The 112,140-nt window shown below is 59.7% G+C and carries 115 protein-coding genes and 1 riboswitch (2 of these 116 only partly in view); of the genes, 55 read left to right on the forward strand and 60 right to left on the reverse strand.

Features of this window, described 5'->3' with window-relative positions; all coding sequences use genetic code 11:
• Positions 1-30, reverse strand: partial view of a thermonuclease family protein gene (locus AB4Z52_RS06560; protein WP_442217103.1) — the 5' end (the start) only. It extends 540 nt beyond the left edge of the window; the window shows 30 of its 570 coding nt (coding positions 1-30); it begins with the start codon at positions 28-30; its stop codon lies off the left edge, out of view.
• 123 nt (positions 31-153) lie between these two features.
• On the opposite strand from AB4Z52_RS06560, the gene AB4Z52_RS06565 reads away from it, so the two are divergent.
• Positions 154-1,683, forward strand: coding sequence for a sensor histidine kinase (locus AB4Z52_RS06565; RefSeq protein ID WP_442217288.1), 1,530 nt, complete (start codon positions 154-156; stop codon positions 1,681-1,683).
• A 3-nt stretch (positions 1,684-1,686) separates the two neighbouring features.
• Here the strand turns inward: AB4Z52_RS06565 and AB4Z52_RS06570 are convergent, their stop codons facing one another.
• Together AB4Z52_RS06570 and cobT are read right to left on the reverse strand one after the other, a co-directional pair.
• Positions 1,687-2,067, reverse strand: coding sequence for a diacylglycerol kinase (locus tag AB4Z52_RS06570; protein WP_442217289.1), 381 nt, complete (start codon positions 2,065-2,067; stop codon positions 1,687-1,689).
• A 193-nt stretch (positions 2,068-2,260) separates the two neighbouring features.
• Positions 2,261-3,277, reverse strand: coding sequence for a nicotinate-nucleotide--dimethylbenzimidazole phosphoribosyltransferase (gene cobT, locus AB4Z52_RS06575; protein ID WP_442217104.1), 1,017 nt, complete (start codon positions 3,275-3,277; stop codon positions 2,261-2,263).
• 136 nt (positions 3,278-3,413) lie between these two features.
• Here cobT and AB4Z52_RS06580 point away from each other — a divergent pair, with 136 nt between their 5' ends.
• The 4 genes from AB4Z52_RS06580 (at position 3,414) to AB4Z52_RS06595 (ending at position 5,657) form a co-directional block, all read left to right on the forward strand.
• Complete coding sequence (locus tag AB4Z52_RS06580) at positions 3,414-4,196, forward strand: adenosylcobinamide-GDP ribazoletransferase (RefSeq protein ID WP_442217105.1); 783 nt, start codon at positions 3,414-3,416, stop codon at positions 4,194-4,196.
• Between the two features lie 18 nt (positions 4,197-4,214).
• On the forward strand, positions 4,215-4,436 hold the full coding sequence (locus tag AB4Z52_RS06585) for a DUF1289 domain-containing protein (protein ID WP_442217106.1): 222 nt from the start codon (positions 4,215-4,217) through the stop codon (positions 4,434-4,436).
• Positions 4,433-5,134 (forward strand): TIGR02281 family clan AA aspartic protease, encoded by a 702-nt coding sequence (locus AB4Z52_RS06590; RefSeq protein ID WP_442217107.1) that lies wholly within the window; start codon positions 4,433-4,435, stop codon positions 5,132-5,134. Before AB4Z52_RS06585 ends, AB4Z52_RS06590 begins: the two co-directional genes overlap by 4 nt.
• Before the next feature lie 94 nt (positions 5,135-5,228).
• A complete protein-coding gene (locus tag AB4Z52_RS06595) occupies positions 5,229-5,657 on the forward strand; it encodes a DUF2442 domain-containing protein (RefSeq protein ID WP_442217108.1) in 429 nt (142 codons plus the stop codon).
• On the opposite strand, the gene AB4Z52_RS06600 is transcribed toward AB4Z52_RS06595, so the two are convergent.
• The 4 genes from AB4Z52_RS06600 to AB4Z52_RS06615 all read right to left on the reverse strand — a co-directional run bounded on the left by AB4Z52_RS06600 (position 5,654) and on the right by AB4Z52_RS06615 (position 9,373).
• Positions 5,654-6,415 carry an ABC transporter permease gene (locus AB4Z52_RS06600; protein ID WP_442217109.1) on the reverse strand — a complete coding sequence of 254 codons (762 nt, stop codon included), beginning with the start codon at positions 6,413-6,415 and terminating at the stop codon, positions 5,654-5,656. The two genes, AB4Z52_RS06595 and AB4Z52_RS06600, sit on opposite strands and share 4 nt — an antisense overlap.
• Positions 6,412-7,338, reverse strand: coding sequence for an ABC transporter ATP-binding protein (locus AB4Z52_RS06605; RefSeq protein WP_442217110.1), 927 nt, complete (start codon positions 7,336-7,338; stop codon positions 6,412-6,414). The genes AB4Z52_RS06600 and AB4Z52_RS06605 overlap by 4 nt, the downstream gene beginning before the upstream one ends.
• Before the next feature lie 388 nt (positions 7,339-7,726).
• Complete coding sequence (locus AB4Z52_RS06610) at positions 7,727-7,984, reverse strand: hypothetical protein (protein ID WP_442217111.1); 258 nt, start codon at positions 7,982-7,984, stop codon at positions 7,727-7,729.
• A gap of 69 nt (positions 7,985-8,053) precedes the next feature.
• Positions 8,054-9,373: an extensin-like domain-containing protein gene (locus AB4Z52_RS06615; RefSeq protein WP_442217112.1), complete on the reverse strand. Its 1,320-nt coding sequence runs from the start codon at positions 9,371-9,373 to the stop codon at positions 8,054-8,056.
• A 190-nt stretch (positions 9,374-9,563) separates the two neighbouring features.
• On the opposite strand from AB4Z52_RS06615, the gene AB4Z52_RS06620 reads away from it, so the two are divergent.
• From AB4Z52_RS06620 to AB4Z52_RS06645, 6 genes are all read left to right on the forward strand, one after another.
• Positions 9,564-9,953 (forward strand): acyl-CoA thioesterase, encoded by a 390-nt coding sequence (locus tag AB4Z52_RS06620; RefSeq protein WP_442217113.1) that lies wholly within the window; start codon positions 9,564-9,566, stop codon positions 9,951-9,953.
• Between the two features lie 2 nt (positions 9,954-9,955).
• Positions 9,956-10,546, forward strand: a complete 591-nt coding sequence (locus tag AB4Z52_RS06625) for a hypothetical protein (protein ID WP_442217114.1) — start codon at positions 9,956-9,958, stop codon at positions 10,544-10,546.
• A 13-nt stretch (positions 10,547-10,559) separates the two neighbouring features.
• Positions 10,560-11,372 (forward strand): AraC family ligand binding domain-containing protein, encoded by an 813-nt coding sequence (locus tag AB4Z52_RS06630; protein ID WP_442217115.1) that lies wholly within the window; start codon positions 10,560-10,562, stop codon positions 11,370-11,372.
• An 82-nt stretch (positions 11,373-11,454) separates the two neighbouring features.
• Positions 11,455-12,066: a LysE family translocator gene (locus AB4Z52_RS06635; RefSeq protein ID WP_442217116.1), complete on the forward strand. Its 612-nt coding sequence runs from the start codon at positions 11,455-11,457 to the stop codon at positions 12,064-12,066.
• A 69-nt stretch (positions 12,067-12,135) separates the two neighbouring features.
• The gene (locus AB4Z52_RS06640; protein WP_442217117.1) at positions 12,136-12,597 is read left to right on the forward strand and encodes an SRPBCC family protein; all 462 of its coding nucleotides are present in this window, start codon (positions 12,136-12,138) and stop codon (positions 12,595-12,597) included.
• Positions 12,584-12,922 (forward strand): ArsR/SmtB family transcription factor, encoded by a 339-nt coding sequence (locus AB4Z52_RS06645; protein WP_442217118.1) that lies wholly within the window; start codon positions 12,584-12,586, stop codon positions 12,920-12,922. The genes AB4Z52_RS06640 and AB4Z52_RS06645 overlap by 14 nt, the downstream gene beginning before the upstream one ends.
• Before the next feature lie 116 nt (positions 12,923-13,038).
• Here the strand turns inward: AB4Z52_RS06645 and dksA are convergent, their stop codons facing one another.
• On the reverse strand, positions 13,039-13,458 hold the full coding sequence (gene dksA / locus AB4Z52_RS06650) for an RNA polymerase-binding protein DksA (protein ID WP_111161321.1): 420 nt from the start codon (positions 13,456-13,458) through the stop codon (positions 13,039-13,041).
• Between the two features lie 281 nt (positions 13,459-13,739).
• Here dksA and AB4Z52_RS06655 point away from each other — a divergent pair, with 281 nt between their 5' ends.
• The 4 genes from AB4Z52_RS06655 to AB4Z52_RS06670 all read left to right on the forward strand — a co-directional run bounded on the left by AB4Z52_RS06655 (position 13,740) and on the right by AB4Z52_RS06670 (position 17,635).
• Positions 13,740-14,249: a SixA phosphatase family protein gene (locus tag AB4Z52_RS06655; protein WP_442217119.1), complete on the forward strand. Its 510-nt coding sequence runs from the start codon at positions 13,740-13,742 to the stop codon at positions 14,247-14,249.
• Positions 14,250-14,331: 82 nt separating this feature from the next.
• Positions 14,332-15,801, forward strand: coding sequence for a YcjX family protein (locus AB4Z52_RS06660; protein WP_442217120.1), 1,470 nt, complete (start codon positions 14,332-14,334; stop codon positions 15,799-15,801).
• The gene (locus tag AB4Z52_RS06665) at positions 15,798-16,868 is read left to right on the forward strand and encodes a YcjF family protein (protein WP_442217121.1); all 1,071 of its coding nucleotides are present in this window, start codon (positions 15,798-15,800) and stop codon (positions 16,866-16,868) included. The genes AB4Z52_RS06660 and AB4Z52_RS06665 overlap by 4 nt, the downstream gene beginning before the upstream one ends.
• Before the next feature lie 218 nt (positions 16,869-17,086).
• On the forward strand, positions 17,087-17,635 hold the full coding sequence (locus AB4Z52_RS06670; RefSeq protein ID WP_442217122.1) for a hypothetical protein: 549 nt from the start codon (positions 17,087-17,089) through the stop codon (positions 17,633-17,635).
• Here the strand turns inward: AB4Z52_RS06670 and folK are convergent.
• From folK to folP, 3 genes are read right to left on the reverse strand one after another with little or no spacing between them, the layout of a single operon-like run.
• A complete protein-coding gene (gene folK / locus AB4Z52_RS06675; protein WP_442217123.1) occupies positions 17,625-18,167 on the reverse strand; it encodes a 2-amino-4-hydroxy-6-hydroxymethyldihydropteridine diphosphokinase in 543 nt (180 codons plus the stop codon). The genes AB4Z52_RS06670 and folK overlap by 11 nt on opposite strands.
• Positions 18,151-18,519 (reverse strand): dihydroneopterin aldolase, encoded by a 369-nt coding sequence (folB, locus tag AB4Z52_RS06680; RefSeq protein WP_111161315.1) that lies wholly within the window; start codon positions 18,517-18,519, stop codon positions 18,151-18,153. Before folB ends, folK begins: the two co-directional genes overlap by 17 nt.
• A complete protein-coding gene (gene folP / locus AB4Z52_RS06685) occupies positions 18,516-19,379 on the reverse strand; it encodes a dihydropteroate synthase (protein ID WP_442217124.1) in 864 nt (287 codons plus the stop codon). The genes folB and folP overlap by 4 nt, the downstream gene beginning before the upstream one ends.
• Positions 19,380-19,482: 103 nt before the next feature.
• Here folP and AB4Z52_RS06690 point away from each other — a divergent pair, with 103 nt between their 5' ends.
• The gene (locus tag AB4Z52_RS06690) at positions 19,483-20,109 is read left to right on the forward strand and encodes a DUF922 domain-containing Zn-dependent protease (protein WP_442217125.1); all 627 of its coding nucleotides are present in this window, start codon (positions 19,483-19,485) and stop codon (positions 20,107-20,109) included.
• 296 nt (positions 20,110-20,405) lie between these two features.
• On the opposite strand, the gene AB4Z52_RS06695 is transcribed toward AB4Z52_RS06690, so the two are convergent.
• Together AB4Z52_RS06695 and AB4Z52_RS06700 are read right to left on the reverse strand one after the other, a co-directional pair.
• Positions 20,406-20,726, reverse strand: coding sequence for a 2Fe-2S iron-sulfur cluster-binding protein (locus AB4Z52_RS06695; RefSeq protein ID WP_442217126.1), 321 nt, complete (start codon positions 20,724-20,726; stop codon positions 20,406-20,408).
• Between the two features lie 113 nt (positions 20,727-20,839).
• Positions 20,840-21,208 carry an Hpt domain-containing protein gene (locus AB4Z52_RS06700; RefSeq protein ID WP_442217127.1) on the reverse strand — a complete coding sequence of 123 codons (369 nt, stop codon included), beginning with the start codon at positions 21,206-21,208 and terminating at the stop codon, positions 20,840-20,842.
• Positions 21,209-21,681: 473 nt separating this feature from the next.
• Between AB4Z52_RS06700 and AB4Z52_RS06705 the strand changes: the two genes are divergently transcribed.
• Positions 21,682-28,197, forward strand: a complete 6,516-nt coding sequence (locus tag AB4Z52_RS06705) for a hypothetical protein (RefSeq protein WP_442217128.1) — start codon at positions 21,682-21,684, stop codon at positions 28,195-28,197.
• A gap of 81 nt (positions 28,198-28,278) precedes the next feature.
• On the opposite strand, the gene AB4Z52_RS06710 is transcribed toward AB4Z52_RS06705, so the two are convergent.
• The 10 genes from AB4Z52_RS06710 to AB4Z52_RS06755 form a co-directional block, all read right to left on the reverse strand.
• Positions 28,279-28,575, reverse strand: a complete 297-nt coding sequence (locus tag AB4Z52_RS06710; protein WP_442217129.1) for an RcnB family protein — start codon at positions 28,573-28,575, stop codon at positions 28,279-28,281.
• Between the two features lie 198 nt (positions 28,576-28,773).
• Complete coding sequence (locus tag AB4Z52_RS06715; RefSeq protein WP_442217130.1) at positions 28,774-30,384, reverse strand: glycoside hydrolase family 43 protein; 1,611 nt, start codon at positions 30,382-30,384, stop codon at positions 28,774-28,776.
• A gap of 103 nt (positions 30,385-30,487) precedes the next feature.
• Complete coding sequence (mgrA, locus tag AB4Z52_RS06720) at positions 30,488-31,519, reverse strand: L-glyceraldehyde 3-phosphate reductase (protein ID WP_442217131.1); 1,032 nt, start codon at positions 31,517-31,519, stop codon at positions 30,488-30,490.
• Between the two features lie 165 nt (positions 31,520-31,684).
• The gene (locus tag AB4Z52_RS06725; protein WP_442217132.1) at positions 31,685-32,818 is read right to left on the reverse strand and encodes a Gfo/Idh/MocA family protein; all 1,134 of its coding nucleotides are present in this window, start codon (positions 32,816-32,818) and stop codon (positions 31,685-31,687) included.
• A 13-nt stretch (positions 32,819-32,831) separates the two neighbouring features.
• Positions 32,832-33,593 (reverse strand): sugar phosphate isomerase/epimerase family protein, encoded by a 762-nt coding sequence (locus tag AB4Z52_RS06730; protein ID WP_442217133.1) that lies wholly within the window; start codon positions 33,591-33,593, stop codon positions 32,832-32,834.
• A 93-nt stretch (positions 33,594-33,686) separates the two neighbouring features.
• Positions 33,687-36,149 (reverse strand): beta-mannosidase, encoded by a 2,463-nt coding sequence (locus AB4Z52_RS06735; protein ID WP_442217134.1) that lies wholly within the window; start codon positions 36,147-36,149, stop codon positions 33,687-33,689.
• Positions 36,150-36,273: 124 nt separating this feature from the next.
• Positions 36,274-37,365: an ABC transporter ATP-binding protein gene (locus AB4Z52_RS06740; protein ID WP_442217135.1), complete on the reverse strand. Its 1,092-nt coding sequence runs from the start codon at positions 37,363-37,365 to the stop codon at positions 36,274-36,276.
• A gap of 2 nt (positions 37,366-37,367) precedes the next feature.
• Positions 37,368-38,258, reverse strand: coding sequence for a carbohydrate ABC transporter permease (locus tag AB4Z52_RS06745; RefSeq protein ID WP_442217136.1), 891 nt, complete (start codon positions 38,256-38,258; stop codon positions 37,368-37,370).
• 11 nt (positions 38,259-38,269) lie between these two features.
• Positions 38,270-39,160, reverse strand: a complete 891-nt coding sequence (locus tag AB4Z52_RS06750; protein WP_442217137.1) for a carbohydrate ABC transporter permease — start codon at positions 39,158-39,160, stop codon at positions 38,270-38,272.
• A gap of 88 nt (positions 39,161-39,248) precedes the next feature.
• The gene (locus tag AB4Z52_RS06755; protein WP_442217138.1) at positions 39,249-40,487 is read right to left on the reverse strand and encodes an ABC transporter substrate-binding protein; all 1,239 of its coding nucleotides are present in this window, start codon (positions 40,485-40,487) and stop codon (positions 39,249-39,251) included.
• A 447-nt stretch (positions 40,488-40,934) separates the two neighbouring features.
• Here AB4Z52_RS06755 and AB4Z52_RS06760 point away from each other — a divergent pair, with 447 nt between their 5' ends.
• Positions 40,935-41,972, forward strand: coding sequence for a LacI family transcriptional regulator (locus tag AB4Z52_RS06760; protein WP_442217139.1), 1,038 nt, complete (start codon positions 40,935-40,937; stop codon positions 41,970-41,972).
• 74 nt (positions 41,973-42,046) lie between these two features.
• Here AB4Z52_RS06760 and gndA read toward each other — a convergent pair whose 3' ends face one another.
• Positions 42,047-43,501: an NADP-dependent phosphogluconate dehydrogenase gene (gndA, locus tag AB4Z52_RS06765; RefSeq protein WP_442217140.1), complete on the reverse strand. Its 1,455-nt coding sequence runs from the start codon at positions 43,499-43,501 to the stop codon at positions 42,047-42,049.
• Positions 43,502-43,675: 174 nt separating this feature from the next.
• On the opposite strand from gndA, the gene AB4Z52_RS06770 reads away from it, so the two are divergent.
• The gene (locus tag AB4Z52_RS06770; RefSeq protein WP_442217141.1) at positions 43,676-44,074 is read left to right on the forward strand and encodes an SRPBCC family protein; all 399 of its coding nucleotides are present in this window, start codon (positions 43,676-43,678) and stop codon (positions 44,072-44,074) included.
• Between the two features lie 9 nt (positions 44,075-44,083).
• On the opposite strand, the gene AB4Z52_RS06775 is transcribed toward AB4Z52_RS06770, so the two are convergent.
• From AB4Z52_RS06775 to AB4Z52_RS06790, 4 genes are read right to left on the reverse strand one after another with little or no spacing between them, the layout of a single operon-like run.
• Positions 44,084-44,698 carry an ABC-type transport auxiliary lipoprotein family protein gene (locus AB4Z52_RS06775; RefSeq protein ID WP_442217142.1) on the reverse strand — a complete coding sequence of 205 codons (615 nt, stop codon included), beginning with the start codon at positions 44,696-44,698 and terminating at the stop codon, positions 44,084-44,086.
• A 37-nt stretch (positions 44,699-44,735) separates the two neighbouring features.
• A complete protein-coding gene (locus AB4Z52_RS06780; protein ID WP_442217143.1) occupies positions 44,736-46,106 on the reverse strand; it encodes an MlaD family protein in 1,371 nt (456 codons plus the stop codon).
• 9 nt (positions 46,107-46,115) lie between these two features.
• Entirely contained in the window at positions 46,116-46,964 is an 849-nt protein-coding gene (locus AB4Z52_RS06785) for an ABC transporter ATP-binding protein (protein WP_442217290.1), read from the reverse strand.
• A 40-nt stretch (positions 46,965-47,004) separates the two neighbouring features.
• Complete coding sequence (locus tag AB4Z52_RS06790; protein ID WP_442217144.1) at positions 47,005-48,165, reverse strand: ABC transporter permease; 1,161 nt, start codon at positions 48,163-48,165, stop codon at positions 47,005-47,007.
• Positions 48,166-48,278: 113 nt separating this feature from the next.
• Between AB4Z52_RS06790 and dgcA the strand changes: the two genes are divergently transcribed.
• On the forward strand, positions 48,279-49,262 hold the full coding sequence (dgcA, locus tag AB4Z52_RS06795; protein WP_442217145.1) for an N-acetyl-D-Glu racemase DgcA: 984 nt from the start codon (positions 48,279-48,281) through the stop codon (positions 49,260-49,262).
• Here dgcA and AB4Z52_RS06800 read toward each other — a convergent pair.
• On the reverse strand, positions 49,214-50,434 hold the full coding sequence (locus tag AB4Z52_RS06800) for an MFS transporter (protein WP_442217146.1): 1,221 nt from the start codon (positions 50,432-50,434) through the stop codon (positions 49,214-49,216). The two genes, dgcA and AB4Z52_RS06800, sit on opposite strands and share 49 nt — an antisense overlap.
• Positions 50,435-50,582: 148 nt before the next feature.
• Complete coding sequence (locus tag AB4Z52_RS06805; RefSeq protein ID WP_442217147.1) at positions 50,583-51,389, reverse strand: UDP-2,3-diacylglucosamine diphosphatase; 807 nt, start codon at positions 51,387-51,389, stop codon at positions 50,583-50,585.
• 250 nt (positions 51,390-51,639) lie between these two features.
• Between AB4Z52_RS06805 and AB4Z52_RS06810 the strand changes: the two genes are divergently transcribed.
• From AB4Z52_RS06810 to AB4Z52_RS06820, 3 genes are all read left to right on the forward strand, one after another.
• A complete protein-coding gene (locus AB4Z52_RS06810; protein ID WP_442217148.1) occupies positions 51,640-53,952 on the forward strand; it encodes an NADP-dependent malic enzyme in 2,313 nt (770 codons plus the stop codon).
• Positions 53,953-54,099: 147 nt separating this feature from the next.
• Positions 54,100-54,831 (forward strand): helix-turn-helix transcriptional regulator, encoded by a 732-nt coding sequence (locus AB4Z52_RS06815; RefSeq protein ID WP_442217149.1) that lies wholly within the window; start codon positions 54,100-54,102, stop codon positions 54,829-54,831.
• Between the two features lie 113 nt (positions 54,832-54,944).
• A complete protein-coding gene (locus AB4Z52_RS06820) occupies positions 54,945-55,589 on the forward strand; it encodes an acyl-homoserine-lactone synthase (RefSeq protein ID WP_442217150.1) in 645 nt (214 codons plus the stop codon).
• A 46-nt stretch (positions 55,590-55,635) separates the two neighbouring features.
• Here AB4Z52_RS06820 and AB4Z52_RS06825 read toward each other — a convergent pair.
• Positions 55,636-56,390 (reverse strand): IS5 family transposase gene (locus AB4Z52_RS06825; protein WP_442217151.1). Its coding sequence is split into 2 segments (ribosomal slippage): positions 55,636-56,069 and positions 56,069-56,390, totalling 756 coding nucleotides; the frame shifts between segments, so codons are not numbered across the junction.
• A 170-nt stretch (positions 56,391-56,560) separates the two neighbouring features.
• On the opposite strand from AB4Z52_RS06825, the gene AB4Z52_RS06830 reads away from it, so the two are divergent.
• The gene (locus tag AB4Z52_RS06830) at positions 56,561-57,841 is read left to right on the forward strand and encodes a DUF2865 domain-containing protein (RefSeq protein WP_442217152.1); all 1,281 of its coding nucleotides are present in this window, start codon (positions 56,561-56,563) and stop codon (positions 57,839-57,841) included.
• A 303-nt stretch (positions 57,842-58,144) separates the two neighbouring features.
• On the opposite strand, the gene bluB is transcribed toward AB4Z52_RS06830, so the two are convergent.
• From bluB to AB4Z52_RS06845, 3 genes are all read right to left on the reverse strand, one after another.
• Entirely contained in the window at positions 58,145-58,840 is a 696-nt protein-coding gene (bluB, locus tag AB4Z52_RS06835; protein ID WP_442217153.1) for a 5,6-dimethylbenzimidazole synthase, read from the reverse strand.
• A gap of 42 nt (positions 58,841-58,882) precedes the next feature.
• Positions 58,883-59,090: riboswitch (cobalamin riboswitch) on the reverse strand.
• A gap of 43 nt (positions 59,091-59,133) precedes the next feature.
• Positions 59,134-59,973 carry a TolB family protein gene (locus AB4Z52_RS06840; protein WP_442217154.1) on the reverse strand — a complete coding sequence of 280 codons (840 nt, stop codon included), beginning with the start codon at positions 59,971-59,973 and terminating at the stop codon, positions 59,134-59,136.
• A 30-nt stretch (positions 59,974-60,003) separates the two neighbouring features.
• Positions 60,004-61,683 carry an NAD+ synthase gene (locus AB4Z52_RS06845; RefSeq protein WP_442217155.1) on the reverse strand — a complete coding sequence of 560 codons (1,680 nt, stop codon included), beginning with the start codon at positions 61,681-61,683 and terminating at the stop codon, positions 60,004-60,006.
• Between the two features lie 211 nt (positions 61,684-61,894).
• Between AB4Z52_RS06845 and AB4Z52_RS06850 the strand changes: the two genes are divergently transcribed.
• Positions 61,895-62,425, forward strand: a complete 531-nt coding sequence (locus AB4Z52_RS06850; RefSeq protein WP_442217156.1) for a DUF1003 domain-containing protein — start codon at positions 61,895-61,897, stop codon at positions 62,423-62,425.
• A 13-nt stretch (positions 62,426-62,438) separates the two neighbouring features.
• Here the strand turns inward: AB4Z52_RS06850 and AB4Z52_RS06855 are convergent, their stop codons facing one another.
• Both AB4Z52_RS06855 and AB4Z52_RS06860 read right to left on the reverse strand, forming a co-directional pair.
• Positions 62,439-62,864 carry a GFA family protein gene (locus tag AB4Z52_RS06855; protein ID WP_442217157.1) on the reverse strand — a complete coding sequence of 142 codons (426 nt, stop codon included), beginning with the start codon at positions 62,862-62,864 and terminating at the stop codon, positions 62,439-62,441.
• A 205-nt stretch (positions 62,865-63,069) separates the two neighbouring features.
• Complete coding sequence (locus AB4Z52_RS06860; protein ID WP_442217158.1) at positions 63,070-64,443, reverse strand: class II 3-deoxy-7-phosphoheptulonate synthase; 1,374 nt, start codon at positions 64,441-64,443, stop codon at positions 63,070-63,072.
• Between the two features lie 406 nt (positions 64,444-64,849).
• Here AB4Z52_RS06860 and AB4Z52_RS06865 point away from each other — a divergent pair, with 406 nt between their 5' ends.
• Positions 64,850-66,145, forward strand: a complete 1,296-nt coding sequence (locus AB4Z52_RS06865; protein WP_442217291.1) for a TadE/TadG family type IV pilus assembly protein — start codon at positions 64,850-64,852, stop codon at positions 66,143-66,145.
• Between the two features lie 205 nt (positions 66,146-66,350).
• On the opposite strand, the gene gor is transcribed toward AB4Z52_RS06865, so the two are convergent.
• The 3 genes from gor to rpiA all read right to left on the reverse strand — a co-directional run bounded on the left by gor (position 66,351) and on the right by rpiA (position 69,198).
• Positions 66,351-67,736 (reverse strand): glutathione-disulfide reductase, encoded by a 1,386-nt coding sequence (gene gor / locus AB4Z52_RS06870; protein ID WP_442217159.1) that lies wholly within the window; start codon positions 67,734-67,736, stop codon positions 66,351-66,353.
• Positions 67,737-67,880: 144 nt separating this feature from the next.
• Complete coding sequence (locus AB4Z52_RS06875) at positions 67,881-68,483, reverse strand: DUF2059 domain-containing protein (protein ID WP_442217160.1); 603 nt, start codon at positions 68,481-68,483, stop codon at positions 67,881-67,883.
• A 13-nt stretch (positions 68,484-68,496) separates the two neighbouring features.
• On the reverse strand, positions 68,497-69,198 hold the full coding sequence (rpiA, locus tag AB4Z52_RS06880; RefSeq protein WP_442217161.1) for a ribose-5-phosphate isomerase RpiA: 702 nt from the start codon (positions 69,196-69,198) through the stop codon (positions 68,497-68,499).
• Between the two features lie 188 nt (positions 69,199-69,386).
• Between rpiA and AB4Z52_RS06885 the strand changes: the two genes are divergently transcribed.
• On the forward strand, positions 69,387-70,064 hold the full coding sequence (locus AB4Z52_RS06885) for an HAD family hydrolase (RefSeq protein ID WP_442217162.1): 678 nt from the start codon (positions 69,387-69,389) through the stop codon (positions 70,062-70,064).
• 103 nt (positions 70,065-70,167) lie between these two features.
• On the opposite strand, the gene AB4Z52_RS06890 is transcribed toward AB4Z52_RS06885, so the two are convergent.
• The 3 genes from AB4Z52_RS06890 to AB4Z52_RS06900 form a co-directional block, all read right to left on the reverse strand.
• The gene (locus AB4Z52_RS06890) at positions 70,168-71,352 is read right to left on the reverse strand and encodes a DUF1501 domain-containing protein (RefSeq protein ID WP_442217163.1); all 1,185 of its coding nucleotides are present in this window, start codon (positions 71,350-71,352) and stop codon (positions 70,168-70,170) included.
• A 50-nt stretch (positions 71,353-71,402) separates the two neighbouring features.
• On the reverse strand, positions 71,403-72,992 hold the full coding sequence (locus tag AB4Z52_RS06895) for a DUF1800 domain-containing protein (RefSeq protein WP_442217164.1): 1,590 nt from the start codon (positions 72,990-72,992) through the stop codon (positions 71,403-71,405).
• A gap of 145 nt (positions 72,993-73,137) precedes the next feature.
• The gene (locus AB4Z52_RS06900; RefSeq protein ID WP_442217165.1) at positions 73,138-74,394 is read right to left on the reverse strand and encodes an arsenic transporter; all 1,257 of its coding nucleotides are present in this window, start codon (positions 74,392-74,394) and stop codon (positions 73,138-73,140) included.
• 237 nt (positions 74,395-74,631) lie between these two features.
• Here AB4Z52_RS06900 and AB4Z52_RS06905 point away from each other — a divergent pair, with 237 nt between their 5' ends.
• On the forward strand, positions 74,632-75,438 hold the full coding sequence (locus AB4Z52_RS06905; RefSeq protein ID WP_442217166.1) for an RDD family protein: 807 nt from the start codon (positions 74,632-74,634) through the stop codon (positions 75,436-75,438).
• A gap of 113 nt (positions 75,439-75,551) precedes the next feature.
• A complete protein-coding gene (uvrB, locus tag AB4Z52_RS06910) occupies positions 75,552-78,536 on the forward strand; it encodes an excinuclease ABC subunit UvrB (protein WP_442217167.1) in 2,985 nt (994 codons plus the stop codon).
• A gap of 6 nt (positions 78,537-78,542) precedes the next feature.
• Here uvrB and AB4Z52_RS06915 read toward each other — a convergent pair whose 3' ends face one another.
• Positions 78,543-79,520, reverse strand: a complete 978-nt coding sequence (locus AB4Z52_RS06915; protein WP_442217168.1) for an AraC family transcriptional regulator — start codon at positions 79,518-79,520, stop codon at positions 78,543-78,545.
• 125 nt (positions 79,521-79,645) lie between these two features.
• Here AB4Z52_RS06915 and AB4Z52_RS06920 point away from each other — a divergent pair, with 125 nt between their 5' ends.
• From AB4Z52_RS06920 to AB4Z52_RS06940, 5 genes are all read left to right on the forward strand, one after another.
• Positions 79,646-80,536, forward strand: coding sequence for an SDR family oxidoreductase (locus AB4Z52_RS06920; RefSeq protein WP_442217169.1), 891 nt, complete (start codon positions 79,646-79,648; stop codon positions 80,534-80,536).
• 148 nt (positions 80,537-80,684) lie between these two features.
• Positions 80,685-81,080, forward strand: coding sequence for an ArsR/SmtB family transcription factor (locus tag AB4Z52_RS06925; protein WP_442217170.1), 396 nt, complete (start codon positions 80,685-80,687; stop codon positions 81,078-81,080).
• A complete protein-coding gene (locus tag AB4Z52_RS06930) occupies positions 81,077-81,613 on the forward strand; it encodes an SRPBCC family protein (RefSeq protein ID WP_442217171.1) in 537 nt (178 codons plus the stop codon). Before AB4Z52_RS06925 ends, AB4Z52_RS06930 begins: the two co-directional genes overlap by 4 nt.
• Before the next feature lie 230 nt (positions 81,614-81,843).
• Complete coding sequence (locus AB4Z52_RS06935) at positions 81,844-82,419, forward strand: dihydrofolate reductase family protein (RefSeq protein ID WP_442217172.1); 576 nt, start codon at positions 81,844-81,846, stop codon at positions 82,417-82,419.
• A 44-nt stretch (positions 82,420-82,463) separates the two neighbouring features.
• Complete coding sequence (locus AB4Z52_RS06940) at positions 82,464-82,943, forward strand: SRPBCC family protein (RefSeq protein ID WP_442217173.1); 480 nt, start codon at positions 82,464-82,466, stop codon at positions 82,941-82,943.
• A 643-nt stretch (positions 82,944-83,586) separates the two neighbouring features.
• Here the strand turns inward: AB4Z52_RS06940 and AB4Z52_RS06945 are convergent.
• Positions 83,587-84,156 carry a J domain-containing protein gene (locus tag AB4Z52_RS06945; RefSeq protein WP_442217292.1) on the reverse strand — a complete coding sequence of 190 codons (570 nt, stop codon included), beginning with the start codon at positions 84,154-84,156 and terminating at the stop codon, positions 83,587-83,589.
• Between the two features lie 228 nt (positions 84,157-84,384).
• Positions 84,385-84,810, reverse strand: a complete 426-nt coding sequence (locus tag AB4Z52_RS06950; RefSeq protein ID WP_442217174.1) for a cupin domain-containing protein — start codon at positions 84,808-84,810, stop codon at positions 84,385-84,387.
• Between the two features lie 513 nt (positions 84,811-85,323).
• Between AB4Z52_RS06950 and AB4Z52_RS06955 the strand changes: the two genes are divergently transcribed.
• Positions 85,324-85,533 (forward strand): cold-shock protein, encoded by a 210-nt coding sequence (locus tag AB4Z52_RS06955; RefSeq protein ID WP_111161225.1) that lies wholly within the window; start codon positions 85,324-85,326, stop codon positions 85,531-85,533.
• A gap of 105 nt (positions 85,534-85,638) precedes the next feature.
• Here AB4Z52_RS06955 and dusA read toward each other — a convergent pair whose 3' ends face one another.
• A complete protein-coding gene (dusA, locus tag AB4Z52_RS06960) occupies positions 85,639-86,640 on the reverse strand; it encodes a tRNA dihydrouridine(20/20a) synthase DusA (protein WP_442217175.1) in 1,002 nt (333 codons plus the stop codon).
• 134 nt (positions 86,641-86,774) lie between these two features.
• On the opposite strand from dusA, the gene AB4Z52_RS06965 reads away from it, so the two are divergent.
• The 10 genes from AB4Z52_RS06965 to AB4Z52_RS07010 all read left to right on the forward strand — a co-directional run bounded on the left by AB4Z52_RS06965 (position 86,775) and on the right by AB4Z52_RS07010 (position 94,305).
• Positions 86,775-87,851 carry a tyrosine-type recombinase/integrase gene (locus AB4Z52_RS06965; RefSeq protein WP_442217176.1) on the forward strand — a complete coding sequence of 359 codons (1,077 nt, stop codon included), beginning with the start codon at positions 86,775-86,777 and terminating at the stop codon, positions 87,849-87,851.
• 118 nt (positions 87,852-87,969) lie between these two features.
• The gene (locus AB4Z52_RS06970) at positions 87,970-88,200 is read left to right on the forward strand and encodes a helix-turn-helix transcriptional regulator (protein WP_442217177.1); all 231 of its coding nucleotides are present in this window, start codon (positions 87,970-87,972) and stop codon (positions 88,198-88,200) included.
• An 86-nt stretch (positions 88,201-88,286) separates the two neighbouring features.
• Complete coding sequence (locus tag AB4Z52_RS06975; protein WP_442217178.1) at positions 88,287-88,562, forward strand: hypothetical protein; 276 nt, start codon at positions 88,287-88,289, stop codon at positions 88,560-88,562.
• A 22-nt stretch (positions 88,563-88,584) separates the two neighbouring features.
• Positions 88,585-90,171 carry an AAA family ATPase gene (locus AB4Z52_RS06980; RefSeq protein WP_442217179.1) on the forward strand — a complete coding sequence of 529 codons (1,587 nt, stop codon included), beginning with the start codon at positions 88,585-88,587 and terminating at the stop codon, positions 90,169-90,171.
• Positions 90,172-90,542: 371 nt separating this feature from the next.
• On the forward strand, positions 90,543-91,001 hold the full coding sequence (locus tag AB4Z52_RS06985) for a hypothetical protein (protein ID WP_442217180.1): 459 nt from the start codon (positions 90,543-90,545) through the stop codon (positions 90,999-91,001).
• A gap of 453 nt (positions 91,002-91,454) precedes the next feature.
• A complete protein-coding gene (locus AB4Z52_RS06990; RefSeq protein WP_442217181.1) occupies positions 91,455-91,985 on the forward strand; it encodes a hypothetical protein in 531 nt (176 codons plus the stop codon).
• A gap of 8 nt (positions 91,986-91,993) precedes the next feature.
• Complete coding sequence (locus AB4Z52_RS06995; protein WP_442217182.1) at positions 91,994-92,593, forward strand: hypothetical protein; 600 nt, start codon at positions 91,994-91,996, stop codon at positions 92,591-92,593.
• Positions 92,590-92,778 (forward strand): hypothetical protein, encoded by a 189-nt coding sequence (locus AB4Z52_RS07000; RefSeq protein WP_442217183.1) that lies wholly within the window; start codon positions 92,590-92,592, stop codon positions 92,776-92,778. Before AB4Z52_RS06995 ends, AB4Z52_RS07000 begins: the two co-directional genes overlap by 4 nt.
• The gene (locus AB4Z52_RS07005) at positions 92,771-93,346 is read left to right on the forward strand and encodes an HK97 family phage prohead protease (RefSeq protein ID WP_442217184.1); all 576 of its coding nucleotides are present in this window, start codon (positions 92,771-92,773) and stop codon (positions 93,344-93,346) included. The genes AB4Z52_RS07000 and AB4Z52_RS07005 overlap by 8 nt, the downstream gene beginning before the upstream one ends.
• An 818-nt stretch (positions 93,347-94,164) precedes the next feature.
• A complete protein-coding gene (locus tag AB4Z52_RS07010; RefSeq protein ID WP_442217185.1) occupies positions 94,165-94,305 on the forward strand; it encodes a hypothetical protein in 141 nt (46 codons plus the stop codon).
• A 10-nt stretch (positions 94,306-94,315) separates the two neighbouring features.
• On the opposite strand, the gene AB4Z52_RS07015 is transcribed toward AB4Z52_RS07010, so the two are convergent.
• On the reverse strand, positions 94,316-94,651 hold the full coding sequence (locus AB4Z52_RS07015) for a hypothetical protein (protein WP_442217186.1): 336 nt from the start codon (positions 94,649-94,651) through the stop codon (positions 94,316-94,318).
• Positions 94,652-94,703: 52 nt separating this feature from the next.
• On the opposite strand from AB4Z52_RS07015, the gene AB4Z52_RS07020 reads away from it, so the two are divergent.
• The 3 genes from AB4Z52_RS07020 to AB4Z52_RS07030 are packed head-to-tail and all read left to right on the forward strand — an operon-like array spanning position 94,704 to position 99,310.
• Entirely contained in the window at positions 94,704-96,680 is a 1,977-nt protein-coding gene (locus tag AB4Z52_RS07020; RefSeq protein ID WP_442217187.1) for a hypothetical protein, read from the forward strand.
• Positions 96,677-97,375 carry a hypothetical protein gene (locus AB4Z52_RS07025; protein ID WP_442217188.1) on the forward strand — a complete coding sequence of 233 codons (699 nt, stop codon included), beginning with the start codon at positions 96,677-96,679 and terminating at the stop codon, positions 97,373-97,375. The genes AB4Z52_RS07020 and AB4Z52_RS07025 overlap by 4 nt, the downstream gene beginning before the upstream one ends.
• Before the next feature lie 60 nt (positions 97,376-97,435).
• Complete coding sequence (locus tag AB4Z52_RS07030) at positions 97,436-99,310, forward strand: hypothetical protein (protein ID WP_442217189.1); 1,875 nt, start codon at positions 97,436-97,438, stop codon at positions 99,308-99,310.
• 23 nt (positions 99,311-99,333) lie between these two features.
• Here AB4Z52_RS07030 and AB4Z52_RS07035 read toward each other — a convergent pair whose 3' ends face one another.
• The 5 genes from AB4Z52_RS07035 to AB4Z52_RS07055 all read right to left on the reverse strand — a co-directional run bounded on the left by AB4Z52_RS07035 (position 99,334) and on the right by AB4Z52_RS07055 (position 101,951).
• Entirely contained in the window at positions 99,334-99,684 is a 351-nt protein-coding gene (locus AB4Z52_RS07035) for a hypothetical protein (protein WP_442217190.1), read from the reverse strand.
• A gap of 50 nt (positions 99,685-99,734) precedes the next feature.
• Entirely contained in the window at positions 99,735-100,325 is a 591-nt protein-coding gene (locus AB4Z52_RS07040) for a hypothetical protein (RefSeq protein WP_442217191.1), read from the reverse strand.
• A gap of 139 nt (positions 100,326-100,464) precedes the next feature.
• On the reverse strand, positions 100,465-100,749 hold the full coding sequence (locus tag AB4Z52_RS07045; protein ID WP_442217192.1) for a hypothetical protein: 285 nt from the start codon (positions 100,747-100,749) through the stop codon (positions 100,465-100,467).
• Positions 100,750-101,442: 693 nt separating this feature from the next.
• On the reverse strand, positions 101,443-101,691 hold the full coding sequence (locus tag AB4Z52_RS07050) for a hypothetical protein (protein WP_442217193.1): 249 nt from the start codon (positions 101,689-101,691) through the stop codon (positions 101,443-101,445).
• A gap of 8 nt (positions 101,692-101,699) precedes the next feature.
• Positions 101,700-101,951: a transcriptional regulator gene (locus AB4Z52_RS07055; protein WP_442217194.1), complete on the reverse strand. Its 252-nt coding sequence runs from the start codon at positions 101,949-101,951 to the stop codon at positions 101,700-101,702.
• Positions 101,952-102,035: 84 nt separating this feature from the next.
• On the opposite strand from AB4Z52_RS07055, the gene AB4Z52_RS07060 reads away from it, so the two are divergent.
• The 4 genes from AB4Z52_RS07060 to AB4Z52_RS07075 all read left to right on the forward strand — a co-directional run bounded on the left by AB4Z52_RS07060 (position 102,036) and on the right by AB4Z52_RS07075 (position 103,640).
• Entirely contained in the window at positions 102,036-102,440 is a 405-nt protein-coding gene (locus AB4Z52_RS07060; RefSeq protein WP_442217195.1) for a hypothetical protein, read from the forward strand.
• Between the two features lie 12 nt (positions 102,441-102,452).
• On the forward strand, positions 102,453-102,764 hold the full coding sequence (locus AB4Z52_RS07065; protein WP_442217196.1) for an HNH endonuclease: 312 nt from the start codon (positions 102,453-102,455) through the stop codon (positions 102,762-102,764).
• 166 nt (positions 102,765-102,930) lie between these two features.
• On the forward strand, positions 102,931-103,290 hold the full coding sequence (locus tag AB4Z52_RS07070; RefSeq protein WP_442217197.1) for a hypothetical protein: 360 nt from the start codon (positions 102,931-102,933) through the stop codon (positions 103,288-103,290).
• Positions 103,287-103,640 carry a hypothetical protein gene (locus AB4Z52_RS07075; protein WP_442217198.1) on the forward strand — a complete coding sequence of 118 codons (354 nt, stop codon included), beginning with the start codon at positions 103,287-103,289 and terminating at the stop codon, positions 103,638-103,640. Before AB4Z52_RS07070 ends, AB4Z52_RS07075 begins: the two co-directional genes overlap by 4 nt.
• Positions 103,641-103,894: 254 nt before the next feature.
• On the opposite strand, the gene AB4Z52_RS07080 is transcribed toward AB4Z52_RS07075, so the two are convergent.
• The gene (locus AB4Z52_RS07080; protein ID WP_442217199.1) at positions 103,895-104,092 is read right to left on the reverse strand and encodes a hypothetical protein; all 198 of its coding nucleotides are present in this window, start codon (positions 104,090-104,092) and stop codon (positions 103,895-103,897) included.
• A 228-nt stretch (positions 104,093-104,320) separates the two neighbouring features.
• Between AB4Z52_RS07080 and AB4Z52_RS07085 the strand changes: the two genes are divergently transcribed.
• Both AB4Z52_RS07085 and AB4Z52_RS07090 read left to right on the forward strand, forming a co-directional pair.
• Positions 104,321-105,031, forward strand: coding sequence for a fumarylacetoacetate hydrolase family protein (locus AB4Z52_RS07085; protein WP_442217200.1), 711 nt, complete (start codon positions 104,321-104,323; stop codon positions 105,029-105,031).
• A 16-nt stretch (positions 105,032-105,047) separates the two neighbouring features.
• Positions 105,048-105,578, forward strand: a complete 531-nt coding sequence (locus tag AB4Z52_RS07090; RefSeq protein WP_442217201.1) for a gamma carbonic anhydrase family protein — start codon at positions 105,048-105,050, stop codon at positions 105,576-105,578.
• A gap of 1 nt (position 105,579) precedes the next feature.
• Here AB4Z52_RS07090 and AB4Z52_RS07095 read toward each other — a convergent pair whose 3' ends face one another.
• From AB4Z52_RS07095 to AB4Z52_RS07110, 4 genes are read right to left on the reverse strand one after another with little or no spacing between them, the layout of a single operon-like run.
• The gene (locus tag AB4Z52_RS07095; protein WP_442217202.1) at positions 105,580-106,521 is read right to left on the reverse strand and encodes an alpha/beta hydrolase; all 942 of its coding nucleotides are present in this window, start codon (positions 106,519-106,521) and stop codon (positions 105,580-105,582) included.
• Positions 106,522-106,566: 45 nt separating this feature from the next.
• A complete protein-coding gene (locus tag AB4Z52_RS07100; RefSeq protein ID WP_442217203.1) occupies positions 106,567-106,965 on the reverse strand; it encodes a Fur family transcriptional regulator in 399 nt (132 codons plus the stop codon).
• Positions 106,962-107,789: a zinc ABC transporter permease subunit ZnuB gene (znuB, locus tag AB4Z52_RS07105; RefSeq protein WP_442217204.1), complete on the reverse strand. Its 828-nt coding sequence runs from the start codon at positions 107,787-107,789 to the stop codon at positions 106,962-106,964. Before znuB ends, AB4Z52_RS07100 begins: the two co-directional genes overlap by 4 nt.
• Entirely contained in the window at positions 107,782-108,681 is a 900-nt protein-coding gene (locus AB4Z52_RS07110; protein ID WP_442217205.1) for an ATP-binding cassette domain-containing protein, read from the reverse strand. The genes znuB and AB4Z52_RS07110 overlap by 8 nt, the downstream gene beginning before the upstream one ends.
• A 103-nt stretch (positions 108,682-108,784) precedes the next feature.
• Between AB4Z52_RS07110 and AB4Z52_RS07115 the strand changes: the two genes are divergently transcribed.
• Positions 108,785-109,723, forward strand: coding sequence for a zinc ABC transporter substrate-binding protein (locus tag AB4Z52_RS07115; RefSeq protein ID WP_442217206.1), 939 nt, complete (start codon positions 108,785-108,787; stop codon positions 109,721-109,723).
• A gap of 57 nt (positions 109,724-109,780) precedes the next feature.
• On the opposite strand, the gene AB4Z52_RS07120 is transcribed toward AB4Z52_RS07115, so the two are convergent.
• From AB4Z52_RS07120 to AB4Z52_RS07130, 3 genes are all read right to left on the reverse strand, one after another.
• The gene (locus AB4Z52_RS07120; RefSeq protein ID WP_442217207.1) at positions 109,781-110,446 is read right to left on the reverse strand and encodes a PAS domain-containing protein; all 666 of its coding nucleotides are present in this window, start codon (positions 110,444-110,446) and stop codon (positions 109,781-109,783) included.
• A gap of 243 nt (positions 110,447-110,689) precedes the next feature.
• On the reverse strand, positions 110,690-111,622 hold the full coding sequence (locus AB4Z52_RS07125) for a lipid A biosynthesis lauroyl acyltransferase (protein WP_442217208.1): 933 nt from the start codon (positions 111,620-111,622) through the stop codon (positions 110,690-110,692).
• Positions 111,623-111,626: 4 nt separating this feature from the next.
• Positions 111,627-112,140: the 3' portion of a zinc-binding dehydrogenase gene (locus AB4Z52_RS07130; RefSeq protein WP_442217209.1), read on the reverse strand. The gene runs 515 nt beyond the window's last position; the window shows 514 of its 1,029 coding nt (coding positions 516-1,029); its start codon lies beyond the right edge, outside the window; its stop codon occupies positions 111,627-111,629.

Below are 112,140 nucleotides of genomic sequence, written 5' to 3' on the forward strand. Positions count from 1 at the left end.
ATCGCGATAAAGGCGACCGGATCGCGTCACGTTTCTGCCTCCTTAAACAACAAATCCTTCGCAAAGATGGCAAATAGATTGTTGCCACCGCAGCATTTCTTAACGATTGGCGAATAGTCTGTAGCCATCTGCAGAACAAGTTTCAACGTGCACATGAGTACCGGCGTCAGCACATCGACAGATAAGATCATCGTTGACCGATCGCGTAGTCATCGCAACAAGGCCGTGTCCAAGGCCGTGCGACAGACACGTGAACGGCTGCAGACCGGCCATGTTGAAAATTTCGACCGCGAATTGACGGCGATGCACGTAAGCGCCATGCTGCAGGGCGCCGCCGTAATGCCGATTTTCGTCATTATCATCACCGGTCTTGGCTTTTATTTCACCGGCGACATCCAGATATTCACCTGGGCATTCCTGACGCTCAGCGCCCATGCAATCAACATGATTCTGGCCAAGCGCGCCGACAAGCAGGAACTTACCGTTGAAGGCGCCCGAAAATGGCGGGGCATCATGCTTCTCGGCCAGGTGTTAGTCGGTTGCTGCTGGGCGTTTTTCGCAATGCAAGGCTGCTCCAACTGCGGCGGCGAATCCTTTGTCGCCTATAAGGGCGCGATGCTGTTGGCCGGCGTCTGCGTCACAGCAATGTCCAATTTCATGCTGCCGCGCGCCGTTCTCTTTGCCTGTGCACCGACGGTACTCGCCCTTTGCTTTCGCGTCATCCTGACGCGCAACTCGCTCGACCTCGCATTGATGGCGATCTTCGTCACCGCCGTTGTCTTCTTCGTCTTCATCACCGACCGGCTTTTCCAGTCCAACCTCAAGATCCTCTCCTTCCAAACGGAGAAGGACGATCTGATTGCCGAGCTCGAGGTCGCCAAGTCGATGTCCGACGAAGCGCGCCGGCGCGCCGAGGAGGCCAATCTTGCCAAATCCCGCTTTCTCGCTTCGATGTCGCATGAGCTTCGGACGCCGCTGAACGCGATCCTCGGTTTTTCGGAGGTGATGTCCGCTGAGGTCATGGGTCCGCTCAACAACCCGACCTACAAGGAATATACCGGCGACATCCATCGCTCCGGCCAGCACTTGCTGAACCTCATCAACGAAATTCTTGACCTGTCGCGCATCGAGGCCGGCAAGTATGACCTCAGCGAGGAGGCCGTCTCGCTGCTCGACATTGCCGAGGATTGCATCGGCATGGTTCAGCTGCGCGCCCGCGCCAAGAACATCTCGATCTCCCAGCAGTTCGAGCCGAAGCTTCCCTCGCTCTGGGCCGATGAGAAATCGTTGCGTCAGGTGGTTCTGAACCTGCTTTCCAATGCGGTGAAATTCACGCCTCAGGGCGGCGAAATAAACGTCAAGGTCGGCTGGACGGCCGGCGGCGGTCAATATGTCTCGATAAAGGACAATGGCCCCGGCATACCAGAGGAAGAAATTCCGGTCGTGCTTTCCGCATTCGGGCAGGGGTCGATTGCGATCAAGAGTGCCGAACAGGGCACGGGCCTCGGCCTGCCGATCGTCCAGGCGATCCTTGCCAAGCACGACGGGCAGTTCATCCTGAAATCGAAGCTGCGCGAAGGCACCGAGGCAATCGCCATCCTGCCGGCCATGCGCGTCCTACAGAGCCTGCCCGCTGTCGAGGACACCCCGTCGATCGGCCGGAAAAAGAAGAGCTTCGCCTGACCGCTACAGGAACAGGTGGACGACCATCGTGAAGACCAGGTGAATTGCGCAGGCAAGGAGCATGCAGAACACAGCAAAGGAACCGAGGTCCTTCGCATGCTTGCCGACGTTTGATATCTCCGGCGAGATCCGGTCTATGACCTCCTCGACTGCCGTGTTCATTGCCTCTATCGCGAAAAGTCCGAGAAACAGCATCACCGAGATCATTATTTCTGACGCGGTGGCGCCGACCAGGAAAAGCACTACCAGCGCCACGACGAAAAACAGCAGTTCCTGACGAAACGCGGCCTCATGCAGAATTCTAACAAAACCGCCCCAGGAATAACCGGCAGCCGCAAAGAAATGCCTGATCCCCGTTTCCTTCGTCACCGCTGATTTCGACAAATCCACCATTTCCATATCCGGCTAATACATGCCGCCGAAATACCTGCCACGATTTTGGCAAGACGACATGCACGAAATAGAGACGCAAAACACGCTGCAAGGCACCCTTTTTACGCGACGTGTTGTTGTTGCTTTCCCGCGAATACATATTCCTTGCATGCAAGGCAAGTCGGGATCATTAGCAATTGCCCGATCAATGCTTGTTGGCGACACCCGCGTCGGCGAAGGTAGCCATGCCCGAATGACATGCGGCGGCAGCCTTGACGATGCCAGCGGCAAGGGCAGCACCGGTCCCTTCGCCAAGCCGCATGCCGAGTGCCAGCACCGGCGTCTTGCCGAGCTTCTCGATCGCCTTTAGATGCCCAGGTTCAGCCGAGACATGGCCGATCAGGCAATGATCCAGAGCCGAAGGGTTTGCAGCCTTGAGGATGGACGCTGCGGCCGTCGCGACGTAGCCGTCGATGATGACGGGGATGCGCTCGACCCGCGCTGCAAGGATCGCGCCGGCCATGGCGGCGATCTCGCGGCCGCCTAGACGTCGCAGCACTTCGAGCGGATCGCCGAGATGATCGCGGTGCAAGGCCACGGCCTTCTCCACGGCCGCGATTTTCCGCGTCAGCATTTCTCCCTCGGACCCTGTGCCCGGACCGACCCATTCGGCAGCCGTTCCGCCGTAGAGCGCGTAATTGATCGCGGCGGCGATCGTCGTATTGCCGATCCCCATCTCGCCGATGCACAACAGGTCGGTGCCACCGGCAATCGCCTCCATGCCGAACGCCATGGTGGCCGCGCAGTCGCGCTCCGATAGGGCCGGTTCCTCGGTGATATCAGCGGTCGGGTAATCGAGAGCCAAGTCGAAGACCTTCAATCCGAGATCGTAGGCAACGCAGATCTGGTTGATGGCAGCGCCCCCGGCTGCAAAGTTCTCCACCATCTGCTGTGTCACTTCAGGCGGAAACGGAGTGATCCCCTGCTTCGTCACGCCGTGATTGCCGGCAAAAATCGCCACGAGCGGCCGCGTCACGGACGGCTTGCGGCCGGTCCAGGCGGCCAGCCAGAAGGCGATTTCCTCAAGGCGGCCGAGCGCGCCCGGCGGCTTGGTCAGTTGCGCGTCGCGTTCGCGCGCATCGGCCAACGCCTTTGCATCCGGTCCTGGCAGGTCGCGCAGGAGGGCGCGGAAATCGTCGAATGGAAGCCCGGTGACGCTCATGGTGGCGGTTCCTTGTCTTTTGGTTCCAAATCAGCTTTTTTGCTTGGCGACTCTCTTAATGACGGATGCAGGCGCGAACAACTCCAAAAGCGCCTTGATCAGTCGCAGCCCAACGAACGAAGGACGATAGAAGCCCATGGGCGTGAAGGATTATGCTGCCGATATCGCGCGCGCCCTTGCCTTCCTCAGCCGCATTCCCGTGCCGTCGTCCGTATTTGTCGGTGACGACGGCAATCTCGGCCGCGTCTCGCGCGCCTTTCCAGCGGCGGGGCTCATTCTAGCTCTGCCGGCAGCGTTCGTCTTCGGCCTGCTGCTTTTGCTTCATGTCGATGCACTGCTGACTGCCCTGCTCGCCTTGGCCTTCCAGACGCTGACCACGGGTGCATTGCACGAAGACGGGCTCAGCGACTGCGCGGACGGGCTTGGCGCGGGCAAGGATCGCGACCGGAGCCTTGCCATTATGAAGGACAGCCGGATCGGTACCTATGGCGCCATCTCGCTGATCCTCTCCTTCGGGCTTCGAGCAGCGGCACTTGCTGCCATCGCTCGCGGACTGCCGCCGTTTGCAGCCGTACTCTCGATACCGGCCGCCGCCGCCATTAGCCGTGGCGGCATGGTATGGCACTGGCACGCCTTGCCTCCGGCAAAAAGTGATGGCGTGGCTGCCGCTGTTGGTCAGCCGGACGGCGAAGCGATGTGGACGGCGCTGGGAACGGCGACGCTCGTCGCGGCCATCCTGCTCTGGCCCGTGACCGGCCTGGCACCCGTCGTTGCCATCCTGTTCGTCGTCGCCCTCTGCACGTTCTCTTTCACCGCACGCATACGCCAGAGGCTCTCGGGACACACCGGCGATACCATCGGCGCCACACAGCAGATTTGCGAAATCGCTACTTTTTGCACCCTTGCCATGAGCATTTGAAGCGACGATATATGCCCCATGCAAACACCCTGTATCCTCGTCTGCTCGATCGACATGAAGACTGGCTATTGCTTCGGCTGCGGACGCACGCGCGAAGAGATCGGCGAGTGGACACTCTATAGCAACGAGGAACGCAGCCAGATCATGCAAGCCTTGCCTGCGCGGCTCGATGGCGTCGAGCGGAAGCCTCGAAGGGAAACCAGGCGTTCGCGGCTGGCACGGGAGCGCACCGCCGTATGAACCGCCTGACTGTCGTCCTTGCCGTGCTCGGCATCGGCCTCGCGTTTCTAGTCTTCAACCACGACACAGGCACAACCCTAGGCATCGACAACAATGATTTCGGACGGATGGTCTATCTGTTGCCGATTGCGACACTGGTTGGCGCCGGCATCTGGGCAAGCCGCCGCACTGTCAGCGAGACCTTGCGCAATCTGTTGATCTGGTTCGTCATCATTCTCGCGCTTGCAACCGCCTATCTCTATCGAAACGACGCGATGGCGGTCGGCAACCGCCTGCTCGCAGGCCTCATCCCCGGACGCGCCTTTGTCGTCACGACAAGCGAAGGCGGCCAGGAAATCATCCTGCACAAGTTGCTCAACGGCCATTTCGAGGCCGATGTCAGGGTCAACGGCCAGAAGATCGAAATGCTTGTCGACACAGGGGCCAGCATGGTAGCCCTGTCGCAGGAGGACGCCGCCCGCGTCGGCATCATCCCCAAGAACCTCACCTATTCGATGACGGTGATGACGGCCAATGGCCGCGCCCGCGCAGCCCCCATCGAGCTCGGCAACGTCTCGATCGGCCCCATCTCCCGCCGCAACGTCGCCGCCACCGTCGCCGAAGCGGGCAAGCTCGACCAGAGCCTGCTTGGCATGAGCTTCCTTGAAACGCTCGGCTCGATGCAGATGCAGACGGACGAACTGCGGCTGAGGGACTAGACTTTCCTGCACCAGTCTCCACTATACTTTTGCATGAATGAATGGGAGTTCGCGCGGTTCGTTGCGCTTTTGTGCGCGGCGTGGAAACGCATCCATGATGATCACCGACGAAGACTGGATTGCCGCGGAAGAATGGATGCTGGCCGACGTTAAAAATCAGCCGAAGGCGGTTCGCGCCCGCTACGACCGCCGAATGTCGCGCATCATATTCAGCCTCGACAGCGGCTTAGATCTCGCTTTCCCGCCGCGACTGGCGCAAGGGCTGGAGAACGCGACTGCAGACGAACTGGCAGACATCGAGATCAGCCCACTCGGCGACGGCCTTGACTGGCCAGCAATTGATGCCGATCTCTGCATACCGGCGCTATTGCAAGGCGTCTTTGGTATAAAGCGCTGGATGGGCAGCCAAATGGGTGCCTCAGGCGGACGATCGTGTTCACTCGCCAAGGGAAATGCCTTGCGCGAAAACGGACCCCAGGGCGGAGGGCCACGCAAGGCGCGGATCACCAGCGGTCAGGGCTAGTTCCGCAACCGATATCCCGTCTTAAAAATCCATGCCAGGGTTCCAAGGCAGATCACCAAGAACAGCGAGATCATCGCAAGGCTGATGGCGGGGTTGACGTCAGCGATACCGTAGAAGCTCCAGCGGAAGCCGCTGACGAGGTAGAGCACCGGGTTCAGGTGGCTGACGGCCTGCCAGAAAGGCGGCAGCATGTTGATCGAATAGAAGCTGCCACCGAGGAAGGTCAGCGGCGGCACGACGAGCATCGGGATCAGGTTCAGCTGTTCGAAATTCTTCGCCCATATGCCGATCATGAAGCCGAATAGGCTGAAGGTAACCGCCGTCAATATGAAGAACAGCGCCATCATGAATGGGTGGAGAATGGTGACGTGGACGAAAAAATTGGCGGTGATTAGGATGATGACGCCGATCAGCATGCCCTTGGTGGCCGCCGCCCCGACATAGCCGAGCACGATCTCGGGCATGGCGACCGGCGCCGACAGGAGCTCGTAGATCGTTCCGACGAATTTCGGGAAATAGATGCCGAAGGAACCGTTGCTAATGCATTGCCCGAGCAGCGTCAGCATGATCAGGCCCGGCGTGATGAAGGCGCCGTAGGAAATGCCCTCGACCTCCTGAATGCGCGAGCCGACGGCCGCCCCGAAAACGATGAAATAAAGTGATGTCGAGATGACCGGCGACACGACGCTCTGCAGTAGCGTCCGCCGCGTGCGCGCCATCTCGAAGAAATAGATTGACTTGACCGCTTCGTAATTCATCTGTCCTCTCCCACGAGCTGGACGAAAATGTCCTCGAGCGAACTTTGCCGCGTCGACAGATCCTTGAAGTGAATGCCCTGCGCGCCGAGGCCGGTTAGGAGCGTCGCAATGCTCGACTGTTCGTGCTCCGCATCGAAATCATAGATCAACGTATTGCCATCAGTGCCGATCGACAGGCCATTGCCGCCGAGACATTCCGGCAGCTCGTCCAGCGGCTCGGTCAGGTCGAGGATCAGTTGCTTGCGCCCGAGCTTTGCCATCAGCGTCTTCTTGTCCTCGACAAGCAGAAGCCGGCCGCCGTTGATGACGCCGACGCGGTCGGCGATCTCCTCGGCCTCCTCGATGTAATGCGTCGTCAGGATGACGGTGACGCCGGATGCGCGCAGCGTCTCGACCACATGCCACATTTCCTTGCGTAGGCTGACATCAACGCCGGCTGTCGGCTCGTCGAGGAACAATATCTGCGGTTCGTGTGACAAGGCCTTGGCAATAAGCACCCGCCGCTTCATGCCGCCGGAAAGCTCGCGCAAAGTGTTGTCGCGCTTCTCCCAGAGTGACAGATCACGCAGGACTTTTTCGATATGGGCAGGATCGGGTTTCTTGCCGTGCAGGCCGCGCGAAAAGCTCACGGTATTCCACACGGTTTCGAACTGGTCTGTCGTCAACTCCTGCGGAACCAGCCCGATCAGGGTGCGCGTCTGGCGGTAATCCTTGATTGTGTCGTAGCCTGCGACCGTCACCGTACCGCCGCTCGGATTGGAAATCCCGCAGACGATCGAGATCATCGTCGTCTTGCCGGCGCCGTTCGGACCGAGCAAAGCCAGGATTTCGCCCTTGGCGACATCGAGATCGATGCCCTTCAGCGCCTGAAACCCATTAGCATAGGTCTTTGTGAGATTGCGGATGGAGATGATGGGCGTCATGATGGGATTTATCAGGCTTTTCGAATATTTGTGCAGCAACTGCCCGCTATATAGCCATCGCAGCAGCTTTTGCCATCCCGCCCGGCGCGAACAGTGTGTTCAGGCTCAAACAATCAGTTGCAGACAGCACACGTCATCAAACCGTGACGTTCATGCGCAATAACCCCTCCAGGCGATGGCGACTGCCGCACCCCGCCCAACGCCCCTTAGCGGCCCGCAAGCGCCTCAGATACTTCGAGGTCCTTTTAACAGTACGTGTTTCTGCGAAAAATGCATTTCGCCACCAAATAAATTTTCGGCGCCAGCGGACCCCTTATCTCGCTGCACGCCGCTCAAGCCGGCCCTTGCGCCGGCTTTTTTTCGTCTCCAGACCCGATCGCCCCCAAAACTACCACATGCCGTTGATGCCGCAGCCGGCCGGCGGCAGCGTCCTGTCGGCAAAGCGCTGTTTCAGTTTGGCGCAGCCAAAGTCGCGGATCGGCGTCGGCATCATCTGGTTGAGGCCGATGCCGACCTCGTCGAAGGGGTCGTCCGCATAGGCGATGTATGAATACCAGCGTCCGCCGATCACGAAAACAGCTGCAACAATCACAGCGACCAACGCAACGCCGAAGCCCCGTCGCCTTCCCCGCACATTTTCAGCCATTCGAAAGCTCCCTTGAACTTTATAAAATGGATCGGAGTCGAAACGTGGCAAGTTGGACTTCGCGAATAATTACAGGCTGCAGTAGCGCCTGCCGCCATGCCGATCCCTGAGGTCGAAGTGGAAGTGGTTCCAATGTTCCGGGTTGCTGCCGGGGCCAAGGACGGTGTCGAAATAGCGGCAGCTATCCGAGCGCACCGCCTTCAAGAGCGCCCCTTCGCGGAAGGAGAACAGACCTTTCTTGCGGATGTCGATCTCATGGCCGTTCTTCAGCACGAATTTGCCGACGTCGATGGCGTTGCCATGGGCATGCTCAGACATCGGATTGTAGCGCTGCGCGCTGTTGTTCATCCGGCGACAGGAATAGCCGCCAAGCGGGATGATCGTGCCGACGCCGGACCAGTATCGCGTGCGCGCGGCCGGTGCCAGCTCGTTCTTCACCCACTTGGCAAAGGCAAGCGTCACCTGGCAATTCAGCGTCACCGCCGGCTTGACGGCGATATCGCCGGAAAGACCGCGGAGCGAAACGGGATAGGGCACCTGGCAGGCCGGAGCGTCTGAGATCGCAGGCTTGTCTTCGTAGATCACACCCATCCGCTTGAGTTCCTGGCGGCATTGAAGCTCCGAGGCCGGCATCACTCCGGGCATTGCCGGTGTCGATTGCGGTGCTGCGTCCGGCTCCGCTGACAGCATCGGGTTCTGGAGACGCGGCAGCATGGCAACTTGCTGACCCTGCTGCCATGATCGATTGTCGCTAATCTGCGACTGCACCTGGGAGCGCGGCAGGGCGCGCTGATTGGCGCGCGTTGGCCCATTGGTCTGCGTCGGATCATCGGAGCCGATGCCGTCGACAACCGGCTCTGCGGAATTGCCCTCGGCGATGTTCTGCTCTTCTTCCTGCGCCAGACCGACGACGGCCTGGTCCGAGGCTGATTGAGCACCGGCGCCCTGCCCGTCCACGGAGGCAACACCAAGCCCGGCATCCATGTTGATGCCTTGCGACGGGATGGGGCTCTGTCGCGCGGCACTCTGGCGGCTGCCGGTTGCGACAAATGCATCCGCGGCACCGCCCGCCGGCGATGCGCCCTGGCTCGACGCTGCTTGCATTGCGGGTGCCGCAGGCTGCCGTGATCTGGGAGAATGTCCAAGGCCCGCAAGGTTCGGCGTATCGAGATAGTCGACGGATGCGGAGCGAACCGGCGCCGTGTTGCTGGAATAGGCATATTGCGTCTGTGGCGCGACATTGGGAGAAACACGACGCGGCTCGATCGAGCTCACATGCGTGCGCCCGACGCTCGACGGCGGCAATGCGCTGTCTACCGAGCAGCCAACCAGCGCGGAGGATAGAAGTAGCGGGAAAATGGATCGATGCAGAAGATGAAAATACGCCATACACTCCATCCACGTCTGCTGCCAGTGTGGTCGGCATTTTCATCAAATCTAAATCAACACGGTAAATGAATGCTTACCTCTTCGCGGCGGCGGGAGGGCATAAGTGTGACCTTTGCAAGGGGTCTTTTCCATCGTGCAGCAATTGCCTAGGGTGGCGGGAATCAAAAGCCCCCCCGACAGGAGTAACCGGATGACCGACACCGCAAAGCCGACAGGCGAGCTGACCTTGCGAACCTTGGCAATGCCAGCCGACGCCAATCCGGCCGGCGACATCTTCGGCGGCTGGGTCATGGCGCAGATGGACCTTGCAAGCGGCATCCGCGCCGCCGAGCGCGCCAAGGGCCGCGTCGTCACGGCAGCAGTCAAGGAAATGGCCTTCGACCTGCCCGTCAAGATCGGCGATACGCTGAGTGTCTACACAAATATCACGCGCGTCGGCACCACATCGATCACGCTCGTTGTAGAAGCCTGGGCGCAACGATTTCGCTATGAGAAGATGGAGAAGGTGACGGTCGGCACCTTCATCATGGTGGCGCTCGACCAGGACGGCAAACCGAAGCCGGTACCTGCGGAGGACTAAGCATGCAGCCGGCAGCGAGCACGGCGGAGATCTACGTCTACATCCGCACGGTGATGTCGATCGTCATTAGCCTAAGCCTTGCTCGCCTGTTGACGGGCCTTGCGGGCTTCGTGCAATCGCCCGGCAAGCATCGCGTCTATCTGGTCCACCTTGGCTGGGTGCTATCGATGTTCCTGTTCATCATCCACTTCTGGTGGTGGGAATACCGGCTGCAGTCGCTCGCCGTCATCAATTTCGGCGTCTATCTTTTCCTGATCTGCTTCTGCTGCCTGTTCTTCTTTCTCTGCGTCCTGCTATTTCCGGCCTCGGTGGAGGAATATGGCGGCTATGAGGAATATTTCATCTCGCGCCGCCGCTGGTTCTTCGGCCTTCTTGCCCTTACTTACGCCGTTGACCTCATTGACACCTTCCTCAAAGGCCAGGCCTATTTCCACTCGCTCGGCTGGGAATATCCAGTACGCAACGCCGTCTTCATCGTACTTTGCATCGTCGCGGCCATGACCGCCAATAGGCGCTTCCAGGCGATCTTTGTCAGCATCGGCCTAATCTACCAGATCAGCTTCATCTTCCGCTTCTACGACGTGCTCGGATGACGGAGATGCCGACATGATAAAGGGCCAGTTCCGGATCAAGCGTTGCAACCTTGCCGGCGTCGAGGCCGTCGTGGCGGAGACGCGACATAGCTTCCCAAGGCACACGCACGAGCAGTTCGGCATTGGCGTCATCCATCGCGGAGCGCAAAAATCTCTCAGCGGACGCGGCATGGTCGAGGCGGGCCAAGGCGATACGATCACCGTCAACCCCGGCGAGGTTCACGACGGCATGCCGATCGGTGAGGCCGGTCGATCGTGGCAGATGCTTTATTTCGACCCCGATATAATCGCTGATATCAGTCTTGATATCAGTCAAGGCAAGGTCGCGGATTTCGAATTCACCCGACCCGTCATCACGGCGCTGCCGCTTACCCACTGCTTCCTGTCGCTCTTTGCGGCAATAACGGCGGAAGATGCCACTGACGCAGCGTTGCGCCGGGACGAATGCCTTCTGAGGCTGTTGGCTAGCCTTGCGCCGGGACAAGAAGCGCTTTCGAAGCGCCCGGCCGTTTCAGGCGCGATCGCCAGGTCGAAAGCGTTGATGGACGATGATCCGGCCGCCGCCGTTACGCTCGCCGATCTGGCGGGCGAAAGCGGCATGAGCCGGTTTCAGCTGCTACGCGGCTTTGCCCGAGCGACCGGGCTTACTCCGCATGCCTATCTGGTCCAGCGCCGCATCCACCTCGCACGCCATCTGATTGCCACTGGCATTCCGCTTGCCGAGGCTGCCGTCGCCAGCGGTTTTGCCGACCAGAGCCATATGACCCGGATTTTCATTCGCAACCATGGCATCTCGCCCGGCGCCTATGCCCTTGCCATGAACTAACTGGCACCTGCAATTCCGTTCAAGACGTTGCGCGGTCCATGCGCTCTTTTGCGACCTCGTTGAAACCGCAAGGAGCGCCGCCGTGACACCGGAATATCTGCTGACATCGATGATCGTCATTCTCCTGCCCGGCACGGGTGTCCTCTACACCCTCGCCTATGGCCTGAGCAAAGGCTGGCGCGCCAGCGTTCTGGCCGCCTTCGGCTGCACGCTCGGCATCGTCCCCAGCATCGCGGCAAGCGTCGTCGGGCTTGCCGCCCTCCTCCACACCAGCGCGCTCGCCTTCCAGATCATCAAATATCTTGGCGTCGCCTATCTGTTCTACATGGCCTGGGGAACCCTCAGGTCAGGAGGCGCGCTTCAGATTTCGGAGCAACACGCGACGGTCTCTTCGACGAAAATCATCATCAACGGCTTCTTGCTGAACATTCTCAATCCGAAGCTGACGATATTCTTCCTCGCCTTCCTGCCGCAGTTCGTCCCGTCGAACACAGCCAACCCGACTACCTACATGCTCTGGCTGGCTCTCATCTTCATGGCCCTCACCTTTATCGTCTTCGTCGTCTACGGCAGCTTCGCCTCTGCGACCCGGCACTACGTCATTTCGAAACCGGCCATCATGCTCTGGCTCCGTCGCGGCTTTGCCGGCGCATTCGGCCTGCTGGGCATGAAGCTTGCAATCGCACACCAGTAAAAGCGCAACTTTTTGGTTGCCATTCTCCACCTCTTGAGGCAAGGTAAAGGCAACCAGGAGGTTGCTGATATGACACAGACAGTCGAGACAAACGTCATCCAAAAGACAATCGAGCTCAGGGCCCCCATCGACAAGGTGTGGCGGGCGCTGACCGACCACGAGCAGTTCGGCGAATGGTTTAAGGTGAAGATGGACGCCCCGTTCGTGCCCGGCCGCCTTGCAACCGGCCAGATAACCTATCCCGGCAAAGAGCATGTCCGATGGAAGGCGACCATCAAGGCGATGGACGAGCCCCACCTGTTTTCCTTCACGTGGCATCCCTACGCGATCGAACCAGAAGTGGATTATTCTGGAGAAACTCCGACGCTGGTCGAGTTCCGCCTTAGGCCGACCGCAACAGGAACGCATCTGACGTTGACCGAGACCGGCTTCGACGCCCTGCCGCCAAACCGCCGGCCGGACGCCTTCCGAATGAACGACAGGGGATGGGGAATACAGATGGAGAATATCAGGGCGCATGTTGAACGATAGAGTGGTAGTCCAGGCCGCCAGTCCGGCGCCCATCTTTGCAGCCCTCGGCGACCGCACCCGCCTGTCGCTGCTGACGCGGTTGAGCGACGGACAGGCGCGCTCAATCGCCGGCCTGTCCGCCGACACCGCAATCACGCGCCAGGCGATCACCAAGCATCTGCGCGTGCTCGAGGATGCCGGGCTGGTAAAAAGCATGCGCGTTGGCCGCGAAAGCCAATATGCCTTCAAGCCGGAACCAATTCTCGAGCTGAAAGCTTATCTCGACAGCGTCTCGCGCCAATGGGACGATGCCTTGCAGAACTTGCGCGCTTTCGTGGAACGCTGAGCAAGCCCGCAGGAGGGGGCCTCCGCCTGAGGCGAAGGTTTTCCGCCCCCAAAGTATAAAGGGCACGACGAAAGATCGTCGCGCCCTGATATTCTCAGCCCGGATGCCCGGATCGACTATTCGTCGCGATAGACCTTCTCGCGGCGCTCGTGACGCTCCTGCGCCTCGATCGACAGCGTCGCGATCGGCCGGGCGTCCAGCCGTTTCAGACCGATTGGCTCGCCGGTTTCCTCGCAATAGCCATAGGTGCCGTCGTCGATCCGCTGCATCGCAGCGTCGATCTTCGAAATCAGTTTTCTCTGACGGTCGCGGGCTCTAAGTTCGATGGCCCTGTCGGTTTCGGACGACGCTCGATCGGCGAGGTCCGGATGGTTTGCGCTTTCCTCGGCCAGATGCTCGAGCGTTTCCCGCGCTTCTCTAAGGATGTCATTTCTCCAAGCTACCAACTTCGCCCGGAAATACGCCTTCTGCTGCGAGTTCATGAACTCCTCGTCTTCCGAGGGGACATAACTGCTAAGATCGATCTTCTCACTCAACGCGATTCTCCTGAAGAACATCTCATTAGGCGGGTGTATATCCCAACCCGTGGTATCGATTCAAGCCAAATAGAGGCGCCCTACAGAATTTTAAATTTGTCATAAAAGTCAGCTAAACGTCTATTTTTTCACCATATATTCGCAATCCGGCAAAATACGCCGGAGTGTAACCATCGCGTGAGCGAAGCTTTCGCGGCAACGTTGCTTGACAGGCTCCAGTTGACGGAACGCCCATACAGACGTTAGGTCACTGCATCGGTCACACCCTGGAAATCTATGCCATGACCATCATACTGCCGCCGCCGTTTCGGATTTATCTACTACGCCACGCCGAAGCCGCTGCTGCCCAGTCGGGTGGCCGGGACTTTGACCGTCCCCTCAACGACAACGGCTTTGCGGAGGCGGAAATCGTTGCCGACAAGGCCGCCGACAAGGGATACAGGCCCGAGCTGGTGATTTCCTCGACCGCCGCGCGATGCCGGCAAACGGCGGAGGCCATTCGCCGCACCGTCGACCCATCCGTAGAATTCCTCTACGTCGATGAACTATACAACGGCACGCGCGAGACCTATCTGGCTCTCCTTGCAGCACAGACGACGGTCAAGTCGGTGATGCTGGTCGGGCACAATCCAAACATCCTGCAGGCACTGGAGGCCCTGATCGGTCGCAATAAACTGGCGAAGGCCCTTCCCAAGGGCTTTCCAACCGCCGGGCTTGCCGTCCTCGATCCGCTGAAGGATCCAGGCGAAAAGGGCAGAAGCTGGGTTCTTGCCGACTTCATTACCGACTAGGCGAGCCGTTCGCCGACTGCTCCTTTCAGAGCCTTGCGACGCTTCCTATATTGCGCTTGAGCCGTAACCCCGGGATCCCGCCTTGCCGCCAAGCCTCACATCCTTCACCGACGACGCGCTGATTGCCCTCGACAATCTGGCCGATCGGGCAACGGGCCTCGTCAATCCGACGATAAGGCTCGGGGTCACGGGTCTTTCCCGCTCCGGCAAGACGGTGTTCATTTCCTCGCTGGTTCATAATCTTTTGAACGGTGGCCGCCTTCCGCTGTTCGAACCGGTGCAGTCCGGACGGGTCTCCGCCGTGCGGCTCGAACAGCAACCGGACGATGCTGTGCCGCGCTTTCAGTATGAGGACCATATCCGGGCGCTGGTGAAGGACCGGATATGGCCCGATTCCACCCGCGCGATTTCGGAATTGCGCATCACGCTCGAATATCAAAGCGCCAGCGGCTGGAACCGGCTGTTCTCGGCAGGCCGGCTCTCCATCGACATCGTCGACTATCCCGGCGAATGGCTACTCGACCTACCGCTCCTTAGAAAGGACTATCGCACCTTCAGCGAGGAGACGTTGACTCTGGCCAAGGCAGGCGTACGCGCCGAGCTGTCACGCGATTGGCTTGCAGCGACCCACGCAACGGATGTCAACGTTGCCGCCGACGAAATGCGCGCCCGCAATCTCGCCATCTCGTTTACCGACTATCTCAGGGCCTGCAAATCCGACGAACGCTCGCTATCCACCCTGCCGCCGGGCCGCTTCCTGCTTCCTGGCGACCTCGACGGTTCCCCGGCACTCACCTTCGCGCCCCTCGTCCCGCCCGAGGCAAACGCCCCAAAAGGCTCTCTCTGGGCGATGATGGAGCGGCGCTACGAGGCCTACAAGTCCGTCGTCGTCAAACCCTTCTTCCGTGAACACTTCGCCCGCCTTGATCGCCAGATCGTCCTCGTCGATGCCCTGCAGGCGATCAATCGGGGTCCGGAGGCCATACAAGATCTCGAGCGAGCGCTCGGCGACGTGCTCGACTGCTTCCGCCCGGGCACCAATTCCCTTTTCTCGGCCCTGCTGGGCCGCCGCATCGACCGCGTGCTGGTCGCCGCCACCAAGGCCGATCACCTCCACCACGAAAGCCACGACCGATTGGAAGTCCTTACACGGCGCCTCGTCGAGCGCGCAATCGAGCGCATCGGCATGAGCGGCGCCGGCATCGACGTCATGGCGCTTGCTTCCGTGCGCGCTACCCGCGAGGGGACGGTGAAAAGCGACGGCCACATGCTGCCGGTCATCTCGGGAACGCCGATGGACGGTGAAAAGATCAACGGCGAGGTTTTCGACGGCCTGCGCAACACTGCCATTTTTCCCGGCGACCTGCCCGAAAATCCACAGTGGCTGTTCAAGACCCTGGATTCCACATCCGATAAAACGCAGCTTCCGGACCTCAACATCGTGCGCTTTCGGCCACCGCAATTGGACGAGACCGGCGGCGTAACGCTGTCCATTCCGCATATCCGGCTCGACCGGGCCATGCAATTCCTGTTCGGAGACCGTCTCGCATGACGAAACCGACCGACGAAGAACCCAACAGACCCGCACGCCGGCCTGCAGCTTTCTCGCTGGAGCCGGAGCGCGAGACCGAGCCCCGCGCCAAGACCGTCCAGGCGTCGAGGAAGCCGCAGAGCTTCCAAGCCGATATCATATTGACGTCCGACGAGGAGGATCCGTTCCTCAATCCGCATATCGGGCTTCCCGTGCCGCTTTCGCCGTCGCCCCGTCGTCGCTTTTCCTTTGCCAAGATCGCCTTTGGAGCTTTCGGCGCGCTGCTGTCTCTGGCATTCGGGCTTTGGATCGACGACCTGATCCGCAACCTGTTCACGCGCGCCGATTGGCTCGGCTATACGGCGCTGGCGGTGCTTGCCGTCGGCATCCTTGCAGTGCTCGCCATCGTCGTGCGCGAGACCGCCGGTCTGATGCGGCTTGCCGCCGTCCAGACGATCAAGACGGAGGCAGAGGCCGCATATCTCGAAACTCGGCCGGCGCGCGCAAGGGCTCTTGTCGAACGCCTGACCACGCTGCTTGCCGCAAAGCCCGAAACCGCCAAGGGCCGGGCGACGCTAAAGGCGTCCGAAGACGACATCATCGACGCGCCGCATCTGATCACCCTTGCCGAACGTGAGCTACTCGGGCCCCTCGACCGTCAGGCCCGCGCGCTCATCCTCGGTGCGTCAAAGCGCGTCTCGGTGGTCACGGCCGTCAGCCCCCGTGCCGTCGTCGATCTTCTCTACGTTCTCTACGAGTCCGCGCGGCTGATCCGCGCCATGGCCGAGCTTTACGGCGGCCGCCCCGGCACCATCGGCATGTTCAAGCTGATGCGTGACGTGCTCGCGCATCTGGCAGTCACCGGCTCGATTGCTGTGGGCGACGGGCTCGTCCAGCAGATCCTCGGCCACGGCATCGCCTCGAAGCTCTCTGCGCGGCTTGGCGAGGGCGTCGTCAACGGAATGATGACGGCGCGCATCGGCATCGCCGCAATGGACCTCTGCCGGCCGTTGCCGTTCAAGGCGTTAAAGCGACCTGGCATCGGCGATTTCATCGGCGACCTCACTCCTGGCGCAAAGGGCCGGTGATATCGGTAAATTGCCTTGAAATGGCAGTGATTTGGCGGACTGGAAACCAAGCATTAACCATTCTGCGGCAAAACTCTGGTCCATGTCTCTCAAAAGTGCGCAGCGGTTTTGGGATGACGACATGCATAAAAACAGAGACTTGAAGCGCGTCACATGATCCCGTTCCGACGCGACGCGTTTTAAGGCAGTTTCCTGTTCCTCTTCGCTAGGGAAAGCCAATGTTTTCGCGCCAGTTCTTTATCGTATGCGGCATCGCAGCCGTAGGCATGTCTCTCGGTGACTGGGCGCGCACGGCCGATGCGGCACCTCGCGACAAGGCTTTCTTCCAGTCGGTATCCGGCGCCTGGCGCGGCCCCGGCGAGATCGTCGCCGGTAAGTACAAGGGAACGAAGTTCACCTGCAATCTGACCGGAACTGCTCTGGACGGCTCGACCACCGGCATTAAGCTCGACGGCACCTGCCGCGTCGGCGTTTTCCAGCAGCCGATGTCGGCCGAAATCACGCAAGGCGAAGGCACCTACAAGGGCAAATTCCTCGACGGCGCCGCCGGCAAGGGCCTCGACGTGACATCAGGTACCGTCAATGACAGTGCCGTCGTCATCGGCCTAAACCGCCAGAAGCTGAACGGCGTCATGGTTGCCCGCCTGCAGGACGACAAATCGATGAACGTGACAATCTCGGTCAAGGTCGAAGAGCAGATGATCCCTGTGATCGGCCTCAGCCTGAAGCGCTCGGTCGACGACATGACAGTTGGGTCTATCCAGTAGAAGCAGGCTCTTTGCGCCACCAGTCGCGGTCTTCGTCAGCAATCTCAATTCCGTTTATGTCGGCCTCGCGCAGCCAATCCGAAACGCTGCGCGACTTGACGATCATGCCAGGCGCAAAATCCGCCAGCGGCATCAACACGAAGCCTCGCTCGGTCATTCGCGGGTGCGGAAGCTGCAAATCAGTCGCTTCCCGCTCAAAATCGCCATAAGTCAGAATATCGATGTCGATGGTGCGTGGTCCCCAGCGCTCGACCCGAATGCGCTTCATCTCGCGTTCGATACCGAGGCAGATCTCCAGCAGCGCGTCAGGGCCGACACTCGTGTCGACAGCGGCACAGGCGTTATAAAAGAACGATTGATCCGTCTTTCCCCATGGCGGCGTCCGGTAGAGCCGCGAGGCGGCGACAATCCGGCAGTCGGCGCGCGCCTCAAGACTGCGCAGCGCGGACGCCATGGCCTTTACCGGATCGCCAATATTGCCGCCGAGACCAAGCGTTGCCCGGTTCCAACCTGTCTCAGGCAAGATGTTCAACACTCACCTGCACGTAGTCGAGCACGCCCGGCACAGGTGCATTCGGCTTGCGCACCGTAATCTTCGCCCTGCGGATTTGCGGAAACCGATTGCACAGCCCCTTGGCAACGTCGACCGCCAACGATTCGATCAGGTAGCGGCGCTTGCCGGTAATGATCTCCTCGATGACGGTGAATGCGATGCCATAATTGACCGTGTCCTCGATGGAATCCTTCTCAAGCGCATCGCCGGCAACGACATCGAGTTCCGCATCGACGAAAAAACGCTGGCCGAGGAACTCCTCCTCGTCATGAACGCCGTGACGGGCGAAAAAAGCGCAGTTTTGTAGGGTGATGGTGTAGATGCCGGTCATGATGTCTTTTCCCGTGATTTCGCCCGCGTAGCGATAATAGCATCCGCGACCGCCAGTGCGTCCCTGTTGATTGCGACATTATGCACCCGAAATATGGCCGCCCCCTGCAAGCGCAGGATGGCGCTGGTCGCCGCAGTTCCACCGTCCCGGTCGGCAGCGTCCCGCCCCGTGACAGCGCCGATAAAGCGCTTCCGGGAAGTGCCGGCGACCAGCGGCAGCCCGAACCGGTGCAACGCCTCGAAGCGCGCCATCAGTTCAAGGTTCTCGTCGACATCCTTGGCAAAGCCAAATCCGGGATCTAGCACGATGCTTTCGCGCGCCACGCCGGTGAAAGCGGCGATCTGAAGCGATCGATCGAGAAAGGCGATCTGGTCGTCGATGACGTCGGGCAGCTTCTGGCGATCCCTGCCGGTGTGCATGATACAGAGCCCGGCGCCGGTCTGAGCTGCAAGGTTCGCAAGCTCAGGCTCCCGCTGCAGCCCGAACACATCATTGATGATGTGAGCACCGGCGCCGACGGCCAGCCGTGCTGTATCCGCTCGGTAGGTATCGACCGATATCAGCGCGTCGGTCTTGCCGCGCAGGGCCTCGATAACAGGCAGGACACGGCCCTGCTCCTCTGAGGCGCTCACCGGATCTGCATCCGGCCTTGTCGATTCGCCGCCGATATCGACAATCCGGGCGCCCTCGGTAACGCAGGCGAGCGCATGCTCAACCGCCGCATCGACGGCTTCGAAACGGCCGCCATCCGAAAAGGAATCCGGCGTGACGTTTATGATCGCCATGATCGTGCTTGAGCGGCCGAGCTCGAGGCTGCGCCCATGTGCCACCTGCCAACGATCGCCGTTAATCTCGCTCACCAAACGCCCATCCCGTTGGAAAATAAAAAAATACCGCTCCGATATTGCGCTCGTAGTGGCTATGCCGCAAGCTTTCGCAAAGTTCAACCTGGTAGCCGCACGAATGCCCTTCGCAGTCCGTCAAGCCCGCTTTGCGCTGGCCGTCCTTCTATTGTGCGGCATGAGCATGGCGGCATCGGCTGAGGTCGTCGCGCACAAGCGCGTCTCCTATTTCGACATCAGCGGCAACACCGCCGACGAACTGGATGCAGCGCTGAATGCACGTGGACCGACCGCCATCGGCGCAAGCAGCAGCCATCCCGGCGCCACGAACATTCAGTTTGGTGGGCAGGCGACCTATGTCGAGGAAGATAGTCGATGCCATATCATCGGTATCAAGGTCACGGTCGAAACGGAAATTATCCTGCCGCGCTGGAAAGACCGGAGCCACGCGCCCAAGCGCCTGTCGTTGGTCTGGGACACGCTCTCGGCCGACATCAGGCGCCATGAGGAACGTCATGCCGAAATCGCCCGGCAACACGCCCGGATGACCGAGCAAGCGATTCTCAAGCTGCCGCCGGAGCGCAATTGCGACCTGCTTCAAGTTAAGATCAATGCCGAATCAGCACGCAACATCGAAGAGCACGACAGGGATCAGGCACGTTTCGACTTGATCGAGGCGGCAAACTTCCGAAATAGGATGAAGAGATTGATGAATTACCGGTCTGTTTCGAAGAATGACGAAAACTGAGCGATTTCCAAGCTTTCCGCTGAAACCCTAAGATGCTCGCTCTTGCAACCTGTGCGAAACATGTCACAGATTGTCACAATCCACTCCAATTTTCGTCTTTGAACTTTACGTGAGACAAAAATGGAGTTCTCCTATGCCCACACGATCATCAACCGATTGGTTCTGCGTTCCGGTTTCTCCAGTTCTCCTGGCGTGTCCGATGCCGCAGGTGCTTCCTCCCTCGCCTGTTGGTGATGCGCCCGACTAGCCTCGCTCTGAGCAGAGCGAGGTTTTTTTTGGCTTGGCCGCCTCGATGTTCAGGCCTGGCGTTCGGGAACGTGGACCACCAGCCCGTCAAGAGCCGCCGTCAACTTGATCTGACAGGAAAGCCTAGAGCTCGGACGGACATCATAGGCAAAGTCGAGCATGTCCTCCTCCATCGGTGCCGGCGGACCGACCCTTTCAGCCCAGGCGTCGTCAACATAGACATGACATGTGGCGCAGGCACAGGCGCCGCCGCACTCGGCCTCAATTCCGGGAACGGAATTGCGCACGGCATTTTCCATCACGGTCGACCCCTCGGCAACATCCAGGTCGAAGTGATTGCCGTCGAAAGCGACGATGGTGAGTTTTGTCATGTGAATGAATTCCGGTATCGAGTGCGAGGACAGCTCCGGAATTTTTCTTCCAACAATTCTAAAGGGCAGTCAACATCGGACGTCCCGAAAGCGTTTTTGCGCCCGACACGCCTTCAGCGGCAGAGCTTCAAAATGAAGTTCTCCGCATCGACCACAGCGGCGCCGACGGCGGCCATGCTGGACGCATCATTGATCCGATGTTCGAAGGCATCAGCGGCCTCCGCGACTTTGAAAGCGCCGACGGCACTCGCGGCACCCTTGAGCAGATGCGCGCCGGCCGTCGCCTTCTCCGTATTGCCGCTGCCGATATCCTGGAGACAGGCGCGAGCCTGGCGGGCAAACATCTGGAGAACCTCGACTTCCAGCACCTTGTCGCCCATTGTCTGTCTTGCCAGATGAACGAGGTCGATGGGACGCTCTTTAGACGGGCCGGTGCCGCGTGCATTGTCAGGGGCTTCAAATGCGATGTTGAGTGCTGCCATGTGGCAATTCTCCCGTTTTCTGTTTTTTGGAGTTGCCGCATCGTTGCGGCGTCGGCATGGCCATCGAGTTAAATTTCGGCACATTGAAGGCGGAAATCTACCGTTATGGTTAACGCCCGTTAAACATCACGGAATTATTAGCTTTTCGGCAATGCATTGATTTAAAAGGTGTTAACAACTGCTTAAGCTGACCCTGCGGATGCCACCGAATTAATTGTAACAGTTTTGGGAATGTGCCACTACGATACTAGTACGTTGGGTTTCCCGCACCCGTCTTTGCCCAAGCGGTGGATAGTGGTAATGTTTTGATACCTCCGTTTGTAAATCCGGTTCCACTCTGAAATGTAATGGGAATTCGGGCGCGTGAATGGGAAATCCGCAAGGACTTTGGGAGACGGGTTATTGCGTTTCCGACCCGGTGAATATCCGGGAGAGCACGTAAGCCTGAGTGAGTAGTAACGAGGCGTAAGCGTATGGCGAACAACAAGTACAGCGAGTCGATCGAGGACAAGGCTTTCAAGGCCTTGGACGAAGCGCTGCAGATTGACTTCAGCGACGAAGGCATACCACCTCGCACCGGTCAGACCCCGGACGCCACGGAGGCAAAATTGTCCGAGACATCCAATCGGCGTGCCAAACAGACCCCCGAAGAGATGGCCCGCAAGGCCGCCTCGGCAAGGCCCACGAACGCTGGACGGGCTCCCGAGCCGGCAAAGACGCCGACCTTCGCCCCCGCCAATGATGGCAGCCGCGCGAGCTCTGCATCCATCCTGAAGTCGATCGACGGCGGCTCCACGGGTGCCGCCATTCGCAATGCGACCCTATTCTCTCTTCTGTGGATCGTTGGAGGCGCCGGCCTCACGTCTCTGCTCTATTCGCCACAGATCTGGCAAATCCGCTCGGTCGCCGACCTGCTTGCCCTACCCGGCGTGATTGCCTGTATTGTCGGCATCGCCCTTCCGGTTCTTCTGTTCTACGCTTTCGCAATCATGATTTCTCGCGCCCAGGACATGCGCAATGCTGCCCGCTCTATGGCGGAAGTCGCACTTCGCCTGTCGGAGCCGGAAACAATCGCCTCCGAGCGCGTCATGACTGTCGGTCAGGCCGTGCGCCGCGAAGTCTCGGCGATGAATGAAGGCATCGAACGCACAATCGCCCGCGCCACGGAACTGGAGACACTCGTCCATTCCGAAGTGAACGCGCTCGAGCGCAGCTACGCCGACAATGAATTGCGTGTCCGCGGCCTTGTCCACGAGCTCGGCTCGGAGCGGGACGCCATCATCAGCCATGCCGAGCGCATCCGCTCCTCGATCGTTGGCGTCCATGACCAGATCAAGGAAGATCTGTCGCTGGCCACCGAGGAAATCTCGGTACGCCTGGCAACCTCGGGTGAAGCCTTCGCATCGATGATCGATACCCGCGCCGCATCGCTGACCGAGCGCTCCGATAGCGCCATCCAGGCGCTTGGATCGCTTCTGGCCGCCAAGACCGACAGCCTGCTTCAGAACCTCAATGCCTCCGGCTACGCTCTCAACAAGGAGTTCGATTCACGGCTCGAAGGCCTTTCCGCCACGCTGTCGGAGCGCGGCAACGTCTTGCTGAGCCAATTTGAGACACGCGCCTCGACGCTTGACAGCAACACAGAAAAGCTGAACGCGGCCCTCAACGATCGGGCGCGCCAGCTCAACGAGACCCTGATTGCCCGCACCCGCGAGATCAGCGAAAGCCTGACAGGTGGCGAGCGCACCATCACCGGTTCGCTCGACAGCGTCCTGTCCAAGCTCAACAGCGCGCTTGACGAAAAGGGCGCAAGCTTCCGCCAGAGCCTGCAGTCGACGGCTGACGAGACGATCATGGATCTCGATCTGCGTTCCGGCTTTTTCGAGGAACGTCTTCAGACGACTGTCGCACATCTTTCGACGAGCTTCGACGAGCGCGTATCCGAGTTTGCCAACGCCTTCGACAAGCGCGCCGGCTCACTCGACAGCAAGCTCATGGAAAGCCTTGCACGCATCAACGAGACGCTTGCCGGCGGATCGGATGCCATCGACGGTATCCTCAACTCCAGCATCGAACGCATCGGATCGACCCTTACCGACCAGTCCTTCGCGCTTGCCACGACGCTGTCGACCGGCCATGAGGTGCTTGAAAGCGCCATCGGCTCTAAAGCTGAAGAAATCACCGCGGCTCTCCATGGTCGGACCGGCGAGTTCACCGCGGCCCTGGAAGGTGCTACCCGCGAAATCTCCTCGGCGCTAACGAGCGGCACAAGCGGCCTCAACGCCGCGTTGACAGGCGGTACCAGCGACCTCAAGGAAGCGCTTGCGTCGCACTCAGGCGAGTTCACCGCAGCGCTGGAAGGTGCTACCCGCGAAATCTCCTCGGCGCTAACGAGCGGCACAAGCGGCCTCAACGCCGCGTTGACAGGCGGCACCAGCGACCTCAAGGAAGCGCTTGCGGCGCGCTCAGGCGAATTCGTCTCCGCGCTGAAGTCCGCGACAAGCGACGTTTCGACGGCGCTGTCAGGCGGTACCGACGAACTGAACGCCGCCTTTACCGGACGCTCGAGCGAGCTTGCCAATACGCTTGCCGCCCGCTCCGGCGAATTCGTCTCCGCGCTGAAGTCCGCGACGAGCGACGTTTCGACGGCGCTGTCAGGCGGTACCGACGAACTGAACGCCGCCTTTACCGGACGCTCGAGCGAGCTTGCCAATACGCTTGCCGCCCGCTCCGGCGAATTCACCGCCGCCCTGCAGACGGCGACCTCCGATATCGCCTCTGCCCTCACCTCAGGCACCGAAGGCCTCACCGCTGCATTCGTCGGCCGTACCGGCGCACTCAACGAGACATTGTCTTTGCGTACAGGCGAAATCACCCGGACGCTAGGCGCGGCCCATGAGCGGATGGACGCCGTCATGGCCGAGCGCAGCGGCGCCCTCTTTGGCGCCTTGTCCGACAGCCAGACGCGCTTCGAGCAGACGCTGGCCAATCGCTCCGAAACAATCATCAACGCCGTTTCCGGCAGCCACGAGCGCCTGGTCGACGCGCTCGATGAGCGGACGATGGGGCTCGCGATTTCGCTGTCCGACAGCCAACAACGCCTGGAAAGCACGCTTAGCAACCAGGTCGACGCTATCAGCGGCACGGTCTCCGAAAGCCATAGCCGCCTGACGGACGCCCTTGATGAAAAGACCAAGGCCCTGACCGCCGCCCTGGCTGAAAATCACGCGCGCCTCGACGAGACGCTTGCAACGCGCGCCGATGCCATTACGCAGGCCGTTAGCGGCAGCCACGTCCGGCTTGGCGACGTGCTCGACGAAAAGACCATGGCACTGGCGATTTCGCTCGACGAAACGCAGAACCGCTTCGACAGCGCTCTGGAAGCACGCACCAACGCCATTCTTGATAGCGTCGCCGGTGCGGAAGCCCGCATCGCCGGTACCTTTGGCGACAAGGCAGAGACCATCCGCTCCGCCTATGTCGACAACCACGACCGCCTCGACCGGGCCTTGAGCGCTCACACGGACGCACTGGCCGGTGTGCTCAACAGCGGTGGCGAGCGCATCGAGACCGTCGTCGGCAGCTCCACGGCCCGCGTCGAAAATGCCCTTTCAGATACGACACGCCGGCTTGAAGAGACGATCGGCAGCGGTCTTACACAGATGGATCAAAGCCTTTTGTCGGCCCATGACCGCATGCGCGCCACGCTGGAAGACCGCAGCAATGCGATCGACCTGACGCTTCGCGAAGCCCACTCCCAGCTCGACGGAACGCTCTCTGATCAGGCAACGACCATTGGCGCTTCGATCGCGACCAGCGTCAGCATGTTGGAAATGTCGCTGGAGGACCGCGAGGCCTCGATCCGCAACACCATCGACAGCACCGCCCGCTCGCTCGAAGAGCGCCTGCGCGACAGCACCGGCGATATTGCCGGCCGGTTCCACGACACGGCGGCAGAAATCTCGCGCTCCGCCGAAGCCTTCTCAGGCAACATCAACCAGACGCTCGACGGCATGACAAATCGCTTTGCCGAAACGGGCTCCCGCGTCGAAGCCGGCCTTTCGGTGCTCGAAACGCGCATCCGCGACGGCGTCGACAACATCGCAGGCCAGGTCGATGCCGCCGGTAACCGGCTTTCGGCAAGCCTTAGCGAAGGTGTTTCGCAGATCGACCGCGCCGGCGACGCAGCCGCCGCCCGCATGACCGACACCATCAGTGCAAAAGCCGCGACGCTTGCCGAAACCATCGACGGTCGCACCACCAATCTGAGCCAGGCTCTCGACAGCGGCGCCGCCCGCATCGACGAACGCCTGTCGACGATGGACCGCGCGCTCAACGTCGGCCTTGACGCCGTCAACCGCACCATCGAAGGCAAGGCAACCAACCTTGCCACCACGCTGCGCACCGCCGTTGCCGATGCCGCCCAGGGAATGGACGACGAAGCGACCCGCACCGCCGAGCAGCTTGCCCGCACCGGCCAGCAGTTCGCCGACGACCTCGGCAGCCGCAGCGACAGCTTTACCCGCATCATGGACGAGCGGTCGGAAGCGATCGTCAACCGCGTCTCCGAGACCCAGAGCCGGCTTGCAAGCCAGGCCGCAGCCGTTGCCCAGACCTTCTCCGAGGCAGGCAACGCTATCGTCAATAAGGTGGCCGAGGCCGAAGGACTGGTCGGCAGGCAGGTCAACGCCATATCGCGCGCCCTCTCCGACGCAGAAAACTCGCTGGAGGCGCACAGCGCGTCCATCCGCACCACCCTTTCCGGCGGCAGCGAAGAAATCGCCTCGACCATGGCCGCCGTGGAGCGGGCGCTGGAAGAACGCGCCAATGCCATCCGCCTCGGCCTCGACGAGCGTGTCCGCGATATCGACGCGACGCTTGCGGATGTCGACAAGGCACTGGAGGCACGCGGCAATTCGATCCGTTCGGGTCTTGACGAGCGGACCCGCGAATTGAATTCCATGCTGGCCGGTCGCTCCAGCGAGCTCACCCGCCTCATCGAGGAACAGGCCCGGCCGATCATCGATCGCTACGCCGAAACCGGCACCGAGGCTGCAGGCAGGATCACGGCGGCGGCCCAGGAGGCTTCGGAACGTCTGCAGGCAGAAAATGCGGCGCTTATCTCAGCGATCGCATCCCGCACCAACGACACGCTAGCAGCAATCTCGGCTCGCACCGAGAATGCAGCAAGCACCGTCAACGCGCTCGAAAACAGCCTACTGGCCAACGTCAATAGCCTTATAGAACGCCTGGCGGACAACAACACGACGATCGTCGGCATGCTAAACCAGGCATCCGAGCAGCTTTCCGCCGTCGACAATCGCCTGGGTTCGACAACCTCACGCTTTGCCGACTCGGCAAGCAAGGCGGCCGAAATGGTCTCCGCTTCGACGCGGCTTCTGGAAGGCAAGGTCGACAAGCTCTCCGACGTCTCGGGCCATACGCTGGCGCAGGTCGGCGGCATCATCGGCCGCTTCGACGAGCACTCCAAGGTGCTGACGCAGGCGTCCCAGCTACTGGGTGCTGCTCAATCCAACCTGGTGACCACGCTCGAAGAACGCGAAAGCGCACTTCAGGGCCTCGCCGTCGGCCTCGTGCAGCGGTCCGAGGAGATCGAAAACACCATGCGCGCCGTCGGCAACATGGTCGACAGCGCCTTTGATCGTGCCGAGCAGCGGTCCAACCAGGTCTCGGGCAATCTGCGTGAAGGTGTGCAGTCGTCCTTTGCCGATATCGGCCGCGTGCTCTCCGAGACCGAGGCACGCACGCAGCAGACGGCCGACGCGATGCGCAATGCGCTGAACAAGGCAGGCGAAGACGCCAACCAGACGATTGACAATACCTTTGCCAATGCCGAACGCCGGTCCACCGAGCTGACGAACCGCCTCCGTGGCGGATTGACGGCCTCGCTTTCGGACGTGGAGCGCATGCTCGCCGACGCCGGCAAAACCTCCGACACGGCAGCCCAGCAGCTGCGTGAAACAATGCGCGTTTCCGTGGACGAGGCAATCGGCCGCTTCGCCGGCGCAACCGACGAAATCCGCCGCTCTGCCGCCGAGATCCGCCGCGAACTGGACACGACGCGCAGCGAACTGAAGCGCGGCGCCTTCGATCTTCCAGAGGAAGCCAAGGAAAGTGCGGCCGCCATGCGCCGCGCTGTTGCCGAGCAGATCAAGGCCCTGCAGGATATCTCGCAGCTCGTCGGCAAGTCGGCCCAGCAGCTGGAGATTTCCGAGCCGGTCGCCCGTGCCATCGCCGACGTCCAGCCCGCGCCTCGTCCGCGCCCGGCACCACAGCCCGTGGCAACGCCACAGCCCGAACCGCAGGCAGTCGCACCGCAGCCACCGCTTGCGCCTCAGCAGCCATTCCAGCCGCCGATCGAATCTGCGGCCCTTCGTGGCTCCATCCAGCCGGCTCCGTCCGCAGTGCTGCCGCAACGCGCCGCACCGCCGCAGGCACCAGCGCGCCAGGAGCCGACCGCCGGCTTCTCGCCAGGCGGTGGCTGGATCAGCGATCTCCTGCGCGGCGCATCCCGCGACGACGCAGCCGAAGCGGCGCCCGCGCGCCCCGCAACGCCACGCGCGCCGGCATCGGAGCCAACTGCGGCTCCTGCGCAACGCAGCAACGACAGTCGTAACCCACGCCACGTCGTGGAATCATTGAATTCGCTGTCGGTGGATATCGCCCGGGCGATCGATCACGACGCCTCGGTCGATCTCTGGCGCCGTTATCAGCGCGGCGAACAGGATGTCTTCACCCGCAGGCTCTATACGCTGAAGGGCCAGCAGACCTTCGATGAGATCAAGCGCAAGTGCGAACGCGAGCCGGAGTTTCGCACCGCGGTCGACCGTTACATCGCCGATTTCGAAAAGCTGCTCGCAGACGTCGCCCGCACCGATCGTGATAAGACCGTAACCCAGGCCTATCTGACATCAGACACCGGCAAGGTCTACACCATGCTCGCGCACGCCGCCGGACGGTTCAGCTGATAGACGCATAGGAGCGCCGAAACGAAAAAGTCCCCGATGAAACGGGGATTTTTTGTCAGTCCTGCACACTTGACCGCAAGATCAGCGCGCAGTCACGACCTTGGAAATGAGGCCGCTATTGATGCCGATCAGCAGGAAACTATTATCGATGCGAACCCAGCGACGACCGTGCGGCGGTGGCTGCAAGCGGTAGCGGCGATAATCGACAGAAGCGGCTCGACGACGATCCGTTTCGGAGATGCGGTGACCGCGGATCCAGCTGTGGTGTCTGGGGCTGTGACTATCGCGCTGAGGTGCTGCAGCGTCCGCGCCGGTCGCGAGAGCCATTGGCGCTGCGACAATGGCGGCGGCAAGCAGAATGGAAAAAAGTCTGTTCATTTTTGTGGTGTTTCCTCGGTTTATATACGAGCGACCCTAAGGTGGCAGTCATGACGGGAAGCTGAAGGAAAAATTACACTTTCGTAAGATGAATCTGATGCTTATGGGACAGATTATAATCTGTCTGGTCACAAATGCAGCATTTGGAAATGCCCGGCGTGATGATCCTATCTCACACCGGAATTCGTATGGAAGCGCTTAGAGTTCGTCGTAATTGAACCAGTCGAAATCGGCGATCTGCGCCCGCCCGGATGTGTCGAATGCGAACATACCGACGAAAGCGCCGGTGAAGGAACCATGCTCTCCGCGGCCGCCCTCATCGGAAATCACGCCGGCATCGAGTACCGGGCCGATTGCGTGCCATGCGCCCATGCCTTCGGCCTGCCAGAAGAATTGCAGGTCGTTGTTCGTCACCTCCATGGAAAGCTGGATGCGCCCGTCCGGTATCGCGACCCCGCCATCGATCGGGAAGACAAGGCGACCATCCGGATAGTTGCCCGCGCAGGAGAGGATCGTCAGGCAACGCCCGAGCTTTTCGTGTAGCGTAACGGCGAGCGCGTGAAACTTGTACCTGTTGTAGTAATGCGTCAGGCCCGCCACCTGCTGGTAGGTATCAGGCAGAAATTCGATCACCGTCTCGGCACGAAAGCGATGATGCTCCTGCCGCCGGGCGACAAGAGATTGCTCGAACCACGAGCCGATGCTTTCGCGCGCAAAGAGCCTCAGGTGACCCGGTCGCTGGCTGAGGCTGAATAGCCGTTCCGGCTGCGGCGTGCGCAGCCATTGGAAATCCATCGGCAGCTTGCCGCCGTCAAAATTATAGTCCGTCCGACGCGGCTTCTCGATCGGCACGGCGCCATTCAACGCTGACACCTCGACATCCGGCACGACGGTGCCGTTTTCGAGATAAAGCCAATCATCGTCTTTCCAGACGCATTTCTGCAAGCTCGTCTCGCGCCCGAGCGTGCAGCGTCGATGCGGCTCAAGCGGCCGGCCGCAAAGATGGGTATGATAGAACTGCCCGTCCGGCGTCTCGACATATTGCCCGTGCCCTGAACGCTGCAATGCCGCCTTCGGATGATCCTTAGATGTGATCAGATAGAGGTTCGGGTGCATCTCGTAGGGGCCATCGATGCTGCGCGAGCGCGCCATGGTCACCGCGTGGTCGTAGCCAGTGCCGCCCTCGGCAGTCGTCAGATAGTACCAGCCGTTGCGCTTGAAGAGATGCGGCCCTTCGACCAGGCCGAGCGGACTGCCGGCGAATATGTTCTTGACCGGCCCGATCAGCGACCTGCTCTGCGCATCCCACTCTTGCAGCAGGATGCCATCGAAGGAAGGCGTTTTCGGCGCGCCGCCATAGCCTTCGGAGCGGTGGTTCCACAGCATGTTGACGAACCACTTGCGGCCGTCATCGTCGTGAAACAGCGAGGGGTCGAAACCGGATGAATTGACGTAGATGCGGTCCGACCAATCGCCCTCGATCGTCGGCGACGTCGTGATGTAGTTATGCGCATCTTTGAAGTTGCCGTCGTAGCGCTTGACATCGGTATAGACGAGCCAGAACTGTCCGTCGGCATAGGAAAGACAGGGTGCCCAGATGCCGCAACTGTCGGGCTCGCCACGCATATCGAGCTGCGCCTTGCGCTCCAGCGGGCGACGCACCAGCGTCCAGTTCGCCAGATCCCTGGAATGATGGATCTGCACGCCCGGATACCACTCGAAGGTCGAGGTGGCGATATAGTAGTCGCTGCCGACACGGCAGATCGACGGATCGGGGTTAAAACCCGGCAAAATAGGATTGCGGATCATGCGGCCACCTCCTCCAAAGGCGAAATGCAGTACGCGCCGCCCAAGAGCGACGCGCAAGTCTTAAATCGAGGCCGCAACGATAGTCGTCGCGACAATCCCTCGCTCAGTCGCGCTCGGCCGATTTTGCCCAGAGATTGATGTCGGCCTCGCGGGCATAGACGTCGATCTGCTTCAGCTCTTCGGCGGTGAATTCGGCGTTATCGAGGGCGTTAACACAATCGACGATCTGCGACGAGCGGCTGGCGCCGATCAGGGCAGACGTGACGCGGCCGCCGCGCAGGACCCAGGCGATCGCCATCTGCGCCAGCGTCTGGCCGCGCTTTTCAGCGATGCCGTTCAGCTTGCGGATATTGTCGATGATCGACGGACGGATGAACTCCTTCTTGAGGAAGTGGTTCTGCGCCGCACGGCTGTCTTGCGGAATGCCGCTCAGATATTTCGTCGTCAGCATACCCTGTGCCAGCGGCGAAAAGACGATCGAGCCGATGCCGAGCTCTTCAAGCGTATCGACCAGGCCGTCATCCTCGACCCAGCGATTGAGCATCGAATAGCTTGGCTGATGGATCAAGCAAGGCGTCCCGAAGCTCTTCAGGATCGCGGCGGCTTCACGGGTCCGCTGCGAATTATAAGAAGAGATACCGACATATTGGGCCCGGCCCGAGCGAACGATGTGATCGAGCGCGCTGCAGGTTTCCTCAAGCGGTGTGTCGGGGTCGAAACGATGCGAATAGAAGATGTCGACATAGTCGAGGCCCATGCGCTTCAGGCTCTGGTCGCAGGATGCGATCAGATATTTGCGGCTGCCCCATTCGCCGTAAGGACCCGGCCACATATCGTAACCGGCCTTGGACGAGATGATGAGCTCGTCGCGCAGACCGACAAATTCGGTCCGCAGGATTTCTCCGAAGGCAGTCTCCGCCGAGCCTGGGGGCGGCCCGTAATTGTTGGCGAGATCGAAGTGGGTGATGCCGAGATCGAAGGCTGTCCGGCACATGTCGACCTTGCGGTCATGCGGGGTATCGCCACCGAAATTGTGCCACAGGCCAAGCGAGATTGCCGGCAGTTTCAGACCGGAGCGTCCGGTCCTGTTGTATTTCATCTTCGCATAACGGTCTTCCGACGGTTGCCAAGCCATTATTGTAAATCCTCCGAAGGCGACGTTCTCAAAACCGGTTCCGATTTCAAGGGAAGCGACGCGTAAAGCGACAATTTGCAGTGCCTTGATAGTGAGAATCCATGACAGCACCGCAAACGAAAGCGCGGGCATTTCAGCCCGCGCGGACATTAGCCCTTCGTCAACTTACTTCAAGAGCGCCAGCGCCTCTTCGATGCCCAATGCGGCGGGTTGGGTACACGTTGTCATCAGGTCGACAAACCGACCCTCTTCGCCCGACTTCAGGATCGAGGTCATGACATCGACGCCGTGAAGGGTTCTGTCGAGTGAGCAGCGGGCATCGCGCCCGTCGATCAGGCTTGCCGCCATGTCGGCAAGCCCGGCCGTGCGGTAGTTCGCCCGCGGACCTTGGGGGCTCTCCTGATTGGCGATGCCAAAGGGATGATCCCAGCTGTCGAGTGCCTTGATGTCCTTGTCGCGGCCGCTCGCCTCGACCGTTCCGCCAAAGAAGTTCGGGTCTGGAACGTAAAGCGAGCCGTCCGTGCCATAGAGTTCCATATTGGCGTGGCGATGCGACCAGACATCCCAGCTGGCGGTCAAGGTGACCGTTGCGCCGCTGACGAATTCGAGCAGAGCCTGAATCGTCGTCGGCGTCTTGACGGGGATAGTCTCGCCGGCTCGCGGCTGGCTGGTGATAGTGCGTGTCGTCTGCGCCATCGAGGTCAGCGCGCCCACACGCTTTACCGGGCCGATGAGGTTGATCAGGTTGGCGATATAGTAGGGACCAAGATCGAGGATCGGTCCCGCGCCCGGCAGGAAGAAGAAATCCGGGTTAGGATGCCACATCTCCATACCAGGGCTCATGACATAGCAAGCGCCCGAGGTGATCCGTCCGATGCCGCCGTCATCGACGAATTTGCGCGCAAGCTGATGGGCGCCGCCAAGGAACGTATCCGGCGCGCAGCCGACCGCCAGCCCCTTGGCCTTGGCGATGCGGCGCAGTTCCTCGCCCTGCTCGAGCGACAGTACCAGCGGCTTCTCTGAATAGACATGCTTGCCAGCCTCGAGGATGCGCTTGGAGACCGGGAAATGTGCGTCGGGGATGGTCAAGTTGACGACGACGTCGATCTCGTCATTGGCGAGAAGCTCGTCGATCGTCTGTGCCTTGACATTGTATTCCTCAGCCCGCAGTTCCGCGGCATTCATGTTGATATCGGCACATGCCAGAACCTTCAGCCCCTTGAAAAGAGGCGAAAGGGTAAAATAAGTGGTGGAAATATTGCCGCATCCGATGATGCCGACGCCGAGTTCCTTGGCCATGATATCTTCCCGATCAATAGGTTTTAAAGGATGCGATCGAGCGCGTCACCACGCGGTCGAGATCATTCGGATTGTCATGTTCGACGACATAATGCCGCGCGCCGGTCTTCTTCAGCACCTCTATCAGCTTGCCCCAGTTGAGCGTGCCGTGACCGACATCGGCCCAACCGCCTTCATCCTCGTTCTGGCCGGCCGGTGCTATGTCCTTGACGTGAACCGACGTGATGCGGGGACCGTATTTCTCGATGTATTTGTAGGGATCGCCGCCGCCGCGAACCACCCAGGCGATATCGGCTTCCCACGAGAGGCCCGGACCGCCGGCAAATATCTGATCGATCGGCACGGAACCGTCCGAAAGCGTGACAAATTCGAAATCGTGATTGTGCCAGCCGAAGTCGAGCCCCGCATCCTTGAACGGCTTGCTGATCTTTTCGAGGCGAACACCGAAATCATGCCAGCCCTTTGCATCCTTCGGACGCTGGTCTGGCATGAGATGGGGCGCATAGATCGATTCCACGCCAAGCGCCTTTGCAATCTTCAACGCGCGTTCAGGATCGCCTTCCAGCATGTCGATGCTGAAATGGCCGGTCGGCATGGTCAAACCGTGTCTGTCGAGGTCGGCGCGCATGGCCGAAAGCCCGGCATCGTCGAGCTCGGCATACATCGCGCCATAGCCTTCCACTTCCTTGTAACCGGCCTTGGCCACCTTGGCGAAGACTTCGGAAAAGGGTGGGTAGCTGCGAGCGCTATAAAGCTGAAAGCCAAGTTTCGTCATCGATATTTCCTCCACTGGCCCTGGGGCCTCTCCTCTTGGCCGGCTTTGGGACGCCGGCGCCGAATGCCGCTAGATGGCGGCGGTGCTGCTCATTCAGTCCACCGACTGGCAGGACTGCAGGTCGTAAAAACGGAATTCCGGTAGGCTGCCGCGCCCGAGGGGCTTGCTTGCGGTGAACACGATCCGCCGGCTCTCTCCCGCCGTCAGGTCGAATGCGTTGTCGGAATAACGCCCCTCGGTCTCGCTCTCGATCATCACGAACAGCGCAAGTCCCTTGGCGGTGACAGTTAGTTCGATCGTCCCGTCTTGCTCGATCTCTTCTCTCAGCACTGTCAGGCCAGCCGGTTGAAGCTCCAGCGCCTTGTAGGTGCCATGAACATAATTGCCCTGCCCGCCCATTCCGTTCGATGCGGTAAAGTGCCACGCGAGCAGGCAGTCATGCGGAACGGATGACGCGTCGACCGTCGTCGCTGTGACGGCAGCAACCGGCGAACACATTGCCTGCACCGACGTCAAATGCCTGGTCTCGCCACCCATCGTCACAAGCGAGATGCTGAGATCGACGCTGACTTCGGCTGTCGTGTCGTTGACCAGCGAGAAGCGGATCAACGAGTTATCCTCAGACGGGATCGCCGCCACCGCGACCGGCTGGAAGAACCGGCGGACGAGATAATGCATCGCCTTCCAGCGGCCGCCGTAATCGAGGCTGGACCAGGAGGCCACGGGCCATGTGTCGTTGAGCTGCCAATAGATCGTGCCCATGCAATGTGGCTTCAGCGATCGCCAATATTCCACGGCCGCCTTGATGGCGAGGCCCTGCTGGATCTGGCTGAGATAGACGAAATTCGGAAAATCCTTGGGGAAACGAAAATACCGGAACATCGTCCCGGCAATGCGCTCGTTGCCCCCTGCATTTTTCTGATGAAGCTCCATCACCGGCGAGGCCACGTTCATGTCTTTGCGCTCGGCATAGGTCTCGATGACCGGCAGCGACGTATAGGACTGAAAGCCGAACTCGGAGCAAAAGCGCGGCCGGACGGTGCGGTAATTGTCGAACGACTTGTTCTCATGCCAGACCGACCAGTAGTGCATGTCACCGGAGCCGTCGGCGTGCCAGGCGTCTGCGAAATCGAGATAGCCGGACGCCGGGCTCGAAGGCCACCAGATCGCATCCGGAGCCGCCTTCTTCATCGCCTGCTCGATCGTCCGGTTCAGGCGGTCGTAGGAGACAAGATAGCGATCGCGATCCCTCCGCGATTCCTCGAACCAGGTCAGCGCCCCGACAAGCTCGTTGTCGCCGCACCAGAGCGCGATCGACGGATGCGATGCCAACCGCTTGACCTGGTAGCCGACCTCGACCGCGACGTTTTCGAGGAAGTCGTCGGTCGAGGGATAGAGATTGCAGGCGAACATGAAGTCCTGCCAGACCATTAGCCCGATCCGGTCGCAGATATCGTAGAACCAGTCGTGCTCATAGAACCCGCCGCCCCAGATACGGATCATGTTCATGTTCGCGTCCGCTGCCGATTGCAGCAGGTCTTCGGTCTTGGCCAGGCTCGAGCGCGAAAACAACGCATCCGCCGGGATCCAGTTGGCCCCGCGGCAGAATATCTCGCGTCCGTTGACCTTCAATGCAAACCGGCTGCCGGCCTCGTCCTTGTCGGTGATCAGCTCGACGGTTCTGAGCCCGACTTGGCGCGTAACGATTTCCGACGGTATCTCGACCGAGAGCTCATAGAGCGCCTGCTCGCCGCTGCCAGCCGGCCACCAGAGCCGCGGCGTCTCCAAGTGAAAGACATGCGTGACTGTCGTGTCGCCCGATGCCACGCCGCAATCGAGACGAACGCTCTCCTCATCGAGCGAAAAATAGACCTGAACGACCCCGTGCACTTTGGCAAAGAAGGTAGCCGAGACATGAAGGTCCACCGAGCCATCGCTATTGTGTATCTGCCGCGTCGTGACGGCCTCGATGCGGGCGGCATCGATCCTCTTCAAGGCGATCGTGCCGTAGAGGCCGAGAGGCGCAAGCGCGATATTCCAGTCCCAACCAAAATGGCTCTGCGGCTTGCGCAGCATATTGCCGTTCGGGATGGGCGAGTTGGCGGTGCTATACGGGATGTAGAAAGGTTGCCTTTCCTGCCGAGCGGCCCCGGCAGCGATGCTGGAATGCAGGACGATGCGGATGGTGTTCTCGCCCTTCCTCAGTGCTTTCGAGACATCGGGCCGATAGCGACGGAAGCAATTGTCAGCCTCAAGCACTGATCTGTCGTTGACGAAAACCGTCGCGACCGTGTCGAGATAATCGATGTCGAGGTACCAGTCGCCGTCTGGGTCATCGAGGGAGAAGCTGCGCTCGAGCACCCAGTCCCGCTGCGCCACCCACTGCACGAGCTCTTCGTTGCGCCCGAAATAGGGGTCTGGGATCAATTCCGCGACAAAGAGCGCCGAATGCACGTCGCCCGGCACGGCCATGGAAGCATCGTGATTGCTGCCAGGTGATGAAAGCCGCCAAGCGCCGGCAAGGTCGATGACTGGTGTTTCTGAAACGAGCGCCATATTAACAGTCTCTCATATTTAATTCGTCACTGCGCCCGCCGCTTTCGCGGCACTATTCCGAGCGGCCAGAATTCCGAATTCGCCGCGTGAGGCGGCCGTGCGGTCAGCGGCTGCGCTGCCGGCTTTAGATTCTATCCTCGGTTTCGGCGTCGAAGAGCGATGCCACCGACATATCAAAGACGAGCTTCACCGGTGCGCCTGCGGCGAAGCGGCGCGCGCCGTTGACCCTAACCGACATGGTGTGGCCGGCATGCTTGATCCATAGAAGATTGTCCGCACCCATGGGCTCCTCGATATCGACCACGGCATCATGAATTTCAGCACCTGGACCGAGATCCTCGTTGACCTTGACATGTTCCGGACGAACGCCGAGGACCACCTTGCGCCCAGCCCGGAGCGGCTCCGCGGCGCCATAGGCATCGAGCGAAAATGTTACGCCATTGGTCGAAAAGACGGTCTTGCCGCCCTTGTCGACCAGCTCGCCATGCAGGAAGTTCATCGAGGGCGACCCGATGAAGCCGGCAACGAACAGGTTGCGCGGCGCGTTGTAGATTGTGGTCGGTTCATCGAGTTGCTGGATGACGCCGCTCTTCATGATGGCGATGCGGTCGGCCAGCGTCAGCGCCTCGATCTGGTCGTGCGTCACGTAGATCATGGTGTTCTTCAGCGAGGCATGCAGCCGCTTGATCTCGACGCGCAGTTCCGAGCGAAGCTTGGCGTCGAGGTTCGACAGCGGCTCGTCGAACAGGAAGACGTCGACGTCACGCACCAGCGCACGGCCGATCGCCACACGCTGACGCTGGCCGCCCGAAAGCTCGGCAGGCTTGCGCTTCAACAAGGGTTGGATTTGCAGGATATCGGCAGCACGGGCGATACGCTTGTCGATCTCGACCTGCGGCATCTTGGCGACCTTGAGACCGAAGGCAAGGTTCTTCTCCACGGACATCTGCGGATAGAGCGCATAGGACTGGAACACCATGCCGATGCCGCGATCCTTCGGCTCTTCCCAGGTGACATTCTTGCCCTTGATGAAGATCTGCCCCTCGGAAATGTCGAGCAGGCCAGCGATGCAGTTCAAAAGCGTTGACTTGCCGCAGCCGGAAGAACCCAGCAGCACAAGAAACTCACCGTCATTGATTTCGAGATTGAGATTTTCGAGCACGTTCACCGCGCCGAAATTGAGCGACAAATCCCTGATGGAAACACTGCTGTTCATGTTCAACCCTTCACTGCGCCGGCGGCGATGCCTCGGACGAAAAGCCGCCCGGACACGAAATAGACAATAAGCGGAACCGCACCGGTCAAGAGCGTGGCGGCCATATTGACGTTGTATTCCTTCACTCCCTGCACAGCGTTCACGATATTGTTCAGCTGCACAGTCATCGGGTAGTTCTGCGTGCCGGCGAAGATGACACCGAACAGGAAATCATTCCAGATACCAGTGATCTGTAAAATCATGCCGACGCAGAAAATCGGCAGCGACATCGGCACCATGATCCGGAGGAAGATCTGCCAGAAGCCCGCCCCGTCGACCCTTGCGGCCTTGAAGAGTTCGGGCGGCAGCGCTGCGAAGTAGTTTCGAAACAGTAGCGTGTTGATCGGCATGCCGAAGATGGTGTGGACAAGCACGACGCCGCCAAGTGTCGAAAACAGACCGAGGGACCTCAGCAGCATCACCAACGGGTAAAGCATGACCTGATAGGGGATGAACGCTCCGAAAAGCAGGATGGTGAAGAAGATCTCCGATCCCTTGAAGCGCCAGTTGGCGAGCGCATAGCCATTCACAGAGGCTATGCCGATCGAGATGATGACGCTCGGCACCAGGATCTTAACCGAATTCCAGAAGCCGACCTGGATACCATGGCAATAAAGGCCGGTGCAGGCCTCGCTCCAGGCCTTCACCCAGGGCTCGAAGGTGATCTCCATCGGTGGGGCGAAAATGTTGCCCATGCGGATTTCCGGCATTCCCTTCAACGATGTAACGACCATCACATAGAGCGGGATGAGGTAGTAGATCGCGGCAAGGCCGAGAATTCCGTAGAGCATGATCGTGCGAGGAGCGAAGCGATTGCCGGGCTTTGCGCCGTATGGTCCGGTGGCGATGGTCATGGCAACCTCCCTCAGCTGCGCTTCTGGCGGAACTCGATCAGAGCCCACGGCACCAGGAAGATGAACACGGTGACCAGCATGACGGTCGACGCGGCAAGCGCCTGGCCGAGGTTGGAGCGCTGGAACATGAAGTCGAAGACGTATTTGGCCGGCATCTCCGAGGCAAAGCCCGGGCCGCCCTTGGTCATTGCAACGACGAGGTCGTAGACGCGCACGATGCCGGAGGCGACGATGACGAGTGTCGTGACGAAGACGCCGCGCATCATCGGAATGACGATGAAGATATAGGTGCGCCAGGCCGGTATGCCGTCGATCCGGGCCGCCTTCCAGATCTCGCCATCGATGCCGCGAAGCCCCGCCAGCATCAGCACCATGACCAGCCCCGTTCCCTGCCATAGCCCGGCGACAACGAGCGCGATCAACACGGTCTGCTGATTGCCGAGCAGCGAAACGCCGCCGCCTGGAAGGCCCCAGTCCTGCAGCACCTTCGGTATGCCGAGTGCCGGGTCGAGGATCCACTGCCAGATGATGCCAGTAACGATGAAGGACAGTGCAAAGGGGTAGAGGAAAATGGTGCGAAACGTGTTTTCAAAGCGGATCTTCTGGTCCAGCAGCACGGCGAGCGTGAAACCGACGACAAAGGAAAAGATCAGGCTAAGCACGCCGTAGATGGCGAGATTGAAGATCGACGCATCCCAGCGGTCGGTCGAAAACAGGCGCTGATATTGCGCAAGCCCAATGAAATTCTGGCTCGGAAGAAGCTTCGAGTCGGTGAACGAATAGAGCACCGTCCAGAGCGTGCAACCGACGAAAACCACGATCACGGTCAGCACCATGGGAACGGCTGCGATCTTGGCGTTGAGATTGCGGAACAGACGGAATGGGCGATGCGCGCGAGCCATCGGATATCTACCTCCTCGGCGTTACCGAGGTCGACGGGAAATCCGCCGACCTCGCCAAGCCGTCTCGAATAGCGAGATGGTTTCTGGCTTACTGCGCCTGCTTGATGATGGCGGCCTGCTTGTCGATCGCGTCGTCTACCGACATCTTCGAGCTGAAGAACTGCAGCGACAGGTCTTGCAGCTGGCCGATGGTGTCCGGCGTCAACAACTGCGTTGCACCGGGCAACACGTTTTCAGGCGTCGCCAGGATTTCAAGACCCTTCTTCATGCAAGCATTGGCAGCCGTCAGATCGACGTCGCCACGCACCGGCAGCGAGCCCTTGGCAAGGTTAAACTTGACCTGAGTCTCCTTGCTTAGAAGCATGCTGGCCAGTTCAAGCTGTGCCTTACTGATGTCAGGGTTGCTGTTCTTCGGGAAGTAGAAGCTGTCGCCGCCCGTATCGAGCAACGCGTGGAAACCGAGGCCCGGCAGGCAGTCGTAGTCCTTGCCGGCGACTTTCTTCGCAACGCCGAATTCGCCCTGCGCCCAATCACCCATAATCTGCCCGGCAGCCTTGCCTTCGATCACCATGTTCGTCGCCATGTTCCAGTCGCGGCCGGAGTAGCTGTCGTCTACCATTTCGCGCGCCTGCCCGAATGCCGTCCAGACCTTGCGGTTGTCGGCGCTGCGCACCGCTTCGTCGCTCTTCTTCTGATTTATGGCGAGGTAGAGGTCCTTGCCGCCGATACCGACCTGCATGACGCTGCGAATGCCATCGACCTGCCAGGGAGCGCCCGTTGCAAGCGGGACGATGCCCTTGTCCTTCAGCTTCGGCGCTTCGGCTGCAAACTCGTCCCAGTTGGCCGGAACCTTCATGCCGTTGTCTTCGAAGACGTGACGGTTGACCCACATCCACTGCCAGGAGTGGATATTGACTGGGATGCAATAGATGTGACCTTGATAGGTGCAGGCGTCGAGAAGCTTGGCCGGACGGATGATGTCCTTCCAGTGTTCCTTCTCGGCAAGTTCGGTGAGGTCGGTCATCAAGCCGGCCTTGACCAGCTCTTCGGCATCGCGGCCCGTGTTGAGCTGCGTGGCGCCCATCGGGTTGCCGCCGAGGATCCGGGTGACGATCAACGGCGTTGCGGTCGAGCCGGCTCCGGCGATTGCGCCGTCCACCCACTTGTTGTTACCGAGCGCGTTATATTGGTCGGCCAGCACCTTCACGGCAGCAGCTTCGCCGCCGGACGTCCACCAATGTGTAACCTCAAGATCTGTCGCATTGGCCGAAACGGCCGAAATCGCGACGGAAGCCAGCATTGCGGCTGCCATCAAACGAATATTCATGAGCTCTCCTCCCTCACTGAAACGTTGCCGTAAAAACGTAGTTCAATCGGTTAGGCCGCGCAACCGCCCAACCGACATTTTTGTGTAGAGATTGGATATTCAATCCTGAATTGCAGGCAAACTTCTCAGGGAGGTCGACGATTTGAATACAAAAAATCAACGAAAAACATATCACACGCATATATATCTATTTGTTTTATCGCATATATTTCTAGACATCCATATTAGAAGCTCTGGCGCCGCCGGTGCTGCATCGAGAATTTACCGGCCGAACGTCTCTTTCAACTCCGGGTCAGCAAATGCCGAACGCGCAGCAATACGGGCTGGACATTTTCACTGTATCGTTACAGGTTTCTCGAAAGAGAGGCAGCATCGACGTCTCCTCTAAGCTTGCGGCTTTGCGGCAGGCGTTATAATGCGATGGTCTTGCAGTCGGCGTTGGGCACAATGGAAAACAAGCAGAAACCAGGCGGAAAAGCGCCGGCCACAGTGCCGGAGCGACCGACGCTCAAGACGATCGCCTTCATGACCGGGCTCGGCGTGACAACCGTATCCCGCGCCCTGAAGGACGCGCCAGATATCGGCGCGGAGACCAAGGAACGTGTGCGGATGGTGGCAAGCCAGCTCGGCTACCAGCCCAACCGCGCCGGCGTCCGCCTCAGGACCGGCAAGACCAACGTCATCGCCCTGGTGCTCAGCGTCGACGAAGAGATCATGGGATTTACCAGTCAGATGGTGTTCGGCATCTCCGAGGTTCTTTCAACGACCCAGTATCACCTCGTCGTCGTGCCGCATTCGCACAGCAAGGACACGATGGTTCCGGTGCGCTACATCCTCGACACCGGCTCGGCCGATGGTGTGATCATCACGCGCATTGAGCCGGACGACCCGCGCGTTCGCCTGATGTCCGAGCGCAACATGCCCTTCGCGACCCATGGCAGAACCGACATGGAGATCGTCCATCCCTTTCATGACTTCGACAACGAGGCGTTTGCCTATGAGGCGGTTCGTGCGTTGGTCGCCAAGGGGCGACGGCGTATCGCGCTCCTGCAGCCGCCGAGCAAGCTCTCCTTCTATTCCCATACCCGCATCGGCTTCCAGACCGGGCTGCACGACTTCGGCGCGGAAGAAGTCCCCCTGCGGATTACCATCGACACGCCGCTCAGCGATATTCGCGACGCGATCGAAGCGCTGATGCTGTCCCCCAACGCACCCGATGGCATCATTTCCTCGGCCGGCAGCGGCGCGATCGCCATCAATGCAGGTATCGAGGCAGCCGGGCGGCGCCTTGGCAAGGACCTGGACATGGTCACCAAGCAATCCGCCGAGATCCTGAATTGGATCCGGCCTGAGATCATCGCGATCTATGAGGACGTTCGCCACGCCGGCAGGGAACTCGCCAGAGCAGTGATTGCCCGCATCGACGGCGCAGACCCTGAAGATCTCCAGAGCATCAGCCGGCCGGAGTGGCCGAAAGATCTTTAGCCAAGACCTCTTTTCCAACAAAAAGGCCCGCCGGAAAATTCCCGGCGGGCCTTGGAACTCGATCGATCCAACTTTCAGCCGTGGGCACCCGCACCACTGCCCCATGGGCCGTGATGGATGTCCTTGCCATCGACGCGGTCAAAGCCGTGAGCCCCGAAGAAGTCGCGCTGTGCCTGGATAAGGTTGGCGGTGCCACGGGCCTGGCGATAGGCGTCGAAATAGGCAAGCGCCGAGGCCAGGGCCGGAACAGGAAGGCCGGCGGTGGTTGCCGCTGCAACGATCCGACGCAGCGATGGCAGCGATTCCTTGACCATGGCGGAAAACGCCGGCGTCACGACCAGGTTCGCCGCATCCGGTGACTTGGTGAAAGCGCTGGTGATCTCGTCGAGGAACTGCGAGCGGATGATGCAGCCCGCACGCCAGATCTTGGCAATGATCGGCATCGGCAACTGCCATTTGAACTCGCGCGACGCTTCGGCCATGACTGCGAACCCTTGCGCATAAGCACCGATCTTGGCGGCAAACAGTGCCAGTTCCAGGTCCTTGAGAAGCTCAGGCCCGAAGGCCATCGGGAAGGAGTAGTTCGGAGCACCGAATATCTTCTCGGCCGCCTCGCGCTGGTCCTTCATCGACGAAAGGCTGCGGGCAGCGACTGCCGCCTCGATGGCCGTCGCCGGAATGCCCATCTGCTGGCTCTCGATGACGGACCATTTGCCGGTGCCCTTTTGACCGGCCTTGTCGAGGATGACATCGGGCATCGCCTTGCCGGTGGCCGGATCCTTGGCGGCCAAAACTTTCTCGGTGATCTCGATCAGGTAGGAATTGAGCCGTCCCTTGTTCCATTCGCCGAAGATGCCGCTTATCTCGGCAGCACTCTTGCCGAGCCCGTCGCGCAGGATGCCGTAGATTTCGGCAATCATCTGCATGTCGGCATATTCGATGCCGTTGTGGATGGTCTTGACGAAGTGCCCTGCACCATCGGTGCCGAGCCAGGCGCAGCAATCCTCATCCTTGTATTTGGCGGAAATCGACGTCAGAACCTTCTCGACGCGCTTGTAGCTGTCTTCCGTGCCGCCGACCATGATCGACGGGCCGTGGCGCGCGCCCTCCTCGCCGCCAGACACGCCCATGCCGATGAAGGTCAGCCCGGTATCCTTTAGGCGATCAAAGCGCGCCATGGTATCGCGGAAATTGGCATTGCCGGCATCGATCATGATGTCGCCCTTATCCAGATGCGGCTGCAGCGCCGCCATCTGTTGGTCGACGGGCTCGCCGGCCTTGATCATGATGATGATCGGCCGCGGCGGACGGATTGCGTCGACGAATTCCTCGATCGTCTTGCAGGGAATGATCTTGTCCTTCAGCGCACCTGCGTTCGCGTAGAATTCATCGGTTACATGAGCTGTCCGGTTGAAGACCGCGATTCTATTGCCCTTCTCGGCAATGTTGAGCGCCAGATTCGATCCCATGACCGCCAGACCGATCAGTCCGATTTCTGCCTTTTCCACGACAAACCTCCAATATGTCATTCGGGACGGATGTTGTGGCACTCCGATGGAAAAACGGCAAGCCTAACACAGGCCGAATCCGGCTCATTGACAGGACCGTGCAGCAAGCGCGTAGGATCAGGCAAGGCCTTGAAAAGCAGCCGCATCCGCCGGGAGAAACGGCAAGGCCAAGACAATCAGTGAGGAGGCAACCCAATGTCCGTCACGGCAGCCAGGATCGTCCACGTTTCCATCGATCACGAATGGCACGAAGTCTACGACTTTGCCGCCCGACCGGAGAATATGCCGCTCTGGGCATCTGGTCTCGCTTCGGGGCTCGTGCCGGATGGGCAGGATTGGATCGCGAGCGGTGTACTCGGCCGCGTGCGCGTCAGCTTCGTGCCGCGTAACGAATTCGGCGTGCTCGACCACACCGTCACCATCGAATCCGGCATGCGCGTCTACAACGCCTTGAGGGTTGTCCCCAACGGCGATGGCTGCGAGGTCATGTTCACGCTTCTGCGGCTGCCCGGGATGACTGACGAACAATTCATCGCCGACGCCGACCATGTCGCCAAGGATCTTCGCGCCCTGAAGATGTTGATGGAGCGGTGAGCGAAGGCCTCAGATCGCCTTCAGCGTCCAGTCGACAAGCTGCGACGTCACGCCGGCGAAGGCCGCATCCAGCGCCTTGACGTAACCGTTGTTGTCATTGGCGCCGATCGGCACGACCTTACGGAATATCTGCTGCGTCTTGATGGTTCCGGTCTTGTCGTTGAGGATCTTTGCCGAAATCTCGACGGTCGCCGCGTGCTGCGCACCCGTATCGATCTCGAAGGTACGAATGTCGGTGACAATCTGGTAGTCGATTGCCAGTCCCTGCCCCGGCACGCCGACGCCACCCAATTTGCCGGAATTCTCGAAAGCCTCGACCAGCTTGGATTGAACCATGCGGCTGAGTTTGTCGCTCCACTGCGCCCTGGCAAGATACTGTATCTCCGACGGCGTCACCCGGACGACGATCTGGTTGCTGTCGACCGCATTAAGCGCCGTCGGCAGCGGTATGAGGATCTGCTTGCCGTGGGCAGCCGGCCCCTTGCCGCTGACGCTCGATGAGAGATCGAAGGTGTCGTTCTTGGCGCCCCCGCCGCAGCCGACGAGCAATGCAGCAAGCAATGGCAAGGCGATGGCCGCGTTGCGCGCCGCCGACTTCAGCCGAACTGAGCCATATCCGATCATATTGCGCCTACCCCTTGGAAACCGTCTCTATCGCTCGTCAATGCCGCGTACGGCCGTCATATTGTTTGACGGTATCCCCGCCAAAGATCAGGCGCTGCGGATTGCGATCGAAGTTGGTGATCGTGTCGTTGAGATTTTGAACCGTGCGTCGCGTGTCGTTGACGAGCGTCTGGACGTCATTCAAGCCGCCGGCCGAGAACTTCTGCAGATTGTCGGCAATTGGGCCGATCCGCGCATTCAGGTTGTCTGCGACCTTCTTGAAGGATTCCAGCGTGTCTCGCGCCTCGGCAAACAGCGATTGGGTATTGTCGCTGCCAAGCAGCGCGTCCAGCTTGATCAGGATGCCATCGACGCGCGTCGAGGCCGAGTTCAGTTTGTTCGCCATCTGCGAGACATCCTGGATCGTCTGGCTGATTTCCTTCTGGCGGCTCGCAACCGTATTGGCCACATCGCGGATCGAGGCGACCGCAACACGTGCATCCTTGGTTGCCTGGGAGATATCGTCGACCGTACCCTTGACCTTTGCAGGGTCGATCTGCGCCACCAGCGTATCGACACGATCGAGCGTCAGCTGCGCCTTCTTGCCGAACTCGTTATAGGTGTCGGACGTCTGCTTGATGCTGGCGATGGTGGCCTTCAGATCCTCCGACGCATCGGCGACGTTCTTCGCAACACGGTCCGCATTGCCGACCACATCGTTGATCTTCTGCGCATCGACGGCCCGAACAAGCTTCTCGACTGCGTCAAGCGTGGAATTCACGCGTCCGGAAACGGAGGTAAACGTCTCGGACAACTTGCCGATGCTCGCAAGGAAACTGTCGATGTTGTCGGAATTGTCAGCCAGCGCCTTGGAGAATTTGTCGGCGTTGTGGAGCGTATCGGTCAACGGTCCCCGCGCATCTTTCACAAAACCCTGAACGTCGCCGATGGCGTCATTGGCGCGGTTCAGGATCTTGTCAGCGGTGGCAAGCAGGTTGGTGACGCTCGACTGGTCCGCAAGAAGAACAGCACGCTTGCCGGTATCGATCGACCGCTTGAGAATGTTTTCATCGCCGGTTCGCCCTCCGGAAAGTTCGATATAGGCAGCGCCGGTAAGGCCCTGGATTTCGAGAACCGCCTTGGTGGAGGCATAGACCGGCGCATCGGCGCGCACTTCCGTGAAAGCAAGCGAATAGCGTGGGTCGTCCGCGTCGATCGACAGGCTCTTCACACCGCCAACCTGGATGCCATTAAAGCGCACTGGTGAGCCGACGCTCAGGCCGTTTGCGGAGCCGGGAATGCGAACGACAAGTTCAGCCATGGGTCCGCCGCGACCGAATTCAGCCATCCAGTAGACGAAACCGAAGGCGGCTGCGATGACGAGTACCGTGAAAAGTCCGACGATGGTGTAGTTGGCTTTGGTTTCCATGGTCCTCAGTCACTTCCCACGGCTAGGGGCTGCAATGCCGCCGTTGCCGGCTTTATGTCCGACCCTGTCCGTCGGCACAATGGACCGCGCGCGCTTGCCTCGGAAATAGGACTTAACCCAGGGCTCGTCGCAAGCCAGCATGTCGTCGATCGTCCCTTCCACCAGTACGCGTTTCTTGCCCAGCACGGCGATGCGGTCGCAAACCGAGAACAGGCTGTCGAGGTCGTGCGTCACCATATAGACGGTGAGCCCGAGCGTGTCGCGCAGCTTGGCGATGAGCTCGTCGAATTCGGCAGCGCCGATCGGATCGAGACCGGACGTCGGTTCGTCGAGGAAAACAAGGTCCGGATCGAGCGCAAGCGCCCTTGCCAGAGCCGCGCGCTTGATCATCCCGCCCGAGAGTTCGGATGGATATTTGTCTGCGGCATCGGCGGCGAGGCCAACCATGCGGATTTTGAGGTGCGCAAGCTCGTCCATCAATGGCACCGGCAGGTCGAGATATTCCCGCATCGGCACCTGGATGTTTTCCTTGACCGTCAGCGACGAAAACAGCGCGCCCTGCTGGAACAGCACCCCGAGGCGCATGTCGAGCTTGTTGCGTTCCGGCTCCGCCAGTGAATCATAGTCCTCCCCGAGGATCTTGATCATCCCACCCTGCCGCGGCAATAGCCGGAGCACGGTGCGCATCAAAACCGATTTGCCGGCGCCCGAAGCGCCGACGAAGCCCAGGATCTCGCCGCGATAGATATCGAGATCGAGCTTGTCGAGCACGACCTTCGGCCCGAACGAAACGGTAACGCCCCGTGCCGACAGCACGACGTCGCGATCGCGGTCGTTCCGACCGCTCTCGTCCCTGATCTCGCCTGTCTCCGGCTGAAGCGCGTTCAAATAATGTTCCTCAGAAATCAATGGCTGCGTAGAACATTGCAAAAAGCCCGTCCATCAGGATCACGACGAAAATCGACTTCACGACCGAAGATGTAACATGTTGCCCGAGCGATTCGGCACTACCGCCGACCTTAAGGCCTTCGACGGCGGCGACAATCCCAATCACCAATGCCATGAACGGCGCCTTGATCATCCCGGAGATGACAGTGGAAAGGCTGATCGCCTCATGCAGCCGCGACACGAAAGTGGCAAAGGTAATGCCTGAATAAAGGTAAGTGACCGAGGCCGCTCCTAGCAGCGCTGCAAAATTGGCAAGGATGGTCAGAAGCGGCAACGCCACCGTCAAGGCGACCAATCGGGGAAAGATCAATACGCCGACGGGATTGAGGCCCATCACCTTTAGCGCGTCGACCTCCTCGCGCATTTTCATCGAGCCGATTTCGGCCGTGATAGCGCTGCCCGAGCGGCCGGCGATCATGATCGCGGTCAACAACACGCCGATTTCGCGAAGCTGGAGGATGCCGACGAGATCGACGACAAAGACTTCGGCACCGAAATAGCGCAGCTGGAAAGCGCCCTGCTGCGCAATGATCGCGCCGATCAGATAGGACATCAACAGGATGATCGGCACGGCGCGCACGCCCATGTGGTCGATCTGATTGACGATCGATGCCGGCGAAACGCCGCTGCCGCGACCGAATTTCAGCTGAGCACCGCGCACGGCCGAGCCGAGGATGTACATCGCGGCAACCGTGTTGTTCCATAGATCGACGGTAACCTGCCCGATCGGCGCGAATATCCGCTCCATCAAGCTGCCCCTCGGCCCCTCTTCCGCCTTGACGTCATTGCTGTCGTCGGTGAACGCGGTCAGCAGCTCGTCCACATGCGGGTTGGAGCCCTCGATGCTGACGCTGGCGCCGTGGGCCTCCTGGCTGGTCTTAAGGCGGCGGATGAGCAGTGCGCCGGCGGTATCGACATCGGAAATGCCGGCAACGTCGATGACCACCTGGCCGCCACTGCTGCGCTTGGAAAGCTCGTCGATCTTGCGCAACACGCCATGGATGGCAGCGCTGCGCCAGCTACCTTCAAGCCGATACCGATGTCCGGACCCTTCGGCCTGGTCCTCGATCGTCGGCATCTCGGCGTTATGTTCGGCTGCTTTCAAACTCATGCGTCTTTCACGGCTTGCGGCGAAATCGCCGACTCAGGGACTGATCGTTCGACGCTCGGTGCGTTACATATACCCAGTCCGCCCACGATTTCCATGCAAAGGACTACCAATTTATGCCGCGCCATCTCGATATCCAAATGAATTCATTCCCTCTATCGGGCACATTCGCCATCTCCCGTGGCAGCAAAACCACAGCCGAGGTTGTCACCTGCACCATTGTGGAGAACGGACATAGCGGACACGGCGAATGCGTGCCCTACGGACGATACGGCGAAAGCATGGAAAGCGTCGTCGCCGAGATCAAGGCGATCCGTCCGGCCATTAAAGCAGGCCTTACGCGATCGGATCTGATCGCTGCCATCAAGCCGGGTGCGGCGCGCAATGCCGTCGATTGCGCCCTCTGGGATCTGGAAGCCAAGAGCACCGGCATTTGCGTTGCAAACCGCCTCGGCATCGCCAAACCCAAACCTCTGACGACTGCCTACACCATCTCGCTCGGCGAGCCGGAGGAGATGGCCGCCAAGACCCGCGCCCAGGCCCATCGCCCATTGCTAAAAGTAAAGGTCGGTACCGGCGACGATGAAGGCCGGATCCGCGCCGTGCGGGCGGCGGCACCAGACGCCATGATCATCCTCGATGCCAACGAAGGCTGGCCGGAGGAGGTTCTGGTTCACCACCTGCAGATCGCCGCCGAGGCAGGGGTCGCGCTGGTCGAGCAGCCGCTTCCAGCCGGCAAGGATGCAATGCTCGCTGCAATCCGGCGGCCGATCCTCGTTTGCGCCGACGAAAGCGTGCACCACAGCGGCGATCTTGCCGCGCTGCGTGATCGTTACGACGCCATCAATATCAAGCTCGACAAGACAGGCGGCCTGACCGAGGCGCTCGCCATGAAGCATGAGGCGCAACGCCTCGGCTTTCAGATCATGATCGGCTGCATGGTCGCAAGCTCGCTTGCCATGGCGCCGGCGGTGCTTTTGGCGCAGGACGCTGAATTCGTCGATCTCGACGGGCCGCTGCTCTTGGCCCGTGACCGAGATCCGGCGCTGCGCTACGAGGCTTCCCTGGTGTTTCCGCCGACGGCAGCGCTCTGGGGCTGAAGATAGTAGGCAACGATCACCATTGCGAGGCCGATGGCCGCGACACCGGCCATGACGTAGTAGCTGCCAAGGCCGAGCCAGGCATAGAGGTAGCCCGAGGCAACGGTCATCAGCCCCAGGCACATGCCATTATAGAAATAATAGGCCCCCTGTGCCGAGGCCTCCTGCGTCTCCTGCACGGTTGCCACGATGCGCCGCTGGATACCGGTGTGGACGAAGGCGTAGGTGAAGGAATGAAAGCATTGGAGCGCGAAATAGCCGATGAAGCCGATGTCCATCGGAAACAGTATCCAGCGGCAAACGCACATGGTTGCGCCGAAGCGGATCAGCGTCCAGGCACTGAAGCGACGGCTGAGCCGCTTCGACAGGAAGAAGACCATGACCTCGGAAAACACCCCGGCGCTCCAAAGGATGCCGACCTGGGCGCCGGAAAACCCGAGCTGATGCCAGTAAATCGACGAAAACGTATAGAGCATCGCATGGCTCGACTGCTGGATCGATACGCCGATCATGGTCAGGAGCAGCTGCGGATTGCGCAACGAATTGCCGACAGGCGCTTGGATGTTGAGCGGAATGTTGCGCCGGCGAGTGGGTCCGATCCGAGGACAGTAAACCGCCATCGCTGTCGTCAGCACGAAGCCCGCAACCATGACCGGCAGCACCATGCCGCCGCCCCATAGTCCGATCATCTGGCCGCCGATCAGCGTCGAGAAGATGAAGGCAATGGAACCCCAGACCCGCATCGAGCCATAGTCGAGCCCCCAGCGCCGCACGCCTGAAATGGTGATCGACTCGACGATCGGTATGTAAGGTGCAAATGTCGCGCCCTGCAGCGCATAGACGAAAAGCACCGGCCAGAAATCGCTCGTCCAATAAAGCACAATTGCCGTCAGCAACGACAAGGCGCCGGACCAGACGAGCACATTCGCCCGCTCATCCATCCTGTCGGCTATCATTGCGACGACAGGCGCGACAAGAACCCTAACGACAAGTGGAACCGCAAGGATGATACCGATCTCACGATCGCTGAAATGCAGCGTTGCCAGCCAGATCGGAAAGAAGGGCAGCGCCACCCCGTTGACGATCAGCGGTGCGCAATAGGACAAGGCGCTGCGCAGCCGAAAATGCGGCGGCATACCTGCGCCAGCCAGAGATATTGTCGCGGGAATCATGTCGGACCTGAAGGGAGACTTCAGCGTCTCCTATCATGTCATCCTGAGTACGACTATGGCGAGAAATTGTCTTTTCCGCAAACGCTTCTGAAAAAATCGGCGGCGTATTGCCTATGCAACGCCGGCCGACTGGGCCGCTCCTGCGATCTTACGCTGCCTTTGCGCCAATCGGTTCGCGCAGGTCTTCCAGCAGCGCCATGGGCGGCTCAACGTCCAGTATTTCGCGCCAGGTTATCAGCTCGAAAGAGCCGTCGTCGTGCTCGGCAATCGCGGTGCAACTCTCGACCCAATCGCCGGTGTTGATATAGCGAATGCCATCGAGATCCTCGATGACGGCATGATGGATATGGCCGCAAATGACGCCATCAGCATTGTTGCGCCTGGCCTCCTCGGCGACCACGCGCTGGAACTCGCCGATGAAGTTCACAGCATGCTTCACCTGCAGCTTGGCCCAGGCCGAGAAAGACCAGTAAGGCATACCGAGCTTTCGGCGGATAGCTGCCAGACCGATATTGATGAGGATGGCCATGTCGTAGGCCCAGTCACCGAGATAGGCGACGATGCGAGCGTTGCGCACGACAACATCGAACTCGTCACCATGCAGTACCAGATATTTCTTGCCGTCCGCCGTCTCATGCATTGCCCGCTGCGCAACCTCGATGCCGCCGAAATGTGTGCCGGGAAAATCGCGCAGGAATTCGTCATGATTGCCGGGGATATAGACGACGCGGGTCCCCTTGCGCGCCTTGCGCAGCACTTTCTGAACCACGTCATTGCAATCCTGCGGCCAATACCAGCTGCGCTTCAACCGCCAGCCGTCAATGATATCGCCGACGAGGTAGATTGTATCGGCCTCGTGGTGTCGCAGGAAATCCAGCAGAAAATCAGCCTTGGCGGCCTTGGAGCCGAGATGCACATCGGAAATGAACAGCGTACGGAAGCGTCGAGTGTCCATTGTTTCCATCACGAACCTGGTGTCCGCTCCCTATCCATCGTTAGCCCATCCAAAATCAGACTCGTGTTTCAGGATGATGACAAATGGCTTTCGAAGGTCATCTGCACTCGTAACGCGGCCGCAAATGCGTGGATATCAAGGCTCTCAGAAAAGCTGTCGGCAGCCACAATTCCATACTGTGCGCTGTGAAGGATTGATGTATGCAAGGGGCATTCAAATCGACATTGACACGACAAGACGGAGACGCGCGATGGATACGCCCGAAGGACCAAAGGCGCAGAAGAACATGACGAGCGGGGATCTCGACGAACAGGCGCTTTTCTTTCATCGCTATCCGCGTCCTGGCAAGCTTGAGATCCAGGCGACCAAGCCCCTCGGCAACCAGCGCGACCTTGCGCTCGCCTATTCGCCAGGCGTGGCCGCCCCCTGCCTCGCCATTCGCGACGACCCGGCGATGGCGGCCGAATATACGGCGCGCGCCAATCTCGTCGCCGTCATTTCGAACGGAACGGCGGTCCTCGGCCTCGGCAATATCGGCCCGCTCGCCTCCAAGCCCGTGATGGAGGGCAAGGCTGTCCTCTTCAAAAAGTTCGCCGGCATCGACGTCTTCGATATCGAAGTGGATGCGCCGACCGTCGATGAAATGGTCAGCACGATCTCGGCGCTCGAGCCGACCTTCGGCGGCATCAATCTCGAAGACATCAAGGCGCCGGAATGTTTCGAGGTCGAACGCCGCCTGCGCGCGAAAATGAAGATCCCCGTCTTCCACGACGACCAGCACGGCACCGCCATCATCGTTGCTGCCGCCATCCTCAATGGGCTGGAACTTGCCGGCAAGCTGATCGAGAATGTCAAGATCGTAGCCTCCGGAGCCGGAGCTGCTGCACTTGCCTGCCTCAATCTCCTGGTCATTCTCGGCGCAAAACGCGAAAATATCTGGGTCCACGATATCGAGGGCCTGGTCTACGAGGGCCGCGCCGAATTGATGGACGAGTGGAAATCCATCTATGCGCAAAAGAGCAACAATCGGGTGCTGGCCGATTCCATCGGCGGCGCGGATGTCTTCCTCGGCCTCTCCGCTGCCGGTGTATTGAAGCCGGAATTGCTCGTCCAGATGGCGGAAAAGCCGTTGATCATGGCGCTGGCCAACCCGACGCCAGAGATCATGCCGGACCTTGCCCGCGCTGCTCGCCCCGACGCGATGATCTGCACCGGCCGGTCGGATTTTCCGAACCAGGTCAACAACGTCCTCTGCTTCCCCTATATCTTCCGCGGCGCCCTCGATTGCGGCGCCGTTACGATCAACGAGGAAATGAAGATGGCGGCGGTGCGCGCCATCGCGGCGCTGGCGCGGGAAGAGCCTTCCGACGTTGCCGCGCGCGCCTATTCCGGCGAGACATTGATCTTTGGGCCGGATTATCTGATCCCCTCGCCCTTTGATCCGCGCCTGATCCTTCGCATCGCGCCGGCAGTGGCAAAGGCCGCCGCCGAAAGCGGCGTGGCGCTTCGCCCCATCGCCGATTTCGACGCCTATCTCGACCAGCTCAATCGCTTCGTCTTCCGTTCCGGCTTCGTAATGAAGCCGATCTTTGCAGCCGCAAAGGCAGCCGAGCACAAACGCGTGGTCTTCTCGGAAGGAGAAGATGAGCGCGTGCTCCGTGCCGCCCAGGTGCTGCTCGAGGAAAACACCGCGATCCCGATCCTGATTGGCCGCCCCTCCGTCATCGAGACGCGCCTCAAGCGCTATGGCCTGAAGATCCGCCCGCACACCGACTTTGCCGTCATCAATCCAGAGGACGACCCGCGTTTTCGCGAATATGCCGATCTGTTCTTTTCGCTCGTCGGCCGCAGCGGTGTCATTCCGGAAGGAGCCCGAACGATCGTGCGCACCAATACGACCGTCATCGGCGCCCTGGCGCTGCGGCGCGGCGATGCCGACGCCCTGATCTGCGGGCTTGAAGGCCGCTATGAGAAGCATCTGCGCAGCGTTCGCCAGATCATCGGCAAGCGCAAGGATGTCCGCGACTTCTCAGCGCTCAGCCTGTTGATCTCCCAGCGCGGCGCCACTTTCTACACGGACACCTATGTCACCTTCAACCCGACGGCCGAGGAGATCGCTGAATCGGCGATCCTCGCCGCTGAGGAAATCCGCCGCTTCGGCATTACGCCACGCGTAGCGCTCGTTTCGCACTCGAATTTCGGTTCTCGCGAATCCGAAAGTGCCACGAAAATGCGCAACGCGCTGCATCTTATCCGCGAAGCCGCACCAGAGCTCGAAGTCGACGGCGAAATGCACGGTGACAGCGCCATCTCCGAAAGCTTGCGCCGTCGTGTCATGCCTGACAGCACGCTTTCCGACGAGGCAAACCTTCTGGTCTTCCCCAATCTCGACGCCGCCAACATCACGCTCGGAGTCGTAAAGACCATGACCGACGGTTTGCATGTCGGACCGATGCTGCTCGGAACGGCGATGCCCGCGCACATCCTGTCGCCGTCGGTCACCTCGCGCGGTGTCGTGAACATGGCAGCGCTCGCGGTCGTCGAAGCCTCGCAGCCGGCTTGATCGATCATTTGCTCGCCAGAGGGTGTCGATGCGACACCCTCTGGGTTGGACATGCACAAATCATGCCCACCCCTTTAAATCCACTGGACAATTCAACCCTGAGTAAGCACTCTTTGACTCGTCAATCCTCACGGTTTGAGTGAAACAATGCGCCCGGGATACTTCGAACTGTTCGATTGGCTGGAGCAGATGAGACCGGTCAAGCCGGCGGATTTTTTCGATCGTATGCGGGCCACATACGGAATTGTCCATCTCGTTTACGTCGACATCATCCCCTATTCGCGATCCGTTCATCTGCACCGGCTGCACCACACGCTCTCCCGCGAGCAGGGAGAGGCGCTCTGCAACGTCGGCCTGAACGTCCTGCTGCCTCCGCTGAAATTCGTCGCTTCCTCGGTCCGGCCGGTGGACCATGCCACCTTGCGTCAGCAGGTGCCGGTGGCAGAGGCGCTGTTTGGTCGTTTGGCCACGCTCGGCATTCCGAAGGAAGGGATTTCCTACCCGCTACTTTCGCGCGCCTCGCGTGCCGCCGCCCTCGTGATCTGCATCGCACTGTCCGCAGACGAAATGCCGCTTTTCACGAGAAGTTATGGCCGCGACATCCAGGCGTTGGCCGCCCTGTTCCATGCCGCTATGATCGACGCCGAACAGCTCCAAACCGTCAGCGATGGCGAACTCCGACTGATTACGCCACGAGAGCGCGAGGTGCTGTGTTGGGCGGCAGCCGGTAAGACCTACTGGGAAATTGCCGTCATTCTCGGCATCAGCGAACGGACCGTTCGCTTCTTCATGAGCAACGCCCGCGAGAAGCTGAATGTCGCCTCTAACACCCAGGCGGTTGCAGAAGCCGTCTGGCGCGGGCTGATCCCGCATTTCTGAGCAGCCGTTCCTTTTAGCCTCAATCCATCGACGCGCCCACTGTCGCTTGTGCCAGTACAGCGACCTTAGCGCATTTGCCAGTCTTCCGTCGAAACCAACGAACGGAGACAGATATGATCAAGCTCTTCAGCGGCACGACCCGCCACCATCATCTCGGCGCTATGGACGAAATGTTCCGGCTGCGCAAGCGTGTATTTCACGATCTCTTAAAATGGGAAGTTCTGGTCGACGGTGAATGGGAGATCGACCAATACGACCTTTCAAACCCGGTCTACGTCCTGTCCTATTCCAATGAAACGGGCAAGCTGCGCGGCGCGTTGCGGCTGTTGCCGACGCTCGGGCCCAACATGTTGGACAATACTTTCCCGATCCTCCTTGGCCGCAGCCCGCAAATCCGCAGCGCCGCCATCTGGGAATCCAGCCGTTTCTGCATCGATCCGGAAATCTCCCAGGACCGCGCATCGAACCAGGTGACGGTCGCCGCCGCCGAATTAATGTGCGGCGTCGGCGAGCTCGGGCTCACCTCCGGCCTTTCGCACATCGTCACTGTTACCGACGTCTTCCTCGAGCGGATGTTCCGCCGCATGGGTTGCCCGGGCAAGCGCATCGGCGAGCCGAAGAAGATCGGCTCTGTCCATGCGGTCGCCGTTTCCTGGGAGGTCAACGAGGATCTGTTGTCACGCATGAAGACCGTAGCCGAGATCGACGGCCCCGTCCTGGAAGTACCGACAACCATGGCGCTCGCGCGCGCCGCCTGATCTCGGCCGTTCTCGAAAATCCCGCGGCTGGCGCTAGAGCCTGTCGTCAGTTAAGCCAAAATACGATGCAGACGAGTTGGATTGCGGCGAGAAAGGTATTCGCCAACTTATCGTAGCGTGTCGCGATTGCCCGGAATCCTTTGAGTTTGCAGAACAATCGCTCGACGAGATTTCGCTCCCGATAGAGAGCGAAATCTGTTTTGCGTTGGACAAGCCGGTTCGCCTTGGATGGGATAACCGGCATGATCCCTCGATTTTCGAGGGTCTCGATCAATTCATTTGCATCATAAGCTTTGTCGGCCAGGAACGCGCTGGGCTTGAGCTCTTCCAGCAATGGCGCTGCCTGGCTGAGATCGGATTGCTGACCGGGCGTGAGCGTCGCGGCGACGGGATTGCCCAAAGCGTCGACAATCAGGTGAATTTTGGTGGTCAGGCCCCCTCTGGATCTGCCGATGGCCTGATCCGCGCCGTTTTTTTTAGCGCCCCGGCACTGTGCTGATGGGCACGAATGATGGTGGAATCGAGCATCATGTACTCATTGTCCCGGTCTTCGGATAACGCCTTAAAGATACGTTCGAAAACACCGCTTTCGCACCACCGGCGCAGTCGCTTGTGGGTCACTTTCCAATCACCAAACCGCTCGGGAAGATCGCGCCAGGGAATCCCCGCACGATAGCGATACAGAACCGCTTCGACAAAAAGCCGGTTGTCCGACGCCGTTCCACCAACATGACCCTCTCGACCGGGAAGGAAATCCTTGATCCGCTCCCATTGATCATCTCGCAATCCATATCGACGCATCGGTCAGCTCCATATCAGGCCGACACTCGAGGAATCACATATGGAGGACCGTGGGTAGACTCTTTTGACGATTGATGACGCCAAATCATACACGCAGAACGGCAGTCTTGAGCACAAACAAGCCTAACTGACGACAGGCTCTAGGTCTTTCAGCATCTTATTAAGAGAGAATGTTGTATATCAAAGGCAGGCGGGCTGGCCATGCCAACCCATGGGCAATCCCTTTGCCAGGCGCCCTGATCGAGGACGGGACTGTAATGCGCAGCCGGAACGTTTCCTTCATATTTCTGGCGTCGCTCACGGCGGCAGCGCCGGTCTCAGCGCAGATGAATCCAATCTGTGACGACCTGCGCGGGCGGCTTGCCGACGTCAGCGAGACCATTGGCACGACCCACCGGGCGCGAGCCGGCTCGAACGCCATTGCCCAGTTGAGCCAGGACATTAGCAAGGCCGTCAACGACCTGCGAGATCGCGGCTGTGCCTCCGACGGCGCATCGATTGCCAGCGCCAACGATGCCGCTGCCTGCGACCAGCTTGGAAGCGCGATCGATCGCATGCAGGAGCAGATGCGCTATCTGATGGATCAGCGCGCCGGCCAGGGCGGCGGATCTGATAAGGCTCTGCGCGGCGAGCTTGAGACGGAGTTGCGCGACAATGGCTGCGACCAACCATCGTCGATGGGCTTCGATACGACGATCAGCGATCGGACGGACGAACCGGCGACCCCGGACCAGCAGGCAATGCGGACCGACTCATTCTTTCCGCCGATGGATCGGGCCTCTCCCCGTCCGCCGATCGCCGCGCGCGGCTTGCCGCGAAATGCCTATGGCACGCCTGCAGGTGGCTACGGCGCCAGCGTCCGGACCGTCTGCGTGCGGACCTGCGATGGCGGCTTCTTTCCGATGACATCGGATGCAACCGCCGCCGATTTCCAGCGCGACGCAGACAGCTGCGCCAAGATGTGCCCGGGTGTCCAGACGGAACTCTTCTTTCACTACCTGCAGAGCCAGGAAACGACCCAGATGGTCTCGGCATCAACCGGGGCGCCCTATAGCACCATGCCCTACGCCTTCGCTTACAAAAAGCGGGCGCCCGGCGAAAAGTCCTCATGTAGCTGCAACATGTCGGCCTATTACGATGAGATCAAGCGCGAGAACGCGATAGGCGAGCAGCCCCGCCAGCCGGCAAACGCCGCCATCGGGGCTCAACCCGAAAACTCGATCACAAACATCCCGAATGGTTCGATAACCACCATCCAGACTATCAAGCCTCTGCCACCCGCCCCAGCCCCGCAATCGACAGCCAAGAGCGAACCAGCAAAGCAGCCCGAAGACAGACCCTACGACCCGGCAAGCAAGGTCCGCCAGGTCGGCCCGCAATTCCTGTCGGGCGATGAGGGCAAGATCGACCTTAAACATCCGGTAATCCCCGGTGCCCAACCGGCGCAATAGGCAACGCCAATGGCGCGAAAGCTAGTGACTGACGGGGACAGGCGAAACGGTCGCGTGTCCCGCGCGCAGCTCTAAAGATTGAACAAGATCGCCCCATCGGACGGAGGCGACGCTGGCGCGTCAGCGGCAGCCAGTGCAGCGGCTGATGCGGCAGGGATGTCCTCGTTAAGCCGTGTGGTGGCATTATAGAGCTTGCCGATAGCCGGATCGCTACCGGGATTGCATCCGAATCCGACAGGGAAGCCTCGGCGGCAGTTGCATAAATGGGCTGTTTCGTCGGTACGGTGACGGCGCAGATATGGATCAGCGTTCCGGGTCCGGCTGTTGCCAGCGATCATGGAACACCAGTTCGTCGAGTGGCAATCTCTGTCGCCAACCTTTCACCGCAAGCTCCGGCTCGCGGTACAATTCATCGACAAAGCCGAGACAGAGCCAGGCGATGATCTCGATCCTCTCGGGAATGCCCAGCAGCGCGCGAATATCGGCATCGTGAAAGATGCTGACCCAGCCGACGCCGACGCCTTCTGCTCGTGCCGCAAGCCAGAGATTCTGCACGGCGCAGACCGTCGAAAAAGCATCCATCCGCGGATTGTGCGTTCGCCCAAGCACCACGCTGCCGGCACGGTCTGGATCGCAGGTGACGCAGATGCTGAGCGGCGCCTTGCGGATACCCTCGAGCTTCAGAGAGCGATATGTATCGCGCCGCTCTGCATCGAACATCAAGGCTGCCTCATCATTGGCGCGGCTGAAAGCGCGCCAGGCGGCTTCGCGAACACCGGTATCGCGCACCAGAACGAAATTCCATGGCTGCATGAACCCGACGGAGGGTGCGCTATGGGCAGCGCCAAGCAACCGGCCGACCAGATCATCGGGCAAAGGGTCGGGCAGGAACTGGTCGCGCACGTCGCGCCGCGTCTCTATGGCGCGGTAGACCGCCTGGCGCTCCGCAGTCGAAAAGGCTGTCGCATGGACGAAAACGTCCTTCGGATCGGGTCGCATCGTCTATCCCCAACAATGCCGACTTTGCCGCCGTCCGCGCGGATCAGTCTATCGTATCAGGCCGGTCTTCTGACTTGGCTTCGTCTGATCGCCGCTGCCTTCCCGGTTTAACGACCAGTGGCAAGTTATTGGAAGAGAATGCTATCCCCTCCCCGCGACGATCATCCGCCTCACAGCGTTGGGCACGTGCCGGAATTTCGCCGGCTTCCCGATTCTCCCGCTTTCGCGGGCACCTGACGACAAAGCTATGCGCGATCCACCTGCCGAAAGCAAGTGGATCGCACCGCATTGTCTCAGGCTGCCGGCTCGTACCTGACAAAGGCGAACTCTTCGCCATCCGGCGACCAGCACGGAACATTGATCGTTCCCTGCCCGCCGAAAAGCTCCAACAGCGTCACGAGATTTCCGCCATCCATGTCCATCAGCCGCAGCCTGACATTCAAATCGCGCGGATGATCGAACACATCTGCGTCGTAGGAGAGGAACAGAACCTTTTCGCCACTCGGCGACGGATGCGGAAACCAGTTGCCGTAATTGTCGTCGGTGATCTGTTGGACATCGGTACCGTCGGGCCGAATGCGCCATATCTGCATGAGACCGGAGCGGCTGGAATTGAAATAGATCCACTCCCCATCTGCCGAATAATCGGGGCCGTCATTGCGGCCCTCGCCATGGGTCAGCCGCCGCTCCTCGCCGCCACCGACCGGGATCGTGTAGATGTCGAAAACCTCGTCGCGAATGCCGCAATAGGCAAGGCTCTTACCGTCCGGCGACCAGCCATGCCAATAGGACGGCAGCTTGGTCGTCACCTGTCGCGGCGACCCGCCCTCTGCCGGCAGCAGGTAGATGCAGGATTTTCCCAGCAGCGTTTTGTCGGAGATCGCAAGCAACGAACCATCAGGCGAAATCCCGTGGTCGTTGTTGCATCGGACGGCATAGCCGGTATCGATCTCCTCCACCTCGTCGAAGTCGTCGCTGTCATCAATCGGCACGCGGTAAAGCAGGCCATCGCCGTTCACCAGCAGATAGCTGCCGTCAGGAGCAAAATTCGGCGCCTCCACCAGCTGGTCGGTTTGCCAGACGACACCGGTCTCGCCCGTGCGGATGTTGTAGATCTCGACGGAACTTCGCATGGATACTCCAAATTGGAAAATGTCGGTTGCCTACCTGTCGCGGAACCGGTTGGTGATCGGATAGCGCCGGTCTCGGCCAAAGTTTTTCCTGGTAATCCTGACCCCAGGTGCTGACTGCCGGCGCTTGTATTCGGCAAGATAGAGCAGATGTTCGATGCGATGCACGGTCGCAACGTCATGGCCGCGGGCAACGATGTCGTGGACCGCCATCTCGTTCTCCACCAGGCATTCGAGGATGTCGTCGAGTACGGGATAAGGCGGCAGCGAGTCCTGGTCCGTCTGGTTGGGCCGAAGCTCCGCCGAAGGCGCCTTGTCGATGATGTTGACCGGGATCACCTCACCCGACGGCCCAAGCGCATCCGGCGGCACATGCGCATTGCGCCAGCGCGCCAGCGCATAGACCTGCATCTTGTAGAGGTCCTTGATCGGGTTGAAGCCGCCGTTCATATCGCCGTAAAGCGTAGCGTAACCGACCGACATTTCGGACTTGTTGCCTGTCGTCACCACCATCGAGCCGAACTTGTTGGAAATTGCCATCAGGATCGTTCCGCGAGCGCGGCTTTGCAGGTTCTCTTCGGTAATGCCGCTGTCCGTCCCCTCGAACAGGCCGGCCAGCGCCGAAGAGAAGCCTTCGACCGGCGCCTCGATCGATACAATGTCGTAGCGGCAGCCGAGCGCCCTGGCGCAATCGGCGGCATCCGTGAACGAATCCTCCGAGGTGTAGCGATAGGGTAGCATCACGGTGCGCACCCGCTCCTCGCCGAGCGCGTCCACCGCAATTGCGGCGCAAATAGCCGAATCAATGCCGCCGGAAAGGCCAAGGACAACCGTCTTGAAGCCGTTCTTGTTGACGTAGTCGCGGAAGCCGAGCAGGCAGGCGCGATAGTCGGCTTCCTCGTGCTCAGGGATATGCGACCTCGGACCTTCGGCGCAATGCCAGCCGGCGTCGCCCTTCCTCCAGACCGTCACCGCCTGCGTCACCTCGAACTGGCTCATCTGGAAGGCAAGCGACTTGTCGGCGTTGAAGGCGAAGCTGGCACCGTCAAAAACCAGCTCGTCCTGGCCGCCAACCTGGTGGGCATAGATCATTGGCAGGCCGGTCTCGATTACCTGCTTCAACACGACCTGATGGCGAATGTCGACCTTGCCGCGGTAATAGGGCGATCCATTCGGCGACAGCAGGATTTCAGCGCCGCTCTCGGCCAATGTCTCGCAGACGCCAAGATCGCCCCAGATATCCTCGCAGATCGGAATGCCAAGCCGCACGCCGCGAAAGTTCACAGGCCCCGGCATGGCGCCCTGGTCGAAGACGCGCTTCTCGTCGAATTCGCCGTAGTTCGGCAGATCGACCTTGTCGCGAACGGCGATGACCTTGCCGCCATCGAGAACGGCGATGGCATTGTATCGCCCGGTCTCGTCCTGTCTTGGAAATCCGATGATGACGCCGGGGCCGCCATCCGCGGTGTCGGCAGCAAGGCTTTCAACGGCCTTCCAACAGGCACGGATGAAAGCCGGCTTCAGCACCAGATCCTCAGGCGGATAGCCGCAGAGAAACAACTCCGTGAACAGCACGAGGTGGGCGCGCTCTCGCGCAGCATCCGCCCGCGCCTCACGCGCCTTGGCAAGGTTGCCCGAGACATCGCCAACGGTTGGATTGAGTTGCGCAACGGCAATGCGGAACGACTGGGTGATCGAGTCTTGTTCTGTCATACGCCACATTTAGCGCTGGCATGCGGCCTCTGCAACGCTCCCGCCTACACAATTCGTCACTGCAGCGACGAGAAAATAGGACCGCGGTCACGAGCCCGCGAAAACCGCATTGCTCGGCCACCAGCTCGCCACCTGAGACGTTGTTTCACGTTGCAATTTGCAGCGACAAAAGAATACTGGCACCGAAGACGATCAGCCCGCGGAGCCAGGCATGTATAACCTACCGAATTTCGTTCACACCCATTTCGACAAGTCTGCCGATGAACTTGGCGACATTGAAAAGCGCGTGCTGAAAAAGGCACATGAACGCAAGATCATCTCCACCGACGTCAACGCCGCTTTGTTGGCCGAAGCATCGCTCGGCCAGCGGCTGGCCGACGATATCGCGCGGATAGGCGGCTCCTGGGGCTTCATCATCTCCTTCCTGCTGTTCCTGACCATCTGGACGGTGGTCAACACCATCCTGCTGGCCACCCGTGCCTTCGATCCCTACCCCTTCATCTTCCTCAATCTCCTGCTATCGATGATCGCCGCCATACAGGCGCCAATTATCATGATGTCGCAGAACCGCCAGACCGAGCGCGATCGCTTCGAGGCGGCCAAGGACTACGAAGTCAATCTCAAGGCGGAACTCGAAGTCCTGTCGTTGCATCAGAAGATCGACTTGCAGGTCCTCACCGAGCTGTCGTCCCTGCGCGAGGAGATATCCCGCCTGACGACCGCATTGGCGGCAAAGGGCTGACGGGAGCTGAAAATCAGTCGGACGGCCCTGCCGTCAGCAGACCCGGCCGACCCTGCCGATACTGCGGCAGGCCGTCGGCGATCTCATAGAAGTCGCCCTTGTCGGCACAAAAGATGTGGTAGGCCAGTTTGAGATCGCTCGGTTCGTCGAACAGGCCTGCCATGATCGAAATCTCGTCGGCGCCATCCGCTACCCAGAACAAGGCCGAGCCACACACGGAGCAGAAACCACGGCGCGCGAACGAACTGGCGCGGTACCAGCTAACCCTGTCCTCGCCTTCGATCTCGAGATTGTCCAACGGGACGTTGGTCGCGGCGTAGTAGAGCCCCGTCTGTCTGCGGCATTGAGAACAGTGGCACGCGACGACCTCCCGCAACTTGCCCTTCGTCTTGAAGCGAACAGCCCCGCAAAGGCACGATCCCGCATGTTCGTCGTTCATCACTTCCCCTCTTGTCGCCATCTGAAGCTTTTCGGCAACGTCACGCGCCCGAGGGCTCACGTCAAACGCAAAAGAATGATTGGATATTCAAGGGGATTGATCCTGCCTTGACCTGCCGGCGTCGGTTGGTGTGAGCACGATGCAAATAAAAAGGGCCAGTCTGACGACCGGCCCTCTTTTTGAGATTGCATCGCTCGGCAAGCGATCAGCCGTTGGCAACCAGCCGCTTTTCGTCGCGACCGCCCTTCATGCGCTCGGCAAGCAGGAAGGCGAGCTCAAGTGCCTGGTCGGCGTTGAGGCGCGGGTCGCAATGGGTATGGTAGCGATCCTGCAAGTCGTCGGCGGTGACGGCGCGAGCGCCACCGGTGCATTCGGTAACATCCTTGCCGGTCATCTCGATATGAATGCCGCCCGGATGCGTGCCCTCGGCCCGGTGGATCTGGAAGAAGCTCTCGACTTCCGACAAAATCCGCTCGAACGGCCGGGTCTTGTAGTTGTTGAGCGTGATCGTGTTGCCGTGCATCGGATCGCAGGACCAGACCACCTTGCGGCCCTCGCGCTCGACGGCGCGAATGAGCTTGGGCAGGCTGTCTGCCACCTTGTCGTAGCCGAAGCGGCAGATCAGCGTCAGGCGCCCAGCCTCGTTGGCCGGATTGAGGGCGTCGATCAGCTCGATCAGGTTGTCCGGCGTCAAGGTCGGGCCGCACTTCAGACCGATCGGGTTCTTGATGCCGCGGAAATATTCGACATGGGCATGATCAAGCTGGCGGGTGCGATCGCCGATCCAGAGCATGTGGCCTGAGGTGGCATACCAATCGCCCGATGTGGAATCTACACGCGTCATCGCTTCCTCATAGCCAAGAAGCAACGCTTCATGGCTGGTGAAGAAATCGGTTTCGCGCAGGCTCGGCTGGTTCTCGGCGGTGATGCCGATCGCCTTCATGAAGTCCATCGTTTCGCTGATCCGATCCGCCAGCTTCTTGTAGCGTTCGCCCTGCGGGCTGTCCTTGACGAAGCCGAGCATCCACTGGTGGACGTTCTCGAGATTGGCATAGCCGCCCATCGCAAAGGCACGCAACAGGTTCAGGGTCGCCGCCGACTGGCGGTAGGCCATCAGTTGACGTTCCGGATCGGGAATTCGCGCCTTTTCGGTGAATTCGATGCCATTGACGATATCGCCGCGATAGGCCGGCAACGTGATGTCGCCCTGCTTTTCGACATTGGACGAACGCGGCTTGGCGAACTGACCGGCGATACGGCCGACCTTGACGACCGGCAACTGGGCGCCGAACGTCAGCACCACAGCCATCTGCAGGAAGGCACGGAAGAAATCGCGGATCGTGTCGGCCCCGTGCTCGGCAAAGCTCTCGGCGCAATCGCCGCCTTGCAGCAGGAAGGCATTGCCATCAGCCACATTGGCGAGATGCTTTTTCAGACGGCGGGCTTCACCGGCAAAAACCAGCGGCGGGAAGGTCGCAAGCTGCGCTTCGGTCGCTGCGAGCGCCGCCTTGTCCGGATATTCCGGCACCTGCTGGATCGGTTTTTGCCGCCAACTGTTCGGGGTCCAATTCTGTGCCATCTCACTCACCTGTCTTGTAGCCGGTCTCCGCCGGATGTGCCGTCGTCGACAAATAACGGCGGCTTATAAACCTTTGAGGTCGGCTTGCATAGCTTCCGTTCGCGTCGTTCGAAACGAGCTATTTCCGGTCAATCCGTGCCCGCCCTTCAGATAGGCGCCAAGCCCCCTATTTACAAATGCCTAACCGCAATCCATGTCCTCGCGAACCAGGATAGCCGGGAGAATGTTGCCGCCTGCAGTGTCTGCGTCGGCCCGACGCGAAGAATGCGCGACGGGTCGTTTACCATTTGCTCACCAGATTGCTTTGCAAGCAATTTAGCTTTGGCGAATATTATCACATTCGCAATTGCATATCGTGGCGGTCGTTGGCGACGGCGCAAAAGACGATCTTGGGGTAAGACTGATGATGTGGACACTGTGGCGGCGCTTCTGCAGCAGCAAAGAAGGCAATTTCGGTATCATGACGGCGCTTTTGCTGGTGCCGCTTGTCGGCACCGCCGGCATGGCAGTCGATGTCTCGAATGCGGTCAGCATACGCAGTGAACTCTATGCCAATGCAGACGCTGCCGCCGCCGGTTCGCTTGCGGAAAAGTCGCCTGGGATGGCAGCGGCAATGACGATGTCATCCGATGGCAGCGTGGATCTTGCGGCAGCCGACGCAAACAAGCTGTTCTTCAGCCAGACGCAAAACGACGGTTCGCTGGACGGCGTCAACGTCAGCGTCAACATCGGCGTCACTAAGGCCGCCAATGTCGTCAAATCCAATGTCACCTTCACCGCCGTTGTTCCGACCACCTTCATGCGCATCCTGGGTCAGAACACGATCAGCATCTCCGGCTCCGCGGTCGCGCAGAACCAGCTGGCGACCTATGTCGATTTCTATATGCTTCTCGACAATACGCCGTCCATGGGCGTCGGCGCGACACCGACCGACGTTGCGCTGATGGAGTCGAAAACCCCCGACACCTGCGCATTCGCCTGCCATCAGCTGGATATCACCAACAACTACTATGCTTTGGCCAAGTCGCTCAACGTGACCATGCGCATCGACGTGGTTCGCGAAGCAACGAAAACGCTGACGACAACGGCGAGCAACAGCCGGACGACTTCGGATCAATACAGGATGGCCGTCTACACATTCGGAGCCGCCGCCGAAACAGCCCAGCTCACGACGATTTCGGCGCTGTCCTCCGACATGGCGCAGGTCGCCCAATATACCAGCGCCGTCGACCTCATGACGACGCCGAAACAGAACTACAACAACGACGAACAGACAAGCTTCGATACCACGCTCACTCAGCTGGGCACGAATATCGACACGCCTGGTACCGGCACCAACAGCGCAAGCCGTCAGAAGGTGATTTTCTTCGTCACCGACGGTCTCGGCGACAGCAAGAAGCCGACCGGATGTACACAACCATTGACGGGCGATCGGTGCCAGGAGCCGATAGACACCACGTTCTGCCAACCGCTGAAGAACCGCGGCATCAAGATAGCCATCCTCTACACCACCTATCTTCCGCTACCGAAAAACGCCTGGTACAACACGTGGATCAAGCCATTCCAGAGCCAGATCGCCACGAAGATGCAGGCCTGCGCCTCGCCCGGCCTTTATTTCGAGGTCAGCCCGACCCAGGGCATCAGCGACGCGATGAACGCGCTCTTCCTTCGCATCATCCAAAGCCCGCTGCTTACCGGCTGATCGACGCCAACAAGCCGACGAGAGAACCCGCGTTTTGCACGGGTCCTTTTCCCAATGCGCCAGCCCGGGCCTCTATTTCGAGGCAAGCCCGACGCAGGGTATCGACGACGCGATGAAGGTGCTTTTTGAGAAGATCGTCAGCAGTCCGCGCATCACGACTTGAACCGCGAGAACGTGAGCCCAGCGGTCCATTCGTCCGTTTGGTTCATACCCGCTTGCCGCCGACCACGCGGTAGCTCGGCGAATACATCGTCACCAGCTCCTCTGATGCCGTGGGGTGCACAGCCATGGTGCGGTCGAAGTCGTCCTTGGTGCAGCCGGCCTTCAGGGTAATGCCGAGAAGCTGGGCCATTTCGCCGGCGTCGTGGCCGAGAATATGGGCGCCCACGACCTTGCGATCTTCGGCATTGACGATCAGCTTCATGATCATCTTTTCATTGCGGCCCGACAGCGTCGCCTTCATCGGGCGGAACTGGGCGCGGTATACCTCCAGCTCCTTGTAACGCCTCCCGGCCTCTTCCTCGCTCAGCCCTACAGTTCCGATCTCAGGCTGCGAGAAGACGGCAGTCGCGATCAGATCGTGATCCGGTTTGGTCGGGTTGTTCTTGTACTCGGTCTCGATGAAGCACATCGCCTCGTGGATCGCCACCGGCGTCAATTGTACCCGATCGGTGACGTCGCCGAGCGCGTAGATATTCGGTACCGACGTGCGCGAATAGTCATCGACAACGATGGCGCCCCGTTCATTGGTCCTGACGCCGGCCGCCTCGAGACCAAGACCCTTCGTATTCGGATCGCGGCCGAGCGCCAGCATCACCACGTCGACATCGAGCCTCTCACCCTTCTTCGTGCAAGCCTGCAGTCCCTGGTCGGTCTTCGTGACTTCCTCGATGATGTCGTGGCAGAGGATCTGGATGCCTTTGCCGACCATCGCCTCATGCAGGCCTTGGCGCATATCCTGATCGAAGCGCGACAGTATCTCTGCGCCGCGATAGATCAGCGTCGTCTTAACCCCCAGGCCATGGAAGATATTGGCAAACTCGACGGCGATATAGCCGCCGCCGGCAATAAGGATCGATTTCGGCAGTTCATCGAGGTGAAAGGCCTCGTTCGACGATATGCAGAACTCGTGGCCGGGCAGCGCGCTGTGATGGTTCGGCGCGCCGCCGACGGCGATGACGATCCGGTCGGCAGTGACGGTCTTGCCGGTTTTCGCCAGCCGCACGGTATGGGCATCGACCAGCTCGGCCCTGGTATCGAGAATGTCGGCCTTCGCATTATCGAGACCCTTGCGATAGAGACCCTCGAGGCGGGCAATCTCCTTGTCCTTCGCCGCAATCAGCTTCTTCCAGTCGAATGTGCTTTCTCCGACCGTCCAGCCATAGCCGGCCGCATCCTCGAAATGCTCGTGATATTGAGACGCGTAGACGAACAGCTTTTTCGGGACGCAACCGCGGATGACGCAGGTTCCCCCATAACGATATTCCTCGGCGATCGCGACCTTCTTCCCAAGCGACGCCGCCACGCGGGCACTGCGCACGCCGCCGGAGCCGCCGCCGATGACGAAGAGATCATAATCGTAGGAAGACATCTGGTAACTCCTGCGGAATGGGCGCGGCGAACCGCGTAACGAAGGTGGGAGAAGGCGTGGCTGACCATCCCTGATATAGGAACCGCCGGCACAAAAAGAAAAGCCCGGAAAACCCGGGCTCTGTATTTTTGAATGAGAAGAGATTTACTTCTTCGCTGGCGGCTTCGGTGCAGCAGCAGGCTTGGGAGCCGCAGTCGCAGGTGCGGCCGGATCTGCGGGTGCCGCCGCTACAGGAGCTATCGGACGCTTGCCCACCACCTTGTCGAGTGCAGCACTGCTCTGGTTGGCAAGATCGCGAGAAATGCCCTGGCCCCAGATATCGGCAGCCTTGTAGAGTTCGCGCGTGGCGATCGGCCCATCCTTCAGGAGCTTCTTGCCGGCCGGCGACGTATAGAATGCGGCAATCGCGTTCAATTCGTCGGCGGAGAAGGCCTTGGCATAGGTCGAAGCGGCTTCGCGTTCCAGATCGGCGCGACGGGCGGCGAGTATCAGCGCCTGCTGGTCGACGGTCGAGCTGATGACGTTTTCGAGGTCCGGATTGGCCTGGATCATCGTGCTCTTCAGCTGTTCGGCAAGGTTCGGCAAAATGTTGTCGAACTGGGCAGTGACCCCGAGTGCTTCGATCGCAGCGCGTGCTGCCTTGATCTGCGCATCCGAGACTTCCTGCGCGCTGACACTGCCAAACGCGATACCGGAAAGGACGATGGTAGCAGCGGCAAGACGGCCAAGACCCGCAATATTGATCATGAGTTCAATGCTCCTATGTATTTTTCGCTTGCAGCGTCCGCGCGCCTGCCGGACCGGCAATGATTGCAAGCGTTGCCATGTTGATGAAGAGCCCGTGTTCGACAACACCGGGGATCGAATTCAGCTCAGTCGATAGCGCCTCTGCCTCAGGAATGCGGCCAAAAGATGCGTCGATGATGAAGTGGCCGCCATCCGTCACGAAGTTTTCGTCGCCGCTTTGGCGAAGGCGCAATTCGCCAGACAGGCCGAGCCGGGCAGCAACTTTTTCAATCTTGATACGGGTGGAGGCAAGTCCGAAGGGGTTGACCTCGATCGGCAGGGCAAAAGCGCCGAGCGTGTCGACGACTTTGGTTTCGTCGGCGATGACGATCATCCGCGTCGATGCTGCAGCAACGATCTTCTCGCGCAGCAAGGCGCCGCCACCACCCTTGATCAATCGCAGTGAACGATCCACTTCGTCCGCGCCGTCGATGGTAAGGTCGAGCTCGGGAAGTTCGTCGAGGGATTTTAGAGGTACGCCCAACTCGACGCAGAGCCTCGCGGTGCGTTCCGAAGTCGGAACGCCCTCTACGCGCAGACCATCCGCGACCTTTTCTGCAAGAAGTCTGACGAATTCTTCGGCCGTGGTACCCGTTCCGATTCCAAGACGCATTCCGCTCTCGACATAAGCGAGAGCCGCCGCTGCAGCCTTGATCTTCATTTCGCGGGCGTCCATGCGCCACGTGCTCCCGATCGTTCCGTTGGTGTGCTGTTTACACGGCTCTCCCGGCAAACGAAAGCCAAAATAATGGCGTCAGAAAGAAATGCCAACCCGCCCTAAAACTGCCGGCGTTGCATTTTGCCCGACTATCTTTTACTGCGGAAACGCTGTGCTTTCCCTTTCATTTTCAAAGGCCGCCCCCCGTGACATCTCCTCTCGTCGTATTCGATCTCGATGGCACGCTGATCGACACCGCCCCCGATCTGGTCGCAAGCCTCAACCACACGATCGCAGCCCTCGATCTTGCTCCGGTCAGCTATGAAGACCTGACGCATCTCGTCGGCCATGGGGCACAGGCGATGATCGAGAGTGCCTGCAAATTGCGCGGCTATCCGCTGAAGCCGGAAGCGCTGCCGCCGCTGCTCGAGCGCCTCATCGCCTTCTACACCGCCACTATGCCTGGCGACAGCAAGCCCTTTCCCGGCGTCATCGCTGCGATGGACGGGATGAAGGCCAAGGGCTATCGTCTGGCAGTCTGCACCAACAAGATGGAATCGCTGGCGTTGGTGCTGGTCGCCCGCCTGAATCTGACCCATTATTTCGACGCCATCACCGGCGGCGACACCTTCACCGTTCGCAAGCCGGACGCGCAGCATCTCATCGGCACGGTCGAGCGCGCCGGCGGAAAACTCGAACGCACCGTCATGATCGGCGACAGCCTCAACGACATGCTCGTTGCCCGCAACGCCGGCGTCCCGTCGATCGCCGTTCCCTTCGGCTATTCCGACGTCCCCGTCGAAACCCTCGGCCCCAGCCACATCATCGCCCATTTCGACGAACTGACGCCTGATCTTGTCGAAGGGCTGCTTGCAAAAGCCTGATCCACAGACCGCAAGGTCTCAACCCTCCGCCAAACGCCGATCCGGATGGCAGCTGAAATCCTGTCCGGCGATGCCGCGAGCTGGTTAGCGCGTGGAAAGCTGATCAAACCCGCAGAAACTGCGAGGATTTGCTAAAATCGAGGCCGGGGAAGATCTTGGCGGAAAGGTCGCCTGGCCTGATGTCGAATTGGCGTGAGAGCATCGCCGCCGCCACTTCGCGCACGTCTGCCGTCGGCATCAGGTCGCGATTGTCGAGAAGCTGTTCATCCTTCAATCCCGGCCACTTGCCGAGAACCCTGCCGCCGTTGATGGCACCACCGGCCAGCAGACAACAACCACCGGTGCCGTGATCGGTGCCGCCCGAGCCGTTCTGGCGGACGGTCCGCCCGAACTCGGTCATTGCCAACACGACGGTCGTCTCCCACGCAACGGGGCCGAGCGTGTTCTTCAGCGTCACCACCGCCTGGGTCAGGTCGCCGGCCGCCTTCTTGAACTGGTTTGCCTGCTGGACATGGGTATCCCAGCCGTTGATCGAGAAGCTGGCTATGCGATAGTCCCGTAGCAGCATCTTGCCCGCCAGCGTCGCGATGTCGGTAATCTGCTCGCCGCGCTTTGCGCCAGGCGCCATGCCCATCGCGGCCGATTGGTCGGCCCGTGTCGCCTCGTCCATCGCCTTGGCAAAGGCGGGATCGTTGGCATAGAGCCGGGTCAGGAACTGCAACTCGTCCGCCCCTGCCCCGAAGGTCGAATCCGAAGCCCAGACATCAACGATATTCGGGCCCAGCAGGATCAGCTCGGTGGAGGTGTTGATATCGATCGCCTTGCGCGCCGTCGAACGCGGAATGGTCTCAAGCGCCCTGTTGAGCCAGCCGGTCTTCTCCTCGCTGACATGTCCGCCGCCGGATTCCAGCATGTCCTGCCCGTCGAAATGGCTGCGCGCATCGCGATAGGGTGTCGAGACCGCATGGATGAAGGCAAGCTCCTTTGCCTGCCACAGAGGCAAAAGATCGGCCGCTGCCGGATGCAGCCCGAAAAATCCGTCGAGATCGAGCAGCCCCTTATCCGGCGCGATCGCGATATCGGGACGCAATCCGGCAAAGGTGGCGTCGCCATAGGGCTGGACGAGATCGAGCCCATCCATGGCGCCGCGCAGGACGATGGTGACGAAGCGATTGTCGCCAGGCATCGCCGCAAACGTCAGCGGCGTGAAGACGGGAGCCGCCGCCAGACAGCAGGCCGTAGCCAGGAAGCCACGGCGGGAAAGGGAAATGTCCTTGCTCATCATCATGCCACCTCCTAAGGCAATTCCGGGAAAACGCGGTTCTCCAAGAATTGCGTCTAGCGTCTGCTGAATTCGGGAGAGGCCAGAACCAAGGTCAGGCCGGTCATCCTGTTTGGCGCCTGCGAGACGACGCGAATCGTGTCCTCGCGAGCCGCGTCCGAAAGCGTGTCCTTCAGAAACTGTCGCGGATCATATTGCTTGCCGTATCGCCCGATGGCGCGATGCGCCCAGGAAATGCGCTCGGCCAGCGCACTGGCATCGATCCACGCGTCGAAACCTTCCGGAAAGCCGGCGGGGCTCGGCGGCTGCCAGGTCGGCTGGCCCATCCGGCGCAACCCGTAGAGCCCAAGACCGCGCGGCACATAGAAGGTGGCGTCGATCGCAGCCTGCTGCTGCTTTGAGGCGTCGGAGCTCATCGAAGTCGACCCGGCAACGGCTCCGGGTAGCACAGCGGCGGAAGGCGCCGGACCCTGCATGGCGGGAGCGGCTTGCGCTGCCATTGGGCCTTGCGCCGCAGGGGTGGTCGCCGCCATCATCGGGCTTGCATCGCCAGCGTTGAGGGTGGCGGACAAGGGAGCGGGAATGCCGGCTGCCGGATTCTTCTCGAGATTGAGTGCGCGCAATCCGGCCACGACGAAATCGAAGGGCTGGCGGGCCTTGGCGCCCTCGCCGCTCCACGCGGCAGGGTGGTCGAGCATGGTGGCGTAGATCGCCTGGAGATCGCCATCGGTATTCTTCCAGCAATCGGCCATGGCGGCGACCATGTCATCCGGAGCGGCATCGGCGATGAAATGAACGGCGAGCTTGCTGCAGATATGCTGCGCCGTCTTCGGGTTCAGCGCGAGGTCGTTCAAGAGAGACAGATAGTCCTGCTCCGTCCGCCGCTTGCCGCCATAACTGACGCCGAGGACCTGATGGCTGCCGGGCTCGGCGATGCCGGGCCGGAAATCGGCCGTCACCGCCCTCTGGTCGACCGCGATCCCAGTCAGGACCATCGCCGCCGAGCGGACGTCGTTCTGGGAGTAGCCGCTGCCAGCGCCGAGCGTGTGAAGTTCGATCAGCTCGCGGGCAAGGTTCTCGTTCAACCCCTTGTTTCGCTTGATACCGGCCGGCGAATCCGGGCCGAGCGATTCCGACTGGTCGAGATAGATCAGCATGGCCGGATGCAGCATCACCGCGCGCAGCAGATCGGGAAATTTCGCGCCGATATTCGGGCGGATCACCTCTGCCTCGAACAGAGGCACGATCAGGCGCATCGGCTGGTTTTTCTGGGCGCTGACGGAAAAATGGTTGGTCCAGAAGCCCGCCAGCCGCTCATGGAAACCGAAGGGCGAGAACACCGCCTGGGCAATACGCGCATCCACGTCGCACTGGTAGGTCTGGTCCATGACCTTGAAGATCGCGCTCTGTTGCTCCCGCCTGGCATCGTCCGCGCCAGTTCCGGAGCGAATGTCACGCAGGCGGTCGGCGATCTCGCCGATCTGCTGGCGGCGCGCATCGATCCCGCCGATCGGAAACAGCGGCGCAACGCCGGCGCCCGCGCGTATCTGCTCGAGCAGTGCCTGTTTGTCCTTTGGAGCAGCCTCGCCCGCACGGAAGCCGTAGCCGAAACGCAATGCCGCCATCGTCTGAAAGGAAATACTCATCTGACATCACCGCAAGCCGTCCACGAGGATCAGTATGCGAGAGGCTGGCAGCCAATTGTGTCGGGAATGTTTGGAAATTGCGGCTTTTTCCCGACATGGACAACTTGTAATTTGCCCGTCGAAAAACCCTAGTCGTGATCACTCGTCACAGGAGAATGAGCACCAGCAGCGACGCCAGCAGGGCCGGCGTCATGACGACGATACCGAGCTTCAGGAACTGCCAGGCGCCGACATCCTGCTTCTCCCGGCGTAGGGCATTGAGCCAGAGGATGGTCGCCAGCGATCCCGTAACGGACAGATTGGGGCCGAGATCGACGCCGATCAGGATGGCACCGGAAATCTTGTCCGGCGATGCGGCCAGCTGCACGGCGCTGCCCGCCAGAAGCCCGGCCGGCAGGTTGTTTACGAGATTGGACACGAATGCCACCGCAAGCCCGGCAAGGCCAGCCGTTTGCGACGGCAGCGTCTGCGCGCCTTCGGCAAGCGTGTTCGCCAGCATGCGCGTCACGCCGGTCTTGTCGAGTGCCTCGACGATAACGAAGAGGCCGGCAACCAGAGGCAGCACGCTCCAGGAAATGCCGCGCAGCATCTCCACCGGGTTTTCGCGATTGAGCGCGGTGACAAGCATAGCCGTAGCAAAACCGGCAATAAAGGTCGGCAGCCCGAGATCGAGACCGACGGCCGACGCGACGATGAGGACTATGGCGGTGGCGATCAGCCCGGCACCGGCAAGCTTTGCGCCATGCGACAGGTGCGGCTCTTCGACATCGAGCGCGATAGTCTCCGCCTTGAGCACCCGCCGCTGCGTCCAGTAGAGCAGGCAAAACGTCGCGGCGATCGCAACGACGGACGGCAAGGCAAAGGTACCGAGCCAACGCCCCAATGGCGGCATGTGCCCTCCGCCGAAGATAACCAGATTGGCCGGATTGGAGATCGGCAGCACGAAGCTCGCCGCGTTGGCGATGAAGGCGCAGACCAGCAGATAGGGCAACGGCTCCTTGACCTTGGCCGCGCGCGTCGCCGCATAGACCGCTGGCGTCAGCACCACCGCCGTGGCATCGTTGGACAGGAACACCGTCACCACGATGCCGACGACAAAGATCAGGGCGAAGAGACGGGTCGGCGATCCCTTGGCGTGCGAGGTCGCGACCGCAGCCAACCAGTCAAACAACCCCTCCCGCCGCGCCAGCTCCGAAAGCAGCATCATGCCGATGAGAAAGAGATAGACATCGAGCCCCCTGGTGACGCCGGCCCAGGCTTCGTGCAAGCCGATGAGGCCGAGCAGCAGCAGGACCAACGCCCCCAGCATCGCCCAGATTGCCTCGGGCCAGCGAAAAGGCCGCGCCACGACCCCAACCGCGGTCAACCCGGCCACTCCCCACGTCAATGAAATCGCGGTCATCAATCGGTTCTGCGCTTTCTCACAGTCAGGGGCATTGTTGCAGTCCTCGATAACTTGGCAATCGGCGAACATCTAACGCGCTGGCTGCCTGTCGACAAGACTGAACTGCCCGTCGCAACGACACAATAGGATCGACGGAGTCAGCCAGGCGATCACGGCAATAATTGCGCGCAGAGATTGACGCCACCACACGTCGCAATGTTATCTTAGCACGCACTCATGCACCGGGGGATTCGCATGCAGGACGTCACCGGGTTGCCGCGCTATTTCTGGCGGCGAGCCTTTGCCTATATCATCGACACGATAGCTATCGAGCTCGTTTTGACCGTTCTGTTCTATGCTCTGGCGCTTGCCACTCCTTGGAATATAGGCTTCTCGCCTTTCAACAGTATTGCATGCGACCAAGTCGCGACAGGACCGCTCGTTGACAAGGTTGAAGCGCAATGGCCTTTGAAGCCGGGCGAAAAACGCGTCAACCAGATCTGCAGTGTCAGCCACTGGGACGGACATCCTTCCAACGGTTATTTCACGACCACCGTCGTCGCCAAATCAGGTGCAACGACATACACACGTTCGGTATCAACGCAGGTCGACCAGAACGGCAACGCGATCGACGCGACCAGCGGCGTTGAGCTGTCTTCGCTACTGCCGGCTGTGATCTTTCCACTGGCTTTGGCCTTCTTCAGCGCAAACGGCCGACGCACCTTGGGCAAGATGATCATGTCGCTGCGAGTGGCGACCATCGATAGTCGCCTGCCAACCCTTGAGGAAGCGATCTACCGCGAGGTATTGAAATTCCTCCCCTTGATCGGCCTTGCTCTCGTCGTTGTCGTGGTTGTCCTGTTGCAGTCTCCCGTGGTCGCCGACTTCGATCACATGGTCGCCTCCATGCGCGACGGCACTGCCGCACCGCTGGGAGCCAAACCTTGGATTTATGCCAGCATACTCGTCGCCGGCCTTGCCTGGTGGCTGTTTCCTCTCGCCATCTGGCGCGGCCAGACCTTCTACGACAGGGTCAGCGGCTGTAAGGTGTTGAGAACCTGACACAGCGCCGTCTCAGTGGATGGAGATGAGAGCAAAGCGAAATCCTCAATTTTGTTTCCCTTTTGTACTCTTCGCCTCTTCACTTTCTATCGAACGCGCTCCATATTCCGGCCATGGCAAAATCGACGAAGACATCCCCCTCCCGCACTGGTTTCGAGGAAGCGCCGCAGGCGCCGTTTGAGGGTGCGCCCCTTTCGGGCAGCGTGTCCGATTGGGTGAAGCAACTCGAAGCCGAAGCGGAAACCTCGGGGATCGAGACCCAGCGGCAGATAGCTTCCAAGGCCGGCAAGCATCGCAAGAAGGTGGAGATCGCCGCCTCGAAATCCGGGCGTGGAACCTCGATGGGCGGCACGACCGACCCGAAGACGCGAGCCGCCGCCGGGCTCAACCCGGTCTCCGGTATGGACACGTCGCTCGAGAACGCCGGCAATGCCGGAACGGCTGTCACGGCGACCGTCGAAGCGCTGTCGGCGCTGATCGAATCGGGCAATCCGCTGTTCAAGAACGGCAAGCTCTGGACGCCCCATCGCCCTGCCCGCCCCGACAAATCGGAGGGCGGCATTGCGATCCGCATGGTTTCCGACTATGAGCCGGCCGGCGACCAGCCGACGGCCATAAAGGACCTTGTCGAGGGGCTTGAGAACGGCGAACGCAGCCAGGTACTGCTCGGCGTCACCGGTTCGGGCAAGACCTTCACCATGGCCAAGGTGATCGAGGCGACCCAGCGTCCCGCCGTCATCCTTGCGCCAAACAAGACGCTGGCAGCCCAGCTCTATTCCGAATTCAAGAACTTCTTTCCCGACAACGCCGTCGAATATTTCGTCTCCTATTACGACTACTACCAGCCGGAAGCCTATGTGCCGCGCTCAGATACCTTCATCGAGAAGGAGAGCTCGATCAACGAGCAGATCGACCGCATGCGCCACTCGGCGACGCGCTCGCTGCTGGAGCGCGATGACTGCATCATCGTCGCTTCGGTCTCCTGCATCTATGGTATCGGCTCGGTCGAGACCTATACTGCCATGGCCTTCCAGATGACGGTCGGTGACCGGCTGGACCAGCGCCAGCTGCTGGCCGACCTCGTGGCCCAGCAATACAAGCGGCGCGACATGGATTTCCAGCGTGGCTCCTTCCGCGTGCGCGGCGACACGATCGAGCTCTTCCCCGCCCACCTTGAGGACGCGGCCTGGCGCATTTCGATGTTCGGCGACGAGATCGACGCGATCACCGAGTTCGACCCCCTGACCGGCCAGAAGACCGGCGACCTGAAGTCGGTGAAGATCTATGCCAACTCGCACTACGTCACCCCGCGCCCGACCCTAAACGGTGCCATCAAGTCGATCAAGGAGGAGCTGCGGGTCCGCCTGGCCGAGCTGGAAAAAGGGGGCCGGCTGCTGGAAGCGCAGCGCCTGGAGCAGCGCACCCGCTACGATATCGAGATGCTGGAGGCGACCGGCTCCTGTGCCGGCATCGAGAACTATTCGCGCTACCTCACTGGCCGCAATCCCGGCGAGCCGCCGCCGACGCTGTTCGAATACATCCCCGACAATGCGCTGTTGTTCATCGACGAGAGCCACGTCTCCGTCAGCCAGATCGGCGGCATGTATCGTGGCGACTTCCGCCGCAAGGCGACACTGGCCGAATACGGCTTCCGCCTACCCTCATGCATGGACAACAGGCCGTTGCGCTTCGAGGAATGGGACGCAATGCGGCCCGACACCATCGCCGTGTCGGCAACGCCCGCCGCCTGGGAGATGGAGCAAGCCGGCGGCGTCTTTGCCGAACAGGTCATCCGCCCCACCGGCCTAATTGACCCGCCGGTCGAAGTGCGCCCGGCGCGCAGCCAGGTCGACGACGTGCTTGGCGAGATCCGCGAGACCGCCGCGGCCGGCTACCGCACCCTCGTCACGGTGCTCACCAAGCGCATGGCCGAGGACTTGACCGAATATCTCCACGAACAGGGCATCCGTGTTCGCTACATGCACTCCGACATCGACACGCTGGAGCGCATCGAGATCATCCGGGATCTCCGGCTCGGCGCCTTCGACGTGCTCGTCGGCATCAACCTGTTGCGCGAAGGCCTCGACATCCCGGAATGCGGCTTCGTCGCCATCCTCGATGCCGACAAGGAGGGTTTCCTGCGCTCCGAGACCTCGCTCGTCCAGACCATTGGCCGCGCCGCCAGAAACGTCGACGGCAAGGTCATCCTCTATGCCGACACCATCACCGGCTCGATGAAGCGGGCGATGGACGAAACCAGCCGCCGCCGTGAAAAGCAGGTGGCCTTCAACACCGAGCACGGCATTACGCCTGAATCGGTCAAGGCCAGGATCTCCGACATCCTCGACAGCGTCTACGAGCGCGACCATGTCCGCGCCGATATCTCGGGCGTTACCGGCAAGGGCTTTGCCGACGGCGGCCATCTCGTCGGCGGCAATCTGCAGACCCATCTCAACGCGCTGGAAAAACAGATGCGCGACGCAGCCGCCGACCTCGATTTCGAAAAAGCAGCCCGCCTGCGCGACGAGATCAAGCGCCTCAAGGCCGCCGAACTCTCTGTTATGGACGACCCGATGGCCCGCGAGGAAGCCCGGAATGTGGAAGGTGCGGGACGCAAGAAAGCACCGGCAAACGCAATAGGCTCCCTCCCCTTTGTGGGGAGGGTTGGGGAGGGGTCTTCAACTGACAACAACACCCCGCCCGACCCTTCGGGCCACCCTCCCCACAAGGGGGGAGATCAGCCATCGGCCTCCTACTTCGCCAAGCCATCCCTCGACGAGATGGGCCGCGATGTCGTTCAGCCGGGCAAATCGCTGTTCCGCAAGAACGATCTCGACGAAATGACCGTCAGCCGCACCGAAAAGCCCGTCATCGGCAAAGCACCGCCAAAACCACCGGTGGACCCGATCAAAGCGGGCCTGGCAAATGCGGTGGACCCCCTCCCCCTTGTGGGGAGGGTTGGCGAGGGGAATTCACACGACGAACAGACCCGCCCCATCATCCGCGCCAAGCCCGGCGTCGGGTCCTACGAGGACGCGGTGGACGAAAAGCAGAAGAAGAAGCGCACCAAGGGCAAGACCGGGCGGCCGGGGCAGTAACGCCAATCAACCGGCGAAAGCCTCGAGACGATCGGCAGGGGCAGCTACCCGCTCGCCATCCGCAGTGAAAATCGGAGCCCGCCCGCGCCCGTGCTGCCGCGGCGAACGGCCCATGATCCTCTTGAACGCCGTGCTGAAGGCGCTTTCGGATTCGTAGCCAAGGGACAACGCGATGACGGAGACCGGATCGCCGGAATTCGCCAGCCTGTCGCCCGCCAGCAGCATGCGCCAGCGCGTTAGGTAGTCCATGGGCGCCACGCCGACCGTCTCCTTGAACCTCAGTGCGAAGGTCGATCGGGACATGCCGGCGCAGTCCGCCAGCTCCTGTATCGTCCAGCGATGCGCCGGATCGTCGTGCATGGCGTTGATCGCAAGGCTCATCTGTCTGTCGGCCAGGGCGAACAGCCATCCGACGCCGGTGCTCGACCCTTCCGCCAGATGCAGGCGCAGCGCCTGGACCAGGATCATATGGGCGAGATGCTGGACGACCAGAAAGCCGCCCGGCTGCTGCTCGCGCAGTTCTTGCATCATCCGCTCAACGGACCATCTGAGCGCCGCCCGACCTTGCTCATCGCGGATGTGGACGATGGGCGGCAGCATGCGCAGGAGAATACCGGCATGATCGCCCGCAAGGGCGAACCGGCTACTGACAAGGAAAAAATCCCCGCCCCCATTGTAGGAAACGATGGCACCCCTCCGCGAAGGCGAAAAGACCGTGCCGGCATCGACCGGCGCCAGAGCCAGGTCGCTTGCGACGCGGAAAGGCCGCCCGCTCGGCAGCAGAAAGCAATCCCCAGTCTGCAGATGCACCGCATCGGCGACGCCCTCCACGGACAGCCAGCAATGGCCGGAAACCACGGCGCCGCATTTGATGCCTTCCCCCTGGTGCGGAAACTGGATCGACCATTCTCCACCCGCATCAAAGCCGGCGGACAAATAGTTGCGCGGTTTCAGCAGCGATAGAACGTCAGACAGCGGATCCATGGGAATTCCGGACGATGGCGAAGATAATGCGGATTGTAGAGCATAGATCGTATTTCCTCAATCACCTAACTTGATGGCTACAGGCTGCGAATGCGGTCTTGAAATGAGACAGAGGAGACGTCGCGATGCGTGTATTCGTTACCGGTGCCACAGGTTTTGTCGGTTCTGCCATAATTGGTGAACTCATTGGTTCAGGCCATCAGGTGCTCGGCCTAGCCCGCTCTGACACGGCCGCCACGTCGCTTGCCGCCGCCGGCGCTAAGGTGCATCGCGGAAATCTTCAGGACCTGGACATCCTTCGAAGCGGTGCCGCGGCCGCGGATGGCGTCATTCACACTGGCTTCATCCACGACTTTTCCAAATTCAAGGAGAGCTGCGAGATCGATCGGCGCGCCATCGAAGCGCTCGGCGATGCCCTTGCCGGCTCCAATCGGCCCCTGATCGTCACCTCGGGAACCGGGCTTCTGGCGCCGGGTCAGCTTGTGAGCGAAGACACGCCACCCCCTACAGGCTCTGCTGCTATCCCACGCGTTTCAGAACAGGCGGCGGCCTTGCTGGTATCGCGGGGTGTCCGCGCATCGGTGGTGCGCCTGCCGCCATCGGTCCATGGCGACGGCGATCATGGCTTCGTTCCCATCCTCATCGGCCTTGCCCGCGAGAAGGGCATCTCTGCCTACATCGGCGAAGGGCTGAACCTCTGGCCTGCCGTCCACAGGCTCGACGCCGCCCGTCTCTACCGGCTGGTGCTCGAAAAAGGCTCTTCAGGCGCGCGCTACCACGGGATCGCTGAAGAGGGCATTCCCTTCCGCGAGATAGCCGAGGCCATCGGCCGCCGCCTCAACCTGCCGGTCGTCAGCAAGACGCAAGAGGAGGCAGCCGACCATTTCGGCTGGTTCGCCCACTTTGCCGCGATCAACAACCGTGCCTCGAGCGCAAAGACCCGGGAACAGCTGGGATGGGACCCCACGCAGCCCGGCCTTGTTCCCGATCTCGACCGGCCTGGCTATTTCGAATAGCCGGACAGACCGACCTCATGACTACCACCGCCCGCAGCGCGTCCAGTCGACCGCTGCGGGCGGACGTCTTCATTCGTCCTCTCCCGGATAACCAAATCATTCAACCAAACGGTTGACTCTCAAAAATCGCACGCCTATATTCAACCACATGGTTGAATTACAAATGCCCCAACTCGACACCGTTTTCCACGCCCTCGGCGACGCGACGCGCCGGCAGATGCTTCGCGAGCTTGCCGATGGCGAGCGGACGGTCGGCCAGCTTGCCGAGCCCTTCGCGATCTCGCTTGCCGCTGCCTCGAAGCATATCAAGGCGCTGGAGAATGCCGGCCTGATCCGTCGCGAGGTACGCGGCCGCGTCCATATGTGCCACCTCGACCCCGGGCCGCTCGCCAGCGCGCAAAGCTGGCTGAACTACTACGAACGCTTCTGGACCGACCGCCTGGATATGCTGGAACGGCTGCTGCGCGAGGATGACGCGCGAAAGGCGGCCACCCCCACAGAGCCACCCAAGGAACTACCTAAGCCAAAAGGAGACGATCGATGACCAAACTTGCGACTCTGGACGCCTATGGCGTGCTGACCGAGCCCACCACCTTGAAGATCCAACGCATGTTGCCTGGCCCGATCGAGCGCGTCTGGGCCTTTCTGACCGAGGGCGAATTGCGCCGCCAGTGGCTGGCATCAGGGCATATGGAAATGAAGGTCGGCGCGCCTTTCGAGTTCGTCTGGCGCAACGATGAGCTCAGCAACCCGCCCGGTAAGCGGCCGGAAGGTTTCCCCGAGGAGCACAGCATGCAGAGCCACATCACCGAGCTCGATCCGCCGCGCAAGCTCTCCATCGCCTGGAGCAACAGCGGCGACGTTTCCTTCGAACTCGACCCGAAGGGCGAAAAGGTGCTGCTCACCGTGATCCATCGCCGCCTGCCTGACCGCAAGACCCTGCTAAACGTCAGCGGCGGCTGGCATATGCACCTCGACATTCTGGAAGCGCGCGTGTCCGGCAAGGAGCCCGCGGCGGCATTCTGGGACGGCTGGAAGCGCCTGCGCGACGAATACGACAAGCGCATCCCGGCCTGACGGAACCAGATTTAACCCGAACGCCACTCTGTGACTGACGCCGAGAGGCATCACGGTCACGCATTGATGGAGAATGGTCCAAGAACCGAAGGACGGCAAAAGCAATCTGTCCGGCGGAAAGAAGGACTTTGCCGATCGGCACGATTGTCGGTCAAAACATAACCGAACCCAAGGAAAAGGCCGCCAAATGGTGGTGTTCTGCCCCTTGCGTTCTTTCATTGGAGGCAAACATGCGCAAATTGATTGCGGGGATGAAGATTTCCCTCGACGGCAAGATGGAAGGACCCGAGGGCATGGCCGACTGGGTGGAAGCCTGGTCGGACGACTACGGTGTGATGCCGCAGATCGACGCATGCCTGCTCGGAGGCGGCATGTATCCCGGCTATGAGAACTACTGGACCGGCATCCGGAATGAGCCGGAAACGCCGGCCTGGATCACCGGCGACCCGCCGACGCCAGCCGAGCGCGAATGGGCCCGCTTCACCCTCGAGACCCCGCATTACGTCCTGTCGAACACGCTGACTTCGACGCTATGGCCAAACACCTGCTTCATCCGCCAACTCGAAGACATCTCAGCCCTTAAGCAGCTACCCGGCAAGGACATCTACCTCGTCGGAGGCGCGAGAACCACGGCAAGCCTCATCGACGCCGGCCTGGTCAACGAGCTCCGCCTCATCGTCTACCCGCTAATGGCAGGCGAAGGAAAGGCGCTCTTCGCAACGACGCAACATCGCCATGGGCTGGAGCTGAGGCAGGTCCAGCAGCTCGCGAATGGGCGCTTGAGCCTCCTCTACGGGATCGCCTGACCAGGCAGAATCTCGGCGCATAATCCAAAACAAGGAAGAAAGCCATGACCAACCACGACTTCAGCACCACCTTCACGGTGGACCAGAGCCCCGAAACCGTCTTTGCTGCCATCAACAATGTTCGCGGATGGTGGTCGGAAAACATCAAGGGAAGCACCGACACGCTCGGCGAGGCATATGACTACGGCTTCAGGGATATCCACCGGTGCAAGATCAAAGTGACGGCACTCGTCCCCGGCAAAAGGGTCGCCTGGCGCGTTCTGGAAAACCATTTCAACTTCACTGAAGACGAGACGGAATGGACGAACACGGAGATTTTCTTCGATATCTCTAGAAATGGCGACAAGACAGAGGTCCGCTTCACCCACCAGGGTCTGGTTCCCGAATATGAGTGCTACGACATCTGCAGGGACGGATGGGGCACCTATATCAACGGCAGTTTGAAGAGCCTGATTGCCACGGGCAAAGGCACTCCCAATGTAGGCGAGGCCCTCACCGGCAGCGAACAGGTGCTGGTGCGGTAGATCCGGGCCGCTCTTTGGAACTCGTCCCACCGCTTAGTAGAGCCGGTGGGACAAAGAGATAGCCGCCTTGGTGAGGCTATAGATCAAGGAAAACGTTTGGGCAGTTAGGGACAACGGTCTTTGGCATATGCTGCCGAATTGCGGGCGTCTGGGTGCATCTCCAACGGCAGCGTTGCGCCCCAACTGCGGACCTACGCGCTTGGTTATCTCTTTGCTACTGAGCTGCTACGATTTGATTATTGGAGGCTGTTTCCTGCTACCGTCAAGCGCTGTCTCCTCGGGCCAATAGATGCGCATGAATATGGTGAACGCGCTTTGGGCGCCGGTAGCCAATTGGGCTCTTTTTCGTTGCCGGGAGACTCGTTCTGGATGCATCCGCCGCTTTGGTTGCTACGGGAAGGAAAGCCGCGAGCCCTGCCGACAGGAACAGGCCCTTTGTAAAATCACGCTTCGAGATATCCATGGCCAATTACTCCTCACCATCGACCGATGGTGCGACCATGCGCCGAGCCGGAAAGAGTGCAAGTATGTTGCCGTATGCTACGGGGTGATACGTCGATGACGTCTGCGTGTTGATCCAGAAAGGCCGCAATGGCCCAAAACCCGCCACCGGTGGCATTTGTTACCGAATTCCGCGTTCCCCCTACTCTGCAGCCTCGCCCCTCACCTCGACGAACTCAACCTCATAGGAATAGCCCTCCAGCATCGCATAGGCGTGCTCGATCGTCTCGATCTGGCCTTCCGCCTTGCGGATGGCCTCGGCGATCGATTGGCTGCGGGTGCGCAGCATGGCGCCGAGAATATCGGCTTGCGGGCGGCGGCCGAGGCGGTCGAGATGCTTGCGGACGCGGGAGCGGTGGCGTTCCAGCTCGAGGATGTGGAAGCGGCTCTTGACGATGTCGTCAGAGAGCTTGCGCCGCATCGCCGCCACCGGATCGAAGCTGCCGGGTTCGCGCTCGTCGAGGATGAAATCGTTGATCAGCGTTTCCAAAACCACGACGCCTTCGAGGTCGCGGACATCGGCAAGCTGCGGGTCGTAGCCGGTATCGTCGTAGACCTTGCGGCGAACTGGGTCCTTCAAAAGGTCGTAGCAGGCCTGCAGCCGGCCGAACTGTTCGGCATCACCGCCGCTATCGGGATGGGCGCTCTTGGCAATCGTCCGATAGGCCGTCTTGACGGCCTCGCCATCGGCATCGCGTTCAATTCCAAGCATCGCATAGGGATTGATCACACCGTCACCTGTCTTTCCGCACTCGACCGCACCACCGCTCCTGACCTAAAGGCTTGACTTCCCTTCAGCAAGCGATATCCGCCCGCTGACACCGCCATATTCGGCCGCAGTCACGACAAAATTGTGGAGCGGCATGGATTTGCCGAACGCGATCCCCAGCATTCGACGACGCCAAAAGGCCGGACAGAAATGCTGCGAACGGCCTGCAGCCTAAGGCACCCCGACGGCCGGCACCAGCCCGTGCCGCAGCATCACCGCCTTCATCGCAGCCGGATCGGGCGGCCCGCCGGTGAGAAGAACCGCAATCTCGCGGAAATAGCCCGGTCCGAGCACACCGGGGGTCAGCACGCAAAGACAAGTCGTCGGCGCCTCGGTCTCGTTGCTGAAATGGTGGACGACGCCGCGCCGGATAAAGGCCGATTGTCCGGGGCCGATCGCAACGTCCCTGCCGTCGATATGAAAGAGGATCGTGCCGGAAAGACCGCAGATCGTCTCGTCCCAGGTATCGTGGTAGTGCGGGATCGGCACTTTTGCTTTCGGCTGAACGGTCATTTTGAAAATATCGAGGCTGCCGCCCGTCTCGTCCTTGCTCTGAAGGAATTCCAGCTCTATCCCGCCAAGCCTGATTGTCTCCATCCGGTGACCTCTCTTTTTGCGTTGGCTGGGCCTGTCGCCCGTGGTCGCCTGTTCCATGACATAGATTGCTCCAACCCGGCCCCACCGGCAATGACCAATACGGATCGGGTCGAACCACGCGGGTCGGTCACGGGGCTAGAAAGCCGGATCGCGGCGAAGTTGCACCTTTGCCCGACCTCGAGCCGCGCCTTCTGTTGTCTTGACAATGTCCAAAATCGGGAAATTTGCTTGAACATAATCGCGATTCCTTTAGTCAAACCCTTGATTTCAAGGGGGTAAGCGTCGCTTTCCGGAACGCTTATAAATAATGCCACTTGCTTTTTTGCATAAATACTGGCACGAAATAATTCTCGGGCATTTACTTGCCGGTGACTGGACTGATGTGGCAAAGCCTGCGTAGACGTTCTTTCCCCGTACGTGACTTCTCGACCGGCCCGAGCATTTAGCAGAGGCAAAAGCCGTCCGGGCACCGACCCCCGGGCATATCTGGACTACAGGGAAAAGGACTATCCCATGGCTACCAAGGGCACCGTAAAATTCTTCAACCAGGACAAGGGTTTTGGTTTCATCACGCCGGATGGCGGCGCTAAGGACGTTTTCGTTCACATCTCTGCGCTCCAGGCTTCTGGCATCCAGTCTCTCCGCGAAGGCCAGCAGGTTACCTTCGACACCGAGCCGGATCGCATGGGCAAAGGCCCGAAGGCTGTCAACATCCAGGCTTGATCCAACCGATCATCCTTGACGCAGGTTTTCGAAACGGCGTGCTGAAAAGCGCGCCGTTTTTTGTTGGCTATTTGTCTGAAGCTGTGGCCGATATCCGCCTGTCGATCACGCAGACATTGCCTCGTCCTGCCGGGAGGAAAGATCGACCGCTGCAAAGGCGGCGGCGATAACCTCGGGCCCTGCCCCGGGCTTGCCGGCGTCCGTGGAAAGGATCTGGCGGTAGCGCCGGGCGCCGGGCATGCCGGTGAAAAGGCCGACCATATGCCGCGCGACATGATTGAGCCTGCCGCCGCCGGCAATGTGCCGCTCGGCATAGGCCATCATGACATCGCGCAGCCGATCCCAGTCCGGCGCGCTCTCTAGACGTCCGTAGAAGCGATGATCGACGTCTGTGAGAAGCGCCGCGTTCTGATAGGAGGCACGGCCGAGCATGACGCCGTCGACATAGGTCAAATGATCCGCCGCCTCGTCAAGCGTTTGAATACCGCCATTGATGCCGATGAAAACATCGGGAAAGCGTTGCTTCATGCGATAGACGATTTCGTAGTCGAGTGGCGGGATATCGCGGTTTTCCTTGGGCGACAGACCCTTGAGCCAGGCCTTGCGCGCATGGATCCAGATTGCATCTGCGCCGGCATCGAGCACGCGGCTCATGAGCTCAGGCAGAGCCTGCTCAGGATCCTGCTCGTCAACGCCGATGCGGCACTTCACGGTGACCGGAACCTTGGCCACGGCCTTCATCGCAGTGACGCTTGCAGCCACCACCGCCGGCGTCAGCATCAGGCAGGCGCCGAAGGTTCCCGACTGGACGCGATCCGAGGGACAGCCGACATTGAGGTTGATCTCGTCGTAGCGGTAGGGCTCCGCGATGCGAACCGCCTCGCTAAGTTTCGCCGGATCGGAACCTCCGAGTTGCAGCGCCACGGGATGTTCCGATACGTCATGGCCGAGCAGCCGGTCGCGCGGACCATGGATGATTGCATCCGCCACCACCATTTCGGTATAGAGAAGTGCCTCGCTACTGATCTGCCGATGGAAATATCGGCAATGACGATCGGTCCAGTCGATCATAGGGGCGACGGCTAATAATTTAGCCTTTGATTTCAAAGCTTCTTCGTACAAATTCAATCGCTTACGGCCAATGTCAGGTGTCACGTTTTGTCAGACTTTTGCTAGCTATTGCAGGCTTTTTCATAGTCACGTACAACAATGTCGTACTAATATAGAGGAATGTTGTACCGATGGGCACTATTACCGCGCGCAAGCGCAAGGATGGAACGACGGGTTATACAGCGCAAATCCTTCGAAAAAAAGGTGGCGCCATCGTTTTGCGGGAAGCCAAGACCTTCGACAAGAAACGCGAGGCTGAGGCATGGATACGATTCCGGGAAGGCGAGTTGGACCGACCGGGCGCGCTTGAGCGAGCCGCCTCGCCGTCAACAACGCTGGCCGATGCCATCGACAGGTACACCAAGGAGAAAACAGAGATCGGACGTACGAAGGCTCAAGTCTTAAAGTCGATCAAGGATCATGCCATCGCCGACCTAGATTGCGCGAAGATAAGAAGCGACGATATCGTGTCTTTTGCTCAAGAACTCTTGGCCGGTGATCGCCAGCCGCAAACCGTGGGCAACTATATCAGCCACCTCGCCGCCATCTTCCGAATTGCCAGACCAGCGTGGGGGATGAAACTCGACGAGGCCGCAATGCGCGACGCTCAAATCGTGCTGCGAAGCCTTGAGACTATATCGAAGTCATCAAGCCGAGATAGGCGTCCTACCCTGGCGGAGCTTGACCTTATCATGCAGCACTTCCTCGACAGGTCGAACCGCAGTGCGTTGGCTGCACCCATGCACAAGATTGTAGCCTTCGCTCTTTACTCGACACGAAGGCAGGAAGAAATCACCCGTATCGCGTGGAGTGATTTGGACGCCACCCATAGTCGCGTTCTCGTCCGCGATATGAAACATCCCGGCCAAAAGAAGGGCAACGACGTTTGGGTGGAATTGCCTCCCGAGGCGCTCCGCATCATCGAGTCGATGCCGCGGACTGACGATGAGATTTTCCCGTATCAGACGGACGCAATCTCTGCCGCCTTTACGAGAGCCTGCCAATTCTTGGAGATCAACGACCTGCACTTCCACGATTTGCGCCACGAAGGCGTTTCCCGTCTGTTTGAAATGGGAAGGACGATACCCTTGGCGGCAAGCGTCAGCGGCCACAGGTCATGGAATAGCTTGAAGCGGTATAGTCACCTGAGAGAAGCGGGCGATAAGTTTGGCGGATGGAAATGGCTGGATATCGTGTCCCCCGCCTAGTCAGGCACGGACACACCTTGACAAATTTGTCAAATGGACATACAAGGATTATTCAGCAGCACACACCCACAGCGGTATCATATACCCGATGTCAAATATCTACAGAATGGGAGATTCTATGTCAAGCAAAAAATTCACGACGCCTGAAGCAGCCTCTTATATCGGCAAGTCCGCTAGTTGGCTTAACAAAACACGTTTGACCGGAGTCGGCCCCGTTTACCTGAAAATAGGCGGTAGCGTTCGATACGACGCATCTGACCTAGATGCATGGCTGGCCGGTATGAGGCGAACGGCCGTTTACGACTTCGCCAATGATAACGTACGCAGCGCCATCCGAGTGGCAGCATGAGACGAACGTCCCTGCCCTGCCGCCAGCCTAAATTGGCCTGACGCGATAACCGCGCTGGCCGCTTAACCACCAAATAGGAGGACGCCTTGCGCATCCCTGAAATGCAACCCGTAGCCGATCGCGGCAGCGGGCACGTGAGAGCTATTGCCAATTTCGATCTGCAGCTAACCGACGAGGTCCGCCTATACGGACTGCGCCTTATGCAGGCAGCCGACGGCAATAGGTTCGTGTACGCGCCGCAAGCGGGCTCTCGGCGCTCTGCAACGTTCGCCAGACCGCTCGCCGAGCAGATCACCGCGATGGCATCAGAACTTTACGAAGGGGCAGTTACAGCCGATGGCCAAACTAAAACCGCAGCTTAAAGAGACGCCATCTAGAGACAGTTTGGAGTCTCGGATTTTCGGGATCTACGATCGCCTCTGGGAACATGGTCACTGCAGCGCCGACGTCGTGTTGGCACCAGCCAAGCCGGATGGCGAGCCGGACTGGGAGAACGCCGACCCAGCGAATGTTTCTAGCCTGCCGCACGATTTGTGGCCGGATGATTCGAATGATGAGAAGCGCGCCTGTGTCATCGTCAGCAATATAGACGGCTGCGATCCGGAATCATCGTTTATTGTGACACTTCACCATGAGACCGGCATCCCCGGCATGTTTCAAATCCACGGCCCTAGCATCGACCGCGACGTCGCTGACAGCATTGTCGGGCGCGATCTAGGCAACCGACCGCCACCGAAGCCGCCGTCCGCCTTGGCTGCGTCCATGGAGAAGCTCACCGAGAGCCTGCGCAAGCCCGTTGCGGCCAACGACAACACCCCTGCCGCCAGCAGCAACACCGTGCTATCCGACCTTGCCGCCGAACGTGCGGCCCATCGCAAGGCGCATCCGCTCGTAGAGTTGCCGGAACTGCCTGCCGTGTTTCCATCGGCTTGGCAAGGCGCGCCCATCCCGGATCGCCAGTGGTGGCTTTCGGGCATGGTGCCGATGAAAACCGTAACGATGCTCTCCGGCGACGGCGGCTTGGGCAAGTCCTTGATTGCTATCCAATGGGGCGTGGCATCCGCTATTGGTGCCGAGACCGTGGGTCTAGTGCCGGCAAAGGGTCGAGTTTTATACGTTGCCGCGGAAGACGAGCTTGACGAATTTCACCGACGGATCGCAGACACGCTGAAGGAACATGACGCCGCGTTCGACGACTTGGCCGGAGACTTCCTTTTGATACCTCTGGCCGATCGAGATGCTACGCTCGCCGCGCCGGATAAGTCGGGCGCCATGGTCGCGACTCCATTGATGACCGCGCTCATTGAGAAAATCTGCGAATTCCAGCCGCAGATGATTGTCCTGGACACGAGCGCCGATCTTTACGGCGGCGACGAAATCAAGCGGCCGCAGGTTCGGCAGTTCATTTCAATGCTGCGCCAGATTGCCATTAAACTGGACTGCGCCGTTTTGCTTCTGAGCCATCCTTCCGTTTCCGGCATGGAGAAAGGCACCGGCACGTCCGGCTCTACGGCGTGGAATAACAGCGTTAGAAGCCGGCTGTATCTCACATCGGAAACCGGCGAAGGCGCTGATCCAGATGGGCGCGTGCTTTCCGTCATGAAGGCTAACTATGGAGCCAAGGGCAACGCTCTCAAAATACGATGGAGGGATGGCGTCTTTATCCAGAACGATGGCAGGCCGTCCCCTGGCAACGCCCTCATTGCAGCTAAGGCCGAGCGCGTACTCCGCGAACTGCTTTCCGCCATCAATAGGACAGGAGAGCGGGTCGCGAAGACGAAGGGCTTGAACTACGCACCGAAGATCATGGCGGAGCATCCGGACGCCGACGGTGTGACCGTGAAGCAGTTCGAAGCTGCCATGCAGCGCTTGCTGGCTGCTGGCGATATCAAGATTGTGTTCGAAGGTCCGCCGTCTAAGCAACGGCAGCGGCTCATTCTAACGGCGGAGGACTTCGGGCCGCAGGACTAATGTGCAATATTTTGTACATTTCCACCCCCCCTTCCACCCCCCTACCACCCCTGTTCCACCCCCTGTTCCTTCCACCCCCCATACCCCCCGACAGGGTGGAACACCCTTGGAAGGGCTGGAACCCTTCCGGTTGTTCCATCCTTGAAACTAGAAGCGAGCCGCCGCATGAACCTAGCCGCCGACCTTCTAGACATCGCCGACCGGCTAGCCCGGTTGGCGCCAAGCCACCGCGACCCGCATCGCTTTCATGAGGACAAAAGCGAGTTGGTCGCCGACATACGGCGGCTGGCAACTTCTGGAATATTTTCCCGAAGTGCAGCCAACGACAACGCATCGGCCAACTTGGCCATTGCGTCCAACAGGAGGACCGCATGAATCCGCAAGCACGCAAGAACATCCGGCAAGCATTTCCGTCCATCGTCCACGGCTCGCGAGAGTGGGAAGTCACGCAGGCTGCGGCGGAATGGGTAAATGTCGCAACGGTTGCGACAATTGACCAAACCCTCGCCGACCTCGGCCTTCTAGAAATCGCCCACAGCGCCCTTGTGGCTGGCTTGCCGCTTGAAGACTGCGGACAGGCCGGACCATACGGCACAGCTAGCCAGCAACGCGCCTGGGCGGCAGGACGCCTTGTCGCGGCGTGCGATGCCATATGGTTCGCTGGCCGTCTTGCCATGGAACGAGACCTTGCCGTCCGCAAGATCCAGCGTCTCGAGCGGCAGGCTGAATTGTTGCGCGCCGAGACGCGGGCCGCGGCCAGGTTCAAGGACATCAAGGTGCCGTTTCGCAAGCCGCGGGTTGGGTCGGTCGATTGGGGCGCGGATGCTTAAGAACCGACGGCGCCGACGGTTCACCAAAATCATTGAAGAATTTCGATTTGCGTAAATGGTTTCTCGCGAAAACGTCCGTTTCTGCCATTTCGCAGAGTATACTTATGAGAGGGTAGGAAATTAATAGCGCCTAATCTACATTATTGTTGTGAGCTGCTGCGTACTCTTATGAAGGGGGTGCGCAGTTCCAGACGAGAATTTCGCCTCCATTGATTTTCTTACCAAATTAGACTTGGCGTTTATAGAACGGCACTTTCGCGAGTCCCAAACGGTCTCAAGTTGGTAATAGGTGAGAACACATTGATTTTAGCCGCTCCGCAAGGGCGGCTTTTTCTTTCCCTTGGCCGTTGCGTGCTGCCGGCTGCGGGAACGCCGCCCTGTCGTTTTCCTCAAATGCGACAGGGCGGCACAAATTCTTACCAAAACATCAACCTCAAATTCAAAGGAATCCAAATGGCTACGGCGCTTCAAGCCTGCGTTGCGCTCGATGAAGCGCTGCGACTACCACCGAAAACGGCACTCTGGCACGCCCGACGCCTTCGGGCTGCCGGGATAATACCGTCCAGCCAAGGTCGGCCGGAGCAGGTCGGCGCCGCTGACATAGCCAAGATCCTCATAGCTATCGTGACGAGCTCGACAGTCGTTATGGATTATTTCCGAATGCCTTGTTCGGCTGGCGGCGCTTCCTTTGGCGAGACGCTGGCCAACTTCATCGAGCGGCCAAATGACATTTTCGACATTATTCTCGATGCCAACGCGCCAGCCGCGACGCTCGTCTATCGTGCGGCTGATCACGGAATCCAAACATTGTCGTTTGAAGCGCGAGAACGTCGGCCACGGCCTGCACTCGAGAAGCAGATCCGACTTGGTCCGGAAATCCTCATTCATCTCGCTGCCGCAATCAAATCGGCGCCCGAAGTGCGTGCTGGCCGTCGACCGCTACGCGAGCGCTACCGGACCTACGAAACCACCACCCAATTTTAGGAAATCAAATGAAACAGAAGACAATCGTCCGCAGCCTCGAGGACGCTGATCCATCCTACGCGGCCGCGAAGGCGCTGCTCGCCAAGTTGCGCGCCAGCCTTTCGGCCATTGATCTGGAAGATGACCAACTCCGGTTTCGTCTCTCGAATCGCAAGACCGGCGCCGAGAAAACAAACCGTGTCGCTGCGCTTCTTGGCGAGGAAGTCGATGACGACAACGCTGCTCCTGACGGCGTCAGCGCCCGCCTGAAGGCGATAGCGTCGGAACGCGTAGACCTTCGCGCAGCAATCGAGATCGCGCAGCAACGGCTTGCAACGGTGCGCCACGCGGCAAGCAAGACAATCTGCACCGAGATCAAATCAGACTATTCGGCACACGTCAGAGCCGTGGCTGATACGTTGATCGCCGCCCATAAGGCGCACGCCGATTTGTTGGAATTGACCGAGCAGTTGAACGACAGGGACATCGCTTGGACCGGCAGCCTGCCGCCAATGCACGCGCACGCAATTTTTGGTCATGACAGTGGTCGTATTACCGGCTGGCTGCATGACGCCGCAAGCGCTCGCCTTATCGACAAAAAGACAATTCCTGCGGAGCTCGCTCGATGACTGAACGATCAATCCAGAAACCTACCGGCCAGGTCGAACGCGCCGTTGCGGTCAGCGCAAAATCGAAGCCATCCGTGCGGTTGAACGGCAAAGAATTCGAGTACGCGGCGGAAAGCTTCAATCCCAAGACCATGGCAAAGGTTCTCTCCGACCGCATTGCCAAGCGCGAGGTTGTCAATGACTGAACGCGAAACGCGGTCTGTACCGCTCGAGGCCCCGAAGACAGGCCGCACGCTGACGGGCTATGCTGCCCTGTTCGGTTCGCCAACCAACATTGGCGGGATGTTCATTGAGCAGATCGCTTATGGAGCCTTCACTCGCGCACTGTCCGGCGACGTACATGCCGTGCTGAACCACGACTTTGGCCGTGTCATTGGGCGAACCACTTCCGGCACGTTGCGGCTGAAGCAGAACGCTAAAGGTCTGCTCGTCGAGATTGATCTGCCTGACGCACCTGACGGCCAAACCGCCCTCGAGTTGGTGAAGCGACGTGACCTGACCGGCATGAGCTTCTCCTTCGTGCCGGTGGTAGAGGAATGGGATGATAGCGGCGATCTACCTGTCAGAACATTGCGAGAAGTCGAGCTGTTCGAGGTGTCGATCGTGGCCCGCCCCGCCTATGCGGACACTTCGATCGCGCTGCGTACGCTCGAGCGTCACCAGGCGAAGGGCATTGGCGCCGTCGGCGCGACAAGGGCACGCATGCGGCTGGAGCTCAAGCTCCGCGAGCGCGGGCTCATCGGCAAGCGTTAGGCATCGATCACGCAACCTACAAACATCGATGCAACCCTAGGGAGGGGTGCCTCAGATCGCGAAAACGACCCCTTCAAGGGACCGGCGGTTCCCAAAAGTAAACACAAGCACCACCCCGGTTAGTTCCGTGAACTCTGGCCTGCGAAAAACAAGGATAATGAGGCTCATATGGCCGACACTTATAAGATTCCGCCGCACCTTCGATCTGAAACGCGAAAGTGGGCACGTGGAATTCTGGCTGATTTTGACCTGGAATCACACCATTTTCGCCAGTTAGTTAAGACTTGTGAGGCGTGGGATCGGTCCGAACAGGCGCGCGAAATGCTACTCGAGGACGGCCTTACCGTCGTCGACAGGTACGGCACGAAGAAAGCGCACCCATGCGTTGGCATTGAGCGAGACGCGAGGACTGCATTTTTCCGCGGCCTGCGTGAATTGGCGCTTGACGTGCCTGGGCCTGACTCGCCGCGCGCTCCCCGCACAGCTGATTATGGAAACCAGCGCTAATGCCAGTCAGAAAAATTGCTAAATCCAAACGCCGCCAAACGACCTCAGACGCCTGGCTCGCTTGGGCCACAGGGGAACACGTTGAACAAAGCGACCCGCGTTGGGAGGAATACGTTGGCTTCGAATACTTCCTCACTGACGACGAAATCGCCGCCTTGTGGAAGGCGGACGGTCATCGTGTGATTGCCAAATGGGTCGAAAGTAGTCCCGGCACGCGGCCGCATCTTTGGTGGTTGCACGATGCGCCGGAAGATCGACAAAGGCTATCCGGATCTGGGCCGTTGAATACTCATCCTTTGAGGCGGAATGGCGTGCCACGCATGATCGTTACGGGTGGCGTCCCGGCCGTCTACGAAAGCCAAGCCGCCTATCTCGAACGGCGCGGCCTGTTTCTTCCTGGCGAACGCAAGCGCATTTCGGCAGCCGATCTCGAGCCTGAAGTGCTGCGCTAAAGCACTCTGCTCATTTGAGTATCAGATTCTTTTTCCAGTAGGCCGTATTGCCTCGGTGATACACCATCCGGTGATCGCACTTCGGGCATTTTGGCCTCATGGCATTGACCGCAAGAGAAATGCCAAGGGTCATTACTCCTTTGACCGCGTTCTCTACAGCAATGTGGATTTTGGTAGGAATGCCGTCGGTGCAGCAGTCACAGGTCTTGCAGAATCCTTCGGCAGGCTTGTTCATGTCTGGCCTTGTGTTGACGAGTTTCCCGGCAATCAATCGCTGTGATTCGCGCCAAACGCGCAAGTACTCAGCTCGCTTCTCGCGTCCATAGAGGCGCGTCTCAACCTTCAAGGAAAATTCATGGCCAACCTAACCGCCCTCACGGGTCGCGAGGCTACTGCGCATGGCTGACAATGCAGACGACCTGATTATCAGCATTAGCACCGACACGACCACCATAAAACGCGCATTGACCAAGCTGGTCGGCGACGTTGACGCGGCATCAAGCCAAATCAGCCGCAAGTTCGACAGCGTTGGCAAAAGCCTAGATAATTCAGTGACAACGGCTCTTCAAGCCCGCGTTAACGCTATTGTCGGAATTGGCACTCAGGGCGCCAGAGAGTGGAACGGAGCGCTTGCCGACCAGGGCAAGCAGCTTGATCAGTTGCGCGCCAAGTACAACCCGCTCTTTGCGACGATCACGCAGTATAAGGCTGCGCAGGGCAACATCAAGACCCTGCTCGCCAGCGGCGCCATCGGCAACGATGAGTACGCCGCGGCGATGTCTCGCCAACGGCAGGCTACGCTTGCAACTATCGCATCCATCAAGGGGCAGGGCGTCGCTTTAGGAGAGTCTGTCGCAGGGCACGAAGCCCTGGCGGTAGCCGGAAAACTAAGCACGACGCAGCAAATGGCGTTGATGCATGCGACCAGAAGCATGGTTGAACAGCTCGCGCTGGGGATATCTCCAACGCAGGCACTTGTCGGCCAGATGAGCCACCTATCCTACGTCGCAAGCGGCGAAGGTGGCGTTATGGGCGCGTTGAAGGCTATTGGCTCTAGCGCCCTTGGCCTTGTGGAATCGTTCCCGGCCGTAACGCTGGCTATCGGCGCTGCTGCTGCGGCTGGCGGCCTGTACTATGCCGCGACGCATGCAAGCAGCGATCGGTCGGAAGAGGACCTGCAAAAGCAGATTGATCTGATCAAAGGCGTTGCCGCTCAATGGGGCGACGCGACGCCTGCACTATCAGCATACATTGCCCAGTTGGACCGTGCTAAAGAAGTCTCTGACCTGCTTGAGGCGGGCCATGCGGCTGGTGATCTGGGCTTCGACAAGCTTCGAGACGACGTCAAGGACGTTAATGCCGAAATGGCCGATCTTGTTACCAAGATCACCACTTCCGGCAGCACCGATTCCCTCGACGCTCTTGAGACGGCATGGAAGAAAGTCAACGATGCCATTACGGACGGCAGAGACGCTACCGGTGCCGTCAAGGAGGTGCAGGACGCGCTTGCCGCGGCGCTGGCCCAGACCGGCATTCCGGACATTACTGCGTTTGGCGAGAAGTTTGAAAAGCTGGCAGATCAGATTGCCGCAGCTTCAAAACAGGCGGTAATCTTCAATGCCGAAGCCATTGCGGCCATTGCCGGCGGATCGAATGTTCAGGATATCGTCAGCGGCAATACCTTCAAGGCCGCCGGCCGATCGTTTCAGACATCGACCTTCCTGCCAGAGAACGGCCCGACACCTGAGAAGCGCCCTAACATCGAGCTCGAGGGCTTGCCAGGCGACGATGCCGCGGCAAAGAAAGCCGCAACGGCCGCCGAGCAGCTTAAGAAAAAACAAGACGAACTCATTCGAACGGCCGGCGACCGCATCGAAAAAATGCAGCAGGAAATCGACTTATCCGGCAAATACGGGGTAGCGGTCGATGCGGCTCGCTTTGCTCTCGACGAACTGCAGAAGGCTGAAAAGCTTTCGCTCGATGACGACCAAAAGAAGGCCCTCCAAGCCAAAATAGACCAGTACACGAAGCTCGCCGGGGTTCTTGCGCAGGCGAAACTTAGCGCCGACCTGGCCGACCACGAGCGACTGGCGGCGATGTCGCCTCAGCAGCAGAAGATCGTGCAGATGCAGCGCCAGTTCGGCCTCCCGGAAGATGTTAATTCCGCCAGTGGCAAGCAAATCGCATCAAGCCTTCAGCGCGACGACGCTCGGGACGCAGCAAAGGTATTCGCGACTGGCTTTCGCGACAACGTCATCAAAGACGGCGGCAACATCGGAAAGGCGTTCGCTGAGAGCGTGAAGTCAACATTTCTCGAAGCCATCTGCGGTGAGCTCTGGACGTTCGAAATTACAGAAAAGGGAGCAATCCATTGAGTGCATATATATCAATTCTCACGCCCGAGGCTTGCTTCCTCTTCACGGATGCGGCGGCCTACGACTCATCTGGCGTGATCCAAAAATTCGCCCGAAAAGTCAGGACGGCGAAGGCGGCGCCGTTCGCCGTGACGTCCCGCGGCAATCAATTTCTTGGCGACAAGCTTCAGGCAGTTTTCTGCGATATCGTCGATCTGCACGGTGTCGACGGCTTCCTCGACGGTGGACTTCCGGAGCTTCTGGCGGGCATGAAGGCGGATTGGTTTCGGGACGTTGCCAGCGGGCACGGTGCCGTCGAAGTCCATTTCAGCGCCTGGTCGGAAAGCCGTGGGCCGGTTCACGCATCCTTCCAGACGGTCGAGATGGCTAATCGACCAAGCATTATCCCATTTGAGCTTGCCGTGCTCGAGCCAGTATCTGTCGGTGGGCCGCCGCCATCGCAGATGGCTTTGGCTGGCCTGCGTCCGAAGACAGAGAGCGAATCTTTGGCGGAATACTGCGCCTATCTCGGCGTCGCGCTCATGCAGATGATGAGGGACGAGCCGGCTGAAATGTCCTTTCAAAGTGACGACGACCCAACCCGCTTTCACCTCGTTGGCGGCCACGTCGACATGACTGTGATCACACCCGACGGCACCACTGTCGATCGAGTCCACACGTGGCCGGACCAGGTCGGCGTGCCGATCGCCGCCTAACCACACACTTCACACCCACATCACAGCCCGCCTTGAGCGGGCTTTTTCAATGGAAACTCAATGCCACAAACTGCAGCAAACATCTGGGCCGATGGTCCTGTCTCTATGCCTACTCAGCCTTCCAAGCCAGATATCCGCGCATGGGGCACTTGGGTAGAGTCGTTCATAAACGGAGCCGGCGCGACAGTCTCTCGCGTCTACAACACTTTGGCAACAATGATTGCCGACGCATTGGCGAATACACCTACGGAAAATGCCCAACTTGGGTGGGTGATCAATGACCCGATTACTGCCAATAACGGGGTTTATCAATGGTTCGGCGCTTTGCATACGTGGAACCGCATTGGAGACCTGCCGTACAGTTTCATCGTTGCGTCGGATGTAGGGGCTGGAACGCCGAGCGCGATTCTGGCCACTTCATCGATTCCAGTCAGCGGGTCGGCGTTTGTCGTCACAAACATAGCCGACACCAACGATGTTTCCCCCGTCACTATTTCATTCAATGGCGGGCCGGTTCTCACTGTAAAAACCAACAGTGGAAATGATATAGCTGCTGGCGGCTTGACGTCTGGAATGTTGATTGCGGGCTTTAGACAGGGATCAACATTCCGACTGATTAGCGATCAGGTTAGCAGCGCAATCGTTGCCGCAGCAGAGGCGGCAGCAGCAGCTTCGGCAACTTCTGCCGCCGCAGCCGCCGCGGCAGTTGCATCCGTTAGTCTGCCGGTCGTTACAACGGCAGATGCCGGGTCGCTTCTGCAAGTCGGCCTGGACGGTCTTTATCATAAAGCTGGCGATATCGCTGCCGATACGGACTTTTATGTAAACCAAGGCGGGCGCGTCGGCCGAGTGAGCAACCGTCTTTTCGTTGGTGATGCTGTAAAGCATACCGGTCAGCAGATCACGGCAAGCTCCGACTGGTTGACGAATTTTGAGCTTTCGGTCGGTCGGACTGGCGGCAAAATCCAGCTAACTAATTTTGCTGTCACGAATGGCGCGAACTCCCAAGATGTGATTGCAGAGGTAATCGCCGCTCAAACGAAATACATCACCTTGACCGGCCTCAACGCCATTGCCGGTGTGGACATTGCCGTCAACAATAACAATACAGTGGCTCTCAGTGCTTATGCGCGATACGGCGAAGCCTACCGCGCGGCAGGTGCGGTCGGTGGCGCTTACGGCATTGAATACGATACAATCAACTATGCGTCAGCCGTGTTCATCGACCCCTATTTTCAGGACATCGGACAGACTGTCGGGGTCCAACTAGCCTTCGGTGGCGAACTTAGCCCAACAGGTCAATTCCCAGCGTCTGCAGCCGTCAATATCCGAAACAACGGTACGACATGTCTTCACGGCATCATCTTTGGCAACGATGCTATTTGGGGAACGAACGGGAATGACGGAAACACCGGAATTGCCGTGAGTATGGCCGAAGGCCATAAGATATCCTACTATTTCGGTCACAATAATATTTCGTGGGAACTGTGGGCTGAAAATAATCAATCAGGCGACGGCGACTATAACATTAAGAGCAACGGAACCGGCTCCCTTAAGGTTGACCGGTTCATAGAAACAATCGGGAATACGTGGACTGCTTACACCCCAGTTGTTGCAGCTGGTTCAGGTGCACTGACATCGTACACAGCGGCCGGCCGTTATATCCGACGGGGTAAGAGCGTATATGGGACTATTTCTATTACTATAACAAATAACGGAACTGGCGCCTCTTTAATTAGCGCCACGTTGCCTTTAACTCCCGGAGCATCAACTCTGGGCGGAATAGCATCGGGGCGGTCGACTGTTTCAGGAAAAATGTTGCAGGGTCTTATTTCTCCGGGCGTTGGAACCATGAACATTTTCAACTATGACAACACTTACCCCGCCTCTACCGGAAACGTTTTGAACTTGTCATTTTGCTACGAGTTGGCGTGATGGCTAGGGCGGCTTCGGCCGCCCTAATCCTCAGTTGAAGTTAGACGCCAAACGACGCTATTTGATTCATCTTCTATCCGAACAATTTGGCATCCAGTCTTTTGGATAGAAAGCGCATTGGAGGCAATCGCCCAACGGTGGATTTCCTCCGACGTCAGCCTGACTTCTTGAACGACACTATCTGAATAAAAGACCCGGTAAGTTGCGGGCGTGAGATGAAGTGGCCTCTTTGGCGGCCATTTATCTGCGGCTTCCAACGCTTTTTTGAGACGCCGTCTCTCGACCCACGGAAGACCCTGAATCCAATCCGATACTTTGAAAATCAGCCACCAGCCTGCGGCGAAGACGAGCAGGCCCTTGGCTATTCCCCACATGTTGCCTCCGACAAATCCAGATTACTGGGCGGCTTCGGCCGCCCTATCCCTTATTTTACGATCGGGTCTCCAGGGCCAGACGATCCGGGGAATTGCCAGCCCATTATGGTGATGGAAGACACTACTGCAGCAATTAACTCAGCGGCATGTCTCTGAAGTTGGGTCAGAAAAGCATCATCCACCAACGTATCGAATGCCTCTCCGCTTTTTGTGAAATAACGCAGCTCACAAAATCCATCTGGATTTGGAGCGCCCCAAGCACCGTGGCATATTGCATTTCTTAGCTTGGATGCGGCCTTCAAGTTACTGATAAGATCATCCGGATTCGCTAGCTTAGAGTCTGCATGATTTCGAACTGCACTGCCATACTGGTCAATCAATGACCCTAACGTGTCAGAAAGAGCCCGCTCCAGCTTCGGAATCCACGCCTCGAAGACCTCCGCAATCTCCGATTCAGGATACCGCCTTGTGGCCGTCAACGCAAAAATAGCTCGAGCAAGACAATCTTCCAGCAATCCGAAGGTTGCCACGGTTCTTCCGAGATGCTCCCAAAAAGTCGCTTTCTGACGGTGCGTTGGAAATAATTTCGGAAGATTGGCGACATCAACTATGTAGCCGGTGTTCATCTGCATATCGTTCATTGCGAGCCCTTCATGGCCGTTGAAAAGGAATCGAATGACTATAACCAAAGAGTTAGAACAAGACGAAAGCCGTCAAACAGCCGAATTGTCTACTTCAGATCTCATATTACTTAAGGCAAATTCTGTGGCCGTAGCAAAGTTACCAACTGAGAGACTTATTCTGGTTCGCCAATACCCAACGCAGATCGATGCTTCGAAAAAAAGCGTGCCACTGTGAAGGAGCAATGAACTTCATTCTTCCGCCGCCGGCATCCCAGACTACGCACGCCGCTCCCGCTAAACCCGCGGAGTGGGCGGCCACCTCGATTTCGCGAACGGTAGCTTGCTGCTGATCGCTCGACTTTGAATCAAAACTCCGATCAAGCGCAGCAATGATCATATCCTGACCCTGCTCTCGGACATGTGCAATTTCTAGTTTTGTCATCCCCGCACCTCTTCTTGTTGAACGCAGAGGTTGTCACGAATAAACGCGTTGGTCTACCGTGCGGTGACATATGACTGTGGATGACCCCAGTTGGGTGCCTAAAGGTATTGCATGATCCCGCCCGCCACGGCGGGCAGTGAGTTGCGGGCGGCTGCTTGTTACAGCTTCGCAGGAGCCACAGGAAACGCACCCGCGCCCTTATACGGCTTTCCCGCAGGCGTATATTTCGGCTGCGTCACCGGAGCATGTTGCGGCGGCAGAGGGACTCGGCGCCACCCGCTCATGGTCATACACTGCTGAACGAACTGGTCAGCGCGAATGGCGTTTCCGATCGCGTTGCCGAGTTGCGCGCCTGCCACGTAGCTCGTGCTCCCGTATGCGAAAACGCCTTGCTGCGTGCCTGAAGACATCATTTGGCATTGAGCCTGGGCCATTTCCATGTTGGGCGGATTGGGGATAATCGGAACGTAAGTGTAGTTCGTCGCGCACGACGATAGACCGGCGGCGCAGAGTGCCGCAGCAATGATTTTCCTCACGAGATGATCCCCAGTTTCCCCTTGCGAAAACGTGTAATCATCTCTCGTTTAAATGGCAACTCGGATTCACTTCGGCGCCAAAGAGTTGTGTATTTACGTTAATGGCGCGGGGAGGTTCTTTTCGGCCTATGAGGCGTGGAGTTACCGTCAAGAGCGCCTATCTGGAACTGGCCTCGACGCGATCAATCAAAGCGAGCATAGTCTTCATGGTTGCGAGGTGAGCGCGGAAATGCGCAATATATTCGCCCGTCGCTAGCTCGGGATCAGCCTGAGGAATATTAGGGTCGAGCCCGATGACCTTGATTTGTCCGCGTTCTAACTGCTCGAGATGTATCAAAGCCTCCTGGATTTCGAAGGTGAGGTCGTTGCGCTGATACTGCAGCTCGTCCGACAAATCATTTTGCATTTGTTCCCTTAGTCTCCAGGCTTGACGGCGGCGCGCAGGCGAACTCCGCCATCGATGAATTCGACTTTCATTTCCTCGAGGACGCGCAATACAGCTGCAACGTTGTTCTTCATTCCTTCAAGGGCGCCTTTGCTCGCTTCCATACGCCTCAACGTCGGCGCTGAAATATCTGCGGCTTTGGCAAGTTCAACTTGGCCAAGACCGACGAGGGCGCGCGCAGCAGCAAGCTGCTTGCCGGTAACCTGATTAATTTCGCTCACTGTAATTAAAATCGCTTGACGCGTTCCCTGTTGATGGTATTAGTTATCGTATTGAGCGAAATTAATCAACACGAGGAGCCCACAATGACCACGCACCGTTCCATCGGCAACGCCGAAAGAAGCTTACTTCCACGCGGCCTCATCGCCAGACGACCCGTGCCAGGCTCGCAACGCCGGCCCTATTACGACCGCTGGAACTTCCAAGTTGGCGATACAGTGACCATCGGTCCAATGACTGGCGTTATCGTGGAAAGAAGGCGTACCGGGCTTGGGAGCCAGGTATTCTACGTCGCCGTGCTCGGCGAGAGTTATGGCCGGCCGCTTCGCATGATGATGCCCGAGGCGCTAACGCGTGGCCCGGCGCCCATCACCGCGGCCCAAGATCTCGAGGCAAAGAGTATTGTAGCCGCGAACGAAGAATGGCTGCCGCCGCGCATGACGCGAGCGCAGCGAGCTGCATGCATGCGGGGTCACACTCCCCTAATTTAATCCGAGGCAGCCATGAAGACCTACGTCCGTCGCTATTATGTGTTGATGCTCTTCCAGAAGCAGGGCGGTCGATGCTGCTACTGCGATCGGTTCGTCACAATCAGCCACCTGCGGCGCGATCAGAACAAGCCGGACGTTGCCACACTTGAGCACCTGATCACTGGACGCCGCCACGGGTGGACCCGTCCAGACAATTTGGCCATGGCCTGCCGCGAGTGCAATGGAATGCGTGGTTCAGCCATGGATTGGCTGACCTTCAAGTCTTGGCGCCGCGGAGAGTTTTACGAGTTTCTTGAGTGCGGTCGGTCGCCCGACGATCGGTAGGAATACCAAGCGCCTCACCAGCGCCACCACCACGAGGAGACCAGGCCGCCGGCGCGAATGCCGGCGGTTCCTTTGTGCCATAAAACTGGCAGATTGACGCGCGAGAACCTCTTGCTAAAGTTGCAGGCCGTCGTTAGGTCTATGTGACTGGGGTTGGGGAACATCCATGAAGAAGATAGCTATACTGGCGGCGGCTTTGCTCGCTGGCGCGGGCTCGGTCTGTGCCAAGGATCCTTCAGTTGCTGATTTTCTGGAGCAGCTAAATACTGACAGCCGCATTCAGAATTATCTCGGAGGCGCTGGTACAGCATGGTTTTGGAGCAACTTAGAACTCAAACGGCGCGGGCTGCCTCCCTTTTTCTGCCAGCCAAAGAACCTTGCGATCAATCAGCAGAACTACATCCAGATGCTTCAGGATTTCGTAAAACACCATCCGAACGACCTAGCGGAAAGCTATGTCGCCTGGCCAGATCTACTTCTTCAAAGTTTGGTTGAGGCATTCCCCTGCCCCGGAGCAAAGCCATGAGAGCAGTCCTCCTTCTAATCGCCCTACTAGCCAGCGGAAGCGCAGCTTATGCCGGGGACATCGACACCATCGCGGACTTTCTGAAGGCCGCCCACAATAACCCGCAGGTTCTTGATGAAGTTATCGTATCTGGGAAGACCTGGGGCATAGCAAACGCGCAACTCGCGGACAGGAAAATGCCAATGTTCTACTGTCAGCCGGAACGACTATCGATTACGCGTGATCAATACCTACAGATCATGGACGAAATGGTGATCACTTATCCCAAGTTAGGTGCCTTGAATTGGAGCGGCTGGCCAAACCTTCTTCTGACTGGCCTAGAACGAACCTTTCCCTGCCCCAAGGCATAGCAAACACGACGGTTGGTTTTGTTCTCCGTCGATTCCGGGTCGGTACGACGAGAGGTACAACATGGCCTCTACTCGCCCTATAACATGGGACGATCAGTCCAGTCGATCATGGGGGCGACGGCTAAGATCTTGCCGTTGGAATAGTGAGTTTTCCCTTGAATTGCAGGGGGTTCCGCTTGCTCTTGCATGTCCGCTCTCGATCGTGATCGGGCGCCTTATACAGTGCAAGCGTGGAAATAGCGAGACGGAGAACGTCAGACGAAGGCGACGGACACCCTCGTCGCCTTGCGGGCAGCGCCATAATCGCGTTCGTGCGGGGTTTGGCGGATGCCCTTTTCCTGGGCGACCATCAGATCGGCGATCACAGGATGGAAGACCTCACCGCGCTCGACATCGAACGCTTCGACGTCGTTGACTTCGACGGACTTGGCCTTGAACAGACTTAAGAACATGGTTTCCTCCCAGATTCCGCCTAACGGGCAAACGGTTGAATTCGTTCCGTTCATACAGGCAAATAGTTAAAATATTAACTATGTTTTCAACGAACGGCGTGGCCGTGCGACGCCTCAATAACATATTTACGAATTTTGCGGCCAGTTTTTGTTCTTCCCGAAATCGTGGCTGGCGTCGCTGCTGGAATCGGAAGACAAGAGGTGCTTCCCTGTTTGAAGAGTGACGCTATGTCTGAGACGAAGTCTGAAAAGCAAGCCACAGTCATTCCCCTGCCAGCGCCAGTCCTGTTGCCAATCAACGGATTGGATGCTCGTTTCCCGGTTCGCCGCGTCTACTGTGTGGGGCGGAATTATGCCGATCACGCCATCGAAATGGGCCACGATCCAAGCCGCGAACCGCCGTTCTTCTTCCAGAAGAACCCGAACAATCTCTTGTCCGGCGGCGCTGATTTCCCCTACCCGCCTTTATCGGCGGATGTGCATCACGAGGTCGAACTGGTGATCGCGCTGAAATCGGGGGGAGCCGATATCCCGGCCGACAAGGCGCTCGATTGCATCTACGGCTATGCCGTCGGCATCGATTTCACAAGGCGCGACCTGCAGGGCGAGGCAAAGAAGGCCGGACGGCCCTGGGAGATCGGCAAGGCGTTCGAGCATTCCGCTCCGGTTTCCGCGCTGATCCCGGCAGCACGGCTCGGACATCCTGACAAGGGCGCCATCTGGCTCGATGTGAACGGCAAGCGCGCGCAGCAGGGAGACCTTGAGCAGATGATCTGGAAAGTCCCGGAAGTCATCGCCGAACTATCGAAGCTTTTTACGCTGGCGCCCGGCGATATCATCATGACCGGCACGCCGGCAGGTGTCGGCCCGGTGAAGAGAGGCGATCGCATCGCTTCCGGCGTCGACGGCGTGGGCTTGCTCGAACTGTCAGTCATCTGATCGCGGAGGAAAGACGATGCCGCTTTATGCCTTGGGCGAGCTGACGCCGAAAACACCGAAATCCGGCCGCTACTGGCTGGCTCCCGATGCCTCCGTCATCGGAAAGGTCGAAATCGCGGAAGATGTCGGCATCTGGTTCAGCGCCGTTCTGCGCGGTGACAACGAACCGATCCTGATCGGTCGCGGAACCAATATCCAGGAAGGCGTCATGGTTCACACTGATCCGCAGTTTCCAACCACTATCGGCGAAGGTTGTACCATCGGCCACCATGCGATCATTCATGGCTGCACCATTGGCGACAACTCCCTGATCGGCATGGGCGCGACGGTGCTGAACGGCGCAAACATCGGCCGGAACTGCCTTGTCGGCGCCAACGCGCTGGTCACCGAAGGCCGTCAATTCCCGGAGGGATCGTTGATCATTGGCTCGCCCGCCAGAGCCATCCGGACGCTGGACGAGGCCGCAATCGAAGGCCTGCGCCGCTCGGCGGCCAACTATATCGCCAACTGGCAGCGCTTTGCCCGGGATATGAAGCGAATGGACTGACTCAGGAGGTCGTAAGCATGCCGTTGAACCGCAGCCATGTTTCGGCCAATTGCGCCCAGCTGATCACATCAGGCCGGGCCTTACCCATGCCCCAGCCATGCCCACCGGACTGGAAAACGTGGATTTCCGTGTCTATGCCAGCGCTGCGCAATGCCTGAAACATCATCAGGCTATGGTCGACGGGAACGATCGGATCGTCCAACGCATGGGCAAGAAAGATCGGCGGCGTGTCGCGGCTCACCTGTCGCTCTACGGAAAAATCCTCGCGCAGATCCTGCGTCGGATGACGCCCGATGATATTCAGCCGGCTCTGCGTCTGGTCGAACGGCGCCATCATCGTGATGACAGGGTAAAGCAGCGCTGCAAAGGCTGGCTTCATGACTTGGTTGTCGATGTCATCTGTGGGCACGTAAAAGCTTTCAGCCGCGCCCGTTGCCAGCATCCCTGCCAGGTGCCCGCCGGCGGAAAAGCCGAGAATGCCGGTGCGCGCCGGATGAATGCCAAGCCGCTCGCTCTGGGCGCGCATGATCTTCAGGGCCCGCATGCCGTCGAGGAATGGCGCGTGAATGCTCCAGCCTTCCTGTGGCACGCGATAGACAAGCTCGACCGCGGTAATGCCCCGAGATGCGAAATAGATGGCCGCCGGAGTGCTTTCGTTGACGATATCGACCTTGCGGTACCCGCCGCCAGAGCACAGCAGCATCGCAGCGCCACTTGGCTTGTCCGGCCTGTGGACGATCAGGCGCGGCGTGGAAATCTGCCGCAGCGCGCCACGCGGCGTCAGGTCTTCGCTCTGTGTCGGGCCGGCGCCGCCCGGAGGCTGACCGGGCCACAGATTGATGATTTCAATAGTTGTGTCGATCTCTGTCGCCGCCGCCTGGGCCTGGGATGCCGCGGCGACCAGGGCCACGCCAGCCAGAAAATTTCGCCTTTTCAAATCCATTCTCAGCCGCTCCGTCGAACTCTGTCGATCAAGCCTATGCCATGTTCATTGCGAACACGTAGCACAATGCCCGCGGATTTCGATGGTTGCCTTCTCGGCCTTAAATTTTTGTGATTTGAGCCAGTCCATCAGCCGGTGGTCGACCTCGTGGTCGTGAAACTCAATCACCTGGCCACAGCCCTCGCAGATGGCAAAGGCCACCAGACCATGGGTGTGACAATCCTCGTTCGGGTGGGCGCAGGCGACGAACGAGTTGATGCTTTCCAGCCGATGGACGACGCCGTATTCGAGCAGCTTGTCGAGCGCGCGGTAAACCTGCAATGGTGCCCGGAAACCGCTGTCGCGCAGCTTGTCGAGGATCGTATAGGCGCTGAGCGGCGCCTCGGCCTTGGTCAGCACGTCGAAGACGAGGCCCTGGTTCTTGGTCAACTGCGGCGTGTTCATGAGCCTTGTCCTTCCTGTTGTGCCGCCCGCGCGCCGTCTCGCCGGCCAAGCGGCAGCAGGCTGACAATGAAGAGCATCAGCGCCGCAACGACGATCGAGGGGCCGGAGGGCGTGTCGTAGCCAAGCGAGCCGAAGAGCCCGCCGACGACCGCCACCGCTCCAACCAGCGATGCAAGCACGGCCATTACCTCCGGCGTCGCCGCGAAGCGACGGGCTGTTGCCGCCGGGATAATGAGAAGCGAGGTAATCAGCATGATGCCGACGATCTTCATCGCAATGGCGATGACGACGGCCATCAAAAGCATGAAGAACAGCCGCGCCCTCTCCGGCCGCAATCCCTCGGCCTCGGCGAGGTCCGAACTGACGGTCGACGCCAGCAGCGGCCGCCACAGCCAGGCAATGGCCGCAAGCACAAGGATGCCGCCGCCCCAGATCATGGCTATGTCGGTCCAGGTCACCGCCAGAATGTCGCCGAAGAGAAAGGCGATGAGGTCGATCCGCACCCAGGTCATGAACGCGACCATGACAAGCCCGATTGCGAGCGTCGCATGCGACAGGATGCCGAGCAGCGCATCGGCAGACAGCGCCTGCCGGCGCTGCAGCAACAGGAGGAGGATCGACACGATCGCCGCGACGACAAAGACTGCAAGCGTCAGGTTCACCTGCAACAGCAGCGACAGCGCCACCCCGAGCAAGGCCGAATGCGAGATCGTGTCGCCGAAATAGGCCATCCGCCGCCAGATGATGAAGCAGCCAAGCGGCCCGGTCGTGATTGCCAGCCCAACACCGGCGACAAGCGCACGAAGGAAGAAATCGTCAAGCATGACGCTCTCCCGTGGTCTTCGCCGCCAAGTCCTCGTCGCCGTGGTGGTGATCGTGGCCATGCCCCGCATGATCGTGGCTGCCGTGGTCGTGATGCCCGTCTTCGGAATGACAATGATCGGTAATGGAACCGTCGGCATGCTGCACGCGGCCGTCAGGCAGATGCGCGTGATCATGATGGTGGCTATAGATGGCAAGCGAAGCGGCTGCGCGGCTTCCAAACAGCCGCACATATTCCGCGCTCTGGCTGACCGCCTGTGGCGTGCCCCGACAGCAGACATGCCCGTTGAGACAGATGACGGTGTCGGTCGCAGCCATGACGACGTGAAGATCGTGGGAGATTAGCAGGACGCCGCAACCGGTTGAATTGCGGATCGATTTTATGAGGTCGTAAAGCGCGATCTCGCCGCCGAAATCGACACCCTGGACGGGTTCGTCGAGGACGAGCAGATCGGGCTTTCTGGCAACGGCGCGCGCAAGCAACGCCCGCTGGAATTCGCCGCCGGAAAGATGCTGCACCTCCGCCTTGGCCAGATGCGCGATGCCGACCGCCTCGAGCGCCGCCATCAGCTCCGGTTCGGCGAGCGGTCCCGTCAACCGCATTAGCCGGCCGACGGTCAGCGGCAATGTCCAATCAACGGAGAGCTTCTGGGGCACGTAGCCAACCTTCAGACCGGCAATCCGCTCGACACGCCCCTCATCCGGCTTCAGCACACCGATGGCGGTCTTGGCGCTGGTCGACTTTCCCGAGCCATTCGGCCCAATCAGGGTGACGATTTCGCCGCGACGCACGGAAAAGTCGATGCCACGCACCAGCCATCGGCCATTTCGAAGGATGCCGACATTGGAAAGCGATACGAGAGCCTGTGCCTGATCGTTGACGGGAGAAAGCATGTTTTTCCGGGTTCCGCAGTTGCGCCCTGCTATCGCACACGTTATAGCATTACGCAATTGATGTAATAACATAACGGGCCGCATTCAAGCGGAGCTTTCGACAATGACGGCAAGAACCATCCTCAGCTTGGCAGCGGCACTGCTTTTTTCAAATGCGGCAATGGCTGGCGAGGTGCCCGGGGTCGTTGTCTCGATCAAGCCGATCCATTCGCTCGTCGCGGCCATAATGGACGGCGTCGGCAAGCCTGACCTGATCGTCGAGGGCGCCGCGTCGCCGCACACCTATTCGCTGAAGCCCTCGAACGCCCGTGCCCTTGAAGCTGCCAAGGTGATCTTCTGGGTCGGCCCCGGGATGGAAGCCTTCCTCAAGAAGCCGCTGTCGGCACTCGGCTCCAATGCCGTCATTGCCGAACTGGACAAGGCGCCGGGAATAAAGAAGCTAAAGTTCCGCGAAGGCGGCGCCTTTGAAGCAGATGACGACGGCGATGAGCCTGCGGCAGATGCCGGCAATCCTGCGCAGCAATTCGACACCCATCTCTGGCTCGACCCGATGAACGCTAAGGCGATGGCTGCCGAAATCACGACGACACTTGTGGCAGCCGATCCGGCCAATGCCCTGACCTATCAGGGGAACCAGACGGCGCTCAACGACAAACTCGACGCCCTCGACAGGGAGATCGTGACCGCGCTGTCACCGGTCAAGGATAAGCCCTTCGTGGTTTTCCACGACGCCTACCAGTATTTCGAGCGCCGCTATGGTGTCCGCGTTGCCGGTTCGATCACCGTCAGCCCGGAGACCATCCCCGGTGCTGCGCGCGTGGCGGAAATTCACGACAAGGTCGCAAACCTCGGCGCGACCTGCGTCTTTGCGGAACCGCAATTCGAACCGAAGCTGATCGACGTCGTCATCGAAGGCACGTCAGCCAAATCGGCAGTGCTCGATCCCGAAGCCGCGACATTGAAGGAAGGGCCGGAACTCTATTTTGAACTGATGCACGGTCTCGTCAATTCGCTAAAGAACTGCCTGTCGAACGATAGCTAGCGCAACCCCATCGAACGGAAAAAGTTGTCGCTCGCCGGAAGGGTAGCCGCGAAAAAATCAGCGCGCAGGCACGCAGCCTTTCGCCGTCACGTTCTGCAGGTTTATCAAGGCTCCGAAAATGAACCCCTTTTCGTCGCGCAACGGCGCCATCCTGCAATGCCAGTCCATCTCGCCGGTATCGGCCATGTCGTCGCGGAAAACATACTCGACCTTCTCACCGGCAAGACAGGCATCTAACTTCGGCTTGGTTCGTCGGGCGAAATTCTCGTGGCCGACGAATTCCACCGCGTGCCGGCCGATAAGCTCGATCGGCTTCAGGTTGAGATATTCGCCATTCGCCACATTGCTGTAGAGGAATCGGTAATCTCGGGTGATGACAAAAACGCGATCGGGCAGGCTGTCGAGAATAGTGTCGTTGAGCAGACGGCCGCGATCGAATTCCTCGGCATAAGGATCCGCCTTCATCGCGGGAAGCGCGACCAGCGAATCGGGCGCCGGCTCGTCGGAGCCCGCAAAATAGCGATCGACCAGGACAGACAATGCCTGGACGTTACGAATGACAGACGAGCGATCGTCCGCCTCGTCACGGATGAAATTGCCGATGAACTGAAGCTGCATGTAAATCTCAAGCGCGCTGCTCGCGCGATACTCGACAATCGCGGTGAACAACGGCCCCAGTTCGCGATCGAGAGAGCAGGCAAGCTCATCGTCGCCGTCTGTCACGGCCCGTCGCATCTGAGCACATTTCGTCGAAAAAGCGTGGAAGAGCGCAAGCAATATCCCCTCCTCATACAAACATCCAATTGAACTCAGCCCCCCGACCCGAGCTCCCAGGGAATTTTTCAATCAGCCAAGCGTTTCAATTCCAAAGCTGAACTTAAGTAAATCTGGGTAACATAACTTGAACTCAGGTTCAACAACCACTATCGACTTCACTTATAGGTAGTATTGAATTCAGTATAACTACTAAAGAATATTCTTCTTGATATTCCAGCGGTCGTGATACCAGAGCCACTGCTCCGGATTTTCCCTGACCCAACTCTCCACCTTGTCGTTCAGCATCTGGGCAGTGGCCGGCAGATCGAGATTGCCGTTGACGTCGAGCGGCACCTCCATCTTCGGCTCGATCTCGAGCCGATAGCGGTTGCCGGAAAGGCGCACGCAGCGCGCCGGATAGACCTCGCATTTGAACTGCCGCACCAGCTTCGGCAAAAGGGGATTGGTCTTGACGTCGAGGCCGAAGAACTTGGTCTTTGCGCCTTTGCGAAACTTCTGATCGACGAGCACGCCGACGCCCGCACCCGCTTCAAGCTGCCTGGCAAGCGCAAATGAAGAGCCAGCGTGCGACGGCACGAGCTTGCCCATGCGTTCGCTGCGAAAATCGAAGACCTTCTGCGCCACATAGGGATTGTTGGGCGGGCGAAACAGCACGGTCACCTTGAGCCCGAATGCGGCACCCGCCACCGGCAGCAGCTCGAAATTGCCGGTATGCGCCGTAAACACGATGAAGGGTCGCGGATTGTCGCGCAGATCGAGGAAAATCGGTATTCCCGACACCTCTACCCTGCCCGGCTTTTCGCTCGCCGGATCGAAATCGAACAGCCGGTCGAGGAACACATATTCGGCCGCCAGCCGGCCCATGTTTCCCCAGCTGGCGATGGCGATCGCCTCGATCTCTGCATCGCTCTTTTCGGGAAAGGCGTTGCGCAGATTGGTCAACATCAGCTTGTGCCGGCCCATGCGCGGCCCGATCGTTCGCATCAGCCGATCGGCAAAACGGATGCCTGCATCGGCCGGAAAGAGTTTTAGGAAATTGAGAAATCCGAAGGCTACCTGCGCGATCGACCATTGCCGAAAGCGCATCAGGGCAAGGACAATGCGGGTAATGAACAGCTTCAACAGATCAATCCATCTTCAGGATGATCTTGCCGAATATCTGCCGGGATTCCATTCGCTCAAGCGCCCGATCGATGTCGTCGAAGCGGACTTCGGTATCGATGACGGGATGGACGAGGCCGCGGGCCATCTTCTGCATGGCATCGGCCATATTCTCCATGCGGCAGCCGAACGAACCCAAAAGTTTCAGCTGGCGCTGGAACAGCATCATCAGGTTCATCTCGGTGGAAACGCCCGAGGTCGACCCGCAGGTCACAAGCCGTCCACCACGCTTCATGCACAGCATAGAGCCTGCCCAGGTGTCCTTGCCGACATGTTCGAAGACAACGTCGACGCCTTCCTTTTTGGTCAGCTTGCGCACGACGCCCTCGAAGCGATCGACACGGTAGTTGATGACGTGATCGGCGCCGAGCGCCTTTGCCTTCTCGATCTTGTCGTCGGAACCGACCGTGGTAATGACGGTGCAGCCGATCTTCTTCGCAAGCTGAATTGCGGCAGAGCCGATGCCGGACCCGCCGGCA

Origin of the sequence: Rhizobium sp. 2YAF20 (assembly GCF_052114685.1) — a bacterium.
Lineage (GTDB): Bacteria > Pseudomonadota > Alphaproteobacteria > Rhizobiales > Rhizobiaceae > Rhizobium.

Coding starts and splice junctions, on each gene's coding strand:
- AB4Z52_RS06565 (WP_442217288.1), top strand. CDS start 154: ATGAGTACCGGCGTCAGCACATCGACAGATAAGATCATCGTTGACCGA.
- cobT (WP_442217104.1), bottom strand. CDS start 3,277: ATGAGCGTCACCGGGCTTCCATTCGACGATTTCCGCGCCCTCCTGCGC.
- AB4Z52_RS06580 (WP_442217105.1), top strand. CDS start 3,414: ATGGGCGTGAAGGATTATGCTGCCGATATCGCGCGCGCCCTTGCCTTC.
- AB4Z52_RS06585 (WP_442217106.1), top strand. CDS start 4,215: ATGCAAACACCCTGTATCCTCGTCTGCTCGATCGACATGAAGACTGGC.
- AB4Z52_RS06590 (WP_442217107.1), top strand. CDS start 4,433: ATGAACCGCCTGACTGTCGTCCTTGCCGTGCTCGGCATCGGCCTCGCG.
- AB4Z52_RS06595 (WP_442217108.1), top strand. CDS start 5,229: ATGATGATCACCGACGAAGACTGGATTGCCGCGGAAGAATGGATGCTG.
- AB4Z52_RS06600 (WP_442217109.1), bottom strand. CDS start 6,415: ATGAATTACGAAGCGGTCAAGTCAATCTATTTCTTCGAGATGGCGCGC.
- AB4Z52_RS06605 (WP_442217110.1), bottom strand. CDS start 7,338: ATGACGCCCATCATCTCCATCCGCAATCTCACAAAGACCTATGCTAAT.
- AB4Z52_RS06610 (WP_442217111.1), bottom strand. CDS start 7,984: ATGGCTGAAAATGTGCGGGGAAGGCGACGGGGCTTCGGCGTTGCGTTG.
- AB4Z52_RS06615 (WP_442217112.1), bottom strand. CDS start 9,373: ATGGCGTATTTTCATCTTCTGCATCGATCCATTTTCCCGCTACTTCTA.
- AB4Z52_RS06620 (WP_442217113.1), top strand. CDS start 9,564: ATGACCGACACCGCAAAGCCGACAGGCGAGCTGACCTTGCGAACCTTG.
- AB4Z52_RS06625 (WP_442217114.1), top strand. CDS start 9,956: ATGCAGCCGGCAGCGAGCACGGCGGAGATCTACGTCTACATCCGCACG.
- AB4Z52_RS06630 (WP_442217115.1), top strand. CDS start 10,560: ATGATAAAGGGCCAGTTCCGGATCAAGCGTTGCAACCTTGCCGGCGTC.
- AB4Z52_RS06640 (WP_442217117.1), top strand. CDS start 12,136: ATGACACAGACAGTCGAGACAAACGTCATCCAAAAGACAATCGAGCTC.
- AB4Z52_RS06645 (WP_442217118.1), top strand. CDS start 12,584: ATGTTGAACGATAGAGTGGTAGTCCAGGCCGCCAGTCCGGCGCCCATC.
- AB4Z52_RS06655 (WP_442217119.1), top strand. CDS start 13,740: ATGACCATCATACTGCCGCCGCCGTTTCGGATTTATCTACTACGCCAC.
- AB4Z52_RS06665 (WP_442217121.1), top strand. CDS start 15,798: ATGACGAAACCGACCGACGAAGAACCCAACAGACCCGCACGCCGGCCT.
- AB4Z52_RS06670 (WP_442217122.1), top strand. CDS start 17,087: ATGTTTTCGCGCCAGTTCTTTATCGTATGCGGCATCGCAGCCGTAGGC.
- folB (WP_111161315.1), bottom strand. CDS start 18,519: ATGACCGGCATCTACACCATCACCCTACAAAACTGCGCTTTTTTCGCC.
- AB4Z52_RS06690 (WP_442217125.1), top strand. CDS start 19,483: ATGCCCTTCGCAGTCCGTCAAGCCCGCTTTGCGCTGGCCGTCCTTCTA.
- AB4Z52_RS06695 (WP_442217126.1), bottom strand. CDS start 20,726: ATGACAAAACTCACCATCGTCGCTTTCGACGGCAATCACTTCGACCTG.
- AB4Z52_RS06700 (WP_442217127.1), bottom strand. CDS start 21,208: ATGGCAGCACTCAACATCGCATTTGAAGCCCCTGACAATGCACGCGGC.
- AB4Z52_RS06705 (WP_442217128.1), top strand. CDS start 21,682: ATGGCGAACAACAAGTACAGCGAGTCGATCGAGGACAAGGCTTTCAAG.
- AB4Z52_RS06710 (WP_442217129.1), bottom strand. CDS start 28,575: ATGAACAGACTTTTTTCCATTCTGCTTGCCGCCGCCATTGTCGCAGCG.
- AB4Z52_RS06715 (WP_442217130.1), bottom strand. CDS start 30,384: ATGATCCGCAATCCTATTTTGCCGGGTTTTAACCCCGATCCGTCGATC.
- mgrA (WP_442217131.1), bottom strand. CDS start 31,519: ATGGCTTGGCAACCGTCGGAAGACCGTTATGCGAAGATGAAATACAAC.
- AB4Z52_RS06725 (WP_442217132.1), bottom strand. CDS start 32,818: ATGGCCAAGGAACTCGGCGTCGGCATCATCGGATGCGGCAATATTTCC.
- AB4Z52_RS06730 (WP_442217133.1), bottom strand. CDS start 33,593: ATGACGAAACTTGGCTTTCAGCTTTATAGCGCTCGCAGCTACCCACCC.
- AB4Z52_RS06735 (WP_442217134.1), bottom strand. CDS start 36,149: ATGGCGCTCGTTTCAGAAACACCAGTCATCGACCTTGCCGGCGCTTGG.
- AB4Z52_RS06740 (WP_442217135.1), bottom strand. CDS start 37,365: ATGAACAGCAGTGTTTCCATCAGGGATTTGTCGCTCAATTTCGGCGCG.
- AB4Z52_RS06745 (WP_442217136.1), bottom strand. CDS start 38,258: ATGACCATCGCCACCGGACCATACGGCGCAAAGCCCGGCAATCGCTTC.
- AB4Z52_RS06750 (WP_442217137.1), bottom strand. CDS start 39,160: ATGGCTCGCGCGCATCGCCCATTCCGTCTGTTCCGCAATCTCAACGCC.
- AB4Z52_RS06755 (WP_442217138.1), bottom strand. CDS start 40,487: ATGAATATTCGTTTGATGGCAGCCGCAATGCTGGCTTCCGTCGCGATT.
- AB4Z52_RS06760 (WP_442217139.1), top strand. CDS start 40,935: ATGGAAAACAAGCAGAAACCAGGCGGAAAAGCGCCGGCCACAGTGCCG.
- gndA (WP_442217140.1), bottom strand. CDS start 43,501: ATGACATATTGGAGGTTTGTCGTGGAAAAGGCAGAAATCGGACTGATC.
- AB4Z52_RS06770 (WP_442217141.1), top strand. CDS start 43,676: ATGTCCGTCACGGCAGCCAGGATCGTCCACGTTTCCATCGATCACGAA.
- AB4Z52_RS06775 (WP_442217142.1), bottom strand. CDS start 44,698: ATGATCGGATATGGCTCAGTTCGGCTGAAGTCGGCGGCGCGCAACGCG.
- AB4Z52_RS06780 (WP_442217143.1), bottom strand. CDS start 46,106: ATGGAAACCAAAGCCAACTACACCATCGTCGGACTTTTCACGGTACTC.
- AB4Z52_RS06790 (WP_442217144.1), bottom strand. CDS start 48,165: ATGAGTTTGAAAGCAGCCGAACATAACGCCGAGATGCCGACGATCGAG.
- dgcA (WP_442217145.1), top strand. CDS start 48,279: ATGCCGCGCCATCTCGATATCCAAATGAATTCATTCCCTCTATCGGGC.
- AB4Z52_RS06800 (WP_442217146.1), bottom strand. CDS start 50,434: ATGATTCCCGCGACAATATCTCTGGCTGGCGCAGGTATGCCGCCGCAT.
- AB4Z52_RS06805 (WP_442217147.1), bottom strand. CDS start 51,389: ATGGACACTCGACGCTTCCGTACGCTGTTCATTTCCGATGTGCATCTC.
- AB4Z52_RS06810 (WP_442217148.1), top strand. CDS start 51,640: ATGGATACGCCCGAAGGACCAAAGGCGCAGAAGAACATGACGAGCGGG.
- AB4Z52_RS06815 (WP_442217149.1), top strand. CDS start 54,100: ATGCGCCCGGGATACTTCGAACTGTTCGATTGGCTGGAGCAGATGAGA.
- AB4Z52_RS06820 (WP_442217150.1), top strand. CDS start 54,945: ATGATCAAGCTCTTCAGCGGCACGACCCGCCACCATCATCTCGGCGCT.
- AB4Z52_RS06830 (WP_442217152.1), top strand. CDS start 56,561: ATGTTGTATATCAAAGGCAGGCGGGCTGGCCATGCCAACCCATGGGCA.
- bluB (WP_442217153.1), bottom strand. CDS start 58,840: ATGCGACCCGATCCGAAGGACGTTTTCGTCCATGCGACAGCCTTTTCG.
- AB4Z52_RS06840 (WP_442217154.1), bottom strand. CDS start 59,973: ATGCGAAGTTCCGTCGAGATCTACAACATCCGCACGGGCGAGACCGGT.
- AB4Z52_RS06845 (WP_442217155.1), bottom strand. CDS start 61,683: ATGACAGAACAAGACTCGATCACCCAGTCGTTCCGCATTGCCGTTGCG.
- AB4Z52_RS06850 (WP_442217156.1), top strand. CDS start 61,895: ATGTATAACCTACCGAATTTCGTTCACACCCATTTCGACAAGTCTGCC.
- AB4Z52_RS06855 (WP_442217157.1), bottom strand. CDS start 62,864: ATGAACGACGAACATGCGGGATCGTGCCTTTGCGGGGCTGTTCGCTTC.
- AB4Z52_RS06860 (WP_442217158.1), bottom strand. CDS start 64,443: ATGGCACAGAATTGGACCCCGAACAGTTGGCGGCAAAAACCGATCCAG.
- AB4Z52_RS06865 (WP_442217291.1), top strand. CDS start 64,850: ATGTGGACACTGTGGCGGCGCTTCTGCAGCAGCAAAGAAGGCAATTTC.
- gor (WP_442217159.1), bottom strand. CDS start 67,736: ATGTCTTCCTACGATTATGATCTCTTCGTCATCGGCGGCGGCTCCGGC.
- AB4Z52_RS06875 (WP_442217160.1), bottom strand. CDS start 68,483: ATGATCAATATTGCGGGTCTTGGCCGTCTTGCCGCTGCTACCATCGTC.
- rpiA (WP_442217161.1), bottom strand. CDS start 69,198: ATGGACGCCCGCGAAATGAAGATCAAGGCTGCAGCGGCGGCTCTCGCT.
- AB4Z52_RS06890 (WP_442217163.1), bottom strand. CDS start 71,352: ATGATGATGAGCAAGGACATTTCCCTTTCCCGCCGTGGCTTCCTGGCT.
- AB4Z52_RS06895 (WP_442217164.1), bottom strand. CDS start 72,992: ATGAGTATTTCCTTTCAGACGATGGCGGCATTGCGTTTCGGCTACGGC.
- AB4Z52_RS06900 (WP_442217165.1), bottom strand. CDS start 74,394: ATGACCGCGATTTCATTGACGTGGGGAGTGGCCGGGTTGACCGCGGTT.
- AB4Z52_RS06905 (WP_442217166.1), top strand. CDS start 74,632: ATGCAGGACGTCACCGGGTTGCCGCGCTATTTCTGGCGGCGAGCCTTT.
- uvrB (WP_442217167.1), top strand. CDS start 75,552: ATGGCAAAATCGACGAAGACATCCCCCTCCCGCACTGGTTTCGAGGAA.
- AB4Z52_RS06915 (WP_442217168.1), bottom strand. CDS start 79,520: ATGGATCCGCTGTCTGACGTTCTATCGCTGCTGAAACCGCGCAACTAT.
- AB4Z52_RS06920 (WP_442217169.1), top strand. CDS start 79,646: ATGCGTGTATTCGTTACCGGTGCCACAGGTTTTGTCGGTTCTGCCATA.
- AB4Z52_RS06925 (WP_442217170.1), top strand. CDS start 80,685: ATGGTTGAATTACAAATGCCCCAACTCGACACCGTTTTCCACGCCCTC.
- AB4Z52_RS06930 (WP_442217171.1), top strand. CDS start 81,077: ATGACCAAACTTGCGACTCTGGACGCCTATGGCGTGCTGACCGAGCCC.
- AB4Z52_RS06935 (WP_442217172.1), top strand. CDS start 81,844: ATGCGCAAATTGATTGCGGGGATGAAGATTTCCCTCGACGGCAAGATG.
- AB4Z52_RS06940 (WP_442217173.1), top strand. CDS start 82,464: ATGACCAACCACGACTTCAGCACCACCTTCACGGTGGACCAGAGCCCC.
- AB4Z52_RS06945 (WP_442217292.1), bottom strand. CDS start 84,156: ATGCTTGGAATTGAACGCGATGCCGATGGCGAGGCCGTCAAGACGGCC.
- AB4Z52_RS06950 (WP_442217174.1), bottom strand. CDS start 84,810: ATGGAGACAATCAGGCTTGGCGGGATAGAGCTGGAATTCCTTCAGAGC.
- AB4Z52_RS06955 (WP_111161225.1), top strand. CDS start 85,324: ATGGCTACCAAGGGCACCGTAAAATTCTTCAACCAGGACAAGGGTTTT.
- AB4Z52_RS06965 (WP_442217176.1), top strand. CDS start 86,775: ATGGGCACTATTACCGCGCGCAAGCGCAAGGATGGAACGACGGGTTAT.
- AB4Z52_RS06970 (WP_442217177.1), top strand. CDS start 87,970: ATGTCAAGCAAAAAATTCACGACGCCTGAAGCAGCCTCTTATATCGGC.
- AB4Z52_RS06985 (WP_442217180.1), top strand. CDS start 90,543: ATGAATCCGCAAGCACGCAAGAACATCCGGCAAGCATTTCCGTCCATC.
- AB4Z52_RS06990 (WP_442217181.1), top strand. CDS start 91,455: ATGGCTACGGCGCTTCAAGCCTGCGTTGCGCTCGATGAAGCGCTGCGA.
- AB4Z52_RS06995 (WP_442217182.1), top strand. CDS start 91,994: ATGAAACAGAAGACAATCGTCCGCAGCCTCGAGGACGCTGATCCATCC.
- AB4Z52_RS07000 (WP_442217183.1), top strand. CDS start 92,590: ATGACTGAACGATCAATCCAGAAACCTACCGGCCAGGTCGAACGCGCC.
- AB4Z52_RS07005 (WP_442217184.1), top strand. CDS start 92,771: ATGACTGAACGCGAAACGCGGTCTGTACCGCTCGAGGCCCCGAAGACA.
- AB4Z52_RS07020 (WP_442217187.1), top strand. CDS start 94,704: ATGGCTGACAATGCAGACGACCTGATTATCAGCATTAGCACCGACACG.
- AB4Z52_RS07030 (WP_442217189.1), top strand. CDS start 97,436: ATGCCACAAACTGCAGCAAACATCTGGGCCGATGGTCCTGTCTCTATG.
- AB4Z52_RS07035 (WP_442217190.1), bottom strand. CDS start 99,684: ATGTGGGGAATAGCCAAGGGCCTGCTCGTCTTCGCCGCAGGCTGGTGG.
- AB4Z52_RS07040 (WP_442217191.1), bottom strand. CDS start 100,325: ATGAACGATATGCAGATGAACACCGGCTACATAGTTGATGTCGCCAAT.
- AB4Z52_RS07045 (WP_442217192.1), bottom strand. CDS start 100,749: ATGACAAAACTAGAAATTGCACATGTCCGAGAGCAGGGTCAGGATATG.
- AB4Z52_RS07050 (WP_442217193.1), bottom strand. CDS start 101,691: ATGCAAAATGATTTGTCGGACGAGCTGCAGTATCAGCGCAACGACCTC.
- AB4Z52_RS07060 (WP_442217195.1), top strand. CDS start 102,036: ATGACCACGCACCGTTCCATCGGCAACGCCGAAAGAAGCTTACTTCCA.
- AB4Z52_RS07065 (WP_442217196.1), top strand. CDS start 102,453: ATGAAGACCTACGTCCGTCGCTATTATGTGTTGATGCTCTTCCAGAAG.
- AB4Z52_RS07070 (WP_442217197.1), top strand. CDS start 102,931: ATGAAGAAGATAGCTATACTGGCGGCGGCTTTGCTCGCTGGCGCGGGC.
- AB4Z52_RS07075 (WP_442217198.1), top strand. CDS start 103,287: ATGAGAGCAGTCCTCCTTCTAATCGCCCTACTAGCCAGCGGAAGCGCA.
- AB4Z52_RS07080 (WP_442217199.1), bottom strand. CDS start 104,092: ATGTTCTTAAGTCTGTTCAAGGCCAAGTCCGTCGAAGTCAACGACGTC.
- AB4Z52_RS07085 (WP_442217200.1), top strand. CDS start 104,321: ATGTCTGAGACGAAGTCTGAAAAGCAAGCCACAGTCATTCCCCTGCCA.
- AB4Z52_RS07090 (WP_442217201.1), top strand. CDS start 105,048: ATGCCGCTTTATGCCTTGGGCGAGCTGACGCCGAAAACACCGAAATCC.
- AB4Z52_RS07095 (WP_442217202.1), bottom strand. CDS start 106,521: ATGGATTTGAAAAGGCGAAATTTTCTGGCTGGCGTGGCCCTGGTCGCC.
- AB4Z52_RS07100 (WP_442217203.1), bottom strand. CDS start 106,965: ATGAACACGCCGCAGTTGACCAAGAACCAGGGCCTCGTCTTCGACGTG.
- znuB (WP_442217204.1), bottom strand. CDS start 107,789: ATGCTTGACGATTTCTTCCTTCGTGCGCTTGTCGCCGGTGTTGGGCTG.
- AB4Z52_RS07110 (WP_442217205.1), bottom strand. CDS start 108,681: ATGCTTTCTCCCGTCAACGATCAGGCACAGGCTCTCGTATCGCTTTCC.
- AB4Z52_RS07115 (WP_442217206.1), top strand. CDS start 108,785: ATGACGGCAAGAACCATCCTCAGCTTGGCAGCGGCACTGCTTTTTTCA.